Origin of the sequence: Desulfobacca acetoxidans DSM 11109 (assembly GCF_000195295.1) — a bacterium.
Lineage (GTDB): Bacteria > Desulfobacterota > Desulfobaccia > Desulfobaccales > Desulfobaccaceae > Desulfobacca > Desulfobacca acetoxidans.
In genome coordinates this window covers 288,358-403,700 of record NC_015388.1, presented here as the reverse complement: position 1 = coordinate 403,700, position 115,343 = coordinate 288,358, and the positions used below count along the sequence as shown (strand labels likewise).

Sequence of the window (115,343 nt, the reverse complement as noted above, 5' to 3'; positions counted from 1 at the left end):
TCTCCGGCTGAAGGAATTCCAGTCCACGTTCGAGTATCCTTTCAATATCGGTTGGCTGCAGGTTCGGCTCCCGCGGTCTGGCAAAATCGAGAAATTCGGTTACCGTTTGATTTAAGCGGTTGACCTCCTCTTCGATGATCTGAGCCAACCGCCCGTCACTGGGGTTGGCCTCCAGCCTTTTCCGCAGCAGTTCCGCCGTAGAGCTGATTATCCCCAAGGGATTACGGATTTCATGCGCTACCCCGGCGACCATCTCCCCTAAGGCGGCCAATCGTTCTGCCAGTTCCAACTGTGCCTGAAGCTCTTTTCGCTCCTCCTGCCGCCGTTCTAAAATGGACTCGGCTTTTTTCACAATCTGGCGGAGCACCATGAAGAGCAGACCCATAAGCACGATCAGGGTGGCGATCAGCATTAATTGAAATTTGCCGATTTCCGCCATATCCAGAGAAATATCCTGGGTGATTTCAAACACCCCGATTACCGGCCCCAATTCTCGGGTCAGCTTGATCTCCACGCTTTCCAGGCGCAGGGGGTTGAACGTCTTGAGATATTTATCCTGCTTGGAGCCGAGAAGCATGCTGACGAGAATATTTTTGGGAACAACTAGACGGATATTGCTATCACCATGATCGAGCGACTGTTTTACCTCCGGTACCGTCAGATAATTTTTGCCCAACTCGATGGAATCGGTGCTATAAGCCAAATCCCCCCTCTGGTCATAGATGTTTACCTGCTGGACATGAAAACCATGGATAGTATTGCGCACTACGGTATCCAGCAATTCGTATTGCTCCGGATCGCTGATTTGGATGCGACCCTGAAAACGGATTGCTGCCGGCAAAACGAATTGCTGGAAAACCTGATGATTAAGATTGGCAGCCAATAGTGAGGCATAATCCTCGCTCTTCTTCAGGGCCATCTGCTGCAAACGATCGGCCACCAGCAGGGTGAGCAGCACGGTGAAGACCACGATGACTACAAAGCCGGTCAGGGTAAAAAATTTTACCAACCGGAAGGTTTCCAGGTCTTTCTGGGCCGGCCGCCAGGCGATCTTAAGGCGTCGGAACATTGTTTCCCGCCCTGAAATGAAGGTATGCACTTTTAGAGAACATACTTATCTAAAACCGGAGGGGCGTTTTCCACTTCCTGGCGTTGAGATTCAAAGCCCTGCCGCCCCATAAGACCGTAGGTTGTCTGTTTGCCACCCTCAACCCCGGGCTGGTCGAAGGGATTGATATTCAAAAGTCTTCCCAGAACGACTACGGTCACCTCAAAGAGGTAGATTAATTGTCCAAGAGTGAAAGGGTTGATCTCGGGAAGATGCAGCGTCAGATTAGGCCGGCCCGCCTTTATCAGATTAAAGGCCGTCGCCTTCTTTTCGGCCTGCAGCAGCTCGGCAAAAGAATGGCCTCCTAAGTAATGCATGCCTTCCATCTCGGGATACAAACGAGGGATTGCCAAAGTGTGTTGAAATTTGTCTACCTCTAAAAAAGTGATGATTTTATCTGGTGGTCCTTCCATATAAAGCTGTAGCTGGGAGTGCTGATCGGTAACACCCACGGCCCGCACCGGCGTTGGACCGACGTGGACAATGCTGCCGTCGAGAGCATATTTTTTCCCCAAGCTTTCTCCCCAGAGTTGGCAGAACCAATCTGCTATGCCGGTGAGACCGGCGGCATACGGCATAATCACCTGGATCGGCCGAGCCTTTTGGCTTAGGAAGAGATAGTAGCAGGCTGCCAAACGATAAGCCAGATTCTGAGATATGGAGGCCGACCGCAGGCGTTGATCCATGAACCTGGCTCCCTCTAATAATTCTTCGATATCGACGCCCACCATTGCCGCCGGGAAGAGACCGACGGCGGCAAGTACCGAAAACCTGCCGCCAACATTGGGCGGCACAGAGAGACTTGGGAAGCCTTCATTCTGAACCAAGTGGCGCAACATGCCTTTTTCCGGATCAGTAGTCAAGACGATCCGGTCCCGAACCTTGTCAGCCCCCAGGCGTCCTTTTAATAGGCTATAAACAAACAAGAATTGGGCTATCGTTTCGGCCGTGCTGCCAGATTTGGATATAACATTAACTACTGTCCGCCGCAACTCGACAGCATCTAATATGCCGTAGAGGTAGTCAGGATCAATGTTGTCGGCGACGAAAAGGCGGGAGTGGTAACTTCGGCGGGCAGGGGGAAATAAATTATGCGACGGATGGCACAGCGCCTGATGCAGGGCCTTGGCTCCGAGAGCAGATCCGCCTATGCCCAAAACCAACAGATCCCAGCACCATTCCTTTAATTTCTTGGCCAGCTTATTAATCTTTTTGGCCGTTTCTTCCTGGTAGGGCAGGTCGAAGAAACCTATAGTGCCCTCTTGCCGCCAGGTCTTGATCTGTTGATCGATCTCTTCCAACCGAGGCGTCAGGTTTTCCAAGTCTTTTTCCTGCAAGCCATTTTCAGGTCCGACAAATTCCGCCATAGAGAAATTATGGTCTAAGGTTATGGCCATCTTGGCGTAATCTATTTTCTCTTTATGGCTATGATCAGGCTTGTGCATGTGGTGTTGTCTCATGTGGTCTCCTTTTGAGCAGGCGCTGTGCCCTGGGTGCAATCGTTAGGACGGGCTACCGAAATACGGCCTTCAGTTAGTTGTCCAGAAAGCTGGTTGTTAAACGCCAACAATTTGTTGTCTCTGCAATCTTAAGGGCTTGCATCCCGTACATAATTAGATAATACTCACAATATGCTGTCGTGGTGGCGAAAAATTTGGTCCCGATGGCGAGCCCGTGAAAAGGCGATCGTTGCTCGCAGCCATCTCGGGGGCCGGGATATACCAAAGATATTGGGAATCTGCCAGGAGTGCGGGGCTGTCGTGGTGGAGGGGCTTCATCAGATCACCCCTCGGGGTTACCTCTGTCAGCGCTGCGCCAACAGCCGGCGTTCCAAAAACAATAAGTGACCGCAGTCCTCATTTTGGCGGCAATCCGGGGATAAATTCCTTGTATTCACCCAACCCCCGCTCTTTGGCCCGTTGCAGGACTGCTCTTCCTAAGGCCAGATCTTGAATGATCAGTCCGGTGGAGTCAAATACAGTAATCTCCTGAGAATTTTCCCGTCCCGGTTTCTTCCCGGCTACCACCTGCCCCAGCGCTGCAGCTATCTGCTCGGGGCGAATAAGTCCTTGCATCAGGGCGAGATTGATCTCTCCGGAGTGCTGCGCCTGAGTCAGGTCGTCGACAAAGATTTTGGCTTCTGTGAGGATCGCCGGATCGAGCTCTTGTTTGCCGGCTGCGTCGGCACCGATAGCGTTGATGTGGGTTCCAGGACTGATCCATTCCCGTCGAACCAGGGGGGTAGTGCTGGCAGTGGCGGTAACCACAATGTCCTTGTCCTGCACTGCTTCCTGAGGATTTTCAGCAACCATAACCTGGACATCAAATCGAGAGGCAAGGTCTTCCATCAGGACCTGGGCTCGGGCCGGGGTGCGATTGTAGATGGCAACCTGGCGGATGGGGCGCACTTTCATGACTGCGGCAATCTGCATCCGGGCCTGAACGCCGGCCCCGATCAAAGCCAGGGAAGAGGATTCCGGACGCGATAAATACTTGGCGGCCAATCCCCCAGCGGCGCCGGTCCGGTAATTGGTAATATAGGTCCCATCCATGTCGGCAAGCTCCAGGGCGCTCTCGGGATCATTGAGAACGATCTTGGCCATTACCGTGGGTAGGCCGCGTTGCGGATTGTCAGGATGGACATTGACCCATTTGAGGCCGCAAACTTCTTCATCATTTAGGGTGATGGCACCGTACATGGCTCGAAAGTCCCCTTTGCGAACCCGCAGGTAGACTTTGGGGGGCATATTGACCCGCCCCTCGCCATACGCCAGGAAGGCTTGCGCCGCGGTTTGCAGGGCTAAGTCAATATCCAAAACCTGTAAAATATCAGCTCCGGTTAGGATCAGGCTCATAGGGGCGACCTTATTGTGGTTAGAGGGACTTATCTCTCAGAACGCTCAGGTTCATAGCGATGTTCTATTGTATGCCGCATGTGACAATATTTCAATTATTTCTCGTTGTGGTCGGTCGTATTTGACCAGGCGGGATTAAAATAGCCGAACCGCAGGTGGGGAAAGTTGCGCTGCAAGCGCACCACCATCCTCCTGATGCCCAGAGGTTTCTGTTCAGCCTGAAAACCTATCCCTGTGAGATAATAATCCGGATCAATATTGAGGTTGCGTAGCTGGATGAGGTCTATCCGGGTCTGGGCAATGAGTTCCTCCAGGGCCGACACTTCGGCGGGATCATCGCTCACGCCTGGGAAGATGAGATAATTCAGGGAAACGCGGGCGCCGCCGGCTTTGGCGGCTTTCAAGGCGGCCACAACCTCAGTAAAGTGATAGTCCTGGGGTCGATAGTAAGCCGAGTAATACGTCGGCCTGGCGCTGTTGAGACTCACCCGCAGGCTATCCAGACCGGCGGCGACCAGGTGGGCGACGGTTTCGGAACGGCTGCCGTTGGTATTGAGGTTGAGAACGCCTCGGGCAACCTGTCGGCGGATCAACCGGATGGCCTCCTGCAACGTCGACCCTTGCAGGAGGGGTTCGCCCTCGCAGCCCTGACCGAAACTGGCCACGGCGTTTTCAGCCTGTTCGAGATGAGGAACGGCGACCTCGGCGATTTCTTCGGGACGCGGCATGAAGCGGATTCTTTTCATTGGGGCGGGGAAAGGACTGCGCTTCTGTTGTGACAGACAGCCCAAACAACGGGCATTGCAGCTAGGCGAGGTGGGCAGGGGGGCCTCCCAACGTTCCAGGAAGAGATTTTTGGCCGCCGGACAGCCATAGGTCAGGGCACAGTGGGAGAGATGGCGCAGCAACCGGTTGTCTGGTTGGCTGGCTAGCCTGCTCCGTACCCCCGCTTCAATCTGCTGGCAGTCGAAATTGACCAGATCCTGCCTGGGATCGGGGTCGCTGCGCCACCCGGCTACCCAAAACCCCCCTGCCTTCCAGCCCACCGCGGTGTAGGCAAATAACGGCAACACCGGGGCCCTCGGAACGGTTTGGTAAGCCGCCAAATAACTCATGGTATGCGCCGGGGCCATAAAGGCTGCGACTGCCAGGCCCGGACCCGGTTGTCCCTTGATTTCGGAGAGCGTCTGAAACCGGCGGCGCCGCGGGTCATAACCGACCGCAAGGCGTCCGGGCAAAACAAAAAGATCGCTGCCAGGCGGCAGAGGCATCAGCTCGGATTCGGGAATCCGGTAAAAACCCGAGCCGCAGCGCCCGGCTAGTTGCAACTCGGGGTGATCATAGATCTGTCCCCGAGAATCGGCATAAACGAGCTTAGCTGCCATGAGCTGTAAGTTGCCAATAGTAACCAGAAAAGCAGAGTGGTCAATCCGGGCCAAAAAGCGGCACGAATTGAAACCGGTTCACGTCCACCAACCCCCGGTCGGTCAACTTCAAAGCCGGGATGACCGGCAGAGCCAGGAACGATAAGGCCATAAAGGGGTCTGGCAGTGCAACTCCCAGGCTGTGGCAAACTTCGATCAGGGCGGCGTGCTCTGCGGCAACCTGGGGCAGTGGCGCCGGACTCATGAGGCCGGCGATGGGAAGTGAGAGGGCTGCGGAGACCTTCCCGTCGACCGCCACTACCAACCCTCCACCGCAAGAGATGAGATGCTGAACCGCGACGAACATGTCCTGGTCATTGGCACCCACAACGATGATATTGTGAGAATCGTGAGCCACCGAAGAGGCCAGGGCACCTCGCTGCAATCCGAAGCCCCGGACCAGACCCAGGCCGACATTGCCGGTACCCCGGTGGCGCTCGACTACAGCCAATTTTAAGAGATCCTGCTCTGGATCGGACTGCACCAGGCCGTGGGCCCCGGGGGTCGGAAGCACCAGTTTTTCTGTGAGCAACTGGCCTGGCAGGAGCTGAATGACCTTGACAACCTCGCCAGTCACCGGCAGGGCAAGGGCCTGCGGCGAGAAATTCGCCACATGCATCGCTGAATGAGGAAATTCGGCGGGGACCAGGACTGAACTATCGGTAAGGGTACCCCCTTCTGCCACTAACTGGCCATTTTTAAAGACCTTATCGACCCGAAAGTCTACCAAATCATTTAACACCACCAAATCAGCACGGTAACCGGGGGCCACGGCACCCCGGTCCAACAGACGGAAATATTCCGCCGGATTCAAGGTGACCATGGTGATGGCGTTTATGGGTGAACAGCCAAAAGTGACGGCCTTCTTGATAAGATAATCGATATAACCGCGCTGCAGCAGATCATTGGGATGACAATCATCAGTAACCAACATAGTCCGGCGCAGGGAGGCAGGAGTCATTGCCGGCAGCAGGTCGGCCAGGTTTTTGGCCTGGCTGCCTTCCCGCAGCATCAGATAAAAGCCCCGCGCCAGTTTTTCTTCAGCCTCTGATAGCTCGGTGCATTCATGATCCGAGCCGATGCCAGCCACTTTATAGGCGTTCAAAGCCAGACCGGATAGCAGCGGGGCGTGGCCATCGATGACGCCGCCGGTAAACAGAGTGATCTTCTCCAAAACTTCAGGGGCGCCGGCCAGCGTGCCGGGGTAGTTCATCACCTCAGCCAGACCCAGAACGCCTGGATGAGACCGGTAGCGGCGTATCTCAGCCGGGCCAAAATCAGCGCCGTTGGTCTCCAGCGGCGAGGCCGGAACGCAGGAGGGCAACATGATAAACAGATCAAGGGGCAACCGGTCATGAAAACTCAACATGTAGTCGAGACCAGGAGCACCCAGGACATTGACAATTTCGTGCGGGTCGATAATGACGGCAGTGGTTCCTCGAGGCACGACACTCTTGGCATACTCCGGAGGTGAGAGCATAGTGCTTTCGATATGTTGGTGGCCGTCAATAAATCCCGGACAGATGATCTGACCAGCGACCTCAAGCGTCGGTCCCTGGTAGTCTCCTATTCCGACAATAATGCCATCATACAGGGCGACATCGGCTTGGATCAGACTGCCGCGAAAGACATCCACTACCCGGCCCCCCCGAAGCACCAGATCGGCGGGAAGCTTCCCCTGGGCAGCCATTATCCTTTTTTGCAGCCGGGTGCTCTTTGTAATCGATTCAAGCTGGGGTTTGGACATCATGTTTTTTCCTTTGCCTCTTATCTTTCTCTGAAAATCCCAGCCAAGTCAAGAAAGATCGGACAAATAAGGCAGAGGCGAATTTCCCGGAGGAAAGGGTAAAAATTATCTTTCTTTCATAAAGCCCATCTTTCGGCCGTTAATAAGGTTTCATCCTGATCAGGCCGATCTAAATCAGAAATCGGGGTTGGCAATAACTGAGCTTGGCAGGTTTGTGAGGCGTATAAGATTTAAGGTTTCTGCTGATAAGTACGCTCTCTTATAATTTATCTCTTATTGGTATTACAACCTTAATCTCCCTTGACCTTTGAGGGCAGGGGGCAGGGTCAATGCTGTTGGGTTAAGATTGTCTATCTGAACGGAGCATATGGGGGTAAGTCAGGCAAATCAAAGGAATCCGCAATCTGGCTGGCCCTAGGCGGCTCGGTATGTCCGTTTAGAGTCGGTGGTCTAAGTTCGGCTGGCATAAAAAAGATAAAAACGGATACCGACGTTCGGAAGCTTGATTTTCTCGGGGTTTTGAAACCGTCAATCTAGCCCGGGATTACCGGGATGTCAATCGGTATCGGCCTTCTTGTCGGAGCAAAAATCCTTCCTTAACCAATTGCTGGATAATTCTTAAGCTCCTCCTCTGATCGGCCTGAAGCTGCGCCAGGAGAGCGGATTCAGTTAATTCTGGCCTGGCTAAAAATATCTGTAGAATTTGGCTGCGTATTTCCCGATCGGAGCCGCGAAACGGCGACTGCCGGGCGTAATGGGCGCTGCGACGGTTGGGATTAGGAACGGTCTTTTTCAGCATGGCTCCGTAATCCATCAGGGCGTAATACCAGTGGCGGACCCGCTGGGAATCGAGGGTGAGAATGATGAGAGGAAGCAGCATCTTATCAGGAGTCTTGTCCTCGGCCGGGTAGAAAAAATGCAAAAAGACTCGGCGGATATTAGTCTCCAGAAAAATTACCGGCTGTTCAAAAGCGAAAGCAAGCACTGCTCCCGCAGTAGCAGGTCCGATACCGGGTAAGGTTTGCAGGAGGTGGCGGTCTGCCGGCAACCGGCCGTCAAACTCCGCCACCACCTGCCGGGCTATCGCCTGCAGGGCCTTGGCCCGCCGGTTATATCCCAGTCCCTGCCAGACCTTCAAAATTTCCCGCAGTGAGGTCCGCGACAGGTCTTCAAAGTTGGGAAACCGGGCAAGAAAAAGCTCGTATTTGGTGAGCACCCGCTCCACCTGAGTCTGCTGCAACATGATTTCGGAGACGAGTATGTGATAGGGATCGCTTGTCCGGCGCCATGGCAGTACGCGGCCATGCTCCTGGTAATACTGGTATACGACCCCCTGAAAACCGGCGATAAGTTCATCGGTCAAACCGGTTTTTCGAAACCCGGAGGCGATGATGGTTGCAGTGTCCTCAAATGTGGCCATAGCAGGTCATAGAATGGGACCGGGCGGCGGCAAAGTAGCCCAGGTTCCTTAAGCCATCTGAAAGTTTTTAATAAACTGGCCTACTTGAGCCCCTAAATAGACGCACTTGATATTGCGCAGGCAATCTTCAGCGTCTTTTTTCTCCAGATGGGTGGTCATTTCGTGCCGGTCTTTCTTGAATTTGACGATATAGGCATCTTTGGCAACATCGAACTCCAGGCTGACAATAATCTTGTTTTCATCGAGTTCAGGATACATTTCCATTATTTTTTCTCTGACTGCGGCTGGTGTAAAGCCCATGGTTCATTCTCCTTTTCCCGGAAATTAATTTCTAAGTCCTTTAATTATTCTTCCCAATGGATGGCTTGGGCAGGACAGGAATCAATAGCCTCCTGAATCAGATCGACCGGACCGTCTTCGGGTTTTAGCACCTCTGACTTTTGTTTTGCTACATTGAGGGCAAAGACTTCAGGGCAGATATCAGCGCAGGTTCCGCAAAAAATACAGGCATCTTCATCAATGGCAACTCGGCGGGCCATGGGAACCTCTTACCTGGAAGGTTTTCAGGATAAGCGAGAGCACCTATGAGGATCGTGCTTCCCAGAGCGACTTAATTTATCAATAAGCACTTTTAACGGGCCGGTCAAGACCCGTTCGATTTGGGAGCATAAATCAGGAAATAGATCACTGGAATCAGGATCAGGGTAAAGAGGGTGGAGGCAAAGATGCCGAAGATGAAGGCCCAGGCCAGTCCGGAGAAGACCGGGTCAAGGGTGATGACCCAGGAGCCGAACATGGCGGCACCGGCGGTGAGCAGTATAGGCATGAGGCGAACAGCCCCTGATTCGACAACTGCCTCTTCCAAAGGCAATCCCTCTCTCAGGCGCAGGTGGATAAAGTCGATGAGGATGATGGAGTTACGCACCACTATTCCCGCCAGGGCGATCATGCCGATCATGCCGGTAGCGGTGAAGAAGATGGAGTTGGGATAACCGTGAATGGGCGCCGCTCCTAGCAGATTGAGCAGCAGGAAGCCGGGAACGATGCCGATCAGGGTCAGCGGGATGGCCACCATGATTACCAGAGGCATGCCGAAAGACTGGGTTTCATGCACCAACAGGATATAGATCATCACCAGGGCGCCCAGAAAGGCCAATCCCAGGTCACGGAAGACGTCTACGGTAATCTTCCATTCCCCCTCGCCGGACCAGACTACTCGGTAGCCTTCCGGAAATGGTTGTTTCTTAAGCTTGGCCTCCAGATCAAAGATGGCTTCTACCGGTGGCCGGCCGGCCATTTCGGCAGTGACGAAGACCACCCGTTCCAGGTTTTTGCGATAAATGGTCTTGTCTTCGAGGGTTTTTTCCAGGTGGCCCAATTCAGTGAGCGGTATTAAAGAACCATCTGCCCCTTTCAGCCGGATGAGGTGCAAGTCATCCGGATGGGCGCGCCCAGCACGGGGCAGTCGCACCGTGATCTCCAAGGGGGTTCGCTCTGATGCCTGGTGCGCTATGCCGGGGGTCTCACCGCCTATGAGGGTCCGGACAGTCTGGACAATATCCTGGGTGGAAACGCCGTGCAGGGCGGCCTTGAGTTTGTCGGCGACAAAGCGATATTTAATCTGATCGGCCTCTACCGTATCATCGACGTCCACCACCTTGTCGGTCTGCTCCATCAAAGTCCGGACCCGTTTGGCTGCTTGGATCTGAGAGGTATAACTTTCCCCCACCGGACCGTAGACTTCGGCGACCAGGGTGGAGAGCACCGGCGGACCTGGAGGAACCTCGACGATTTTTAGGTTGGCCCCCAGGCGGCGGCCGATGGCTTCGATCTCCGGGCGCAGCCGCAGGGCGATTTCGTGGCTCTGCCAATGGCGCTCCTCTTTGTCCAGCAGGTTGATGCGGATATCGGCCTGATAGGGATACTGCCGTAAGTAATAGTGGCGTACCATGCCGTTGAAATCGATGGGGGAGGTATGTCCGACGTACGACTCGAAATCTCGAATCTCATTGACTGAACTGAGAAATATCTCTATTTCCCTGACCACCCGATCGGTTTCTTCCAGCGAGGTCCCGGCTGGCATATCTACCACGAGCAACAGCTCATTTTTGTTGTCAAAGGGCAGCATCTTCATGGGAATCCATTGCAGCAACACGACTAATAGGCAGAGCAACAGGGCCAGGGCAAGGCCGCCCAAGAGCACAAAGGTTTTGTGGCGGCTTTCTAAGAAAGGCGTCAGAATCCGGCGATAGATTTTATAGATGCCGCTGTCCTGCAAAACAAAAGGTTCAGCCGGCGTCTCGGCCTCTCGTCGCAGCAGGTGATAGGCAGCCCACGGGGTGACGGTGAAGGCTACCACTAACGACATGATCATGGCCAGCGGAACGTTGTACGGCATGGGCCGCATATAAGGTCCCATCATCCCGGTGACAAAAAATAGGGGTAGAAACGACACAATGACCGTAAAGGTGGCCAGAATAGTAGGCGGTCTTACTTCATCCACTGCAGTCAGGGTGGCATCCAGAGGTGGTTCCCGCCTCAGCTTAAAGTGGCGGTGGATATTTTCTACATCCACAATGGGGTCGTCAACTAACAAACCCAAGGACAGAATCAGGGCAAAGAGGGTTACCCGGTTGATGGTGAAGCCCACCAGATAGTTGCCTAAAAGTGTCATGGCCAGAGTCATGGGCACCGCCAGGGCGACGATGAGGGCCTCCCGCCACCCCAAGGCCACGGTCAGCAGGGCAACGATACTGACGATGGCGATGACAAGGTGCTTCACCAGTTCATTGACTTTTTCATCGGCGGTCTTGCCGTAATCACGGGTGACCAATACCTTGATATTAGCCGGAATGACCGTCTTTTCGAGTTCAGCAATCTTTTGCTGGAGTCCTTCGGCTACCCAGACGGCGTTGGCCCCCTTGCGTTTGGCGATGCCGAGGGTCACCGCCTGGTAGGGGCGTCCGGCAACTGCCGTCGGATCATTTATCAGATGCGCGTCATGGGCGGCCATCGGACCAAAACCCAGTCGCGTATAAGTATTAACCTCTCCAGGGCCGTCGAGTACCTGGCTTACATCTCGCAGATAAACCGGACGGTCTTGCTGTCGGCCGACCTGGATCGCCCCCAGCTCCTCAGCATTGCGGAGGAACGGTCCGGCCTCCAGGAGCATCTCCCGGTTGGTGAGATTGAAGCTTCCTGCTGCCAGATTGACATTAGCCCCTTTCAGGGCATGCATGACCTCCAGGGTAGAGACTTGGCGAAAAGCCAGACGCACCGGATCGAGGAGCACCCGGAGTTCCCGTTTACGTCCGCCCACCACGTAGGAACGGCCGGTTTCGGGGATGCTCTGCAGCCGGTGCAGGATCTCATCGGCCACCCGCCGCAGCTCCATATCCGAAGCCTGATCACTGTAGAGGGTGAAAGTGACTAGCGGAACATCGTCGATCTCTACCGGCTTGATGATCCAATTCGTGACCCCGGACGGTGCCTGATCGATGTTAGACCAGACTTTATTATAGAGTTTAATGAGGCTGTTTTCCCTGTCCTGGCCGACATAGAACCTGACCGTCACTACCGCCCCCCCCGGTCGGGAGGCGGAGTAGATATATTCCACCCCGTCGATTTCCCACAATTTTTTTTCCAGATTGATGGTGACCAGATTTTCCACTTCTGCCGCGCTGGCTCCGGGAAACTGGATGAGAATGTCCGCCATCGGCACCACGATCTGGGGCTCCTCTTCGCGAGGAGTAGCATAGAGGGCGGCAAAGCCGGCCAGTAGGGAGATCAAGATGAAGATAAGGGGCAGCTTGGAGGTCAGAAAGGCCTTGACAATTCTGGCAGTGAAACTCATTGTGCGCGGGGCGGAGGTCATAGGTGTTTATGACTGCAGGGTCATCCCAATAAAATTATTACTTTTCGGGGAAGGATAACACAATTTGTTCCCCGGCTTGGAGGCCGGAAAGAATTTCCACTTCCGCCCCATAGCGTTTGCCGGTTTTTACCTGCCGCAGCCGCACCCCGTCCGTCTGAGCCACCTGTACCATTTCTAACTGGCCGATATCCCGTACTGCCGTTGTCGGGATGAGGAGGGCTTGGCGCTGCCGACCGTCGAAATAGAGTCGACCGAACATGCCTGGACGCAGATCGGGCTGAACCGGCAGAGTTGCCTTAACAAGAAAAGTGCGGCTGGAACTGGCCGCCTGGGGAACAACTTCATCTATTGCAGTAGGAAGCTCCAGGTTCAGGCTGGGAATGGAGATCCTGGTTGAGGCGCCTGGTTGCAATACCTGGCTATACTGCTCGCCCACCTGGGCTTCCAAACGCATCTGCTGGGGATCATAGATGGTAAACAACGGCCTTCCGGGGGTGGCCAGATCACCCACGTCGACCATTTTTTCCGCCACCAGACCTGCGGCGGGCGAGACTACCGTGGCATAGCGAAAATTAGCCTGGGCTTCGTTTATCGCCTGTATGGCCTGCTGGACCTGGGCCCGGATAGTCTCAAAACGGGCTTTGACGGCGTCGAATTCCCGAACCGGGACGACCTTGCGTCCAACGAGGTTCTTGAACCGGTGGAAATCAGACTGCGCCTGACGGTATTGGGCCTGCATAGCGGATAGATGATCCCGGGCCTGGCCCAAACGGCTGCGCACTTCGGCATCATCAATGATAGCCAGCACCTGACCGGCGTTCACCCGGTCCCCGGAGGCGACCCGCACTTCGAGGATCCGCCCGAGGATTTGGCTGGACACCTGGGGCTGCTCTTTGGAGGCAACAATACCGGGAGCTTCCCGCCAATCCAGCACGGTTCGGAAAGCAACCGTATAGAGTTGACCTGTCATCTCCGCAACCGGAACTGACACGGTTCCCGGACCCACCCGGGAGCGGAACGTCCCTTGCATCCAGAGAAGCAACAGGACCAGACCCGCCAGGAAGATAATGGCTAACTGTAATTTCTTATTGATTTTTATCATATCTGGCAGACCCGGTAGACGTATCGCACCTGCCGGAACCCATACTTGTTCCTATAAGCCGCTCTACTTTCTTGGAGGAAGGGATCAGGTGAGGCGGCGAAACGGCAGCCGCCGTTTCCTGGTCAATCAGTCAGCAGATCCCGGATAGACTTTAGTTCCTCCTTAATATCTTGCATACATGCATAGAGGGCATCATTAGAGGGAAGCGGCATTGCTTTCGAGGTCTTGGCAACAGCGGCATTACCACTTTTGAGATGTTTCTGGCTCAGATGCTGCTTTACCCCCTGAAGAGTGTATCTTTCCTCTTCCAGAAGATGTTTGATTTCCAGGATCAGGTCAATATCCGCTTGGCGGTACAGGCGCTGTTTGGAGAGACGGCGGTTGGGCGTCAGAATCTGCAATTCTGACTCCCAGTACCGCAATATATGAGGATTGACACCGGTGAGTTGGCTCACCTCGCCGATGCGAAATAATTTTTTTGGCGCCGATGTCTTGAGGCATTGACAATCTCCAGCTTGCATGATCTTCAAGTCCGGAGTTTGGCGCCAAATTTCTCCTGCAGCCCTTGGATGACGGCCTCGTGCCAGGGGTCGACCACCTCATCAGTAAGGGTGCGCTCCGGGTCCCGGTAATGAAGGTGGAAGGCCAGGCTGCGCTCGCCCGGAGGAACCGGTGGGCCGGCATAAACATCAAAGAGCTGGGCTTCAACCAACCAAGGATGTCCCAAGGCATAAATGGCTTCGGTAACCTGATCGGACGGCCAAGAAGCCGCCAGAGTCACCGCCAGGTCCCGATAAACCGCCGGATAGCGCGGCAGCGGCGTGAAGTGAGCACATTCCTTGGCCGCGGCAGTCACAAGGACAAAATCTAGTTGAAATACATACGCCCGCGGTTTCAAATCAAACTGTTCGGCAATGTCTGGATGAATCTCTCCAAACCAGCCCAAGACAGTCTCCCCGGATTGTATTAAGGCGCCGGGACACAGGAAGGAAACTGATGCCGGTTTGAAATTGACCGGGTTAACCAACAGTCCGGCTAATAAATTTTCCACGACGCCTTTTACGTCATAGTAATCGAGCGCGGTCTCCGCCAGGTTCCAGGCCGGGGTGGTGCGGGCTCCGGTCAGCAGGCCGGCCAGCATCAAAGGTTCATCCGGCAGCTTTCCGCCGGAGCATGGCCAGAAAGTCTTGCCGATCTCGAAGATCTTAACATCTTTAATGAAATGGGCAGCGTTAAGCCGCATGTTCTGCAGCAGACCAGGGATCAGCGACCGGCGCATGACCGCCTGTTCTTCACTGATGGGATTGGCCACTTTCACAAAGGACCGATCAGGATCCTCGCCTTCTAGAAGGGTTGTAAGACGATCCGGCTGAAAGGCGTAATTAATGACCTCGAAAAACCCCATCCCTAAAAGCAATTCCCTGGCCTTTTCCCGCAGGCGGGCTTCTTTGGGGGGGCGTGCGGCTGACATAGCCAACCGGGGGAGCGTCACCGGAATCTTGTCATAGCCGTGCAACCGCGCCACCTCTTCGATGAGGTCGACCTCACGGGTCAGGTCACCGCGATACGATGGCACCTGCACGGTTAATGCATCCGCATCCTCCGTAATCGGCGGCATCTGCAACCGGCGCAGAATATCGCTGACCAGCGGTTTGTCCAGCGGCGTTCCTAAAACCGCGCTGGTGCGCCCGAGGCGGAGCCGCAAGCGGGGTCGAGAGATAGGTCGGGGACAGACATCGATAAGTCCATGTAAAATTCTGCCGCCCCCAAACTCTGCCATTAATTGAGCCGCTCGGTCCAGCGCCGGCAGGAGGGTCTCCGGATCTATGCCTCGTTCAAAACGATAGGAGGATTCGCTGGACAATCCCAATCTTTTAGAGGCCCGACGGATGGATGGAGGGTTGAAGTAGGCACTCTCAATCAATACCCGGCGGGTATCACCGGTCACTTCCGAAGCCTGGCCGCCCATAACCCCGGCGATAGCCACAGGTACCGCCGCATCGCAGATTAGGAGAGTTTCCCAAGCCAGAGGTCGGTCCTGCCCGTCCAGGGTGGTGAATCTGGTTTCTTCGGTTCGAGGTCGGCGAACAATAATGCGACCTCCCTGCAAACAGTCGAAATCGAAGGCATGCAGCGGCTGCCCGTATTCCAGCAAGACATAGTTGGTGACATCTACCAGATTATTAATGGCCCGGAAGCCGCTGACCTGTAGCCGCCGACGCAGCCAGAAAGGCGAGGGCCGGACTTGTAGATCAACCACCATACGGGCGGTGTAGCGGGGACAGTTCTCCGGATCCTCAATATCCACTGCAGCCCAACGCTGGATGGATTCGGTGTCGGGTTGTAATTCCACGGACGGCAGACGCAATGGAACATCCAGTAACGCCGATACCTCGCGGGCCAGCCCCAGGACGCTCAAACAGTCCGGACGGTTGGGGGTGATAGCTACTTCCAATACCATATCTCTGAGGCTCAGGGCCTCGACCAGATCAGAACCAACGGTAAGGTCAGAGGGCAGTTCCATCAGTCCGGAGTGGTCATCTGAAAGGCCTAACTCATCTTCTGCCAAAAGCATGCCCTCAGAAAGAATACCCCGCAATTTGACGGCCTTTAAAGGCTTCCCATCAGCCAATACGGCTCCTACCGGAGCAAAGGGATATAACCCCCCGGCTTGGACATTGGGAGCGCCGCAAACTACCCGATAACGCCGCCGGCCATCAAAAACATCGGCCAGTTTAAGACGGTCGGCCTGCGGATGCGCCGCCACCTGCTCGACCCGGCCGACCATCACGCCAACAAAACGCACGTCTGGAATTTCCACCGCCTCGACCTCCAGCCCCGCCAACGTCAATCGATCCGCCAGCTCTTCCGGGGGGACGGCCACCTCGACAAAATCTTTTAGCCAATTAATGCTCAGTCGCATAATGTCTTATGAATATTCCGTCAATGAAAAAATCGCGGCAATCGGGATCGCTGCCCGATTAATAGCTGCCATTCCTGGGTGCCAACCTGCTCATCAGCTTTTCAGGTTCTCGGCCTATGGTTGTTTTATTTTTATACCCCGAGTGACCAGAATTTCAAGCCACAAATGTGCGAAGAAGAGTCTTCCTTGCAGCACTTAAAGACGGCAGGCGCGGCCCGCCCAATGAGTAAATTGCCGATAAATTATCGATAATGGGATAGGGCGGCCCATGGCCGCCGCTGATGTTTAACATGGTCGATGAGAAAAAAATTTGTATGAAAGCAGTGGGCAGTGAGCAGATAAAGCATTATTGTGAGCTACTGCCGCGGTCCTGTTTTCATGCTTCGTTGTGTTCCTCAGAACATGATGACTTTTGATATGGAAAGAACGGGATAATGCCGATTAGACCTTTTTACTCCGCCGGAAGTCTCCCAGGCCTTTTTCTTTGGCCAACTGTCGACGTTGCTCGGAATAGTTGCGAGACACCAAGGGATATTTTTTAGCATCCAGGCCAAACCGCTCATAGTAGTCTGCCGGTGTCATCTGATGCGCCCGTCTCAGATGCGCCTTGAGGGTCTTGAACTTCTGACCACATTCTAAACAGACGATATAGTCATCCTGCAATGATTCTTCAACCGGAATAGCTGGTTTAAGACCTGTCATTCCTTTAGTTTCAGTAGGAGTTACTTCAGGGCTAGGGGCTGTAGCCGCTTCCCCGGCCAATTCTGCCAGAGTGTTATAAACTGACTTTATCTCGCTTATTAACTCTTGGGAAGATAACTCACTGATAGATGCATGCGAGGTAATAATTTGAGCCGTCATTTTCAGCAACTCAGTTGCCATGATCCCTTCTCCTTTTTGTAAGTTATATTTCTAATAATTATTAAGATTTTTTGAAATATTTACTACTCAACCCTTATAATCACTTAACTATATAATATTATCGCTTTATACCTAACTTATTAAACTATGTCAAGAAATCTTTCAGACTGTAAAATAATTTCTTAAAGAATATTATTCAAAACTTTTAGTGCCGAGCCGATAAATCAATGTCTTATGTGCTTCCCTCACCAGAGGTTTATTTGTATCCCTACATCAAAAGTAAACGTTTAGCTGTATTAGCCTCCTTGCAGTAAACCCCAACGCTGTTCATTCGGTTCGCATTATTTACCAGATAAATAGCATTTCAGTTAGATGAGTATGACCGAACCGGATAATCATAAACTAACCGAAAGTCCTGAGTCCTGGATTAAATAACCAATCCAACCGCCGAACTTTTTCACGTTGACGGTTTTAGCGGTTTTCTGTTAGATTGCCGGTATCAAGAGGCCGGATGTATCCGCCCGCCTTTCTTTGCTTGGCTCCGTAGGTGGGAGTGTGGCAAAGACGGCGGCACCTAACACATCAAGGAAAGGGGTGCTCAGGGTATGCAAAGGGGCAAGTGGCCGTTTATGTGCCTTGTTTGGTTGGTCTTTAGTCTAATATGTTGCGGTTGCAGCACCAGGACCGAGCCGGAAGTACGTCTCGGGATAAATGCTGAGCTGACTGGCAGCAAGCCGACGGTGGGTGATTCTTGCAAAAAGGCGGCCGAGTATTTGGCGGCCCAGATTAATCAGGGGGGCGGCCTCAAGGTAGGTAATAAAGCCCTTCCGGTACGATTATTTATCGAAGACAACGAAGACAAGGCGGAGTCCGCCGCCGCCGCGGCTCAGAAGTTGATCAATCAGAATAATGTCTTGGCCATCATCGGTCCCAACGCCTCCGGCAATGCCATCCCCGCCGCCCGCATCTGTGAGGACAACGGCGTCATCATGATCAGCCCCTGGTCTACCAATCCCAAGACTACCGAAGGCAAAAAGTTCATTTTTCGGGCGTGCTTCATTGATGATTTTCAAGGACAGGTAATGGCCAAGTTCGCCCGCCAAAAACTCCGGGTCGGCACCGCGGCGGTACTGTATGATGTGGCCAGCGAATATAACAAGGGTATTGCTGAATTTTTTAAGAAGTTTTTTGAGGCCGACGGCGGCAAGGTCGTTGCCTTCGCTTCCTACACTACGGGCGATAAAGATTTCTCTTCCCAGCTTACTACTATTAAGGCGACTAATCCTCAATTGTTGTTTCTGCCCAACTATTACAATGAGGTACCTCTCCAGGTGAAGCAGGCCCGCAACCAAGGACTAATTGGCGACATCATCGGCTCAGATTCCTGGGGCAGCCAGGAGTTGCTCAAACTTGGTGGTCAGGAGTTGGAAGGGGCATATTTCAGTACGCACTACGCACCTGACCTAGCCTCCCCCAGAGCGCAGAAATTCATCAGTGAATATGAGACATGCTACGGGAAAAAACCTGACGACGTTGCAGCGTTGACTTATGACGCCGGTCTGCTGCTTTGCCAGGCTATCATTCAAGCCGGTTCGCTTGATCGGGGCAAGGTGCGGGATGCCCTAGCACAGATTACGGAATACGAAGGCGTCACCGGCAGGATGACCTTTAGAGGCAGTGGCGATCCCATCAAGAGCGCCGTTATTCTGCAGATTCGTGACGGGCAATTCAAGTATTTTGCCACCGTGCAGCCATGATCTCCATCATACTCGAAAGATGGCAGACGCTTGTTGCATCGCGTTAGGTAATTAGGCAGGATGGCTCTAGCACTCCAATACCTCCTCAACGCCCTGCAATTGGGAAGCGTTTACGCCCTGATCGCCTTGGGCTACTCTATGGTATATGGTATCCTCACCATGATCAATTTCGCCCATGGTGATATCTTCATGGTGGGCGCCTATCTGGCCATGTGGGCCGCCTGTTTTCTATTGGGATTAAACCTGACGTTCCCGGCGATGTTTGTCTTTCTTGGTGCCCTCCTGTTCTCCATGACCTTGACGGCTGTTTTGGGAGTTGCCATCGAACGCCTGGCCTATCGTCCCTTGAGACAGGCCCCACGCGTTTCGGCAGTCATTACCGCCCTCGGTGTAGGGCTTTTCCTGGAAAACTTCACCTTGGCCACCATCGGTCCCGAACCTCGGCAGATTCCGGCCATTATTCCGGTGCAACAACTTTCCTGGGCCGGGATATCGTTTACCAATATCCAGATCTTGATCATCATCGTGGCTATCGGGCTCATGCTCCTGTTGGACTGGGTGGTCCGACACACTATGACCGGCATGGCCATGCGGGCCATTTCCTATGATTGCCAGGTTGCGCCCCTTATGGGAGTTCCGGTGAATCGGGTGATCTCCCTGACGTTTGCCATCGGTTCAGCTATCGCCGGAGCTGGGGGGCTGCTCTATGGTCTGGCATATCCCGTGCTTGATCCCTATATGGGGATTCGCATCGGTTGGTGGGCCTTCATTTCCGCCGTAGTCGGCGGCATCGGTAATATCCGGGGAGCCATGCTGGGGGGCTTTCTCTTGGGTGCGGTAGAAATATTCACTCCGGTGCTACTGGCTTCCTCCACCTACCGCGACTGCGTTGCTTTTTCAATGCTGCTAATTCTCCTGGTATTCAAGCCAACCGGCATCTTGGGGCGGCCGACATTTGAAAAGGTTTAATCGGCGTAATCACCTGCCCTGTCTGAGATAAAAAAATCCCCTCACTTCAGTTTACGACGCTCTTGAGGTGAGGGGAATTAATTAAGGGTATGTTTCCTCAGACCTGAAACTATTTAGGGCCGCGGCAACAGACCCGCCTTTTCGACAATCTCGGGAACCTTCTGCTCCCACTCGATAGCCATGATGTGGAAGCCTTTGACGCCTTTAACTTCTTTAAGGCGCTGAATGCTTTCGACGCAGATCTTGATGCCCTCTTCAGCCTGTTTTTCTTTGGGAACCCCGGCCATGCGCTTGACGACATCATCGGGCACATCCATGCCGGGAACCTTGTTCTTCATGTATTTGGCCATGCCGACCGATTTCATCGGGGTAATACCGGCCAGGATATAGACCTTCTCATCCAGACCCCGGTCACGGACGCCTTCCATCCACTTCTCGAATTTATCCAGATTAAAGATACATTGGGTCTGGATAAATTCGACGCCGGCCTTGACCTTTTTGGCAAGGCGGGCGACGCGCAGTTCGAAGGGGTCGGCGAAAGGGTTGGCCGCGGCGCCGATGAACATCTTGGGCGGACCGTCGATCTTCTCGCCGCCCTGAAACTTCCCTTCATCCCGCATGTTCTTGACCATGTTGATCAATTGAATCGAATCGATGTCATGGACACAGGCGGCCATGGGATGATCACCGAAGGACGTATGATCGCCAGAGAGGCAGAGCATGTTATCGATCCCGTGGGCGTAGGCGCCGAGGATATCGCTCTGCATTGCCAGACGGTTTCGATCCCGGGTGACCATCTGCAAAATGGGGTTGAGTCCGAGTTGCTTTAAGAGAATACAGGCGGAAAGGCTGGACATCCTAACCATGGCGGTCTGGTTGTCCGTGACGTTGACGGCGTCGACGTAGCCCTTGAGCAGATTAGCCTTTTCGCGCACTTTCTCCGGCAGGGCCCCACGAGGCGGCCCACACTCGGAAGTAACAGCCAGCTTTCCCGATGCCAAAATCTTTTCCAGTGTGCTATCCGTCTTCATGATGCCAAATCCTCTCTAAAAATCTTTCGAGGTCCTCCGCCGCCCCCGGAACGCCAGTCCTTGGCAGGTAAGTTCTCTTCATAGAGTTCAGTCTTGCCCAAAGCCTTCAGCCTATCCCAGATGAGCTGCCAGGCGCAGTCAACATCGGGATTAATTTCGCATTTGCCATTGGTTGAGCCGCCACAGGGACCATTGAGCAACTGCTTGGAACAGCGGCTGATAGGACAGATTCCCCCTGTGTATCCCAGGACACAGTCGCCGCATCCCTTACACCGTTCGGCCCACAGGCCGGGCGCCTCGGACGCGCCCATGAACTTGGTGTTCACTGCAGGGAAAACGGGCATATGGCTAAAACGCCGCGCCACCTCCTGCACACCGCAGCCGCAGGCCATGGAGAGCACGACGTCGACCTCTTCGATGAGCGGGGCTAGTTGCTCCACGTATTCGGGGTCGCACTGTCTCTCTAAAGTGATTTCTTTGATTTCAATGGGATGATTTTCCTTCTGGAAGTGCATCTTGAGGGCCGAGGCGAGAATTCCTACCTCCTTGCGGCCTCCAGCGGCGCACACCGTGACGCACTCATTGCATCCAGCCAGCAAAATGCGGCGAAACGGCTTGACGCATTCGATGAGTTCCGCCATCGGTTTTCGTTCAGCAGTAATCATGTTTGCTTACTCTCCTTTTCCTTCTGGGTCAGCCTGCAGCCAGGTGTTATGCCGCACGCGCCACTTTGGCGGGATTGGGTCCGAGTTTCCTGATCTTTTCAGTAAAATCAGTGGCAACCTGAGCAAAACGATCACCCATGCCCGCCGACATCTCGAACATTTCGACGCGCTCGCCGCCGATGCCGATATCATCCAAGATTTTTCTGACATGGGCTAGACGCCGCTTAGCCTTCACGTTGCCGTTCCTAAAATGGCAGTCTCCCTCTAAACAGCCGGCAATATACACCCCGTCGGCGCCTTTTTCGATGGCCTTCATCAGGTGAATGACATCGACCTTGCCGGAACAGGGAACTCGAATGATTTTGACGTTAGGCGGATACGAGATCCTCATACTACCCGCCATGTCCGCGGCGGTATAGGCGCAATAATGGCAACAAAAAGCAACAATTACAGGTTCAAAGTTCTCCATCAGCACATCCTTTCCAGAAGACCGTCCAATTTCGCCGCAATCTGGTCATCCTCAAATTGCATGAGCTGAATCGCTTTGGCCGGGCATTCCGCGGCACAAACACCACATCCGTGGCATTTGGCCGGATCGATCTCCGAATAGCCCTTATCATTGATAAACGGCACGTCGAAGGGGCAGGCCCGTACGCAGATGAGACAGGCGGCGCAAATCTCCCCGTCTACCTGAGCCACGGCGGCCGGCAGGTTGATCGTATCACCGGCCAGGAAGGTCATCGCCCGTCCTGCCGCAGCCTGAGCCTGAGCGATACTCTCACAGACAAGTTTAGGCGAATGAGCTGTTCCAGCCACAAAGAAGCCCGGATTTGGCAGATCAATCGGTCTTAGCTTGACATGCTCTTCGAGAAAATAGCCATCTGAAGTACCGGGAAGATTAAATATCCGGCCCAGACTAGTCGTGGTCTCCTTGTCAGCCATAAACCCGGTGCTCAACGCCAGACAATCGGCCTTCACCTGCACTTTTTGCCCCAGTATAGGGTCTGTAAAAACAACCGTGACCTGGTCGCCGTCAGGGGTCGCTACGGGTTTGTCTTCCAATTTATAGGTTGCGAAAAGAACGCCCTGTTCGCGCGCCTTCCGATAATAGTCCTCATGGAAACCATAGGTGCGCATATCGCGATAGAGAATCATAATCGGCAGTTCTGGGTTGAGTTCACGCAGCCTGAGGGCGTTCTTGACCGCCGCCTGGCAGCAGATGCGCGAGCAGTTCGGATTTTCCGGCACGCGAGAGCCGACGCACTGAATCATGACGACGTTGCGCCAACTTTTGGCCACTTCCGGGGTCTCCGCCAGGACGTCCTGCAGATCGAGTTGTGTCACGACGGCCTTGCTTTGACCTAACAGGTATTCCTTCGGCCGGTTTGGGATGGCGCCTGTAGCCAGGATGCCCACTCCGTGCTCGATCTCCTTATAGGCCTTTTCGGGTCCAACCTGAATCCCTGTCTTAAACATTCCAGCTACACCAGAATGATCCACCACCGTCGCCTGTTTAAGAACCTGGATGCCGCGGTGCTGTTCGGTTCTCTTGATGAGATCGCTCATAAAGGCCCGGACGTCGTCCCCTTCTATAGTTTTGCGAAGGGTTTTGGCTACGCCGCCGAGCTCCGCAGAGCGCTCTACCAGGTGAACCTTATAGCCCATGTCCGCCAGACTCAGCGCCGCTGTCATACCCGAGACGCCGCCGCCGACCACCAGGACGTCTTTGTTCATCGGCAGGGTGTATTCCTGCAAGGGGCGGGAAAAACGTACCGCTGAGACGCCCATTCGCATCAATTCGTGCGCTTTTTGGGTGGCGTCCTTGGGACGGTCGGCATGCACCCAAGTATCTTGATCCCTGAGGTTGACAATCTCCACAAGGTATTTGTTCAGACCCGCCTTGCGGATCGTGTCCTGAAAGATGGGTTCATGTGTTCTGGGCGAACAGGCGCCGACCACAACCCGGTTGAGGCCTTTATCTTTTATAACCTGCTGGATACGCTCCAGAGATTCCCGGCTGCAGCCTTGACCTATTACCTCGGAAACGACCACATCCGACAGCTTGGCAGCCTGTTGCACAATCTCATTGACATCAACCACGCTTCCGATATTGAAGCCGCAATCGCAGACAAAAACCCCGATCTTCAGGCTTTCCCCCGAAACGTCGCGCTCAGGAGGCAGCTCCGCCTGCCAGTCGGAAGTGGTACGAAGCGGCGTAAGATCCCCGGCCGCCTTGAGACTTGCGGCACTGGCTTCCACCAAGGTCCCCGGGATATCCTTGGGACTCTGAAAAATGCCGCAAACATAAATCCCCGGCCGGCTCGTGGCCACTGGATCAAACCCGCCGGTTTGGGCATAGCCGTATTCGTTCAGATCGATGCCAAGCTGCTGGCCCAGTTCCTTCACCTCCGGTGCAATCCGGAAACCGGTGGTAAGGACTACCAGGTCATAGTTTTCCACCACCAACTTGGAATCCGTATCGGAGAGATAGCGGATTTCAATCTCTCCGGTATACTGACATTCCTCCTCAACCGGCTGGAGGGAATGCGGGCGGCAACGTACCAGGCGGATGCCTAAATCATTTTTGGCCCTCTGCAGGTAGAGTTCGTAATCCTTGCCAAAGGTCCGCATATCCATATAAAAGATGGTTGTCTCGATGTCATTCTGGAAGCGCTCTTTGGTAACGATCGCCTCCTTCAAGGCATACATACAACAGGCGCTCGAACAATAAGGAACAGCGTTTTTCTGCATCCCGCGAGACCCGATACATTGGATCCAGGCAATTTTCTGGGGTTTCTTACCGTCCGAGGGGCGGAGCAATTCGCCTTTGGTCGGGCCGAAGGCGGACAGAATCCGCTCATATTCCAGGTTGGTGACAACGTTGGGATAGATTCCATAGCCATACCCGCCTAGATCGCTGGGAACATAGACCTCGGCGCCTAATGCCAGAATCACCGAACCAACTTCAATTTCCTGGGTTTTAGGGCCATCGTCCAGGATGATCGCTCCGGCTGGGCAGACCTTGACCAACTCATCTTTGTTCGTACACTTCTCCATATCAATGGAAAAGGCATCTGGTGTAGTCTTGGGATAGCGCATGCAGGTCGGAGCCCGATGGTCCAAACCAGGGGTAAATCGTACACACTCAGGAAATTTCCGGTAGCACTCACCGCAGGCCGTACACTTTTCAGTATCAATGTATCGGGGTGCTGTCGTGAGGGTGGCTTTGAAACGGCCTGCCTCCCCTTCCAGATTCGTCAACTGGGTCGCGGTCATAAGATCAATGTGTAGCTGGCGACCGCTTTCGGCGAGATGGGGAGACAGGGTGCAAAAATCGCAGTTGTTGGTGGGAAAGGTTCGGTCAAGTTGAATCGATATCCCGCCTATGGAGAAGGCCTTATCGATCAAAACGACCTCACGGTTGGCTTCCGCCAGATCCAGTGAGGCTTTGATGCCGCCTATACCTCCTCCGACCACTAGCACCTTGTTGCTCGTTCTTTTCTTTTCTTGCATCTGTACCCGATCTTACTTGTAAGGTTCTTGTCGTAAATCCGGATTGTTGAAGTGAAATCCGGTGTCAAAGGCTGGCGCAGTTCGATCATTGCCGAAAACCGGCGCCACCGTCCGGGCGCCAGGGCCTGGCGCCCCTAGGGGGAGTTCTTCCAATGTTGAGGCAGTTCTTTATCTTACCGTCTTTCCCCATCTGATGCCGGCTGCAAACCTTTCCCCGCCTTCAAAATAACCGGGGGATGTCTATTTCCGCTCCGGATTGGGGGCTTGCATTAAGTGTGGTCTCTCCCTTCGACTACACCGTCACCCATGACCGGTGGGTATTGGCTAGACGCTGAGGAGAATCCACACCTTGAGCCGGCGTTGGCTCAACCAGAACCGCACAACTACCTGACAATCTGCATGTATGAAGATGCATAGACCTCCTTTTTCTTTGTCCGCCTTCGCCTTGCCTGCCTGCCTGCCGGCCTGGCCGTGAGTCGACAACGGTAAAGATTAAGTATACGTCATTGATACATTCCTGGTTCTCTATTCAAAGTCTGAAAACAAGCGGTATCCGGTTGTTACTCCAGTGTCTCATTCAAAGGCCGTTCGATATCCGCCACGTTAAACCTTACCTTAACCTTGCTGTGCGTTCTCTCTCAATAGGCCAAGCGTCCATGAGTAACTGCGCAAAAATGATTAAAATTGTCTTTTACACTGTCAAGTGATAAAATGCTCAAGCTATTATGTATCATCTGTTCGAAAATACGCAAGAGATTTTTGACGTCAAAATCCTCCATTGAGATGGAAAGACGGTGAAAAGCCATCGGATTCCCTCTCTTTTTTATAAGTTGTCATGTTCTGATGATCACAACGAAATATAAAAACAGAACCGTGGCGGCTGCTCACAATAATTTTTTTCCTGCTCACTGCCCACTGCCCACTGTTTTTATAAAAGTAAAGGTAATTTGCCTTATGGGGAGCGGTCAACTTCCAACCAGATGGGGGTCAGTCAATTGGAGAGATGTTATATTTGCTTATTATCTATCTCTTGTGTCAAGATAGTATAGCTATTCAAAAGACGAAACTTCCGACTTTACCATATGAAACCCACGCCCTTGAAACTATTCCTCCTTTCCTTGGCGCTGATCCTCCTGGCCTGGATCTTGTCGGCGGGAACTTTGCTCAACCTTTATATTCAGCAGGTTTTGATGTATGTAGGAATCAATATTATTCTCACTCTCAGCCTCAACCTGGTGAATGGTTATATGGGAGAGTTTTCGGTAGGCCACGCCGGATTCATGGCCATCGGGGCTTATGTAGCCTCATTGCTGACGGTGGCGGTGTTTCCCACCGCCTGGGGGCCGCTCATCTTCCCGTTGGTCTTGGTCATCGGTGGCCTAGCCGCCGCTTTGGCGGGGCTGGTCATCGCCTTCCCTTCATTTCGTACCCGTGGGGATTATCTGGCCATCGTCACCCTGGCCTTTAATATGATAGTCAAGAGCGTCCTGGAGAATATCGACGCCGTCGGGGGACCCCGGGGCTATCTGGGTATGGCCCGGCTCACCGATCTAACCTGGGTGGTTTTTTGGGTATTGATTACTCTTTTGGTGCTGCGGAATTTTATTTATTCCAATTTCGGCCGAGGTGTGTTGGCCATCCGGGAGGATGAACTGGCCGCCAATCTGGTCGGCGTCAATACGCCGCGTCTGAAGATCTATGCCTTCTGTTTATCCGCCTTTTTCGCCGGGGTGGCCGGTGGGTTATATGCCCACCTGTTGCAGTTTATCAATCCCCGTAGTTTCTCTATTCTTAAATCTACTGATATGTTGGTCATGGTGTATTTAGGAGGTGTTGGTTCTCTAACCGGATCGGTGTTGGGTGCCGCTCTCTACACCCTACTCATGGAGGTGCTCCGGCCATTGGAATTATGGCGTTGGGTGTTGGGGCCGTTGTTGTTGGTGTTGCTCATGATTTTTCGGCCTACCGGGATCATGGGACTCAAGGAGTCAAAGTGGATCAGGCCGGCAGCAGAGCAGGGATGATTCGGGCCGGTTGCCGGACCGCCTTTAGGGATGGCAGCGAGTCAATCAATTTCTTACTCGGGTTAAAAAATCGGGTTGCCACGTGCCACTTTTAGAGATCACCGAACTCTCTCACCGATTCGGCGGCCTGCAGGCGGTAGCCGACTTTTCCCTTTATCTAGAAAATGGCGGTCTAATGGGACTCATCGGTCCCAACGGCGCCGGTAAAACCACCATCTTCAACCTTATTACCGGGGTCTACCCCCCCACAACGGGACGTATCTGCTTTGCCGGGCGGGAGATCACCGGTTGGCCCGGCTACCGCATCATGGCCGCGGGCATGGGGCGCACGTTTCAGAATATCCGTCTTTTTAAAGACTTGAGTGTCTTGGACAACGTCCGGCTGGGGGCCTCGGCCCAATATCCTTACTCTTTCCTCCAAACCATCGGCCGGACGCCAGCCTTCAACCGCCAGGAGCGTCAATTTATCGTTCAAGCCATGGAAATGCTGGAACGCTTTGGCCTAGCGCGCTATGCCCAGACCCCGGCTCGGCAACTGCCGTATGGCGAGCAGCGTCGGTTGGAAATGGCGCGGGCCCTGATCAGCCGGCCCAAACTGCTGCTGTTGGACGAACCGGCGGCAGGAATGAACCAGGCGGAGACCGTTGCCCTGATAGAACTGCTGCGGAAGCTGTGGCGCGAATTCGAGCTCACTATCCTGCTTATAGAACATCACATGGGCGTGGTCCTGAATCTGTGTCAGCAGGTACTCGTGTTGGATTTTGGCGACACGATCTTTGTCGGCCCCCCGCAAGAGGCCCAGACCCATCCCAAAGTTTTGGAAGCCTACCTGGGAAAGGAGAAATGAAGCGTGACCATGCTGCTGGAAATCGACGACCTCTGGGTGGCCTATGACCATATCCAGGCTGTACGAGGGGTTTCTTTTTCCATTGCTTCGGGAGAAATTGTCACCCTGATCGGGGCTAATGGTGCCGGTAAATCAACCATTTTGCGGGCCATCTCCGGTTTGCAGCCCATAACCAGCGGCGGCAGGTACTTTGCTGGCCAGGACCTAAGCAAGTGGTCGGCGCATCAGATTGCCCAGAACGGCATCGCCCATGTTCCCGAGGGCCGGGGCGTCTTCGGGAACCTGACGGTGCTCGAAAACCTGCGTCTGGCCGCCTACGGCCGCCGGGACAACCAGGTCGCCTCGGATCTGGACCGGGTCCTCACCCTTTTCCCTCGCCTGGCGGAGCGCCGCTGCCAATGGGGAGGCACCCTGTCAGGGGGCGAGCAGCAGATGCTTGCCGTCGGTCGCGCCCTGATGCGCCGCGGCCAGCTCCTGCTTCTGGATGAACCTTCCATGGGGCTGGCGCCTTTCCTGGTCAAAGAAATCTTCAAGATCATCAGCGAGATCAATCGCCAAGGGACTACCATACTTCTCGTAGAGCAAAACGCTTATATGTCCCTAAAAATTGCCCATCGCGGTTATGTGCTTGAAACCGGGGAGATCATTCTATCCGGCGACAGCCGTCAGCTCTTGGGCAATCCGCTGGTGCAAAAAGCCTACCTCGGGCATTGAAAAGCGACCGTTTGGCTTGCACCGGCACCGGCATCCGGCTGTATCGTTCAACCACCTTCCTTCCTCCCGCGGTTTCGGTAATAAATAATCCGCAGTCCCTCCAGGGTGAGATATTCATCCACCAGATCAATGCTCTGGGCTTCAGAGGCGATGAGACAGGCGAGACCGCCGGTAGCAATAACCTTTACCGGTTCCGCCAGCGCCTCTTTGATGCGGCGCACGATGCCGTCCACGAGACCGGCGTAACCGTAAATGATGCCGGCATTCATACTGCTGATAGTATCTTTGGCGATGACGTGCTTCGGTTTACTAAAGATTTCCACCCGGGGGAGTTTGGAAGCCCGCTGAAACAATGCCTCGCAGGAAATCATGACGCCCGGAGCAATAAGGCCGCCCAGATATTCGCCCAGGGTAGAGACGACGTCGAAAGTAGTGGCTGTACCGAAATCTACGACGATGGCCGCGGCTTTGACCTGTTCATAGGCGGCCACGGCGTTGACGATGCGGTCGGCCCCTACCTCCTTGGGATTATCATAATAAATGGGCATGCCGGTCTTGATGCCCGGTCCTACCATGAGGGGCTTGACCTGCAGGTAACGGCGGGAGAATTTCTCCAAGGTATTGATCATCGGGGGTACGACGCAGGAGATGGCCAGATCCATCCCCGGTTGCAGGGTCAGATTTTGGGACTGGAACAGATTGCGCAACAATACGCCGTATTCGTCCGCAGTGGTCTCTTTCTCAGTGCGGATGCGCCAGTCGCTGATGAGTTTATGATCGCGATAGACACCAATTACCGTATTGGTATTGCCGACGTCCATGACTATGAGCACCGTGTAAACCTCCCTCGGCAACGTTCTGGAATTGGAAAAAAGGGGCTCGGCCGACTGAACTCAATCCTCAATCCCTAAATGAGTTTCGATCAGATCGGCGATCTCCTGAGCAATGGCTTCCACTTCCTCAGGGTCTTCCCCCTCGCACATGACCCGCAGCTTCGCTTCGGTACCGGAGTAACGGATAAGCAGTCGCCCCCGATCGCCGAGTTTTTCTTCAGCGGCGCGAATACCCTGATATATAGGTGGGATTTGGCTCAGGTCTTTTTTCTCCCGCACCCTAACGTTGAGCAGGGCTTGGGGATAGACCTCCATAATCTTGGCCAGGTCGGCCAAGGATCTGCCCGTAGAATGCATAATGGCCAGCAGTTGGAGGGCGCTCAGGGTCCCGTCGCCGGTGGTGCTGTGGTCCCAAAAGATAATGTGTCCTGATTGTTCACCCCCCAAATTATAGCCGCCTTGGAGCATCCGTTCGATGACGTAACGGTCGCCTACCTGGGTTCGGATCAAACGGCAGCCCATCTTTTTGAGAGCAATCTCCAGCCCCATATTGCTCATCACCGTGGCCACCAGGGTTTTTTTGCGCAAGTCGCCTTTCTCATGCAGGTGATGACTGCAGATAGCCATAATATGGTCACCATCGACGATGTTGCCCTGATGGTCGACGCAGATCACCCGGTCGCCGTCGCCGTCCAGGGCGATGCCGATATCGGCATCGTGCCGCCGTACCAGAGATTGAATGGTCGCCGGATAGGTGGAGCCGCACTGTCGGTTGATGTTCTTGCCATTGGGCCTGACGCCGAAGGGAATGACCTCGGCACCCAGTTCCTGCAACACCGCCGGGGCAACTTTGTATGCGGCGCCGTGGGCGCAATCAAGGACGATCTTGAAACCTTTGAAGTCCAGATTTTTTGGCAGGGTGCTCTTTAAATACGAGTTATAGCGGCCGGAGGCATCATCTATCCGCAAGGCCTGGCCAACACCAGTGGCCGTGGGGCAGTGGCTGCCCAACTCCGGGTTGAGCATCAACTCCTCCATGCGAACCTCCATCTCATCCGGCAGCTTAAGACCCTCATGAGAGAAAAACTTGATGCCGTTGTCTTGATAAGGGTTATGGGAGGCAGAGATCACGACGCCGGCATCGGCCCGCATCGAACTGGTGATAAAAGCAATGCCCGGGGTTGGCATAGGTCCAACTAACATGACGTCCACCCCCATAGAGCAGATGCCAGCGGTTATGGCGTATTCCAGGATATAACCAGAGAGCCGCGTGTCTTTGCCCACCACGATGCGGTGCCGTCTCGCCCCGTTCTTTACTACATAGGCGATAACATTGCCAAGTTTGAGGGCTACGTCGGCAGTCATGGGGTATTCGTTGGCTACCCCACGAATGCCGTCGGTGCCGAATAATTTTCTCATGCAGTTTCCTCTTGTCTTAAAGATTATCCGCCGGCCGGTAATTGGCCTCAAGCATCTTTACCTCCCCAGAATTGAGGAGATATTTGGCCAAAACCAGGCGCACCTTACCATCTAAAACGAAGAGTCGAACAATATCACTTTGGTCAAAAAGTTGCCGGGCGATGGCATAAATATTCAGATCAGTCACGGTTTCGGCAAAATCCTCCGGAGCAGGTTGGAGTTCCCGCGCCTGGGCAATCGAAGGCGTAATCTTACCCAACAATTGGCCGACGCGCCCGTGCAACTGGCCCTCATGCGCGATGGCGGCATTGACGGCGCCGCAATGTTCATGTCCCAATACCATCAGCAGAGGAACCTCCAGATGTTCTACGGCGTATTCGATGCTGGCCAGGGAAACCGAATCCAGCACCTGGCCAGCGGTGCGGACCACGAAAATTTCTCCGAGATTCATGTCGAAAAGAAGCTCAGGCGAAACTCGGGAATCGGAACAACCCAATACTGCTGCCATGGGCTTCTGACCCTTGGTTAACTTTTCCCGCCGGATGCTAAATTCACGCGGCGCTCGCATATTCTGGCAAAAACGCTGATTACCGGCAATAAGATTCTCCAGGGCAACTTTGGCTCCTGCCGCTGCTTTAGACATGATTAACCCCCCTGAATTCATTTTATCTTAATAAGAGAGTATACTTTACCAAGATATTTTTGACCTGCAAATATATCACAAAAAATCCGATTTCCATCCCCATCCTGGAATATTGCGCCATGCCTTGCCTTTTGCGGTCGTATGGGTATACTTGGTATATAAATTGGCATGTTCTGGTGATCACAGCGAAATATGAAAACAGACCATGGCGGCTGCTCACCGCCCACCGCCCACGGCTCACTGTTTTTATAAAAGCCAAACTTGCGAAAACAGCGATTTTTATTGAAGACGCTGCGGTGAGGCTTTACAATAAAAGAAAAAAATTACTGAAATTTCTGTCTAAAGTTTATTTAAGGGCACATCATGGAACATGCACATTTAGGGTCACTGCTGGCACTTATCGGCATGATTCTCCTGCTGGTGGTCAATTTCAATCGGCGATCGGCCAGGCGGCGGCGGGTATGGACCGGCACTGATATAGCCGTACAAAAATATGGCTCTTTAGTGGCCTATGCCATACTGGCCCTGGGACTTCTCCTGTTATTGGGACGCCGAGCAACTTAGAAATGGCGTGAGATGACGCAAAAATAACAATTTATCCGACCGAAAAGGCATTTTATCGATAAAAGAAGATGCACCCGACCCTACAGATGATTTTTTATATGGGGGAGTAGCATTGATGACCATAAGGAATTGCAGTGGCTACAAAAGCAGGTGAGTGCAATGTAACCTAGGATGCCTGGCATGAGACGCTTTAGCTTTCTTTCCTCAAGATATGCCCTCATTGCGATGCTGATAGTTACCGTCTTTCTCTTGGGTGTCGGACTGTATCTGGGCTATATCTCCGCCGACCAGATGCGTCGTATCATCAAAGAGGATTTCAATCAACAGCAGTTGATTCTGGCCAGGCACACCGCCAGTCTGTTGGAACAGGACATCAACTTCCTGAAACGAGAACTCAGCACCCTAAATCTATCCCCCTCCATCCAGTATCTGGAGCACCTGACTTGGGCCAACCGTATGCGGGTAACTCTCTCCAGCGTTCGTGAGGAAGGAGTGATAGAGATTCGCCGGGTCAATAAAGACGGGACCCGGGCCTACTCGGTGGATGAACGAGGGGTGGAACATATCGTTACCGGGTCTTTTCAGGCCAAGCCATACCTGAAGTGGGCTCTCGCCCCTCAAAATAAGGGACATATCTTTGTAGCTCCGGTGCAGACACAACTGCCTAATTATGTTGGCCGCCTTATTATGATCATGGCCGTGCCCACGTATGAGGAATCCGTGGATGAAAGTCATCCGCATCCCTCTGGCGATCCTGCCGGGGTTCTGACTTTTTTCATTGATGCGCACTATCTGGCCAAAAAATTCACCAGGGATATTCAGAGCGGTAAAACTGGCTATGGCTGGATTATGGATAGTCAGGAGATTTTTTTATACCACCCCGAACGGGACTTTATCGGCAAGAATGCCTTTGAGGTGCGCAAAGCCCGGATGCCGGCTATTTCATTTGACGCCATCAATCAAATCCAACGCCAAAAAATGCTGGCCGGCCAGGAAGGGTGGGGGGAATATATCTCCGGCTGGCATAAAGGCCAGGCTGGCGGGGAAATTAAAAAACTCATCGCCTATGCCCCGGTTAAGTTAATTGGGCAGGACGTCATTACCCATCACCAAGACCCTTATTTCTGGTCCGTAGCCGTCGTTGCCGCTGCCGGAGAAGTGGAAGGCGCCATCCACTCGGTATATAAGCGGCAGTTTTTTCTCCAGATTATTATCGGTATTTTCGTCCTCTTCGGCGCCATGTTTATGATTAATTATCGCTTTGAACGCCAGTTCACGGGCTCCCTGCAAAAAGAAGTAGAAATCCAGAGGAAGGAACTGCAAAAGTCTGAAGCGCGCTATAAAGGCCTGGTGGAAAACGCTACAGACCTGATCTATACGGTCGATAATGAGGGCCGCATCCTTTCCATTAATCGCTTTGCCGCCAATTTTCTTTCTCACCGACAGTCGATCGGTACCCCGCCAACCCAGGAGGTTTCTGGAGACACATGTGTCCTTCCTGAAGATTTTATCGGTCGCACTTTCTATGAAGTAATGTCCGACAAATCCGCTGATTTTCATATGGAGTGGATACAGGAGATCCGGAATACGGGGAGGTCACGCAGCAAACGCCACCAGGTGAGCATCGGCGACCGGGAATTCTGGTTTTCCACCAGCATTGTTGGATTGAAAGATGAATTCGGCCAGGTCTACGCCTATGAGATCATTTCCCGGGATGTTACCGGTCGGAAAACTATGGAGGACCGTCTCATTAACATGGAAAAGCTTGCATCCATCGGCACCCTGGCTGCCGGAGTAGCCCATGAAATCAACAATCCGATCTCGGTTATCTTAGGGTTTAGTGAAATTCTGCTGGAACAGACGGAACAGATGCCGGATCTCCACGAAACCTTGAAAATAATTGAAGAAGAAGGTCTCAAATGTAAAAAAATTGTAGAGAATCTCATGACCTTTGCCCGGACCCCGGAGCGTATCGAGATTGTCACCGATATCAATAATACTTTAGACAAAATGATTCAGGTGGTGAAAAATACCCTACTTACCAAAAAGATCCGTCTCGAAACCAACTTTCAACCTGGGTTACCCCAGGTAAAGGGTGATCCGCAGGAACTGCAACAGGTGTTTATCAACCTGATCAACAACGCCGTAGCAGCCATGAAAGGCGGCGGCCTCCTCAAGGTCAAGACCGCTTTAACCCATGACCGTCAGAAGGTCATGATCGAATTCTCCGACACGGGCAGGGGGATTCCAAAGAAAGATCAGCCCAAGATCTTCGATCCCTTCTTCACCACCAAAAAAGTTGGTGAAGGCACCGGCCTGGGACTATCCATGTGTTATGGCATTATCACCAAATTTGGTGGCAACATTAGTTTTGTCAGCTATCCGGTGGAAGATTATCCTGGTAAACATGGGACCTCTTTTACGGTTCAACTGCCGCTGGCCTCCCCGAGCGAATTAGGCAGCCTCGAAGACCGGTCAGTCGTGTCGAATCCAGAAGCCCCTTAAGCTCGAAACCGGCTTCCGGCTATCAGCAGTTAACGAGTATCACTAACAAATACTCAATTATGATGTTCGCGCATCGATGAGGAGGAGGACATGCCTGAGAGAATTCTGGTCGTAGATGACGAACCCAATATGCTCCGGCTGCTCAAGGCCATCATTACGGGAAAAACCAGCTACGAAGTAGTGACCACCAATAATCCTCTGGAAGTGTCCAAACTTCTCCAGGAAGAGCTATTTGACCTGCTCATCACCGACCTCAAGATGCCCCTGTTGGATGGCATGGATCTTATCGATACGGTGAAAAAAATGGACCCGACATTGCCCATCATAATGATCACCGCCTACGGCACGATAGAAACAGCAGAGGAAGCCATCCAAAAGGGGGCTTATGACTATATTACCAAGCCATTCCGGCAGGAAGCCATTCTCATCACCTTGAAGCGCGCTCTGGAGTGGCGCAAGATGCAAAAAGAGCTCAAGGCCCTCAAGGGACATTCCTAGAACCCGACCAGCTTTATATGTTTAAATTTTTCCGCCGATTTCTGAAAGAAGCAGAAGACGATCAGGTCCACCTGCAAGAGAAATTCAATTATTTCCGCCGCTTGTTGGACAATAACAACCTGGCTCTGGCCACCATGGCGGATATGGAGGAAAAGCTTAGCGGCAACTACCTGTTTGACACCGGCTATCTGAAAACCCAGGTCGACCTCTTAGGAAATTATGTCAGAGAGATCATCAGCGCCCTCAATCAACTGACCCAGAACCGCTACCAGGAGTTAGTACTGGTGCATCAGAAGATTCAGGCGGTTATCAGCCAGGATCTCACTGCCGTTCCGAGTATCCCAGCCACTCCCTATATCCTGCCGATATCTGAGATCAACCATGAGATGGCTGCCAGCTGCGGCGGCAAGATGGCGAATTTAGGAGAAATCCGCAATCGCCTGCATCTTCCGGTTCCTTCAGGCTTTGCTATCACGGCGGCGGCTTATCAAAGGTTCCTGGAAGGCTCCAGCCTGTCCAAGGTGTTGCAGGAGAAATTATCGGATACCGATATAACCGACCTGGCGGGTCTCGAACGGGTTAGCCGGGAACTGCAGGAATCGGTGCTGCAGGCGGACGTCCCCGTCGACCTAGCCGCAACCATCCGAAAAGCGGTTCCTTCCTTGGGAAGTAGGTATATTTCGGTGCGCTCCAGTGCAGTAGGGGAAGATGAAGAGTTTTCTTTTGCCGGCCAGTTTGCCACCCTGCTCCACGTCGATCCGGCAGACTTGATCGATCACTACCGGGCCGTAGTGGCCAGCAAGTTTACCTCACGGGCTATCTTCTATTGGAAATATCAGAGATTCTCCCTCAATGAACTTCCCATGGCAGTGGGTTGCCTGGAGATGATCCCGGCGCAGGCCAGTGGTGTCATGTTCACCGTGGACCCCCAGGCGCCTTACGGTAATCGTATAATTATCTCAGCGGTCTGGGGCCTGGGAAAATTTGCAGTGGATGGGACGGTCTCGCCCGATATTTATGAGGTCGGACGGGAGAGCACACTGCCGGTGTGTCAGCGGCGCATTGCTACCAAGGGCAAGGCCCTGCGCTGTCAGGAGGGCCCAGGGGTAGAGGAGATCGTCCTGCCGCCGGATCAGGCCCAGGCGCCCTGTCTGAACGATCGGCAGATCAAAGAACTGGCGGCAATGGCTCTGCAGCTAGAAAAACATTTTGGGAGACCTCAGGACATTGAGTGGGCCACGGATCAGAATGGTTCCATAGTTATCCTCCAATCTCGACCGTTGCGGGTCATGGCGGCGGCATTTTCCGACAAGGCCGAGGAAAGAGAGGTCTCTACCTGGGAGCCCATCCCCCCGCTGTTGCGGTTCGGTATCCGCGCCGTAGGCGGCGTCGCCGCCGGTCCGGTTTATATTGTGCGGCGGGAAGAGGAAATTGCCGATATCCCTTCCGGTGTCGTGGTGGTGGCCCGCCAACCTTCCGCCCGCCTGGTTCTGGTCATGAACCGTATTGCCGCTATTATCACCGAGGTAGGTAGCCCCACAGACCATATGACTATCATAGCGCGGGAATTTCGAGTGCCCACCCTGGTGGAGGTGGGAGGAGCCCTGCGCACTTTGCAACAAGGTCAAATGGTGACTGTTGACGCCGACGCAGCGCGGGTCTACCCTGGTGTACTGCCGGAATTATTAACGCGAGAGCGCCGCAGCCGCAAGGAAGATATCCTGCGAGGCGACCCGATATTCCAGAAGCTTAGGCAGATTCTGAAAAAAACCACGCCGCTGAATCTGCTTGACCCGACCGGTGCGGATTTTAATCCTAACCACTGTCAGACCTTGCACGACATTACCCGCTTCTGCCATGAGAAGGCGATGGATGCCATGTTCGCCCTGGATGTGGAACAATCCGTTAAATCCAGTGGTGTCTGCCGACTCAAGAGCGATCTGCCCCTAAACCTGTTTATCCTGGACCTTGGAGGGGGGCTGGCGGTCAAAGGCAAGTCTGTGGTGGAGGAGAGCGACATCACTTCCCGGCCCTTCCTGGCAGTGTTACGGGGCTTTCACCATCCACAGATCAGGTGGGCCGGGCAGGTTTCCGTAGATTTTAAGGGCTTTATGTCGGTATTCGCCAATACCCTGTACGATATGAACAAGGCCGATACCGATTTGGGAGGCAAGAGCTTTGCCATTATCACTGACACGTACTTAAATTTTAACTCCAGATTGGGCTACCACTTCGGCATTCTGGACGCCTATGTCTCCTCCGAAACGAACGAAAATTATATCAGCTTCCAATTCAAAGGTGGCGCCGCCAACATCGAGCGCCGGGAGCGCCGGGCCCGACTGCTCAGCCTGATCCTCAGCGACCTGGGTTTCAAGTCTCAGGCGGTGGGAGATATGGTGCGGGCTCGATTGGTCAAGTATTCGCTCATGGAAACCGAAGAAATCCTCGAATCGGTCGGCAATCTGCTGGCCTTCTCCCGGCAACTGGACCTCGCCCTGTCCAGCGATGCGGTCATAGACCGGCTCTTCCAGGCCTTTAAGGAGAGGGATTTCAGCCTCAGCTTTATAAACGCCTGAATGGAAAATAGTCCTGATACTTTTTGCTACCCGCCGCTTTTGTCTTTCCCGATCTTGATCCGCAATAGATTGATATTCCCATGGATTAGCGGAGCAATGCTACTTTTCTGACTTTTTTTGCCCGCCGGGTTTACTGCCAGACACAATCCGCCGATGTCGCAGATTTCATCGGGTTTATTCAGGTACTCTGCGGCATAAGTCTCGGCTTCGAGCAGATAGGCCATGGCTTCCTTCAGTTTACCCTCCCGCTCCATCAGGACAGCAAGGTTATTAAGGGCATAAGGATTATAACGATCGATTTTGATGGCTTTTTCAAATTGCATCCGGGCCGCTTCATTATTGCCGGACCGTAGGGCCTCATACCCGAGAGAGAGCGGGGTAAAGACATCATCGGTGAAAAGCTGGGGTTGGGCAGCAGCCGGGGAAGAGAACAGCCAGGAGATTAATATCCAGACGATAAGGACGATGGGGGATAGCTGTAAGAGACGGCATTGCATGGTTATCCTCCTTGTGCCAAATTCGATTTGAAACGCAAATGACAATGTCTTTAACTAGCTGATTAAACAAGGCGAATTTAGTTCCTTGTTTGCCAGAAGTTAATACCCGCGGGTTAATTTGCAGGTCAACCGGGCCAGACCGTTTAGCCACACACCTCCAATAATCCGATAATCAATCACCCTGATTTTCAGGTTTTGGCGCGAATTCGGTCTGAGTCTCTGTGACCGGTGCCGATTTCGATTCCGAAGCTGCCCACGGCTGGGGCAGTCGGTATGAAGTAGCTCTGATCCGCTCCCGGATCTGCGCCTGGGCTTCCCGTCGGATCAGAATATTTGCCTGAAGTGTCTGGAGAGCGGCAATTTGGTCCTTTACCTCTTCCTGGAGCAGAGGGTTAACCTCCCCGGCCTCCAGTTGGAGAAAGACACTTTCTCCCAGACGACGGTATTGTTTGGCCAGCCGGCGTTTCTGGCACCAGAGCCCGCCGGATTTAACCATCAGCCACAGTCGGCGACTACAGTTGACGGGGAAATTCTTCCCATATAAAAAGATCAGCCGGACTAGTTTTCCGGCCAGTTCGCTATAGTTTGCCATAGTTAATTTCCTCTGGAATAAGAAGTTCTTGGTGCCAAAGGTTTATTGGCCTGGGCAGATAAAAGCTGACGGATCGCCAATCAACTTTTCACGGATTACGGGTGATTCAGGGTTCCCTGAGGAATCATTCTGCGAGGCAATTTCAGGGTTTAGCAAGTCTTTCTTTGAGTTCTTGGAGCCGCCGCCGAATACGGCGCTGGTGACTCCCCTCCCAAAAAACCCGGTGGCACCCCGGACACTCAAAAAATACCCGGTGCTCTCTCAGGACATAATCCGGAACCCGATCCCGGGCAGCTTCGACTGAAAGAGGCAACAGGAGCTGGTTGCAATGGCTACAGCGGGTAAGAGGCGTCCAATCGGTCAGCAATGCCGGCAAGCGGCGGCAGACTTCCTCTAATTGGTCCTCGGTTCGGTCAGATGCCACGATAATCAAGTCAGTTCGAGGCGTTTTGCTCTGGAAACCGGTCTGTCGACTCAATAGGTAAGTATCTTTAACTGACGTTGGCAAGGTATGCAGCTTCTGTGGCTGTAATCTGATCTGTTCCACGTCAAAGCCCATGATCCGCAACCATTTGGCCAGGCTTCCCAACGTCTGATCCACCAGAAGTTTCATTGTGGAAAGGGTAGTTCTTGGATATCTCCGGAGACTGGTAAAATCAGGGTTTCGTCTGAGAAAGGGACGTTATAAGTCAATTCCCGATAGCGCAGCCGCATCTGCCTCAGACCGTCGCCGGAGGCCAATTGAATCTGTTGGGGGCCGGATATCCCACCCCGGGTGATAAAATCACTAAATTGAGCCTGCATGAATTCCCGGCCCTGAAGATCAAGCCAGCGGGCGGAAGTAATATTGAGCTCTTGGGCTTCGATGGTTAACTGTAACCGCCCTCTCTCATCCCGGGAAGATAATTCCAAAAAGTATGCCTCCGACTGACCGATTATCGCAAGAGTCGGCTTATCGTAACGCTCAAAGGCGACGCGGCCGGTCAGGATAGCCATGAAGTCGTGGAGGGAGATGGGCAGCGGTATGAACCGGCTCAAATTAGCCGATGTGGCCGGGCCGCGATACAGCTTGCTTTCCGGATAAACCATGAACTTGATCTCTTGCTCGGTGCTAATAAAGGCCACTGCCGGTTGGCCCCAGAAATTTAAGACATCCACTCGCAGCAGGGATGGTTTAAATACCGCGAACAGAGCGTTGCCGTTGTAGTTTTTCTGCGGAGAGATTACCGAGACCCGGCCTTTGGCCTGGAGGCTTTGCACAGCGTTGGCTTTCGCTTCCAATTGATGCATGAGGTCCGAGGCCGAACTCACCACCGGGCGCTCTCCCGGGGGCGCTATCGGCAGGCGGGCACAGGCAGAGAGACAGATGAGAATCAGACCGAGGGCGAGGCCCGGATACAATCTCGTTTGGAAGTTCATAGAGACAAGCCGTGCAGCAATTCTTCGGTTGTTTTGATCTTTTTTTGCAGATCGGGAATGTTGGCGTTTTCCAGAGTAAGGGCCTTCTTATACAAACGCAGGGCATCCCGGAAACGAGATTTTTTCATATAGGCGTCGCCTAAATGTTCAGCTATAGTACCGTCCTGGGGCATCTGCTGATGGGCCTTCTCAAGGATGAGAACGGCTTGGTCATACAGACCTTTTTTATAGTAAACCCAGCCAAGACTGTCGATAATATAGCCGGCGTCAGGCTTGATAGCCAAAGCGGTTTGGATCAACCTTTCGGCTTCGTCCAGATTAGCGCCCTGGCAGGCATACATATAACCCAGGAAATTAAGGGCTTCGGCGTTATTGGGCTCTAGTTCCAGCACCTTCTTGATGAGGCGTTGGCTTTCGGCATTCTCTTTTTTCTTATCATAGACCACGGCTAGCCGAAAATAGACTTCTGAGGGATTGACCGTATTTTCCAGAGCCTGGTTCAGAGTCTCAATTGCCTTGACATATTCCTGTTCCTCCTCATAGAAAGCCGCCAGGGTGAGGTACAAGTCGCCATTTTTAGGGAATAGGACCAGGGAGTCTTTAATAATCTTGATGCCTTGAGAAATTTTTTTCTGGCGCCCGAGGATGTAGGCCATTCTGAGGCGGGCGGGGATATAACTTTCGGATTGGCGGCTGATCTGCTCATATTCCCGCATGGCCGCAACCAGATCGCCTTTTTCCTCTAAAGCGGCGGCCAAGAAAAAGCGGGCCTGATCCGGTCCTTTACGGCTGATCAAGACTTCTCGAAATTCCCTGATGGCGTCGTCAAAATATTTCTGTTCAAAAAAAAGCAGGCCGATTCTCAAAGCGGTTTCAGGTTCGTTTTTGCTGATCCGCTTTATTTCACCGAAGGCCTGCAACGCTTCGGTATACTGATCGTTGAGGAGGTAGAGTCGGCCCAGACTGGCCCAGGCCCGCTGATTGTCAGGATCATGCCGCAAGATCCGACGATACATCGTCTTGGCCTGGGAGTAGCGTTTTTCCAACTCATAGACAAACCCCAATTCCAACATGGCGGGGAGGAATTCGGGTTGTTTATGGAGAGCCTGCTGGAATTCTTTTTTGGCTGCGGTTAACTGCCCCAATTCAATGTAGCATTTTCCTAAATAAAAGAGAGCGATGAATTGATCGGGATTTTTCTTGATCAGATTTTTCAGCAGGTTGACCGCCTTGGCGCAATTCCCCTGTTGGGCGTGCAGCGTGGCCAGGAAAATAACGGCTTCCTCATTGGCCGGATCCAGAGTGATAATCTTCTCATATTCCGTTGTGGCTTCTCTAAGCTGATTCATGCCGGTATGCAGCCCGGCCAGCAGTTGGTGGGCTTCGAGATGGTTAGGATCGAGGCTGATGGCTTTTTCCAGGTGCGCCAGGGCCTCTTTGATATCTCCCTTTCGGATCAGCAAGGCGGCCATTTCGATTTCCAATTGGGCGCTCTTGGGATCGCATTGAATGGCCGCTTCATAAGACCGCAGGGCATCTTCCAAGTTGCCGGTAAATAGATAGTACTGGGCATTGAGATAGTGTTTATAAGCCTCTTTGGGAGACTGGATTGTCGGGGGAAGACGGTCAATCTTGCCAGGAATCCGGGCTGAATCTGCAGGGGGAAGCGATTGGCAGCCGGACATCACGAGCGCCGTAGCAAGTATGAGAAGGAGACACTTGAAAGACTGTATAGTGGGACTGTAGTGGTGGTCACACATCGTCGGCACTGTTGGTTGGTTAACTTGGAGAGGCATGGGGAAATAGATAACTAATATGGTTCGTTTACTAGAGTTTGATAGCTTTGAAAATCTGGGATTTCATTATGCATGAATTGTCGCAGTTTTTTGAGCAACCGCTCTTCTATCTGTCGCACCCGTTCCCGGGAAATATTATGTCTGGCGCCAATTTCCTGCAGAGTGAGAGGATGCTCGGCCAGAAGTCGCAGGTCCAGAATATCTCGTTCGTTATCCTTGAGCGTGTTGCGGAATTCGGCCAGGCGCATCAGGAAAATGTCCTTCATCTCCTCGCGGGCCAGGTGCTCATCCGCCGCAGTCTCCCCGGAAGTTAAAAAGTTGATGTGCAATTCTTCCGAATCGCTTTTCAGAGGTGCGTCCAGGGAAAACTCCCAGCTTCCCAATCTCTGATCCATTTCAATGACTTCAGCTTCTTTGACATTTAACCGGGTAGAGATCAATTTGGGATCGGCCTCGTAGCCTTGGGCCCGCAATCGTTCCTTTTCTTTTTTGAGACTAAAGAAAAGTTTGCGTTGCGCCTGGGTAGTGCCGATCTTGACCAGTTTCCAGTTATCCATAATAAATTTTAGAATATAGGCCTTGATCCAAAAGGAAGCATAATAAGAGAGTTTGATGCCTCGGTAGGGATCGAATTTTTTTATGGCCTGCATGAGACCGATATTGCCCTCCTGGATGAGATCAAGAAGATTGCGCATCCAGAACTTCTGGAAATCAAGAGCGATTTTCACTACCAGGCGCAGATTGGAGGTGATCAGGGTATAGGCGGCATCCTGGTCGGCGGTTTCATGATAGAGAGTGGCGAGTCGCTTTTCTTCTTCTGGCTGGAGCAGAGGATATCGGTTGATTTCACCCATGTAGCGCTGAAGGGCGTCAACTTCCACCAACCCTGGCTCTGGCAGTTCAGACTTACCCTCATCTTCGAACAACAACGGTTCGGGTTCGGTATATTCCTCTATGACCTCACTTTCGTCAAGGTCTATGATGTTCTTGGAATCTTTCATAAGTAGTTATTATTGAAGAAATTATCCAGTGCAGTGTCAATCAGGGCTGACCAAAAGCATCAGGATGAAAGCACCTCACCAGAGCAACCGCATTTTTATCCCTCGTTGTTGTAAATAGTCTTTGATATCGCCGATGGAGTAGTCGCCGTAATGCACTATAGAAGCGATCAAGGCCGCATCCGCCTGGCCGATAGTCAGAACGTCGTACAGATGTTCAGGCATTCCGGCGCCGCCTGAGGCGATAACCGGAACGGACACGGCCGTCGAGATAAGCCTGGTAAGATTCAATTCATACCCTGTCTGAGTGCCGTCGGCGTCGATTGAATTAAGGCAGATTTCTCCGGCGCCCAAACGTACCGCCTCTTGCGCCCACCACAGAGCGTCTAGGCTCATACGGGTCCGGCCACCGTTAATGACTATCTCGTAACCGGAGGGTATATCTGCCGAAGGCAGCACCTGCTTGACATCCATGCCCAAGACGATGCACTGACTGCCAAAAGCCCTGGCACCTTCGGCAATAATCCGCGGATTCTGCACTGCAGCCGAGTTGACGCTCACTTTTTCAGCGCCGGCCAGCAGCGCCTCCCGCATGTCCTCCAAGGTTCGAATACCGCCGCCCACCGAGAATGGGATAAAAATCTCCCTGGCCACCCGGCGGACTACGTCAATCATGATATTACGGCGGTCACTGGAGGCGGTGATATCATAAAAGACAATCTCATCGGCGCCCTGTTCATAGTAAAACCGTGCCATCTGCACCGGATCGCCGATATCGACATTGTCTTTAAACTTGATCCCCTTGGTGGTCCTTCCGCCCCGAACATCTAAACAGGGGATAATACGTTTACTCAGCATCGCGCCCATCCCAGGCCAGGAAATTTTTAAGAAGCAGCAACCCGAAGCGCCCGCTTTTTTCGGGGTGGAACTGGGTGGCGACTAAATTTTTATACCCGATGACGCTAGGAAATTCCTGACCGTAATCGGTAATCCCCAACACCTGGCTGGCATCGGCTGGCGAGGGATAATAACTATGGACAAAATAAAATTCCGCCCCTTCCGGCAGTCCGACAAAAAGAGGATGACGCCTGAGAAAACGCACCTGATTCCATCCCATATGAGGGATTTTGAGGCGTCTCCCCATGGGATCAAGAGCGGGCGGGATCAACCGACGGACCTCTCCCGGCAGTAGACCCAAACATGGGGTGTCGTTTTCGGCGCTGTGATGCAAAATTATCTGAGCGCCCAGGCAAATACCCAGAATCGGTTTCCCCGTCTCATAGGCATGACGCAAGGCCTGATCCAGGCCGAAACGTCGGATATTGGCCATGGCCTGGCCCGCAGCACCAACGCCGGGAAAGATGACCCTATCGGCCTGTTCTACTCCTGCCGGATTCCGGATAACGGTTGCCTGGGCTTCTAAGGCAATAAGAGAACGAATGACACTAGCCAGATTGCCAGCTTCATAGTCTAGTACAGCGATCAATCCTGATATCACTTCTTGGGGGAAAATTTTTTCTTTTTGAGAATTTATCAATAAGCCAGCCAAGAGTCAATTGAATTCATCGGATACGTCAGGATAACTGGTTTTTGAAGGGCGTAGGACCACAGTATCTTTTGAGAAACCTGACTTCTCCGTAAAGACCAACCCCTGACTTGAATAAGCCAGGGGCGTCGGAGAAACCGGACATTTACCAGAAAATAAGTTTCAAGTTGAACGGATTGGAGCCATAAAATCGACGTTAGCTTATTTCCATAGTTGGTGGACGCTTTTTAAGTATGGCAATTATTTTGCGAAAACCAATGGCCGATCCGAGACCGCTTTAACCGAAGCCGGTTCCTATTGTTTAAGTTCCTCGATCTGACCGCTAAATTTAGCCTGCTTGAATTTTTTGGACATTTTTTCCGCTTCGGTCTTAGAGGTCAGACGGTTGGATCTAATGATATATGCTGTGCCGTTTTTATCTTTGCCCTGCTGGAGGCTGACTGCAAAACCCTTCTTCTTCAGATCGGCTAATGCTTTCTGGGCATCCTGGGCGTTGTGGAAATAGGCTACTTTGACCTGGTAGGCGGCGGCTTTCTTCTTAGCCGCCTCAATATTTGCCTTTGCTTCGGTTTTAAGTGTCGGGGTCATCGAGGCCGTTGTCACCCCCGACTCTTTTTTCTTTGCCGTTTTGGCCGGTTTATGGGAGGTGGAATCTAGTCGGTTCTGAAAACTAAGCTTAGATGCGATAGAGGAGCCGGTCACCGGCTTTTCCGGGTTTGAGCCTTTACGTCCTTTGGCCTCAGTTTTATTGCCGTTCTCCGGCTTTTTATCGACCTCTACACGTGATCTGGCCGGAAGATCCTGGGGCTTATTCACGACCTCGGACGAGGCCTGAGGAGGGGGGAGCGCCGTTTTGATTTCGGTAGAAGGTTTGGAATCCGCCAACTCTCCTGCCTTCTGGCCTGACTCTGATACTAGTCCTGAGGGCGGAACTAGAGCAGCGGGTGTTGGATCAACGGTAGGTGCTCCTAATCGAGCCGCCAGATCGGTCTTGGTCAGACCCCAACGCTGGAACAGCCGGTTGACATCTCCCCTGCCAACCATAACCCCCAAAGCGAAGACCCAGAGCAGCATGAACGTGAAGCCCAGACCATACCCTAACAGTTTGGCACCGCTTATGGTAAAGGTCACCTGTTTCTTCTCCTTGGCTTTTTTTTCTTGCTGTGCCACGTCCTTCCCTCCTTGTAAGGTTATTGAACCAGGTTTTGAACGACAGTCCGAGTCAATCTTTTCGCTCCAGAACGTCTTCCCCGCCCCCCATAGCCGGGCTGACAGGTCTACATGTTTTCCGGCGCTTCCACCCCCAGGAGTCCTAACCCATGCGCCAGGATGGTTTTGATGCCCCGAACCAGCCGCAGGCGAGCTCTGCTGAGGTCAGCATCATCGGAAATGAAACGATGTCTGTAATAATAACCATGCAGCTGTCCTGCAAGTTCAGTGAGGAAATACGTAATTCGGTGCGGCTCGAGGTGGAAGGCGGCGGCTTCCACCACCTCCGGGTACGTGGCTAACAATTTCAGCAGGGTTATCTCCTCCGGCAGGGTCAAACGGGTCAGATTAGCCGACTGATCAGCTTCCCCGGCAAGGCCTTTTTCCTGGGCCAGGCGAAAGACTGAGGCCAGACGGGCATGGGCGTATTGAACGTAATAAACCGGATTTTCATTGCTCTGCTGTTTGGCCAGTTCCAGATCGAACTCGAGGTGGGCATCGGCCCGGCGACTGAGAAAGATGAAGCGGGCCGCATCCTTGCCGACTTCATCCATGACCTCCCGCAGGGTGACAAAAGTCCCACCGCGGGTAGTCATGGCTACCGGTTCGCCCTCCCGCAGCAAACTTACCAATTGTACTAGCAGGATCGTTAAACGCTCCGCCGGGATTCCCAACGCCTGGACAACTGCTTTCAGTCTGGGAACATAGCCGTGATGATCGGCCCCCCAGATATCGATGACCTGGTGGAAACCCCGCTGAAACTTTTGCCAATGGTAGCCTATGTCAGAGGCAAAATAGGTTGTGGCGCCATTCTGCCGACGCACCACACGGTCCTTCTCGTCACCGAAGGCGGTGGCTTTAAACCATAAGGCCCCATCAGCTTCGTAGAGATAGCCGCGCTCTTGCAAGGCAGCAAAGGCATGGTCCAGATCGTGGTCCTGGAAAAGGCGCGTTTCAGAAAACCAGTGATCAAAATGAACCCCGAAATCGGCCAGATCCTGCCGAATGCCCGCCAGGATGGCCTCTCCGGCATAGCGACCGCCAGCTTCCAAAGCGGCAGCATCAGGTTCTTCTAGAGATATCGGACCATGCTGCTCCAGATACTGCCGAGCCAGAACTTTAATATAATCACCCTGATAGCAGTTTTCCGGGAAGGAAACCGGTTCTCCTTGCAGCTCCTTGACCCGCAGTAACAGGGAAAGCCCCAGGGTTTGCATCTGCAAACCGATATCGTTGATGTAATATTCTCGCTCTACCCGGTGTCCTGTAGCGCTAAGAATGTTGGCCAGGGCATCTCCCAGGGCCGCTCCCCGACCATGCCCGACGTGCAACGGGCCGGTAGGATTAGCGCTGACAAACTCCACCTGAACGCTCTTACCGGCGCCCATGGTGCTCTGGCCGTAAGTGCCACCCGCAGACGCAATATCATCCAAAACCTGCAGCCAATAGGTTCCTTCCAGAAAAAAATTGATAAAACCCGGTCCGGCGATCTCGACCCGGGCCAACATGCCTGGCGGCGGATTAAGATTATCCCGAATCAGTTCAGCTACCCGGCGCGGCGCCCGCCGAACTGACTTGGCCAACAACAGGGCGGCATTGGTGGCAAAATCCCCGTGCTCGGCTAGCTTGGGAACGTCCACCTGAAAGGAAGGCGTCTCCAAAATATCCAATAGGGCTTGTGATTTTAATGTTTCTAGGGCCTGCATGATCAATGCGGCCACACGTTTTTTCATGCTCATAAGTTCAGCAAATACCTTCCGATTTCATGAACCTCTTGTGAAATGAACAAGGGGGAGGATAAAAGAAAATTTCGCCAAGATCGGTATTTCTCTCAGGATAGCGAAGTGTTACTTACCAACACAATCAACCTGCAGTGGTTTTTGAAATGAAAATAACAAATTGTCGTTTAACAATAGATTTATTGACACGAGAGGTACTAAAAATTTTTTCATCGGATACGGTTTCAAAAGGCATTTTAAGTATATATAACTCTTAATTATAAAGCAACTGATCAGAAAACGATACATTTTTTTATTTATTGGAATGTCATAAATCTTATCTAAGTTAAATCCGTAGAATTGAGCAAATGATATGAGGTATGACGGATTTATTGGTGTAATGTGTAAATGCTCGCCATATTCCGGCATTTTTATTAAGTGAGGGAAGCCATAAAACGTTCCATAGTAATAGTACCTCTTTCTACTTTTAATATTTAGTATATTTGGCATTGATATAAATAATTTTCCTCCTCCACGTAATATACGATAAAATTCTCTTAAGGCATGGTGGTAATTTTCCAGATGTTCTAATCCCTCGAAACAAACCACATAATCAAAGAAACCATCTTCATATGGGATATTCTGATCTAAATTTACCCTTTGAAAATTAGGCGTTGCAGGATGGGAGAAAAGGTCGGCGCCATAATATTCCCAGGCGTCATTATTCAAGGCGCAGCCAAGCCATGCCGAACCACAGGGAATATCTAACAATCTGCCCGGTGCAAGTTTTTTGAAGGCATTCAGTATCGTATTTTTTAATTCTGGCCGCATAAGGTAAATCGCCTACCAACAATCCGTCCGGTATAATCCTTAGATGAAAACAGTGGGCGGTGAGCAGTGAGCAAAAAAAGCATTATTAAGAGCAGCCGCCAAGGTTCTGTTTTCATATTTCGTTGTGTTCCTCAGAACATGCCGATTTGTATGAAAAGAGTGCTCTTAAAGACGGCGGGCGCGGCCCGCCCTATGAGTAAATTGCCAATAAATTATCGATAATGGGATAGGGCGGCCCATGGCCGCCGCTGATGTTTAACTGCCATAGTTCTGGGTTCATATTTCATTGTGATTTTTAAACATGATGACTTTTAAGATTCAATGGGCCACTCGGGATGGCAGAGGGGATAAAAGCCGATTTTCTCAGGTTCCTGCGGGGGCCTTACGCAGTTTTCTGCTCCGGTTTTTCCGATTCTCCCGGCAACTTTACGGTAACATCCCGAGAAAAGTCCAAACACTGTCCGCCGGTGAAAGAATACTTTTTTAAGCAGTCCTTACGCCAGGCGCAGATCAGACAGATTAACGGTTCCTGCTTTAAGTCTTTTTCTCCTGTCATCTCTTCATCCTGTTATAATAATAAATTCCAGTTATTAGTTCCGAGCCGGCCTAGCAGGATACTATCGTGCAAACCGAGCTGATAGGCATATCGGCCGGAATACTTATCAATACCCCAATTCCGCAGCTCAAACCTCTAGTTGCCGATATATCTGCGATAATTGCTGTTTCCCATCATGCAATAAATCTCATAGCTGATGGTTTCGGCCCAAGCTGCCAGATCGTCGCCGGTGAGCCGGTCAGAGCCATCCTCACCCAGCAAAGTGGCCATATCGCCCTTTTTGACCCCTGGAATTTCGGTGACATCGACCATGGTCAGGTTCATACAGACCCTGCCGCGTATGGGGGCGCGTTGGCCATGCAGCAGCACGCAACCTCGGTTTGACATCAGACGACTGTAGCCATTACAGTAACCCACCGGCAGAGCCGCAATTAGACTAGGTTTATCAGTGAAATAGGTACGGCCATAGCTGATGCTGCAACCGGGCGGCAATTCCTGGAGTTGCAGGACGCGGGTGCGCAGACTCATTACCGGTTTGAGCGGTATCGGCGAAGGAGTTTCCAGGGAAGGCGGCGAGCCATACAGCGTGATGCCGGCCCGCACCATATTCAAGTGGGCCTGGTGGACATGCAGGACCGCAGCGCTGTTGGCGATATGACTGGCCGGCACAGCCCATCCGCGTCCTCGCACCCCCTTCAATAGCCTCTCAAAATCAGCTAGCTGCTGGTGCGTATAGGAGCGGTCGCAGCAGTCAGAGGCAGCAAAATGCGAAATCAGGCCCGCCAGCTCCAATTCGGGGAACTCGCCCAACGATTCTAAAAAGGGCATCAATTCCGTCGGCAGGAGTCCCAAACGGCCCATGCCGGTGTCGATTTTGACGTGTACCTTAACTTTTTTACTCTGCTGCCGAGCCTGGGCCGCCAGGGCCGCAGCCATTTCCCGGCAAAAGAGGGTTACCTCCAGATCATGCGCCACGGCCTCGGCCGCTTCTTCCGGCAGCACCCCCATGAGCAGCAGAATCGGCAGGGTTATCCCGGCCTGCCGCAAACTGACGCCCTCAGAACAGTAAGCCACGCCGAAATAATCCGCCCCCGCCGGCGCCAAGACCTGGGCCACAGGCAACAGTCCGTGGCCGTAGGCGTCGGCTTTGATAACGGCCAGGATTTTCACCTTTTGGCCGCAATACTGTCGCAATTGACGAAAATTGTATTGCAGCGCCGCCAGGTCCACCGTCAATTCCACCATCCGGTTGGGCAACCTGAACCGGTTGGAGGGCATCCCTAAACTGCTGTTGGCCGCTTTCGGGCCATTAAACGGTCTTCTTAAGGTGGGCAATTTTATCCTGTAAGTGCAAGGAGGATTCCTCCACCTTGCCAGCTAGTTCCTGCTTATAATGTGTGAGCCGCGCTTGCAGCGCGGGGTCCTGACGGGCTAGAATCTGCACTGCGAAGATGGCCGCATTTTGAGCGCCGGCTGCCCCCAGGGCCATCGTAGCCACCGGTGTTCCCGCCGGCATCTGCACCGTGGCCAATAGGCTATCCATCCCGTGCAATGCCGAAGAAGCAATCGGCACCCCGATCACCGGCAGGATGGTTTCTGAGGCCAATACCCCTGCCAGGTGCGCCGCAGCTCCGGCTACGGCAATAATCACCTGCAACCCCCGCCCGGCTGCCTGGCTGGCATAGGTCTGCACCCGAACCGGGGAGCGATGTGCCGAAGCCACGATCACCTCATAAGTAATTCCCCAGTTGTGGAGCAACTGCACCGCCGGTTCAACCTCCGGCCAGTCTGAAGCGCTCCCTAAGACAATCCCTACCTGAACGTTATGCTGATCCAATTTCCTTCCCCGTCGATCGACGCCCCCAAGCCGTCCCTAAAAATCCTCTTCGCTCTTTCCGGTTTTTTAATACCATTGAGCCAGTGTCAGGACCGTGTCGACATAGGCGTCCGAATGATTGTAGGCGTGGATGGCTCTGCTCCAGGTAGAACGCTGATCCAGCCGAAAACCAGACTTCTTAAGATAATTGGCGATGCTAAAGATGGCATCTTCATAGCAGAAGAGATTGATACAGCCGTCTTGGTTGCCATCCCGACCACAGCGCAGCAGGCTGGAAGGCAGGAATTGAGAAAACCCAAAGGCCCCGGCCCACGAACCTTTTACGGTCAAGGGATCGATGCGGTTCTGCCGACAATAGGTGAGAAAGGCACACAATTCTGATCTGCCCCAGGCCGCTTTTTTCTGCAGGCGGCCGGTCAGCCTACGGTTCAACGACAGGTCGTTGATGACTTCGGGTGTATCCATTACCGCCAGGGAGGCAAAGACATTAAAAACCGGATACTTACCGGTGATCTGTCCCAGATCGCTTTCCACCGTCAAGATGGCGACGATGACTTCCTTAGCAACACCGAAGTCGCTTACGGCGCGGGTTAAGGTAGTATTTTCCGCCGCCAGGAAGCGGCGTCCCTTTTCTACTACCGCCGGGCGCAGAAAATGCGCATAATCCGCCTTCTTCTCCTTTTTTAGATAGGCGATCTTGGTAACTACTGCAGGCAAAAATTCTGTCCGCTCATCTTTAAAAACCTTCTTGATATAGTCCGTATCAAAACCATTGCGGATGAGATCATACTGTAAACTGACGAAGGCCACCGGTGTTTCGGCAGCTTGCCCGGCAACCGCTAACAGACAGATCAAGGTCAGACTCAGTACCAATCCCAGGGTCAAAAAACCTTGCCTCATACTCAACTCCTCAAAATTTCTCTCTTTGGTCAACCGCCTAAAATTTCTTAGCCAAGCCGGGCTGCCCTTGTCGGTTCTGCATCAGTTGCTAGGCCATCGGTATCTGATGTAAGTTTGTGATGAGCAGGGTCCACGCCGCTAATTTTATGCGTAAATATTTCCCTTTAAATCGCCGTCACTTCTTCTTTCAGAGGCAGCAGGATAGAGAAGGTGGTACCCTTATTCGGTTCCGTCTCCACCGAAATCTGACCGCCGTGTTGTTTGATAATCTTGTGTACCATAGCCAGGCCCAATCCGGGACCGGAGCTTTTGGTAGTGAAGAAAGGATCGAAAATATGGGGCAGGATTTTGGAAGGAATGCCGACCCCGGTATCTGATACCTGTATCTGCCCGTAGTGATTGCGTCGCGCCGAAATTATTGTCAGGGTCCCGCCAGAAGGCATAGCATTAACCGCATTGGAGATCAAGTGGGCAATCACCCGCCTCATATTCCCGGCGTCCATGATGAGAGGAGGCAGATCCTCTGCCAGTTCAAGTTTGGCGGTTACCTGGCTTTCATTCAGCTTTTCCTGACAGGCGGCCAGGGCTTCGACAATAACTTCATTGATGTCACGTTTACGCAGACTGGGAATAGAGATCACCGTAGCTTCGACGATCTGCCGCACCATCTGCTCCAAGCGCTTGGATTCGTTGACAATAACCTCGGCATACTGTTTCTCCTGGGTCCCGTTCGGAAGTCGTTCATAGAGACGGCGGGCAAATCCCCCGATGGCGGTCACCGGATTGCGAATCTCGTGGGCTACACCCTCCACCATCTGATCGAGGGCGGACAAGCGCTCATCCTGCGCCCTACGCTCCTGCTCTTCTCGCAGGGCCATCAGAGACCGTACCCGCGCCAGGAGTTCTTGGGGATTAAAGGGCTTGGTAATGTAGTCGTCGGCACCAATGTCCAGCCCTTTTAGCTTGTCAGGAATCTCTTTTTTGGCAGTCAGCAGGATTACTGGCAGATTCCGGTATTCATCCTGTTTTTTGAGACGCCGCAGAACCTCGTAGCCGTCCAGTTTTGGCATCATAATATCGAGGATGAGCAGATCGGGATTTTCTTTTAACACTGCTTGCAGGGCTTCTTCGCCATCAAAGGCCGCGGCAATCTGATACCCCTGGGCACTTAAGCGTTTCCGCAATAATTCCACATTATCAGGGTTATCATCCGCAATCAGAATTTTTTTCTTCATCAATCTGTTTTTTCTTTCCGGCTTCCAGTCGTTTGTAATTGTCATGCTTTCAAAATTACCCACAAACCATGAAATCATCTGCCGGTAGGACAGGCTTTCTAGACCGTGTAAAAGTTATTTTCCAGGGGAATTGGCTGCCGGTGATTTGCCGACTCCGATGAGTTCAATTCGGAACTCAAAACTTATTTTTAAACTGCGATACGAGATTTTGGGAAAGCTTTCAATAAGACGTCTTTTCCCTCTCAACATACCAAAATTTTTCTGCGCTGTGCAAGCGCTGACTGCATTGCGTTGAATAAACCGAAATTCTCTTTTTCAGCCTGTCTCGGTGGCTATGTGGGAGAAATAACGCTTCAGTTGTCTGATAAAATTTGCCAACGGAAATTTGTTGGTATTTAGGGTCTGTCGAAACTGTTCCTGTAGAATCAGCTCGCTGGTCGGACCCAAATCAATCGGGAGTAAAAAAAACAACGGTACAGTCAGCATCTCTCCTTGAGAACGGACAAAAGCTGTTACCCGCACCGAATCACTGGGTGGAAGATTAAGACTCAATACGATTAATCCGGGCAGAAGATTCTCTAAATGGCGGATGCCTTCTTCTCCGCCGGTAGCGGTAGTGGTTTCAAATCCCTCTTCTGCCAGAAACGTAGACCACCTGGCGCCAGCCTCCGGGTCGGCATCGATGACTAAGGCCTCCTTATACGTAATCCAGGAATCCAGACCCTTCAAAGATTGACTGAACTCTTCGGCAGTAAAAGGCTGTTTAAGAAATTCTACCGGTCCCAGAACCAGCCCCGACCTGCCATCATCCGAGAAGGCAACCGGCAGGATTGGTACAGTCCTCGTATCTTTATAGGTCCTTAGCTGACGCAGGGTCTCTCCTAGCAGCATTCCTTTTCCCAGCATATCAAGCACGATAGCTGCGGGGCGGTTTCTACCGGCCTCCTGCAGGACGGTATCCACCATCGGTTCGGTTTGGAAGACAAATCCGAGGGAGGAGAGGGTGTCCCGTAATACATGGATCAGCCCACCCCTCCGGGTAAGTCCCAGGACTTGACGCCCTCCCAAAACCTCTTCAGAAGGTATTGCCGCTTCGGATTTCGGCGTCGGGAGAGGAAGAATGAAGGTAAATGTCGAGCCCTTACCGTATTCGCTCTCTACCCAGATACGCCCGCCGTGCATTTCCACCAGATGACGGCTGATGGGCAGCCCCAAACCGGTGCCGCCGTGCCGCCGGGTGGCGGAGCTGTCTATCTGGACAAATTCTTGAAAGATATTCTGCAGGTCATCTTCTTTAATGCCAATACCGGTGTCGCTAATGCGGACGGCAGCATAATCTTTTATCAGCCCGTGGCTCTCAGGCAAAGAAACGGTGTTCAGGTTAATAGTAATGAGGCCATGCGAATCGGTGAATTTAACCGCATTACTCAACAGATTTAAAAGTACTTGAATAATCTTGTCCCGGTCTACGATTACCGGTGGCACTTCTGATTCTTCCACCTTGAGGCTGATCTCTTTAGCACGTGCCAGGGGTTCTACAACCTGGAGGGCCTCACTCAGGATTTCATGCAGATCTTCCTTTTGGGCGTTGAGTTCCAGGCGGCCAGCCCTGAGTTTAGATAAGTCAAGGACATCGTTAATCAATTGCAGCAACCGGTTGCTGGCCTTTTCCACCCGCAGCAGGCTCTTCTGTTGATCTTCATTAATGGCCCCGTCCACTCCATCCAACAGTAGCTGGGTATATCCAAGGATAGAGTTGAGTGGGGTGCGCAGCTCATGGGAGACATTGGCCAGAAATTCGGTTTTAAGCCGATCTAGCTCCTTCAACGCCCGGTTGGCTTCGCCCAGTTCCAGAGATTTATTTTTCAGCTCCAGGGTACGCTCTGCTACTTTGGTTTCCAATTCTTTGCTGAAACGGATCAGCTTCTCGTACAGGCGGGCATTGTGGATAGCCAGACTGACCTGGTTGGCCAGAGATCTGAAGAAATCCAACTGCTCCGGCGGAAAAAACCGCTTGTGGCTAGAGGCGGCAGACAATACCCCGAGTACCTGAGACTCCGTGGCCAGCGGCACCAGGATAAAGCTCGCCTGCATCTCCGCAAAGTGGAGACCTGAAGCCGAATCTTTGGGCATCTGAGTAGCATCAGGTATGGAAATGAGATTGCGGGTAAGCAAACACTGGCCCACTAAAGTGGACATGTCCGGCGCCATGTCTAATTCATGTGTTGGCAGGACGGGGGGACCCAAGTGGCTTTCCAACCGGAGCACTCCATCTTCGTCCAACAAACGGATGGAGCTCTGCTCCACTCCGATTTTATCGTGCAAAAGCCGGAGAATGCTTTCCAAAATCTGGGGCAGGCTGAGAGAGGAGGTAGAGTGTTGGGCTGCTTCATTAATTATTGAAAGCTCGTTTACCCGTTGTTTTAAAGCCTCCCGGCTTTCCTCGAGAGAGTGCGAGACCTCGCCTACTAAATCGAAGACCCCGTCCAATCGGGAGCCCCGAGACGCCAGGTAGCCGTCAACTACCACCCGAGCAGCGGCTGGTCCTACTGAGCCGCCGATAAGACGCTCAGTGAAATCCCTCAACTTCAGTTTTTCCGCATCGCTCCACGGGACGCCCAACTCCAGATTGTTTTCTTGCAGGTACTGCTGTAAAGCCTCCTGCGCTTTTCCCTCTCCCACGAATTTCGCCGCCAAAGACACAAATTGCGGGGCTTCTGGCAGGTTGGCGGCTCGCGGTTCCAAACCTAGCTCCGGTGTGAGACCGAAGACATCCACATACCGCTTCGCCTGTTCCTCTTCATCGGCGGTGGGGGTCGTCAGAAGTGAAACCCCAACAAAAAAACCGAGGTTAAACAGCATCGACCAGAAAAAGGCATGAGACAGGGGATGAAAATCAGTGAGGGCCAACAGCGCTGTTGGACGCAGGAGGCCGATTCCCCACGGTCCATCCGTTAAAATCTTCTCGGGAAACCAACCGGCATGGATGAGATAGGGAAAGAGCAGCGTGTAGGCCCATAAGGCAAACCCGGCAGTCAGGCCGACATTGGCCCCCCATCGTGTAGCCCGCCGCCAATACATCGCCCCAAAAATAGCCGGCGCCAATTGCGCCACTCCGGCAAAGGCAATCAAGCCCATCTCCACCAGCATAGTTACGGGTCCGATTGTCCGATAGCTGATGTAGCCGAGGAGGATGACCAGGAAGATTCCCAGACGCTTGATAGGCAGCAGCCACCCGGACCAATCCCGGCCGCGCCAGAAGGTTGCCAACAGCGGCATGATGAGGCTGTTAAGCAGCATGGTGCTCAATGTTATTGAGACTACCATCACCATGGCAGTCGCTGCCGACAGGCCGCCGATAAAGGCCGCCAGGGCCAGCCAATGATGGCCGCCGGACAGAGGCAACCGCAGGACAAAGGTATCTCCCTGCTCCGGCGGGAAGCCTAACAAGAGTCCGCCGCAGGCCAACGGCAAGACAAACACATTGATGAGCAGGAGATACAACGGCAGTAGCCAGGCCGCGGTCAAGAGATGTTTTTCGTTAGTGTTTTCCACCACTGCCATGTGAAACTGCCGGGGGAGGAAGATGATGGCGCCCATGGCCAACACCGTCTCCACCAGGATCAGTCCATAGGAGTTCTGAGGGATGCTGTTTAATAAGAATAATGCCTTCAAATCCGGACGGTTCTGGGTTTGCCGAAAGATCTCGCCCAAGCCGGGAAATAATACAAAACTTACGAGCACACCCACGGCAATGAGGGCCAACAATTTCACCAGGGATTCGAAGGCCACCGCCGCCACCAAACCTTCGTGGCGTTCTCCCGGGTCCAGATGCCTGGCGCCAAACATGGAGCCGAAGGCCGCCAGGATTAGGGCGACATAGAAGGCATTGTCGACATAAAAGGGCAGGTTGGCCATCTGCGGGTGGTGGGCGTTTACTAAAATGTCAAATGTGGTGGAGATTGCTTTCAATTGCAGGCCGATATACGGCATGTCGGCCAGGATGAGCCACACCGTCACCACTGCCCCCATCATAATGCCACGCCCATAGCGCAGGGTGAGAAAATCGGCCATGGTGGTTATGCGATTGGCCTTACAGATGCGGATCAGCTTGCGGACAATGAACCACCAGAGGAAAGCAAACAGGGTAGGACCGATATAGATGGGAAGGAAGGTCAATCCTTCGTTGGCAGCCTTACCTACAGAACCGTAAAAGGTCCAGGAGGTGCAATACACCGCCAGGGATAGGGTGTAGATATAGGGATTGGCGATGAGACTACGGCCCTGAGTCCGGCGTCGGTCGCCATAATAGGCGATGGCGAACAAGAGCAGAAGATACCCGAACGCCAAAAAGGCTACCAGAAGCTCACTCATTAGACCGGCAACCTTAGGTTCAATCGAGAGACTTGGACAGAATTCGCATGAGCAGGTATAAAACCACCACTCCCAGGAGCCAGATGCTCAGGAGATATACCACCAGCAATGGTATCCCGCCCACGAACTGAGGTTGATTGAAAATCTGTAACAGGGGATAGTTGGTCAGCAATAAACCCACGCCAAAGCAGATGATACACCAGGCTTTGGCGCGCGCCGCAGTCCGGGTTTTAAGCTCATCTTCCGGTAGCAACATATCCTTACTCCATTAAAGTTCTTTAAAAGGTTAACTTTTTCCCTTCTGGTGTTCATTACCTATCGGCCAGCCACAAACCATAAAAATGGTTTATCGGTAGCACAGGCTTCCTAACCTGGGCAGAACTTATTCTTTTTCTAACAACCGGAAACCGGAAACCTGAAAGAAGTTGCAAGCAGAACCGTACTAGACTGTTTTCAGGATGTCTTTGACCATATAGATGACTCGAAATTTCTGGCGCAGTGTCTTTTCAAGGTTTTCTAAATCCTCCTGCGGCAGGTTCCTGATGCGGATGTAAACGTTGCGGGTTCCCTCGACCGCCATATCCGTAGAACTGAGGATGCTGACGATGCGGCCGCCATGCTCCCGCACTGTATCGGCTACTTCTTTGATGGAGCCGGGGCGGTCATCCAGAGAGAAGGCGAACTGCACCCCACCTCTATAGATGCCGGTGATATTGACGAAGGCCCGAAAGATATCAGACTGGGTAACGATCCCAACCAACTCAGATTTCCCGTTGACCACCGGTAGTCCTGAGACTTTGTTCTCCAGCATCACCACTGCAGCCCGTTCAATAGTTTCGTCCGGTTGTATGGTAATGGGATTTTTAGTCATGATCTCTTTAATTTTGATCTCTGCCAAAAGGTAATAGAGCTCGTGGACATCCAAGGTCGTGGCTTTAGAAGGCGAGGCTTCCTTCAGGTCACGGTCGGAGATGATGCCGACTAACTTGCCATGCGACATTACCGGCAGTCGGCGGATTTTATTCTCTTTCATCAGGTGCAACGCCTTCATCATGGAGGTGTTTTCATCCACCGTCAACACATCGGTCGCCATCCATTCCCGGATTAACATAGTATCCTCCTCACCGCAACCTGGCTGAGCGAATTTAAGGTTTGAAGTTAAAAGTTAACGGTTTTATCCTCTATTCCCAACTTACCGGTGTCATCCTCGTTTCCATGATACATTTGGGAACATGAATTATTCAGCCATCCTGTTCAGATGTCCCAGGGGGGGGTGAACGCAACTCTCCGGCCGCTAATTCCGGTTCCTCCCCCCGGCATAACCGGATAATATTTTCCTGATGCCGCCACAGGATCAATCCTGAGAGAATACCGCTTAAGAGGAGATAGACCTTAGGATTGCCAAGCAGCCCCACTGCCAGAGGCGCCATCCAGGCTGCGATCAGGGATGCTACTGACGAGGTTCGCCACCTTTTGAAGGCCAACCCGTACAGACCCGCGAGCGTCGCCGCCGCCAAGGGACTGATCACCAGCAGTACTCCGAAACTTGTGGCCACGGCCTTGCCCCCGCTGAACCGCAGATACAAGGGCCAGATGTGGCCGCAAACCGCCGCCAATCCCACTGCCGCCACCGCCGCCTCATGCCAGCCGTCCAGACCGGGTAGGCCGCAGCGGGCTAAAAAGACGGGCACTGTTCCCTTCATAATGTCGCCAAAGAGGGTAAAGGCCCCGGCATTGCGGCCTAGTAGCCGGTAAACATTGGCAGCCCCGATATTGCGGCTTCCGGACTCCCTCGGATCAGGCCCCCCCATCAGCCTGGCCACCACCAGACCGAAAGGAATTGACCCTATGAGATAGGCGGCCGCCAACAGGATCAAGAAATAATACATCTCTTTTATGCCAACGATGGGTTCGGGTTTTGAGTTTCGAGTTTCAAGTTAATAAGAAAAAGACTGCTGCACAGGCTGGGAGCCTGGGCCATCGCCAGATAATTTTCATGGTTTGCCGGTGCTTAATAAATCATAACAGCTACCATCAGAGGGATGATATCCAAAATTATTCAATAGATAGGTATATCAAGACCTCTTTTCCAAAGCTGGTTCACCATGCTCCAAGCTTTCGTTATCCCACCTTAATAGTTACATTTTTAGCACATGTCCGAGGAAATAACAATGATTGATTAGCCCTTTGCCTCCGCTGTCCCGACATATTATTTTTTCCCCTATTTCATCCAAGACATAGCGGCTCCAGTAGCTTATGGATATTAGGAGACCCTGCCGTTCATTATGCCGTCCACCCAAAGCCTGTCTGCCGGAATAATTCTGCTCTAAAAGCTTTGGCCCTAATCGGCTCCTAAAGGGAATTTTACTCCTTCCATTATACAACTTCCGCCTGTTCTTAGTCCAATGAGGATTAAAATAAGTTGACAATGTCTCATAGGAACCCTTAAATAAAGGCTGTTTCGAATTTCGTATACCTGCGGGCTCTTAGAAGCTTTAGGATTCGCGCTCAGTCTCCCGTCAGGACCCTGTTCGCCAGACTATGTATCAATCTTGCCAAAGCACCCACAAATCATGGAAATAAGCTGTCAGCCAAGCAGAAGCCGGAAACCGATTTTTTGGGTCGTCTTCGTACTCACCACCCTGAACTTATTGGACTATTTTGACCGTTATATTGTAGCCGCGGTTAATACCCTGCTCAAACATGACTTCGGTTTATCTGATAAAGCCTACGGCTTTTTGGGTAGCGCCTTTTTTTTGGTTTATTTGATTTCCGCCCCGGTTTTCGGCTATCTGGGAGACCGTTGGGGTCGGCGCAAATTCATGGCCTTGGGCGCTGCGGTCTGGAGCCTGGCCACGAGCCTGCCCTTCTGGATCACCACCTATCCCGGTCTAATAGCAGCCCGGGGTCTGGTGGGGTTGGGAGAGGCCTCCTTCGGCACCCTGGCTCCCGCCTACCTGGCCGATATATTACCGTTAGCCAAACGAGGCCGAGTGTTAGGCATATTCTACGCCACGATTCCGGTAGGGGCGGCACTAGCCTACTTTTTTGGCGGTCTGGTGGGAAGTGCCTGGGGCTGGCGCTGGAGCTTTCTGCTGGCCGGTCTGCCAGGATTGCTGATGGCGAGCCTGGTCTACACCCTGCCGCGTCATCAGCTTCCGGCAGCAGCCGCAGCTCAACATGAGAAACAGATCTTGAATTGGCGGGCCGTCGTGGGCTTGTGGCGCATCCCTACCTTTGTCCGGGTGACTACCGGCTATGGCTTTCTTACCTTCGCCTTGGGGGGACTGGCTTTCTGGATGCCCCGGTTCCTGGAGGTAACCAAGGGTTTGACCCTGAAGGAGGCCAACCTGCTGATGGCTCTGGCCACCACCGTGGCCGGGGGGCTGGGAACGTTGGCGGGCGGTTGGGGAGGAGACTGGCTCTTTCGATACAGCCGGAGGGCACATCTGTGGGTATCAGGGTTGGGAGTGGCCCTGGCCCTGCCGTTCGGGGTTTTGGCTATCTTTGCCACTAATTCAACAGCCTATCAGATCGGCCTGTTTGCGGCCATCTTCCTTTTATTCCTGAACCCGGCGCTACTGACCACGCTCATTGTCAGCGTCGCCGGTCCGACTCGCCGAGCCATCGCCGTTGCCTGCAATATCATCGTCATTCACCTGATCGGAGATGTCCCGTCACCCTTTCTGATCGGCTGGCTGGCGGATTTGGCCGGATTGCAATGGGGGGTAGCGCTAGCTCTGGTGGCCCTGAGCCTAAGCGCTGTTTTTTTATTGTCAGGCCTGCCCCAGGTTGAAAAAGACCTTTCGGCAGAGGTTACTTAGGGGGGCTGTAACTCTGATTATTGCAATGCCGCAGCTATCTCCGCCACTACCATCCGGGCCGCAGCTACCGAGTCGGCAGCCAGGCGAATGGGCCGTCCTACGACGATATAATCGGCGCCGGCCTTGATAGCCTCAGACGGCGTCATGATTCTTTTCTGATCATCTTCCGGGGCAACAGACCACTCCGGCCGGATGCCCGGACAGACGACGATAAAATCGGAGCCGAATCTCTCCTTTACTACTTGCGCCTCCTGGCCCGAACAGACCACTCCACTGCATCCGGCAGCCTTGGCCAGACCCGCCCGCAACAAGACAAGCTCCCGAGGGGGATTGGCATACCTCGGATCAATACCGGCGGCCAGCAGGTCCTTGCCATCGATACTGGTTAAGACAGTGACGCCTAATACGTTGATTCCGCGATCCTGCGTCTCTTGCACCGCTCGCAGCAACCGGGCCCCCTGATCACAATGGATTGTGGTCAAGGCTACCCCCGAAAACAGGTTTTTAAGGGCACGGCTCATGGTCTCGGGGATATCGTGAAATTTCAGGTCCAGGAAAAAATCGGTTCCAGCCTCCGCCGCCATAGTCCGAAAAAACTGCGGCCCTTCCGCAACAAACAGCTCCAGTCCGACCTTGAACAATCCAACTTCATTCTGCAACAGCCGGATCAACTGCCGGGCCTGCTTGCCGTCGGGCGCATCTAAAGGGAATATCAATCGTTTTTTAGCTTCCATTTCCGCTCTTCTGCTTAACAATCTGCATCCAGTCTACCATGACCAGGCCGATGCTTCAAGGATTTTGCTGTCTTGTGGCGGCATCGGACCTTGGTAAGAATTTTATAATTACCCTAGAGTCAAAAGCAAAAATTCCCGCGTTAAGCTTTTTCCGCATTTTGGCCGATCCCCTCAGCGGTAAAAACCGGAGTGAGGATTTTGCGCCAGGGTTACGCCAAGTTAACAATCAGAAATACCTCCACCATTACGAGCCCGAAGAGATTCTCGGCTACATCTATGCCGTGTTGCACAGACCGGCGTATCGTCGAAGGTATGCCCTGTTCCTGAAAATCTACTTTTTGTACCTGTCCCTCGTAAGTTAAATGTGTCCGGCGACATTTTTGATCGGTTTCCGTTTCATCACCGTCGCTTGCTGAGTTGGCGATAGTCCAACACTAAGCGCAAAAGGCCGCCAATCACCACTCCCATCCCCAATAACCCCACCATGGTGTAGAGAGGACTGCTAAAGTAATAGCCTGCGCCCAAACCGATAAGCATGATAAAGAGAAAAAACCAGATCAGCCGATTCTGCAGCGACCGTAAAGGCATCTTTGGTCCAGACATTGAGATTCTCCTGATGGGAGATTGGCAGAACTCCTGCTTCGCCGACAAGGCTGGCATTGCCCAACCAGCCATGCCTGGTTAATCAACCTGCCCACCACGGAGCCGGGTGATAGGACTTCTGCCAAGGCTCGGTTCCAATAGTTTAAATTTCTTTTTTTACCGACTAGAATTTTGTATCAAAATAATCTTAAGATTATCAAAATGATATAGTTAAATGAACAATAACTGCATAAAAATGGTAAAAATTTTTGAACTGCGCTTCAAGAGAGTTCACTCCGGTTATTTAGCATTTATCAATTAATTCATATACATATAATATTATTAAGCCTATTTATGATAATGGCATATAAAGTGCATTATATAGTGAAAAAGGTTCCCCCTTAAAAAAATATATATATACACCGTTTTCTCCTTTCTCCCCAAGGCCGGGTTACCCCCTCCCGGCCTTAAAATTTTTCTCCGTAAATCTCATTTCCAATGTCATTACTGCCTTTGAGGTACAATCAGGTGGCCCCGTCCGGTCCCGCTGTGGCGCTAGTGCCCGGACGCAAAGCGAGCCTGGATGGCCTCAAGATTAAGCCGTAGCTGGGGCAGAGTCTTCTTATACTGCTGTATTCGCTGCCAAGCAGACCGTAAACGAGACTCCAGTTCTGGCGATTGAGAGAGAGCGGCTAGGGTTTTTTTGACGTTTTCGATCTGTTCGCAGATTAGGATAATATCAATGCCAGCGGCTACGGCTCGCCGCGCCGCCTCGGGCACCGGCCATTTTCTCGTGATAGCCCCCATTTCCAGATCATCGGAAAAAATCAGGCCGAAGAACTTTAGATGCTGCCGCAGGATGCGTGTGACTGCTACCGGCGATAGAGAAGTCGGTAGATTGCTGTCCCAGGAGGGGACGAGCAAATGGGCACACATCACCGCCGGAATGCCAGCGGTGATCGCCTCCCGAAACGGGAAGAGATCTTCATTTCCGGCATCGGTTCCGCCTTCGACCGTGGGCAGATCAAGATGCGAGTCAAGTCTGGTAGCGCCCAGTCCAGGGAAGTGTTTGACTACCGGCAAAACCCCTCCAGCCAGGTATCCTCTGACTGCAGCCAGACCGCAACGCACCACTGCCTCGGGATCAGCACTATAAGAACGTTCCCACAAGGGGCAATCCGGATTCCGGGCGACGTCTAATACCGGTGCCAGGTTGACGTTGACACCCATCAACTGCAGCTCTTGAGCAACACGTTGAGCGCTATGTTCTATCGCGGCCAGATCTCCGGCGGCGCCCATTTGACGAGCTGAAGGAGTCTCCAGCCAGGGGTGCCGAAACCGCTGTACCGGCCCTCCTTCCTGGTCTACCGCCACCAGGAGGGGATACCCGCTGGCGGCCAGCGCCGTCTGCTGGCAGGCGTCGATGAGCTCGGCTACCTGCTGAGGATGGGAGATGTTGCGTTTAAAAAGGATAATTCCCCCTACCTGCAGATCACGGATGAGAGTTCGGGCAACTTCATCCAGGTGGAGGCCCGGAATGCCAACCATGAGCATTTGTCCCCAAGGCTTTGTCATATCTGAAAATCCTCTTGAGAGAAGGCGGCCTTCGCTTCAATCCGGCAGTTTAGCTACAATCCCTTTGAGCAGGGCGGACAAGCGAGGTTCGGCCCGCTGTACCATGTTGATCACCTCTTCGATTGCAATAACCGCCATAGCGTCAGGCCGGTTGACATTACTGATAACGGAAACCCCTAACAGGCGCAGACCGGCATGCGCAGCGGTGATGGCCTCGGCTACGGTAGACATGCCCACCGCGTCGGCGCCAATGAAGCGCAGGAAACGCGTTTCTGCCGGGGTTTCTAAACTAGGGCCCTTAACCGCCACATACACTCCCTGTCGTAGACGGATGCCAAGTTCGAGGGCCGTCTGCTCGGCCAATTCGCCCAATTGCGGGTCATAGACCTGGCTCATATCCGGAAAACGGGGACCCCACTCATCCACGTTTTCGCCTGTCAGAGGATTGTTTCCCAAAAGGTTTATGTGGTCACGAATAAGCATCAAATCACCCGCCTGAAACAATGGGTTCAAGCCCCCGGCGGCATTTGTCAGAATAAGATGGGAGGCCTTTAGGGCCGCCAATACGCGCACCGGGAAAGACACCTGACGCAGGGTATATCCCTCATAGGCATGAAATCGCCCTTGAAACATTAGCACAGTTTTCCCTTCCAGGACACCACAGATCAGCTTTCCGGCATGACTGGGCGCCGAAGATCGAGGGAAATGTGGAATCGCTTCGTAGGGGATGGATTTACTGCGTTTTAGATCAGCTCCTAATCCCCCGGCGCCAGTTCCCAAAATAATGCCGATAGCAGGCTCCTGGGCTAATTCTTGCCGCAGGAACGCCGCCGCTTCCTCCACCTGGCGGGGAAAATTGTCAGAAACCATAGCAAAGCCCCTTCATAAATCAAGAGAATAAAAATTAATAGTGCGTATTTATCAAAAAATCTGATAAAATTGTATTTCAAATAAAATACTGGAAGCTATCTCAAGAGCCATATCTTACAAAGGTGCCATTCCGAGCCCAGCGAAGAATTGTGTATTGATAAGATTTTTAGACCCGTCGCGACGCTCAGGCAACAGTAGGAACCGGTTTGGCAATACCTTTTAACCTCAATGGGCTTGCCGCGTTTAGTGTGCGACCTGCAATACGTAAAACCATTATACAAGGTGAACCCAGGAAAATGAACTTTTCATTTTTGTGGCAAGCCTGGTTTTTTCCGACAACGTGTCATTCTTTCTCAATCACTCATAACCTATAAAAGATTCTGATTACCGGCTATTTGTTAACGAACTTGTGATCCTCAAAATAAACGGCAACGAGAATAGAAGGTTGAAATAATCAGATGGCGCGTCCACGCAAATGCCGTTGGGTTGGATTTGAACCAGGGGTAACGTTTTTCAAACCGCAAGGCGTCCCCATGCGCAGTTTGGAGCAGGTTGTTATTAGCGTCGATGAATTGGAGGCGCTTCGGCTGTCAGATTTTCTGGGCCTTAGTCAGGAAGAAGTCGCCCAAGAAATGAATGTTTCGCGACCGACCGTTACCCGTATGCTCGCCAAAGCCCATGGGGCCGTTGCCGATGCCTTGGTTCATGGCAAAGCCATTAAAATTGCTGGCGGGGACTACCGGGTAGCCGAACGTCGCTTCGTCTGTCAAGATTGCGACCATACCTGGAGTAATAACAACGATTCCACCACCTCCCAGAACTGCCCCCGGTGTCAGGGTTCTTCCATTCAGCGATTATTTACCTAGTTATCCATTTTTGTCTTAGGTGTTGATCCCACTGAAAGGTTGACTCTAGCGGTCTGGCAATGTTATTTTTTGAAATACTGTTCGTCTTCAGGGGAGAGAAGCATGGCGGCGACCTATCGCGATGCAGGAGTAGATATCGCCGGAGCAGATACATTTTTGCAAAAAATCCGGGCAATGGTAAAGACAACCTATCGAAGCGGCGTGCTGGGGGATATCGGTGGTTTCGGCGGCTTCTTTCACCTAAATCTCCATAAATACCAGGACCCGGTGCTGGTTTCCTCTACCGATGGTGTTGGCACCAAACTGAAGATCGCCATCGCCATGAATAAACATGACACTATCGGGATAGATCTGGTGGCCATGTGCGCTAATGACATTATTGTACATGGTGCCACCCCTCTATTTTTCTTGGATTATCTGGCCATGGGACGATTGCGGCAAGACATCGCTACCGAGATCGTCGCCGGCCTCACCCAAGGCTGCCTGCAGGCCCGCTGCTCGCTTATTGGGGGAGAAACCGCCGAAATGCCGGGAGTCTACCAGCTCCAGGATTATGATCTGGCCGGATTTATCGTGGGCGTTGTGGAACGCAACCATATTATTGACGGTTCGGAAATCGCCGTGGGCGACCGGATTATCGGTATTGCGGCCAGCGGTCTCCATGCGAACGGCTTCTCGCTGGTTCGCCATATCCTTTTCGAACAGCAGCACTATGATCTTGCAGATCATATTCCTGCCTTGGGCCGTCCGCTGGGCGAAGAACTACTGGAGCCCACCAAAATTTACGTGGACACTGTCCTCAATCTCCTCAGAGATTTTCCCCTTTCCGGTCTGGCTCACATCACCGGCGGCGGTTTGACCGACAACATCCCCCGTATTCTGCCGCAAACCTGTCAGGCTATCATCCATCGGCAACAGTGGAGTCGACCGGCTATCTTCGACTTTCTGCAACAACAGGGCGACATCCCAGTCGAAGAGATGTGGCGGGTATTCAATAATGGCATCGGGATGGTGATAATTGTCAGGGAGGAATACGTTACCGATATCTTACAACGTCTGCATGCTCTGAAGGAAACCGCTTACGTCATCGGAGAAGTCGCCGCCCGGAAATCAGCAGCGCCGCCTTTGCTCTATCGGTGAATATCTTAGGTATATCAGCAGATTAAGTTGTACTCAGGCCGGTCTTGGGCAAGGGGATAACTCTACGTTTTCTCCCGGCTCGGCCAGCCGGGTATTATCACTTTCTGTTTCATGGTTTGACAGACAGGGGAGGGGGTAAAACAATACTGTCATCCCATCAAAAAATGGATTCAATTACCGGTTTAACCGGCATCGTTCTCTGGGACACCGCTAATACCAAATTGTTGTGCAGCAATCGTTAACGTCCAGGCCCATAGGAATCAGAAACTCTTCATCCTGTCCGCTTCTTTTCTGAAATAGGCGCCGCTTCACATTCCTTCTCAAAGTAGGGCCAGAAAATGTCTTCATTGAGCCGCAGCATCAGATTACCACACTCGATGCACAGCGCCGTATCGTCATCCAAACCGCCGATCCGGACCTCTTCCTTGCCACAGTGGATGCATTTGTATTCGTAAGCGGGCATTAAACTACCTCCTTATCAATTAATGAAATTATATGCAATAACCTTGCCATATAAATGAATTTGGTCAGAGTATTATCGCTTATTTATTTATTATCCTTAAATCATTACCCAATGGTTAGAATTTAAAGTATTTTTGTCGAATAATTTAAATATGCTAATTTACCTGTCGATATCTGTCTCGCTGGCGGGGTAATCAGCAGTTTTAGCAACCCCTAAAACGGCACCATGAAAAATTTATTCAAATGAACTTTTCAATATAATAATTATTTGAATAAAAAGCAATAGTACAAAAGGTTTTTTATCAATTGCCCCCAAGATTATTAGGATATGCCGTCAGGCCGATACCTCAGCGGGGTATTTTCCCCCCGTCGCGGTGCGTTTGGGACCAATTCAGAAGTATGCCGCAACCGGAAGAGTTATACTGCCGTAGGTTAAATCCTTCTCAATACGAGAAGAGAACTTGCTATTTTTGTAGAAAATTCTTATGGTGAAAATATGCCCGACTCCTTCCAACTAGTTTCCCCCTTCCAGCCGCAGGGGGACCAGCCCCAGGCTATCCGGCAATTGGCGGCCGGGATCAAGACCGGAACTGCTCATCAGGTGCTTTTGGGCGTTACCGGTTCAGGCAAAACCTTTACCGTAGCCAATGTCATTGCCCAAGTAAATCTCCCAACACTGGTGTTGGCCCCGAACAAAACCCTGGCGGCACAGCTTTACGGCGAATTCAGGGAGTTTTTTCCCCATAACGCCGTAGAGTATTTCGTCAGTTACTATGACTATTATCAACCCGAGGCCTATATCCCTCAGGCCGATCTCTACATTGAAAAAGATTCTTCCATCAACGAAGCCATTGACCGCATGCGGCATTCCGCCACCCGTTCGCTGTTGGATCGCCAGGATGTGATTATTGTCGCCAGCGTTTCCTGTATCTACGGTCTGGGGGCACCCGAAGCCTATCAGGGAATGCTGCTCTATCTCGAAGCCGGCATGATCAAAAGCCGTGAGGAAGTACAAGCCAAGCTGGTGGAGATCTTGTATGAACGCAACGATATCGATTTCCACCGGGGCGTCTTTCGGGCGCGGGGCGACCGTTTGGAGATTTTTCCCGCCTATGAGGAGGATCGGGCCATCCGTATCGATTTCTGGGGAGATGTAGTTGAATCCATCCAGGAAATTGATCCGCTACGGCGCCAAAGCCAGAAAAAATTGGAAAAAATTGCTATTTATCCGGCAAGTCACTACGTTACTCCGGATTCCCGCCGCCAGGAGGCCCTGGTGGCTATCGAGGCGGAATTACACGAGCGTCTGGCCTGGTTTAAAAACCAGGGTAAGTTATTGGAGGCGCAGCGCCTCTGGGAGAGGACCCGCTTCGATCTGGAGATGCTTCGGGAGATGGGCTTCTGTCATGGCATTGAAAACTATTCGCGTCATCTTACCGGTCGCCAACCAGGAGAGGCGCCGCCGACCTTGCTGGACTATCTTCCCCGGAAATCACTGGTGGTGATCGATGAAAGCCATATCTCCGTGCCTCAGTTGCGGGGGATGTACAACGGCGATCGCTCCCGCAAAGAAACCCTGGTGGAATATGGTTTTCGCCTCCCCTCAGCATTGGATAACCGACCGCTGAATTTTTCAGAATTTGAGGGCCGGGTGCAGCAGGTGATTTATGTTTCCGCTACTCCCGGACCATACGAACTGGAAAAGGCCCAAGGCCGGGTAGTCGAGCAGATCGTCCGGCCCACCGGTCTGATAGACCCCAAAATCACGGTAAAACCCGCGACCAATCAGGTGGATGATCTCCTCGGAGAAATCCGAATCCGCCTGGGTCGGCAGGAACGCGTCCTGGTGACTACCCTGACCAAGCGGCTGGCTGAAGATTTAACGGAATACTACCAGAATCTCGGCCTTAAGGTCCGCTATCTGCATTCCGACATCACCACTCTCGAACGCATGGAGATTATTCGGGATCTGCGCCTGGGAGTCTTTGAAGTTCTCATCGGCATCAACCTCCTCAGGGAGGGGCTGGACCTGCCGGAGGTCTCCCTAGTGGCAATTTTAGACGCCGATAAAGAGGGATTCCTGCGTTCGGAGCGGTCGCTAATCCAAACCTGCGGCCGGGCGGCGCGCCATGTCAACGGGGAAGTCTTCCTCTACGCCGACCGCGTCACCCCATCAATGCAGGCCGCCCTAAAGGAAACCCAACGCCGCCGCCAGCGCCAGCGGGCCTATAATCGCCAGCATGGCATTACCCCCACTACCATCCAAAAAGGTATTCAGGATATCCTGGCTTCGGTCTACGAAAAGGATTACGTCACTGTAGCAGCGGCGCAAGAGGAACCGGCCCCCTATCTCCTGCCCCAGGATATTCCCCGCCATTTGGCGCGGTTGAAAAAAGAAATGCAGGCAGCAGCAAAAAAACTGGAATTTGAACGGGCGGCAGAACTCCGGGACCGGATTAAAAGCCTGGAGAGTGTTGAACGACGTTAAGGACTTTGAAAATCAGGGTTGGAGGCGCGGCAAGATTACAGGCAAAGATGTGCCCCTACAAATGATAATTTTATAGTTTATGGGTGATTTACCAATAAAGATTAAAGATTTCACTTTCTCCCGTCCAGAAACCGGAAACCCTCCTAACACCCGGAACTTGCGGCTCTAGAGTGATTTGCTGGCCGCCGCTTCTTCCCGACGGGAGCTTTTCTTAAGGAGTTTTTTCCCCTGCCGTGCCGTCAAAAATTTTCTTAATAATTCTTCCTGCTTGGGGGTTAGGTCGGTAGGGGTCTGAAGCTCCAGTTCGACAATGAGGTTGCCGCGCCCGTTGCCGCGCAGTATTGGCACACCCTCACCGTAGATGATAAAGCGAGTGCCCGTCTGGGTTCCGGCAGGAACGGTTATTCGGCTAGAGCCGGTCAAGGTCGGGACATCGATTTCGGTTCCAAGGGCTGCTTCTATAAAAGAGAGCTTGGCCCGGTGGGTGATATCGTGGCCATGGCGCTCAAATAGCGGATGGGGAGTTATTTTTAAATCAAGGTAGAGATCACCGGAAGGTCCCCCCCGCCTGCCAGCTTCACCCTCACCCCGCAGGCGTAGTCTGGTCCCCTCATCCACTCCGGGGGGAATCTTCAGGTGTACTTTCCTCTTCTGTTTCTGCAGGCCCTGCCCCTGGCAGTCTGGGCAGGGATCACCTTCTATAACACCGGAACCGGAACAATGGGGGCAGGTGGTATTGATGCGCAACCATCCCTCCACCCGGCTGACGGCCCCGTATCCCTGACAAACCGGGCAGGTCCATTGTCTGCTCCCGGGCTTTATTCCAAGACCTTGGCACTGCGAACAGGCCGATAATCTATCGACCTCGATACTCGTCTCCAAGCCGAAGACGGCGTCTTTAAAATCGATCTCTAGCTGATAGAGCAAATCTTTTCCAGGTTGACTCTGGGGCTGCGGTCGGGGACGCCGGTGAAAACCGAAAAATTCATCGAAGATATCGCCGAAGTTGGCGAATATGCTGTCAATATTGTCAAACCCGCCGAACTGCATTCCATTCAGCCCAGCGCGGCCGAATTGATTATACAGACCTCGCTTCTGCGGGTCCCGGAGGACTTCGTAAGCCTCGGCCGCCACCTTAAATCGCTCTTCCGCTCTTTTGTCGCCGGGATTACGGTCTGGATGATATTGCAAGGCCAAGCGGCGGTAGGCCCGTTTAATCTCTTCCTGATCGGCCTCCCGATCAATGCCCAATACTTGATAATAATCTTCTATTTCCCCCATGCCAGTTTCAACCCCTGTTTCTTCCCCGCATAGTATCGATGATCATGGAAGTGAAATGACACTCCCGGTTGAAACACAGGTATCAGAGAATTCCAGGTAACTTTGCTCAACCGACCTCTACGGTCCCGAGATAGAGCGTAATTTACCCAAGCTGCTGAATTCTTTTAGAGTGATTCCCTGTCTGTTGAAGATTATGGCAAAATCTATGAAATTGCCATCAATTATATGAAAACAGTGCTCTTAAAGACGGCGGGCGCGGCCTGCCCTAGGAGTAAGTTGCCGTTAAATTATCGATAATGGAATAGGGCAACCCATGGCCACCGCTTAGGTTTAACACGGTCGATAAGAAAAAATTTATACGACAGACTTTATATTCTGCGCCGGAGTTCTTATCCTCATTAACTCGAAACTCGAAACTTATTTTCTGACTAACACTTCCCATGCTATGAATATTTATCCCCTGCAGGCGATTGTCAAGGCTCTGTGGCCTAAAAGTCGAGTCAGACCTTCAGATTAAGTTCAACCAAGTGATGCGCGCTTAAGAGGATGCTTCAGGAGGAAACCGACGGCCATAAGGCCTGAAGTCGCTCCTGCACCTCTGGCGCTAGACCGACAACCTCGACGACCTTGACCCGGTCCTGGGCACCGCTTTTCAGATGAAGCCGGTTTTTGGGTAAACCCAGGCACTTGGCCAGATAATTGAGCAGTTCCTTGTTTGCCGCCCCCTTTTCCGGAGCTGCGGCGATGCGAATCTTGAGCCGGTCGCCGTGCGGTCCCATAATCTGGTTGCTGGCCGCGCCCGGGACTACGTGAATTCTAAGGAAATACCCCGTGCGGGTAGGAAGCAGCCACTCCAAGATCGCCTTACCAGGCTGAGAACAAGGTTCGGCAGGTTGCTCAGGTTGATTGACCATCCTCCTCTACGCTTTAGACCTCGACGGTCTGGCCTCCTGTGGCCTCGTGTTCTTCCAGCAGACGCTGATGGCTTGCCAATATCCCCCGGAGCTGGGTACTAAAAGTGACTTTCAGGCGTTTTAGGTCCTCCAGCTCATTTTTTAGCTTGGCCTGCCGGGAAAATGCCTCATGCAGTATCTTCTCCGCCTTCAGTTCGGCTTCGTGAATAATCATCTCGCCTTCCTTTTGGGCGTTCCCCTTCATGGCCTCAATAACCTGTTGGGCGTTGATCAGGGTATCTTTGAGGAGCTGTTCTCTCCTTTTAAACTCTCCCAACTCTCCCTGCTGGCGGTCCAGATTCCGGCGCAAGGATTCGTTTTCCTGGAGAAGCACCGCCATGGCATCGGCAGTTTTATCGAGAAAGGCCTTCACCTCCAGAGGTGCCAGACCCCGCCACTTCTTGGAGAACTGCTGTTGGCGAATCTCCGCCGGGTTCATGCTCTCTATCTGACTCATATACCCTCTCAACCATCCATACTGATTCTCATGGCCCACTCATACAGTGTAGTAACCAGGAATCTTTGTAGAAAAACGATGACGATTAAGACCAGCAACGGCGCCAGGTCCAGGCCCCCATATACCAGAGGCAGGCGACGCCGGAAAAAGCCGAGCACCGGTTCGGTGACGTTGTACAGGAATCGGACAATCGGGTTAAAAGGATCAGGGGTGACCCAGGAGATAATGGCCCGACCGATGATCAGCCACATGTATATGCTTAAAACAATATCAAAAATAGATGCTAACGCCTTGATGAAATTAGAAAAGACAAACATCTCAACCTCTCTTGCATTCTGGTGCTCGAACCGGCTTGGCACCTGTAACCATCAAGACCAGAAAAAGGCCATAAGGCCCTGCTCTCTCAATCGACACTTTGCGCCTCGCCCTTGAACCCATGTTTTTTCAATAGCTCCCTGGCTTGGCGCTGGTCTGCCATCAACCCGTATGGCCCATCAGCGTTTTGATTAACTGTCAGTACCCGGTTCAACTCTTGTCCTGCCTCTTCTTTCTGTCCCAGCTTTATCATGGTTTCTGCCAGATACAGGTGGTTGGTGGAATTGGCCGGGGCTATCTGCGCCGCCCGGGATAAGTACTCAAATGACTTTTTGATATTCCCGACCGAGATCGGGGGTCTTGGGGCTTCATAATAAATCCGCCCGAGGACGCGATAAGCTCCGGCTTGATCGTAGGTCTGATCCATAGCTAGGGCGCGTTCGAGGGCCGTTATGATCTGGGGGAGCAGCCGAACACCCCGCAGCCGGTTTACATCTGCCAGACCGGCCAGGTGCATTCCCAGCCAGTAAGGCCCGGCAACACTATCCGGATATTCCTGCATGATCGCTTCGGCGTATTCGCGCCCTTGTTCGTAATAAAGGCGGCGCTGTCCCTTTTCGCCAAACTCTCCGATGAGGAATGCGGTCCGGGCCAGCCTTATCAATATGGGTAATCGCTCGGCCCCCCCTACTGGCAGCAGACTTTCGTAAGTGGAGAACGCCTGCAGGACCTTCTGTTTGTTTAAATCCGGGGCCATCAGGAGACGATCCGCAGTCTCCAGGGTGCCGGCAGCCGCAAGGCCACCTGATGGTGATGCAAGGACCAACCAGCCGACCAGGGCCATTGCCATCGCCGCCCGGATTGCCGGCCAAACCGGAAGCCTTAATCTAGGAGCCGGCAAGATTCATCTCCTCAAAGCGCACCCCCACCGGACCCCAATAGGCCTCCCGTTGCTCAGTTTCCCGCGAAAGGGTGACATAGCGGAAGGCCTCGTCCAGGAGCCCGCTGACAGAACCGCCTTTGATAGGCAGGGCCTCACCGCGGTGCCGGAGGTAGCCGGTGCGAATTTCTCCGGAGAGGGCTCCGGTCACCGGATTGGGCTCGAGAGTGGAAAATCGCAGTAGATGCAGCACCTTCCCCCGTTCGAGCATCTCCGCCAGGGTGGCGCGCCCCGGAGCAACCCGCAGGTTGGTAAGTGAACCCGTAGGGGAAACTTGTAGATATGTTGCATAGCGTTGGTCCGCCAGAGGCTGTTGGAAGATATTGTCCGCAATAAAGGTCACCGGGCTTAGAGCCAGTCCCTGGTCATCAAAAGGACGGGATTTCATGCCGCCGGGCAGCCACGGATCACTTGTCAGGGTCAGCAGGTCGCCTCGGGGATTGGAGATCACCGGCTTACCGGTTTGGAAGCGCGACCAGCCCTGAAAAACCGCTTGAGCACTGGCGTGGGCGCTTAGATGGTTGAACAGGGCGTCCAGGGCCTCTTCCCCAAAGACCACCGGGTAGGCACCGCTGGGCGGGGGCTCGGCCACGGCATTTTCCAGGGCATAGCGGGCGTAATGCCGCACCATGTCGCTGATCTGCAAATCCTGATAGTTTCGCACCTGACGCAATCCCAGGCTTTCCGCCTCCTGGCCCTCCGCCGCCGCCAGCAGGGCAAATTGGGTCTTCAATTCAGTGGCCTTATAAGATCCCTCGAGACCGGTGTGGTTCCGGAAGTCCAGCTCCCGCTGATTGGCATAAATTTCCGACGAGGCCAGGCAAACATCGGATATTCCCTTCACTGCCTGATTTAAATCGTCCCGCACGCGCCAAAGGACCTCCTGCGGCTGCTCCCAAAGGTAATCGTCGGTCAGGTTGAGCCTCTGATACGGTTGACCGGGACCGGGCAGATGAAAAAGCGGGTTTAACGCCAGCGGCGCCCGTTCCAAGGTCTGGGCCAGACCTGCGGCCGGATCGTCTCCAGGATTGACCGTCCACCCTGATTCACCCAGCAAATCTTTCCCATCCTGCTCTATTTTTAAGTAAATCTGAACGTAAATCTTCTCCGCTTCTACCCGGCGCTGTGACTGTGCCTGGTCAAAAATCAGGTAAAGCTGGTTGCTTGTTTCCCTGACCCGACACACTTCCCAGCCGAAAAGATCGACGGCCTTTAACTCCTGAACGACTGCGTCTAAATAATCCGTTGTAGTTTTGGCGCTATTCATTCCGTTACTATCTGTTTGGATTGATGATCCGTAGCCATAATAGGACTCACAACTGTCGCTGCACTTTGAGTAAGTTAATTAACCCCTTGGCGTTAAATAAGCCTCTATCTGATCGGTGATGTCGAATCCTCCCGGTACGAGACGATCTCCGGTTTTTACCCCCATGGGCGTGAGTACCAGGCGGCCCGTCGCCAGGTTCTGCAAGGTCAAAAAAATCAGGGGGAACTCGCGGCGCAGCTCTTCGGCCCGCAGGCGGGCAAAGAGCGGCTCCTGCACGCCTTCGCGGCTGCGAATGTCGCTAAACGAAGCCCGGCGCCGCTTATTGCGGTAAGATTCCCATAGCGGATCAAAATGAGGACCTCTCAATGAGAAGTGGAAGTATGTTACCGGCGGTCCTTTGTCCAACTCCGGGGAGACCAGATGCATCATGGCCCCGGCCTCCGATGCCTCTGTTTCGATAAGCCGCCACATCACCTGCCGCCAAGTACCGGTCGGACCTCCCGGCACAGCCGGATGGAGGTTGAGGCAAAGCAACCGCTGGCAGAGAAATGGGCTTAAAACCAACATATAGCCGGCCAGGACCACCACCCGGACTTCGTATCCGCTCAGCAGCTCGATAATCCGATGGTCAAAGGCTAAACGGGCCTCCTCCACCTCGGGATCATGGAGGCGTATTTTCTCCCGTAATTCCCGAGAAGAATGAATCACCAGAGGAAGGTTTAAAGATTCCACTACCTCGGCAAAGCGGGTCGCAGCCGGGGTTTCATTCGGGGCTCGGTCGCAAAAGACATAGGCTATACGGCCGGGAATAAAACCTGAGAGCATCTTTTGATGCGCCGTCTTAAGCAGATCAATGGAACCCTGTCCTCGGCCACTGGAAAACCAGCCGCATAAAAACATATCAATCACCCGGTGGTATTCGAAAAATCTCTGGCGCGCCGTCTGCCCGCCATTCTTCCCCAAGCCGCCATGTACGAAATTTAACAAGAATAACCGCCAGGGTCAACGGCTTTTTAGGCCTGAAGAGAAGCACAATCGGGATACCATTAGATTAACCGACCCGAAGACTATTTCTAGCAGCCCCGGTTTTCTAAACTATGTCGGAAAAAAAAGGGTTAACATCATTGATTCGACCAGAGATCCGTACCTGACAGTAAAAAAAAGGCCGCCCGAAGGCGGCCCGGCTGGAGGTGTAGTGGAGTCCTATCTTGTTAGCCAATGGCGGTTACGCACAGTCAGGAAGGCGTAAGGATAAATCCATTGGAGGAAGAAAAATGCATAGTAACTGTAAATTACGCCGTAAATAAAGTCTAAGTCCTTCTCCAGGACCAGATAATAGATCATGTAGATAGCGGAGATTACCCCTAAGGCCGCTAAAAACTTGATAAAGACCAGGGGATAGACCACGATGGAGCCGAGCAGCAGTCCCAGGAAAAGGTAGGTCAGAGGAAACTCGATCTGGGTCATAAAAAAATCCACGATGGGCAGCAGCCGGTCCTTTTTCCGGTAGTTGGTAAACAGATAACCCAACTGCACGAAGGATTCCCTTACATTGCCCCGCTCCCAACGCAGATACATTTTGCACAGACCCGTATAGGTTTCCGGGACCAAGGTATGGACAATGGCGGTGCGCTGATAGACGCTGTAGTAACCTGCCCGCAGCACAAAGTTGGTTAAGGCCCGGTCTTCAGAATGTTGGCAGGGTGCCCCCAGGAAGGTTTGGTTTAACCAGGCATCGACGTGGGGAAGCACCGCTGCCCGCCGATAGGCGGACAGGGCGCCGGGGGTGCAGGTCACTCCACCATAACGGGACTGGGAGGCCCGCAGAAAGTCGAACGATAAGACAAACCTGACAGCCAGCATCTTGCCTAAAAGGCTCTGATGGCGATTATAGACCTTGACATTGCCGGCCACGGCGCCGACCTTGGCATCCTGCATCATCGGCGCCACCACCTGGCGCAAGGTATCATGAGAAATGACGCTGTCGGAATCAATGGTTACGAAGATTTCACCCTGGCCCTGGGTGAAGCCGGCGTAAAGTCCGGCTTTTTTGCCCCGGTTGTGCGGGAACTGGACGGCCTTGATCAGGTGGGGAAACCGCCCGGCGGCCCGTTGGATATAGTGCCAGGTGTCATCCTTGGAACCGTCATCAATACATATGACCTCAAGTTTGTCGTGCGGATAGTCCGAGGCAACCACGGCGGAGATGGCCTTCTCTACCATCTCCCCTTCATTATAGGCCGGGATAATGACCGTTACCTTCGGCAGTTCGCCTGCCGGCAGGGCGTATGGTCTATATAACCCCCATAACACGGTACGGACAATCTGAAAAAGGAGCAACGCCAAGGTATAGGCAGCCCCCAAAGCTGGAATAAAGGCCGCATAGCTCCGGCGGCTCAAAAGCTGCAAATAGCCGTCCAGAGATCCGTAGTGGAGCGAGATCATAAAAAATACCAGCAACATGGCCGGCACTAAAATTTTCAGGGTTAAATCCACCACCTGCATTTTTTTCAGATTGAATCCTCGCCGTTCGGCCCGGTGGCGGCCGGTAGGATGCAGAGGCAAGGTTGAAGCTGCAGTTCGCATGGCAGGTATACTACCTCCCGGTTAAACAGTTTTAGTTTTTTCCACATGCATCACCGCGATTCACGGCGGCAATAACCGACACTACAGACTGCAAAAGGCCTGCCAATTTTTCTCGGACCTCCCGATGATAATCATATTGAAATTGCTGAATTTATTTTTATCGAAGTTTTTTCCGGCATCCTTTTTTGAAATTCTTTTCTCATTATGAAAAACCGAGAAAAATGTAGACTCGGGTAATTTCAAAATGAGAAATTGAAGCATGTAAACCAGTCTATGATCCCGCGCTGAAATTATTCCTCAAAAAGACTTGAAAAATAAGTATTTCTTTGTTATAGATTCAGATTTAATTAGTCTAGGTAAAAGGAGAGTTCACATGGGGTTGGTAGTGGTCTGTCCGCAATGTCAGGCGAGAGTGGAGATGCAATCCCAGAGTTGTCCATATTGCTATGCTGATCTGAGTAAATTGCCTGAAAGCAAACGGGTCTACGTATTGGAGCGGCCAGGTCCACCTCCGCCTCCGCCCGAAGTTGCCGCTGCTGAACCGGAACCTGAGGTTATCGACGTCGAACCGGCGCCGGCGGTTATCACCGCTGAACCCTTGGCCTCAGAGGAAACTTTTAGAGAACCGGAAGTTGTCGCTGAGACCTTGGTTATAGAAGAGCCCATCGTTGCCGCGATTGAACCGGAGCCGGAGTCGGCGGCAGAAGTTATCGTGGTGGAAGAAACCGTAGAGTTGCCGGAGGTTAGTGCCGCCCCCGCGGTTCAGGAAGAACCTGTTGCTGCCGAAGTTGCAGTGGAAGAAAGCGGGGCCAAAAAGGCCAAAAAACCCAGGACCCGAAAGAAGAAGAAATAAATCGGGACTGCACCATATTTGCATTGGAACTGTTGTTGGATGTTCAGGTATCGCCGCTGAGCAGACGAGGGGGGTGAAGATTCCGCCCCCTTTGCCGTTTCAAGGCAAGGTTTTCTAACGATTGTCATCCTTTAAAAAGCACCCGAACCCATGAAAATCGTCTGCCGGTGGCACAGGCCTACAGGCTGTGGAGATTTTTTTATTAGCTTGAAACTTATAACTTGAAACTCGAAACTTCTTTTTCTTGGTAATGATGTTTTATCGTAAGCTTAAAGTTAGTTTGACTGTAGGAGGACGTTCCCCCCGTGCAGGTCTATAATACCCTGAGCAGACGCAAAGAAGCCTTTATACCTTTGAAACCTGGCATAGTCCAGATTTACGCCTGTGGGGTCACCGTCTATGATGACTGTCACATCGGTCATGCCCGCTCCGCCGTCGTCTTCGACGTCATTGTCCGCTATCTGCGTTTCTTGGGCAACAAAGTATCCTGGGTGCGAAATTTCACTGATATCGATGACAAGATTATTCAACGGGCCGAGCGGGAACATACTTCCTGGAAAACGGTGGCTGAAACCTACATCGCCTCTTTTCAGCGGGATATGGCCGCCCTGGGGGTGGCGCCAGCCGACATTGAACCGAAGGCGACAGACCACATCGACGAGATCATCGGATTTATTCAAGTCCTGGAGGATCAGGGCCTTGCCTATCAACGGAACGGCGATGTCTATTTCCCGGTAGCCAAATTCCCCGGCTACGGTAAGCTTTCCGGTCGCAGTCTGGATGATATGCTGGCCGGAGCCAGGGTGGACGTCAATATTCAGAAAGACAACCCCTTTGATTTTGCGCTTTGGAAGGCCAGCAAACCGGGCGAACCGGCCTGGGACAGTCCCTGGGGACCCGGCCGTCCTGGCTGGCACATCGAATGTTCCGCCATGAGCCGGCACTATTTAGGTGAAACTTTCGATATCCACGGCGGCGGCGCCGATCTCATCTTCCCCCACCATGAGAATGAAATCGCCCAATCGGAGGCGGCCCATGGCAAACCGTTGGCCCGCTATTGGCTCCACAACGGCATGGTCACCGTCAACCAGGAAAAGATGTCTAAATCCTTGGGCAATTTTTTTACTATTCGGGAGGTCTTGGCCAAGTTCCACCCTGAAGTTGTCCGCTTCTTCCTCATTCAAAACCACTATCGCAGTCCCCTGGACTTCTCGGACCAGGCCTTGGCCGAAGCCGAAAATGCCTTGGAGCGCCTCTACAGCACCCTGGCCCGGTTGGACCAGACGACCGGTCCGATCGCTGCGCCTGAGGCTATTTCCGGCGCTTTCTCCCTTTCAGGCCTTGACTCCGAGGAGCAGTCACGCCTCTTAACCATTCGCTCCCGCTTTCTGGAGGCTATGGACGATGATTTTAATACCGCCCAGGCCTTGGGGGTTCTTTTTGATGCGGTTCGCCTGCTCAACCGGATCGTAGAACATAACCCCTCCGGCAATGCCGATATGAGCGCGTTGGCCTGGACACGCCGGGAGCTGACCGTATTGGGCGGCATCCTTAACCTGCTCCAGCAGGACCCCCAGACGATGCTGCAGAACCTACGCCAAAAAACCGATGCCCTGACCATACCTCCCTCAGAAATCGAACGGTTGATCGCCGCCAGAGCCGAGGCCCGCAAACAGAGAGACTTCACCAAAGCCGACGCCATCCGACAGCAGTTAGCTGAAGCAGGCGTCCTCCTGGAAGACACCCCCCAGGGTGCCGTCTGGCGGGTGAAAATCTGAAATACTGAGACCTGGGGAAAATATATCGACTATTTCGCGGACCGTTTGGTAACATATAAATTGTCATGTTCTGGTGATCACAGCGAAATATGAAGACAGAACCGTGGCTGCTGCTCACAATAGTGTTTTTTCTGCTTACCGCCCACTGCCCACTGTTTTTATAAAAGTCTTCAGCTTTTCGGGATGATTGTCAATTTTGGGAAAACAACACGTAAAGGTATGCTTTGGCATTCCAATATACGGTCACAAATCTTCCCGCTAGGGACAGACCAGTGTGCCTGCCTGGGACAGAGACTCGTTTTTTTATCCCCGGCATTGGGCTAACAGGTGTGGGAAAGAGCTTAGAACTATGTCAAAACGCTCGATTGACCGTGAACCGGCGCTTATTAAAGACGTCTTGAAAAAGATACTCAAGCCTAAAGATCTCCCCATGCTCGCCCTGCAGGTTCGTTTGCGCCAGGTCTGGGAGGAGACGGTGGGAGAAAACCTCCGCCAGCACGCCAGGTTAGTCGATTTCAGGAATAAAACCCTTTGGATCGAAGTGACCTCCAATCCCTTGATGCAGGAATTGCATTTTTTAAAATCCAGGGTATTGACCACAATGCAGCAGCAATTAGGTGAGACCGTTATAAAAGATATCAGATTCCGGCTTTCGTAGCGGATGCAATATCTTGCTGGCGTGGCTCCAGAGATTGATCGCTCCAACAAAACTCCTAGTTAGTCTCCATCCGGAACGTCCTTGATTTTTTGGGGTAATCCCTTGTAGCGGGGTAACACCGCAACAAACAAGATTTCCGTATTTCCGTTTGCGCTGCAAAGGGCACCGCCGCAGTTTCCGGATGGGCACTAGTTAGTTGACAGCATCAACCTGTTAAGACAAAATATTCAAATAATCAAAATAAATTAGCAATATTATTCCTACTGGTAGCAGATTACCTCTATTCCTGTAACCGATGGCTACAGCTTTGTTTTTGACCGCTTTCGATAAGCCATAACAAAAGTGGATAATTAGGTTTTAACAAGGTAACCCTGGAGGTTCAGTGAAGTTGCCATACCGATTCAACATGAGAAATATATTCCCCCGTCCTCGGTTAAAGACCCCTTTGACGTCAGCCAGCCTTCTGGTTATCGGTCTTATCCTGCTGCATCCCGCAGTTCTCTGGGCAAGCGAAAGCCAGACCGACTATGGTCTTTTATCAAACATTGGGGTCAGTATTTTAGCCGCCACGGTCATGGCTTATCTCTTTACGGTACTCAAGCAACCATTGATTCTGGCATATATTGCTGCCGGCGTGATCATCGGGCCGCGAATCGGGTTCGCCCTGGTGCAGGATAAAGATGATATCGCCACCATCGCCGAAATCGGCCTGATTCTGTTGCTGTTTATGATCGGCCTGGAGCTGAACCTGAAAAAGATCAGGGAATCCGGTAAGTCACTCATTCTTACAGGTTGCTCTCAGTTCATTATCTGCGTTGCGATGGGGTTGGGGTTTCTCTTCCTCTTGGGTTTTACTTTTCAGGTTGCCACCCCTCAGGAATATGAAATCCTTGGAGTCAAAATAGTGGGCGGCCGCTATGACCTTCTCTACCTGGCCGCCTGTTTGGCTATCAGCAGCACTACCATTGTGGTTAAACTGCTCTACGAAAAATTCGAACTCGATACCTTGGCTGGCCGGCTAACTATCGGAGTGTTAATCTTTCAGGATCTATGGGCCATTGTGATTCTCGGGCTACAGCCAAATTTGGCGGATCCGCAAATCTTGGTAGTCCTCTGGTCCTTTGCCAAAGGCGCTTTCCTGGTGGGTATTACCTTTTTGGCCAGTAAATATGTCCTCCGGCTCATCTTCCGGAAAATCGCCAAACTGCCGGAACTGGTGCTGGTAGCCTCACTTGGGTGGTGTTTTTTTATTGTCGGCTTGGCCAGCGATTTAGGTATGTCCATGGAAATGGGGGCTCTCATCGCCGGGGTGGCCATTTCGACCTTTCCTTATAACCTGGATATCATCGGTAAGATCATTAATATCCGGGATTTTTTTATTACCCTCTTTTTTGTCGGTTTGGGAATGGTAATCCCCAATCCCTTGGACAAATTGGGATTAGTGGGCATCGCCCTGCTGTTATCCGGGTTCTTGGTGGTCACCCGCTTTCTTTCTATTTTTCCCGTTCTTTACGGGCTGAAAAACGGCAATCGGATAAGCCTGCTCACTTCCATCAATCTTTCCCAACTCAGCGAATTCGCCCTGGTGATCGTAGTTATCGGCAAGAAGCCGGAGTACCACCACATCGGTCAAGACATCGTGACCCTGATTATTTTTGTCTTCGTCATCACCTCCATTGCCTCTACGTACATGATCAAATACAGCAACAACCTGCAGAATGCGTTAGGTAAGGTGGCGGTAGCTCTGGGATTCAAGGCCATGCGCGGCCAGATGGAAGAATCAACCCTGGAGGAGCCGAAAGAAATCGCCCTGCTCGGCTTTTTTCGGGTAGCCAGTGCTTTCCTAGCCGAAATAGAAGAAATCAAGCCGGAATTAAAGAATAAACTGGTGGTAGTGGACTTTAATCCTAGAGTATACCGCAGGTTAGCAGCCCGCCAGGTTAAAGTGTTTTATGGCGACATCAGCAATCTGCAGACCTTGCACCACGCTGGCTTGGAACATGCCAAAATTGCCATTTCCACCATTACCGATGACATCCTCGTGGGAACCAGCAACCTGAAACTCATTAGTGAAATACGCACGGTTGCTCCCAATGCCAGAATTATCGTCACCGGCACAAGCAATTCCCAGGCTCTGGAGTTATATGCTGCGGGGGCGGACTTTGTCCTACGTCCCAATGTCGCCACCGCCCTCCAACTGCTGCCTGTTGTAGAGCGCCTGCTTCAAGGCGAAGAAGCTGTGATCAAAGAGGTAGCAGTGGCCAAACTTGCTGAAAGAGATGAAATTCTCAATTAGCAACGGTGAGCGGGTATTGATCGGCCAGTATTCCCCTTATGCTGTATCTCTCAACCTCTTCCGTCAATATCTTGACGCCTTAATCAGTTCCTGATCCCTGCCCTTTATCCTGCTGATTAGCCCGCTTGGCGGCCTCTTGCCCAAAATAACTTTTAATTTTATGGAGATGGCCAATGCTAAGCATGGCTCTTGTCTGTTCATAGAGTCATGGCTTTCTCCATAGTCATATTTTTGACGTTTATTTGATAATATTGACGTTTCAAATATTCTTATCAGGCTTATTTCTTACCTTATTGCACATCTTTTTAAACAATATCAAAGTAATAAGTAATTTATTAATCTTGGCATGCAGATTGCTTTCACATTGTATCAAGCAGTAATTCTCAGATGCTTATAAACGAGGTGGAGAGATGAATCGCGAGGCGGCGCTGCTGATGGAGCATGAGGTAAGATGGCCGAAGGGAAATACTCGGCTCAAACCTAGGCCTGTCTGTCGGGTTATCGCCGTTACGAGCGGTAAGGGAGGGGTGGGAAAATCCAGTATAGTCGTCAACCTGGGGCTTGCTTTAACCCGTCTTGGCCAACGGGTGCTGCTCTTGGATGCTGATCTGGGTCTGGCCAACCTTGATATCCTTCTGGGACTAACTCCCCTTTACACCATTGCCGATGTTTTTTCCGGGCATAAGACCCTCGCTGAAGTTATCATGGCGGGCCCGGAGGGCATGCAGATTCTTCCTGCCGCCTCTGGAGTGATGGAATCTGCCGAATTAAATCAGGCCCAGAAATTATTTCTTTTGGGCGAGTTGGACAATCTCTCCGAAAACTTCGACTATCTCCTCGTTGACACCGGCGCTGGCATCTCCGCAAATGTCTTGTACTTCAATCTCGGCGCCCAGGAGCGCATCGTGGTTGCCGACCATGAACCCACTTCTGTGGTTGATGCCTACGCCCTCATCAAAGTCCTGGCAACTAAGTACTCAGAAAAACGTTTTAAACTGCTGTTTAATAAAATCACCCATCCTGGAGAAGCCCAACGTACGTACGATCAACTCAGCAAGGTAGTCGATCGCTTCCTAAGCGGTTCCGTTATTATCGATTATCTCGGCTTCATTCCGCGTGACGAAGCCATGCCTCGGTCTATCAGTCTTCAAAAGGCGGCAGTGGATATTTTTTCTACCTCTCCTGCCAGCCTTGCCTTCAGCAACCTAGCTCGCACCCTGGTGCTGCAGGAACCCGACACTGCCACGGATGGCAATATCAAGTTCTGCTGGCAAAGGTTAACCCACAGCCCGCACCAGTAAACTCAGTCAAGGAGTCCGGTATGAGGGCCAACAACGCTGAACTGAATGACAACTCTCCTGTAGTCATTGACTGGCCAGAGAAGATTGATCCTGAAACGCATGAACGTCTGGTTCTGCAGTATGCTCCCATGATAAAATATATCGCCGCCCGCCTCGCCCTGCGGTTGCCGTCTCACATCTCCCTCGATGACCTGATCAGTTCCGGCATGATCGGTCTCCTGGATGCCATTAAAAAATTTGATCCCCAAAAAAATATCAGCTTCAAAACGTATGCTGAATTTCGCATCAAGGGCGCTATCCTGGATGAACTGCGTGCCCTGGATTGGATCCCGCGGTCAATCCGCAAGAAGACCAGTCAATTGGAAAAAGCCTATACCAAATTGGAAAAAGAATTGGGGCGGCCAGCCGAAGCGGAAGAGGTTGCCCACAGTATGGGTCTCTCTATGGAAGAATTCTACCACCTGATAGATGAAACCAAGGGGGTCTCTTTACTGGATATTGATGCCGTGCGCCGGAACCTGAATGAATTTTCGGAGGCTGAACTCTATGAAATTCTCCAGGACGAATCCTCCCGGAGCCCTTTTATCTCGGTCCATTTTGCCGAGCTGCGGGATCTGTTGATGAGAGCCCTGGAAGACCTGCCTGATAAAGAAAAGCTATTGATCTCACTGTATTATTACGAAGAATTGACCATGAAGGAGATCGGTGAGATCATGGGTTATACCGAATCCCGCATCTCCCAGATACACACCCAGGCCATCTTTCATCTGTGGTCCAAACTCAGCCATTCATTGTAGAAACCCCGGTCCCCGAAAACGGCGAGATTGCCGGTTGAAATATTGCCTTAAAATTTTAAAGGCTTAAATCTTTTAATTATATAATGGCTGTAGAAGATGAGTTATACATAAGTTGCCTTTCCATTCAAACTGCAAATTAAAAAACTTAACTCTATAGTATTCTTTCCTAATATTATAATGTATATAATAACCAAAGTTCTGCCTCCCGTTGAGGACAGGACTGTATTGAGAAGTGGGTTCAGCCAACTTGAGCGTACTTTGTTTCGGTTTTGGTGATTATCCATATACTTTTTGGTCTATCCGCAGCGATTATTTTTCTTCAATATCAATCGGTCTGAGGCTTCTGCTGAGGAACTCGATGGACTGAGGAGAATCAGGCATGCAGGTTTCTCATTTATTGGAATTTTTCGGTACTGAATGCGTCCATTGTAAAACGCTAGAGCCGCTCATCGAACGTCTGGAGGAGGAATTGGGCGTTTCCGTAACCCGATTGGAAGTCTGGCACAATCAAGCCAATGCAACGCTTTTGAAGTCATATGATCAGGGGTTTTGCGGTGGGGTGCCGTTTTTCTACAACACCCGCACGAGGCAATGGCTGTGCGGGACGGTTTCTTATGAGGCGCTGCGACAGTGGGCCACAGGCGGGAAGGCATCATGAATCTGGAAGATTTTAACCCACTTTCCGGCAAACGGGTAGAGATCTTAGATGAAGAAGGTAACCTCATCGGGGAAGAACTGCGTCCGGCGGTACTTACGGATGAGATGGTGCTCGAGTTGTATGATAAGATGGTGATGTTGCGAGCAGCCGATCAGCAGGCGTTGACGCTGCAGCGAGCTGGCCGCATGGGCACCTATCCGCCGACCTTGGGACAAGAGGCGGCAAACATCGGCAGCGCGGCGGCCCTGGAGACAGGAGACTGGCTGACCCCGTCATTTCGAGAAACGGGGGCTATGATCTTAAGAGGCGTTCCCCTAAAGTTAATCTATCTGTATTGGATGGGAAGCGAGTGGGGCAGCCATTTCCCGGAAGGAGTCAATGTGCTGCCCATCTGTGCGCCGGTGAGCACGCAGACGCTGCACGGAGTAGGTCTGGCATGGGCGGCCAAGTTGAAAGGGGAGCGCGCCGTCAACCTGATTTATTTCGGTGACGGCGCTACTTCCAAAGGCGACTTCCATGAAGCGATGAATTTTGCCGGTGTTTTTTTCACCCCCAATGTATTTTTCTGCCAAAATAACCAATATTCGATCTCGGTGCCGCGCTCGCAACAGACGGCAACCCCGACCCTGGCACAAAAGGCCATCGGCTACGGTTTCCCAGGCCTAATGGTTGATGGCAATGACCTGTTGGCGGTATATGCCGCAACTCAGGCGGCGGTGTCGAGGGCTAGGGAAGGTGGCGGACCGATCCTGATCGAGGCTCAGACGTATAGGTTGGGTCCACATACCACGGCCGATGATCCGAACCGATACCGGACACCGGATGAGGTGAAAGAACGTGAGCCGTTTGACCCATTACGGCGGGTGAGGATATATCTCGAAAGAAAAGGCCTTATCACTGACGACATTGAGAGAGAACGTCGGGAGGGTTACGAACAGATGGCAAGAGGGGAAGCTCGGGAAGCAGAGGCAATGATCTCGCTCAATCCCGATGACCTGTTTGATTTCCATTATTCCCAGATGCCACCCTATTTGACCTGGCAAAAAGAATACTACCATCGCATTCTGGCCGCGCAAAGGGAGTTCGATCGTGGCTAAGCTCAATCTGGTGGAAGCGATCAACCTCGCCTTAGCCGAAGAAATGGGTCGGGATGAGCGCATTATTGTGTTGGGTGAGGATGTGGGCCGGTTGGGCGGGGTCTTTCGGGTTACCGACGGTTTACAGTCTCAATTCGGGGTGAATAGAGTGATTGATACCCCGCTAGCGGAAGCGGGAATCGTCGGTACGGCTCTCGGTCTGGCCCTGGGAGGCCTCAAACCGGTAGTGGAAATTCAATTTATGGGTTTTCTGCCTCCCGCCCTAGATCAGATAATCTGCCATATCAGCCGATACCGAAACCGTACGCGGGGGCGGCATACAGTACCGCTGGTGGTGCGTATGCCGTATGGGGCAGGCATTCATGCACCAGAACATCATTCCGAGAGTATCGAATCAATCTTGGCCCATATTCCCGGTATCAAAGTGGTCATACCATCCAATCCTTATGATGCCAAAGGGCTGCTGATTTCGGCATTGCGCGACCCTGACCCGGTAATGTTTCTCGAGCCGAAGCGGATTTATCGGGCTATACGGCAAGAAGTGCCCGAGGGAGAATATACCGTGCCTTTGGGAACAGCAAACATCATCCGCTCAGGTAAAAGCGTGACGGCAGTGGCCTGGGGGGCAATGGTTCGGGAGGTAATGCGGGCGGCGGAACTGGTGGAGCCGGAAGGGATCGCTGTGGAGGTTATCGACCTCAGAAGCATTTCACCTCTGGATGACGATACCATCGTGCAATCAATCAAAAAAACCGGGTGTGGAGTAATAGTTCATGAAGCCTGCCGCACCTGTGGCATGGCGGCGGAGATTATTGCCCGAATCAATGAAAAGGCATTCCTGTCCCTGGCCGCGCCCCTGGAGAGGGTAACGGGTTTTGATACGATTCCGCCGTTGCTGAAATTAGAAGAGCATTTCCTGCCGGATGTCTTCCGCATCAGCCGAGCTATTCGAAAAATCGCACAGTTCTAATGAATATCCTGTAAATTGAAAATTATATTAGAAAGGCTTTGGAAGGGAAGGATTTCTCTTCTCTCTCAGAACTAAGACCATGATGCCGCGTCAAGGGGTTGAAAAAATTTCCGGTCAATTGTTTAAGTTATTGATAAAGGGAGGCAAGCTATGCGGCTGCAAGGAAAGAAAGTGGCAATGCTAGCTGAGAATTTATATCAGGAGCTGGAAATCTGGTATCCTTTGCTGAGATTGCAGGAGGAAGGCGCCACCGTGGTAGTGGTCGGCTCCGGGAGTGCCGGAGAACACACCAGCAAATTAGGTTATCCGGTGAAGGTGGACCTGTTTGCCGATCAGGTTAAGGCCGACGATTTTGATGGTGTAATCATTCCGGGGGGATATGCGCCGGATATCATGCGACGCTATCCGTCCATGGTAAAACTGGTCAGAGACATGGGGGAACAGGGGAAACTAGTGGCTGCCATCTGCCATGGCGGCTGGATGTTGGCCAGTGCCAATATCGTGGCAGGAAAAAAACTGACCGCCTTTTTTGCCATTAAAGACGATCTGGTCCATGCCGGGGCGCATTTTTACGATGCGGCAGTAGTGGTGGATGGTAACCTGATCACCTCACGGAAGCCGGAGGACCTGCCAGCCTTTTGTCGCGAGATCATTGCGGCCTTAAGCAGATGACCGCATCGGACGAGGCAGAGACATCGACAGCCGTAATACTTCGGCTATCGGAGAGAATAAATCGAGGAATGGCGGGTAGTGCCCACCCTACAGCCCTTCAGTACTGACAGGTCCATCCGTAAGGGGGAATCTGGTATTTGCCCCAAACAACCGGAGTGTTATCGATAAGCTATGTTTGCGATACTAAACATAGGTTATAATCAGAGACATTATGATCATCTGAAAAGACAATTTTATGGAACATTTATAGTCCAATATTGGGGATATAGGCTTAATAATCTTTTTTAGTTCAATTTATTGAATCAAATGTCAATTATTATGAACATTGAACTGCGCACAAACCGAAAGAAGATTCTGCAGGAGGGCGACCTTGATCGGTGGCGGAATTATTCCGAACTAGAAAAATCTCGGAATAATCTGGCCATTCTGGTCCGGTAAAGGTCGGATGAGGTCCAGAGGTCGGGGAAAGCGCATCTTGGCTTATATTTTGCATCAAATAAGAGGAAATCAATCAAAATCAGGCCATGGATTTTCATCTTGACTTTAATTATTTTTCAAGGTTAGTTTTGCTAAAGGGGATAAGTTATGAAAAAATGTCGCAAAGAGTTTATTTTGGGTATTATGCTCATAACGTTTTGCTTTTTTGGTTGTACTCCCCGGACGAGTCCGATTGTCGAAGCTGAAGCGGCGGCGGCGGAGGTAGCTGCCCCGGATCAGGAGAAGTATCAGTTAGGGCCGGAAGATATTGTAGAAATTTCCGTTTGGAAGGAGCCTGATCTGACCAAACAGTTGATAGTGCGGCCAGACGGTAAGATGTCTTATCCCTTGATTGGTGAAATCCCCGCAGCCGGGAAGACGGTTAAGGAATTACAGGATGATATCTCGAAGCGGTTGGAGAAATTTGTCACAGACGCTTCTGTAACAGTAATTTTACTCAAAACGCAACATTACAAATTTTATGTGACCGGAAAGGTAAATAAGCCGGGGGAATTTTTAGTCGGCAGGCCAACCACGGTCTTGCAGGCGATTGCTATGGCGGGGGGATTGACGCCATTTGCTTCGCCCAGCTCGATTGTGGTTCTCCGCAAAGAAGGTGGTCAAGATCAGGTTTACCCTTTTAATTATAAAGAAGTGTCAAGGGGACAGCTTTTAGGTCAAAACATTACTTTACTACCGGGGGATGTGGTAGTGGTGCCATAAAAGGGGAGAATCCATGGCCAAGGGGAGAACGGGTTTCTTTTGTTTGTGCGCACTTTTCTTGGTGTTAGGGGAGATAACATCAGGAACCGCGGCCGATTGGGCAGTGTTGGCTGATATTGAAACCAAGGGAGAGTATAACAGCAATCTTAATGCTTCTCCCCGATCCAGGTTGAAAGATTATATCTTGTCGGCCACGCCAAATGTCAGTTTTAGCTATAATACTGAATTGACCCAACTAAAAGGAATGGTGGGAATAACCGGAATGCATTATATAACTTATTCCCATTTAGATAAGATTAATCAGAGATACCTGATTGACGCCAGACACCAGGCGTGGGAACGTATCCGCCTGAACCTGGGGGCTTCCTTTATCAGTGATTCGACGCTTACGGAAGAACTTATCGCCTCCGGCACGATGCTTAATCGCAGTCTGAGGAATTCCTATTCATTTAATCCGGGGTTTACTTATTCTATTACGGAAAGGCTCTCTTCCTCGCTGGGGTATAATTTTAATATGGTAGAATACGAGGATCCGCAGTATCGCGACTTCCGGCGTCATGGGGTATTCTTGAATTTTGACTATTTATGGGATGAAAAAACTACGCTTAAAGAAGTGCTTATAGGAAACTTTACCGAATATGACACGAATGATACAATCAGCAGTTTGGGAGTGCAGGTGGGTTTTAATCGAAAATTTTCTGAAAACTGGGATGCTACGTTATTAGGGGGTGCTAATTACACTAAGATGAAAAGCAGCACTGGGGTGTTGAGTTTTGACGATGAATCCGGGTTCATTACTTTCAAGCAAGCAACTCGCAGGAGTTCGAGTTTCTCCCCTTTTTTTACTCTCTCTACTACTGGCCGTTGGCAGACCGGCGATCTGACACTGAGCTATAGTCGGAGCGAATCGGCTTCAGCTTACGGCAACTTATCGCAATACAATAATTTTGATGTATTCATTAATCAGAGATTCACTGAGAAACTAACCGGTACTCTCAGACCCTACTTTCATACCTCAACCCTCGATGACCCTGGAAGTAATTACAATTCTCAGTATATTGGCATAAGACCGGGATTAAAATATAACATAACCGAAAGACTAATTCTTAACACTTCGTACGGTTTTGCTTATAGAAGCGTTAGCGGCAATTCAGATTATAACCTTCCAGTGCATAGTATTTGGCTATCTCTCAATTATACGTATCCGATTCATGCTCAATATTAAATTACCCAAAACAAGTTTCCGGTTGTTAGTCAGAAAAAAAATTCCGAGTTTTGAGTTAATAAGAAAATGATTTCTGCACAGGCTGGAAGCCGGTGGCACCGGCAGATGATTTTCATGCTTTGCGGGTGACCTACAGGTAATGGCAATTATCGAGAAATCGAAGTTTTTAAATGTAGGGAAAGCACCGCCCACCATTCCTTGATCTAATCTCAGATAGCTGAAGTATTACTATAGGTCTAAAGGTCGTTTAATATGAATAAACCGAAAAATTTCCATTATTATATTTATTTATTTAAGAGAAAAATATTATACTTATTTTTATCAGTAATTTTAATATTTTTTATTAGTTTCTTGATAGCGTATTTATTGCCTACAATCTATGAATCAAGCTCAACCATCTTAATCGAAGAGCAACAGATTCCGCCAGATTTGGTTCGGACAACTGTAACAGGTTTTGCTGACGAGCGTATTCAAAGCATTACTCAACAGATTTTGTCTCGGACTAAACTTTGGGAGATCATCAAACAGATGAATCTCTATCAAAATCTTCGGGAAAAATTTACTCAAGAAGAAATAATCGATAAGATGCGCAATGATATTGCTATAGATACCATAAGCGCAGATTTGGGGCAGAAAGGCAAACGTTCCGGCAAAGATAGTATGACGATTGCCTTTACCATCGCTTATCGGGGACAGAATCCTGCTGTCGTACAGAAGGTTGCGGGAAACTTGGCCTCTCTTTATCTGGAGCAGAACCTCAAGGATCGGCAGGAAAAAGCTGAAACCACGACAAAATTTCTTGAAGCTGAGCTAAGACAACTTGAAGAGCAATTATCTAGCATCGGAAATAAAGTTTCAGATTTTAAAGGAAAACATGAACATACCCTTCCAGAATTAAAAGCGCATAACCTCTCTCAGGCCGAACGGCTGGAAAATGAGATCAAACAGATCGACAATCAACTCCGGGCAATCGTGGATCGTAAAACGTATTTGGAAGGGCAATTAGCCACCATCAATCCTGACCTGCCGATTGTAGGGCAAGAGTCAGTTATGGATCCGAAGGCCCGGCTCTATATGTTAAGGGTGATGCTGCAGTCAGCCCTGGCCAATCATGCTGAAGATCATCCTGATGTCAGAAAAATCAGACGTGAGATTGTCGAATTGGAGAAATTGGTAGGCGCCCAGGGAGGCGGTGCTTCGGTGAAAAGGCAAAAACTGGCGGCTTTGCAGTTGGAGTTAGCTGAAAAACAAGGTAAATTAACTGCTGAACATCCTGAAATCAAGAAACTTCAGAAAACTATCGCTCAATTAGAGCAAGAAAAAGATGTGGCTGAAGTACCTGCCAGACCTATCTTGAATCCCAATAATCCCTCCTATATCGGTATCAACGCCAATATCCAGGCGGCGGATAATGAAATTGCCATGCTAAAAAAGCAACAGGCTGATCTACGCGAAAAAGTTAAAATCTATCGGGAACGATTGGAGGCGACCCCTAAAATCGAGCAGGAATATATAGCCCTGATGCGGGACTATCAAAACTCCCATAATAAATACCAGGAGGTCATGAATAAACTTTTAACCGCCCGCATCGCCGAAGGCATGGAAGAACACCAGAAAGCCGAAAAGTTCACTCTTATTGATCCCGCCAGTTTCCCGGAAAAACCGGTTTCGCCCAATCGCATCCTTATCATGGCGGTTGGATTATTATTGGGTCTCGCTGCTGGCGTCGGCTTAGTAATAGCGACCGATCAGCTCGATCAATCGGTGAAGGACGCTGATGAGTTGGCTTGGCTGACCGAATTACCGATATTAGGCACCATAAGCAGCATGCAACACACCGAGGAAGTTAACTTAATAAAAAAGCGCCGTTGGATTATTCTGGCGGCCAGTGGTTTATCCTTACTACTTGTTATTGTTTTTTTACATTTCTTTTATATGGACCTCTGGGTAGTAACAGCTCGCCTGCTGAGACTGGCAAACAAATCTATCTAGTAGGAAAATAAGTTTTGAGTTCCGGGTTAAACGGATTGGAGCCGGCAAATTGCCGCCAGCCTATCCGCAGGGTTCGCGGGTGACGGACAGGTAATGAGCATTATAATGGAAGATCCGGTAAGTCAGACCTCTTGGTCTGACCGATATTTTTCTCGCCAGACTCGGAGATCTGGATTTACCGGCAAATTAATCGGATTAGGATATATAGGCATTTCCATTTTGCAGGGGGGTAAACCTTGAGTTTTATCGATAAAGCTTTGGAACGGGCTCAGGCGGCGCGCCAGAAGGATAAACCTAAGGTGGAAGAGGATATAAAAGCTCCTTGGGCTGAAAATTCCCGGAAGCCTCTGCCGGTAGCAGGGTCTGTGGGTTATGCCGGACCGGTTAAAGATATTTGCTATACGACAACCAAAACATATCCGGTTGATATGAAATTATTAGCTAAAAATTATATAATAGTAGGAGATGAATTTCCTGATATTACCGAGGAATATAAGTTATTGCGGACACATATTATCCATAAAACAAAAAAGAATAATTATAATACAATTATGTTTACCAGTCCGCAATTAAATGAAGGGAAAACGTTAACTACTCTCAATATAGCTATCAGTATCGCCCAAGAAATCGATAAGACAGTATTACTTGTTGATACTGATCTTAGAAATCCTACCATACATAGATACCTGGGACTCTCACCTCGAAGAGGACTGGTAGATTATCTTAAAGACGGAATTCCTATTCCTGAATTATTGATTCACCCTGAAGGTATTGATAAAATGGTAGTCTTACCGGCGGGCAGGGCTACAGGTGACGCTGCCGAACTTATTAAATCGCCGCAGATGGTGGATCTGGTGCAAGAATTGAAGCACTGTTATGAAGATCGTTATGTACTGTTTGATCTACCACCCTTATTGTCGTATGCTGACGCCTTGGCTTTTGCGCCGCTGATGGACTGCATAGTTATGGTAGTGGAAGCGGGGCGCACCAGATGCGACCAGATAGAACAAGGAATTGAGATGCTAAAAGACTTTAACCTGTTAGGCCTAGTTTTGAATAAAGTTAAGAAAAAAGATCAGGGAAGTTACTACGACTATTATCAATCAAGAGAGCCCAAGAAATCCAAATTTAGAATTTTCGGATAGTGTTATTATGTATGAAGCTTTTTATGGATTAAGCGAACGCCCGTTCAATCTGATTCCCGACCCTGACTACCTTTATCTCAGCCCCCAGCATAAGCTGGCCAAGGCTTACTTGGAATACGGGATTAGCCAAAAGGTAGGATTTGTCGTGCTTACCGGAGAGATCGGCGCAGGCAAAACAACCCTGATCAAGTCTTTGCTCAAAAATTATAGCGGTAACCATAGACTGGGGGTTCTTTATCAGACTTCGGTGGGAGCTGAGGATCTCCTGGAATTGTTATTGCAGGAATTTGAAGTGCGCGGCAGGTTTAGCAGTCGAGCCGCCCGGTTGGCCGCTTTTAATCAATTTCTGGTTTCAGCCTATGCCCGGCGCGAGCATGTGGTACTGTTGGTAGATGAGGCCCAGAATCTGGGACCCGAAGCCTTGGAGGAATTGCGTCTCTTGTCAAATCTGCAGACCGGTAAGGACCCTCTCCTGCAGGTTATTTTAGTTGGCCAACCCGGATTGCGGGACAAGCTCAAGCACCCCAGCCTCCGCCAACTGGCTCAGCGGATTGCTGTTCACTATCACCTGCGGCCCCTCGAACGGCTTGAGACTCGGGAATATATTAAATTTCGCATCCATCGGGCGGGCGGCAGCAGCATATTTACCGAGGCGGCGCTTGATCGGATTTACGAATACACCCGAGGGGTGCCGAGACGCATCAATGCTTGGTGCGATCTGGCTTTAGTAGCCGGATTTGCCGAGAGCCGGCAGGAACTTGATGCCGAATTCATCGATACTGTGGTGGCTTCACAGGGAGGAACCCTCGAAGGAGAGGATGAAGAAGGGTGTAGAAGGGCGACGGACGATGGGAGTTCCCCCCCAACTCAGGGAGGGGAGTTGACCGGGGGAAACAGTCAGCGTTTGTCATCTGAGCTCACTGATTTAGCCGGTCGGCTGACCCGATTGGAAGGACTGGTATTGGAGATCAATAATCATTTGATTCCGCTTATAACTCAATTCTTCGCCAGAACGGAGCCAGGGGCGCCAGAACTGCCATCCTCCGAGCCAATTGCAGCGCCGCCAAACACATTAGAAGTAGCGGAGTGCGAACCGGTTCAGGAAAAACCCACACCCTGGTGGGGGCGATGGTGGAAGAAACCTTAAGCACGTCATCGCGAGATCGTCGAAATTGCCCATTTTTATCTTTAATTATCATCAATTCTCGCCCGAGTTAAAGATATTGTGAGAATCAAAAATTTCATCGACTTCTGCCTGTCTTGGGGTGCTCTCATTCTCTTAAGTCCAATTTTTTGGATCATTGCCGGAATTATAAAAATTGACAGTGCCGGTCCCGCTTTTTTCCGCCAGGAGCGGATCGGGAAAAACGGTAAACCTTTTACTTCCTATAAATTCCGCACTATGGTTGATAATGCCGCCAGTAAAGGCCTGGGTTTGAATATAGCGGTAGATGACGACCGTATTACTGCGGTAGGTAAAATTTTGCGTAACACCAGCCTGGATGAGCTTCCCCAACTTTTCAATGTTGTAAGGGGTGAAATGAGCATTATCGGTCCGCGTCCCACTTTACGTTATCAGGTTGTAGCCTACGATGCATTCCAGCGGAGGCGTTTGGCAATGAAGCCAGGGATTACCGGTTGGGCGCAAATTAACGGGCGCAACGCCATTCCTTGGGAGGAGCGGATTAAGTTGGATATCTGGTATGTAGACAACTGGTCTCTGAAATTAGATGTCCAGATTTTGGGCCGTACTATTGGAACCGTTATTCGCCGCGAAGGTCTTTATGGACCAGACGGCATTAACTATGACTTTCGACCTTCAAGAGTGCCAGCGACCTGAACGAGGCCATATTTTCCGTGCAGCATTTTTCTTCCCTGCCAGGTTTGCCGACTTTAATAATCATTGGTTTTAAGAACGAGCTTTGCCGAAAAGAAGAATATGATGATTCCTATTGTTAAACCGACTCTTATGAACTGGGACGCCGTCATCAGAGATTTTCGCCAGGCTTGGGAGAGCGGACAGGTAACTACCGGTCAGTTTACCCGGCGTTTGGAGGCGGAGGTTGAGCGACAACTGGAAATTCCCCACGTTATTATGATGCAATCGTGCACCGCAGGCTTAATGTTGGTGCTGCGAGCTTTGGAAGTAGAGGGAGAAGCTATTATGCCGGCCTTCACATGGACAGCGACGGCTCATGCGGCGGTCTGGAATAATCTGATCCCAGTCTTTGCCGATATAAGCCCGGGTGCCTACACCTTGGACCCGGAAAAGGCGGTGCAGGCTATCACTCCCCGGACGTCGGTGCTTATGCCGGTGAATGTCTTTGGCTGCCCCCCTGATTATGAAGCCTTTGCAGAGATTGCTAGGGAGCATGGCGTACACCTGGTCTATGACTCTGCTCAGGGTTTGGGGTCCAGATATCTTGACCGCAACGGCGTCTGGCGATATGCCGGCAGTTTTGGCGAAGCGGAGATTTTTTCTATGAGTCCTACTAAGGTAATCAGCGCCATGGAGGGAGGACTGGTTACTACATCTAATGCCGAATTAGCCCAAACTCTCCGGCAGATGCGGGATTATGGGAAGACTCCGGATGCCGAAGATATCGCTTGGCTGGGACTTTCTGCCCGTGTCCCGGAAGTCGATGCTATTGTCGCCTATTATAACTTTGCCCACCGAGAGCATCTGATATCACGTCGCCAAGAATTAATGCAGATCTACCGGGAAGGTCTCAAGGGGCTGAAAGGAGTAAGGTTTCAAGAAACCCCGGAAGGGTATCAATCCTCCGGTAACTACTTTACCATCTTTATAGACGGTCAGGAGGCCAAACACAGTCGGGATGAAGTCTATCAATATCTCAAAGAGCATCAGATTCAGGCCAAAAAATATTTCTTTCCCGCCCTGCATCTGCAGAAGGTCTATCAGACGATGGGGCAATTCTACCGGGGGAAGTTGCCGGTGACTGAGGCGGCGGCGGCTTCAGGTTTGGCTTTGCCTTTGTTTTCGCATATGACCCAAGCGATGGTTTTTGAAGTAATCAAAATAAGCCGAGCAATCCTCGAATGAACCAAATGCCGTACTGGGAAATATTAGCGTACGACAATCCTCTGGAAAGACAAAAATGGCAGACAATATGCGATTCCTTTGAGGATATAGATATCTTTTTCTTCCCTGAATACGCCCACCTCTTTGAATTGCACGGTGATGGCAAGCCGTATTTATTTGTTTACCATCAATCAGAGTCGGACCTGGCGATCTACCCATTTTTGAAGCGGCCTATTGGAGAACTCGACAATTTTCACACCACAATCGCCGATTACTTTGACATAGCTTCGCCGTATGGCTACGGAGGGTATCTGCGCAATAGTAGTAATGTAAATATGGAAATATTTGCTAATTATTTTAACAATTACTGCCAGAGTCAACATATCGTTTCAGAATTTATCAGATTTCATCCAATCATAAACAATGCATTATATGCGCCTCAAGACATTAAAATAACCCAATCACGGGAAACGGTTACCATTGACTTAACTAACGACAGCAATACAATATGGAAAGATTTTGAACCAACTTGTAGAAATAAAATTAGAAAGGCAATAAATAATAATATCAAAATTGTAAAAGATGATAATTATGACAATTTAAAAAATTTTTATGAATTATATATTAAGACCATGTATCGATTAAAAGCTCACAAATATTATAAATTTTCTGAGAATTGGTTTAATTCTTTAAGAAGATTATTGAACAATAACAATGCATTATTTCATGCATATTATAAAAATAACATTATTAATTCAGCTATTTTTATATTTTGTCGAAGCTATATTCACTATTTTTTATCAGGTTCATTGTTTGAGATGAGGCAGTTGGCTGGCAATAATCTACTGCTCTATGAAGTTGCTCTCTGGGCCAAGCAGCAGGGGTTTAAATATCTTCATTTGGGGGGGGGATATCAACCCAATGATAGCCTGTCCTGCTTCAAGTCATCTTTTTCTTCAAAAAAAACAAAATATTGTATATCTGGTGTCATTCACCGTTCTGATGATTATAACTATCTATGCAAGCTTCGCTTTCCGTCCGGAGAATTTCAGGGCCATGATGTCTTTTTCCCCTTATATCGCTTTCCTCAATAATTCAGGGTTCACCAGGAATTATGAGTAAAGTACTTATCATCGGGGCTTCGGGACATGCCCGGGTCTGCCTGGAAATATTGGAGGCCGCCGGCAGGGATGTTTTAGGTTTTTTTGATGATGATCCGAATTTACAGGGCGTTTTCCTGCACGGTTACCCGATTTTCGGGCGGATTTCCGATTCTGCGCCCATTTTAGCAGATAAGTCCTTGGAATATTTTGTGGCTATCGGCAATAATCACGATCGGAAAAAGATTGCCAGTATGGTGCAGCAACATTGCAATCACGGTCCTATCAATGCTATCCACCCTTTAACCGTCATCTCCCCCCGGATCCAGATGGGGATGGGAAATTTCATTGCCCCTGGGGTTATCATTAATACCGGAACCCTTTTGGGAGATTATGTTATTCTTAATACCGGCGCCACCATAGATCACGATAATATCATTCACAGTTATGCCCAAATATCCCCCGGCTGCAACCTAGCGGGCCATGTCACTATTGAGGAAGGCGCATTTATCGGGACCGGGGCGATCATCATTCCTGGCAAAACAATTGGTGCCTACGCTACCATCGGCGCCGGCGCCGTAGTTATAGATGATATCCCGGCGCATTGCACCGCGGTGGGCGTGCCAGCGCGCATTATCAGACAAAACCACTCTTCTCATTTTAAGGTAGCCATGTATGCAGAATAATAAAAGCTCTGCGGTATACCCTCTCTCCTCATTGGCAATCCTTGGTGCGATTACCATTTGGTTTTACTGGCCAATTCTGTCCCGAATGTTTTTATATTTATTTCACAATGATGATTATTCCTACGGACTCCTGCTTCCCTTGGTGAGCGCTTATCTGGTATATCAGAAATGGCCGCGTATCCGGGGAACCTCCTGGAGACCATCCTGGTGGGGTCTGGCAATTATTGTGGCCGGGATAGGCCTGAGCATCATCGGGGAACTGGCGGCAGACCTTTATGTCCCGCGGGTCTCGTTCGTGGTGTGCCTCGGCGGGATTTTACTGCTGGTGGGGGGCTGGAGATTACTGCGTCTGCTCATATTTCCGCTTTTGTTGTTGTTATTGATGATTCCGCTGCCCGAGCTGATAACGAATAAACTTACCCTACCTCTGCAGTTGATTTCTTCACAATTAGCGGCATTTTTTCTCCATCTGATCGGCATCCCCGTTTTGCGGCAGGGAAATATTATTGATCTTGGGTTACGCCAGATGCAGATTGTCGATGCTTGCAGCGGTCTGCGCTATATCCTGGCCTTGCTGGCCCTAGGAGTTATCTATTGCTATTTTTACCAGAGAAAGCCTTGGAAGGTTCTGGTCTTGCTGATTGTCTTGATCCCGGCTACTATTTTTGCCAATGGTCTCCGGGTTGCTGGAATGGGAATCTTTCCCGCTCTGGTAGAAGGTTTCTGGCATGCCTTTTCCGGCTGGCTCATTTTTCTTTTTTGCTTCGTGATGCTTGCTGTCGTAAATTATCTGCTAAATCGGCTGAGTCCTCCCTCGGTTAAACAGGCTCCCGAGGAGGATAAGATTCAGCCTCCGCCAAAAAAATCTTTGCCGCTGTGGTCTTATACGGCTGCTGCAGTGGGGGTAATTCTCCTCTGTACTCCGGTAGCCCAACGCGCCTCGCATGCTCCCAATTATCCGTTGAAAAAGGGGTTTGAAAATTTTCCCATGAACATCGATACCTGGCAGGGTCACCACGCCTATATCGATCCTGCTATGGTAGCGCTAACCAAATCGCATGCTCACCTCTATGCAGAATTTTCCGACCCGGAGGGTGACCTCATTACGCTTTGGATTGCCTACTATGAAACCCAAAAAAAAGCCGGTGGTTTCGTTCATTCTCCCAAAGGATGCTTCACGGCCAGCGGATGGCGGATAGCACAGGCTAAGGTCATTGAAATCGCACCCGGAAAACCGGTCAACTGGATGGTAACTGACCGCTTAGGCACCAAGTTGTTGGTCTACTACTGGTTTATGCAACGAGGACGGTGGTTGGTAGACGAAACCCTGAATAAATTTTTCATGGCTTACGATGGCCTGCTCCGCCGGCGCACCGATGGCTCTCTGATTCGGTTAACAATACCCATCCATGGTAATACTGATCAAGCTCAGCAGAGACTAACGGCATTTGCCAATAGTTTAATACCAATTCTAAATCAATATATCCCTGATTAAATTGGAGATATTATTTAACTCGCAGAAAACTGCTTTTGCTTGTGATCAATATTAAGGTAATTTGCGCGACAATATTAGATTGATTAATATTCGGTCTCTGATGGAACTATTAAAGCCTGCTAATTGAATGCTTGAGAATAATGTTACCACATTTTAATGTAAAAGTATGTAATGAAATGAAATTAATAGTTCGAAATAGAATAACAGATAAATTGTTAGCAATAATATTACCATACAAATATGCAGCAGTAATATTATTCAATCTTGCCATATTTTGTCTGGCCTACTGGGCATCCTATTACTTACGTTTTGAAGGTCTGATACCGGAAGCCTATATGGCAATCATGATACGGACCATGCCGGTGGTGCTCGTTGTCCAGGTGGGTTTTTTTCTTTATCATGACCTTTTCCGTGGTCTCTGGCGATATGTGAGTTTTGCCGACCTGCAGAATATCTTACGTGCCTCCCTGATGAGTATGCTCACTCTGGTGGTTTTGGATTTTTTTCTTAGTCCCTACTTAGGGTACACGCCGCGCTCGATATTTGCCTTAAACTGTATGCTGCTTGTCTTTCTCAGCGGTGGGGCCCGCTTTGCGGCACGGCATTTTCGGGAGCGATATCGACTCTCGGACGGAAGTTCCAATACCAAGCGGGTGATGTTGGTAGGTCCGGTAATGGAGACAGAACCCATCATTCGGGAGATGCTGGCCCATGGTGGTGAGTATCTGCCAGTGGCGGTGATCGATCCGAACATCAAGATGAGGGGCTATCGGGTTTACGACGTACCCATTGTAGGAGGAATCCCGCAGATTGCGCGCGCCGTGGAAAAGAGTATGGTGCAGGAAATTATCTTTGCCTGGCCGGATGCTCCTGAGGATCAGCTTAGTGATATTATCGAAGAATGCAAACGGTCGCAGGTGCGGTTCAAAAAAATTCCTTCTTTAAGCGAAGTTATCGGCGGACGTTTCCGGATGGCGGACGTCCGTGATATAGAGTTGGAGGATCTTCTGCCCCGTCCGCCCATCTACATTGAACGAGATCAGGTGCGGGACTTCATTCATCAAAGAAGTGTCCTGATCACCGGTGCCGGAGGTTCTATCGGATCAGAGTTATGCCGTCAACTGGCACAATTCCAGCCCAAGCTACTACTCATGGTGGAACGCAACGAAAATAGCCTGTATGAAACCGAACTGGCCTTAAAACGGCGTTATCCTGATACCGCCATCGAAGCCCTGATTGCCAGCATTAACGATGCACCGGGATTGAATCTGTTATTGCAGAAGTACCAGCCGGAGATAATCTTTCATGCCGCCGCATATAAGCACGTGCCCTTAATGGAGCGCTGTCCGATAGAAGCAGCCTATAATAATATTTTAGGCACCCGCAATCTAGTGAATGCTGCCCTGAAAACCGGGACAGAATATTTTGTCATGATCTCCACTGATAAAGCCGTCAATCCTACCAGTGCTATGGGAGCCAGTAAACATTTAGCCGAACAGTATGTCCGGGCCTGCAATGGGAATAGTGACACCACGAAGTTTATCATTACCAGGTTTGGTAACGTCCTCGGGAGTGCTGGCAGCGTTATTCCGATCTTTAAAACCCAGTTGGCCCAGGGTGGTCCTTTGTATGTCACCCATCCGGAGATTGAAAGATTTTTCATGACCATTCCGGAAGCGGTGCAACTTGTCCTGCAGGCTGCCTATATGGGCAAGGGCGGAGATATCTTTGTCCTCAAAATGGGCCGCCCGGTGAAAATCCGGGAGCTGGCGGAAAAACTTATCTTATTGGCTGGCAAAACCCCCGGAAAAGATATTGCCATAAAATATACCGGTCTGCGGGAGGGAGAAAAAATGTATGAGGAGCTCTTTAACGAGGGAGAGCTTTCTCAACCCTCGCATCACCCACTCATCGATTATGCCATCGGATCGGTAGAGTCAAAAGATGTGTGGGAGAGGCATTTAGATGATATTCAATGCATTGTCCGTCGAGGGGATGCAGAGAACCTGATAGATAAATTTAAAATTCTTATTAAAAACTATTCACCTCCTCAACATTAACATACCCTCGAATTACGTCTGAGTGGGAACCGCGGTCAAGGAAATATGAGAAAAATATTGATAACCGGCGCGGCTGGCTTCATCGGAGCACATCTGGCGCAAAGACTTGTGCAACAGGGTGATCAAATCATTGGTATCGATAATCTGAATGATTACTATGATCCGCAATTAAAAATCGACCGATTAAAGATGATTGAGAGAGGCAATTTTGAATTTATCAAATTAGACCTGGCTGATAAACGAGGAATGGCCGACCTCTTTGCCCGACACCGATTTGATATGGTGGTTAATCTGGCGGCGCAGGCTGGTGTAAGATATTCCCTGGCCAATCCTTATGCCTACGTCGAAAGCAATGTCTTTGGGTTTTTAAATATCCTGGAAGGGTGTCGTCACCAACAGGTGAAGCATCTCGTCTTTGCCTCCTCCAGCTCCGTTTATGGGGCCAATACCAATATGCCTTTTTCAGTGCATCAGAATGTCGATCACCCCATGTCTCTCTACGCTGCTACGAAAAAAGCGAATGAATTGATGGCGCATACCTATGCCAGTCTGTATGGCCTGCCAACTACCGGCCTCAGATTCTTTACGGTTTACGGTCCGTGGGGACGACCGGATATGGCCCTCTTTCTTTTTACCCGGGCAATCTTATCAGGGACGCCCCTCGATGTCTTTAATTACGGCAAAATGCAGCGAGATTTCACCTATATAGACGATATTGGGGAGGGGGTCAGGAGGGTCTTGGACCACCTGCCGGAGCCGAATCCGCGGTGGCGGGGTGATAACCCTGATCCTGCCAGCAGTTACGCCCCATACAAATTATATAATATCGGCAATAACAATCCGGTGGAACTCATGTATTTTATCAATGTCATTGAGGACGCCCTGGGTAAAAAAGCAGTAAAAAATATGTTGCCTATGCAACCGGGGGATGTACCGGCAACGTATGCTGATATCGATGACCTGATGCAGGCCGTGGGTTTTAAACCTCAAACCCCTATCGAGGTTGGCATCAGGAAATTTATCGATTGGTATAAGAAATATTATTTATCCTAAGGATATCCTCACGGATATCATCCGGTTGTCGGTTTAAGCCTATTGGACAGCGAACGTAAGGATTGCTGACTCGCTATAAACCTTAGGAGCCTAAAGAATGGAATTGCTCAAAAAGATTTCTCAGAAACAAGCTTTTGTCGGGGTTATCGGTCTGGGTTACGTGGGACTGCCTTTAGTTTTGCGCTTCGGTGAAGTGGGATTCAGGATACTTGGCTTTGATCTGGACCCGCGTAAAGTGGAAATGCTCAATCAGGGAGAATCCTATATCAAACATATTCCCGGTACGGGGATTGCGAAATTACGTCAAAGCCGCAGTGGACAGACGCAGTTTGAAGCAACGGCTGACATGCGGCGTTTAGGTGAACCTGATATTTTACTGATCTGTGTCCCTACCCCGCTGGACGCCAATCGGGAACCTGATTTAACCTATGTGGTAAATACAACGAAACTTATCGCTGCAGCCATGCGTCCTGGTCAACTTATTTCATTGGAATCTACCACCTATCCCGGCACCACGGATGAAGTCATGTTGCCCATGTTGCCCGATAAATACCGAGTAGGCGAGGATTATTATCTGGTTTATTCCCCGGAACGGGAAGATCCGGGTAATACCCAATTTGAAGTTCGAACTATCCCAAAAGTGGTGGGGGGCATCACTCATGACTGTCTAAAACACGGGGTGGCTCTGTATAATCAGATAATTGACCGAGTGGTGCCAGTTTCTTCTACAAGAGCGGCGGAACTGAGCAAGATTTTAGAGAATACCTATCGGGCGGTTAATATCGCCTTGGTAAATGAATTAAAAATGCTCTGCCTGCGCATGGGGATAGATATCTTCGAGGTCATCGAGGCTTCCAAAACCAAGCCGTTCGGTTTTCAGGCCTTTTATCCCGGACCGGGATTGGGCGGGCACTGTATTCCCATCGATCCCTTTTACCTGACCTGGAAAGCCAGACAGTATGATTTTAGCACCAGGTTCATCGAATTAGCCGGCGATATTAATATCAATATGCCATATTTTGTCGTTGAACGGGTCATGGTAGCCCTCAACGATTGTGGCAAGCCAATGAAAGGAGCCAAAATTTTGGTCCTCGGCATAGCTTATAAAAAGGACGTTGATGACGCTCGGGAAACTCCTGCTTTCAAAATCATCGAACTTTTAGGAGCCCGTGGAGCGAGAGTGGATTATAATGATCCCTACATTCCCGTGGTCCCGGTAACTCGAAGGTATAAATTTAATACCCGTTCCATCGAACTCACTCCCGACAACCTCCAGGCATATGACTGTGTCGTAATTACTACTGATCATTCTGTCTATGACCCTGGTTTTTTGGTAGCGCACTCTCAATTGATTGTGGATACCAGAAATCTTATAAAGATACCTTCGGACAAGGTAATCAAGGCTTAAGAGAAAGGAAGGAATTATCCGTTTCAAAGGAATCCGCTATGACAACTCAAGAAAAATGCATCGGTTTAATAGGACTTGGATATTGGGGGAAAAATATTCTCCGCAATCTTTATGACCTGGGTGCCCTTCATACCGCTTGTGATTCCGATCCGGAAACTATAGCCCAAAGAAGAAAGCAGTTCTCTCAGGTCGAGTATACCCAGTCATTTGGCGATTTGCTGCAGAACCCAGAGATACGGGCGATTGCTATAGCGGCGCCGGCGGCAAAGCATTTCGAGCTTACCAAACTAGCTCTCAATGCCGGTAAAGATGTTTTTGTAGAAAAACCCCTGGCCCTCACCGTTAAGGAGGGAGAGGAACTCGTCCACCTGGCCCAGAAAAACCAGCGGATTCTCATGGTTGGGCATATCCTGCAATATCATCCGGCTGTATCTAGGCTTAAAGAACTCATCGCCGCCGGTGAACTTGGCAAACTCCAATATATCTACTCCAACCGGCTCAGCATCGGCAAACTAAGAACTGAGGAAAATATCTTATGGAGTTTCGCCCCCCACGATATCTCGGTTATTCTCATGCTGCTGGAAGAGGAGCCGGTTAGGGTATCAGCTTTTGGCGGGGCCTATGTGAGCCAGGGAATCTATGACACCACGCTGACAACTATGGATTTTAATAACGGTGTCAAAGGACATATTTTTGTCAATTGGCTCCATCCCTTCAAGGAACAAAAACTCGTGGTGGTCGGTTCCAAAGCTATGGCGGTGTTTGATGATGTAAGTGAGGAAAAACTGAAATTATATCACCACAAGATCCAGTGGAAAGAAGGCAAAATCCCGGTGGCGGAAAAGGCGGAGCACGAACCCGTCTCTCTGGAGAAGGCCGAACCACTCAAAGCCGAAATGCAACATTTTATCGAATGTGTCTTAACGAGAAAGAAACCAAAGACGGACGGGGCAGAGGGACTCAGAGTACTAAAGATACTCGAGATTGCAGAGAAAGATTTAACCCTCATCAAACCTGCCGCCGTGGAACCTGCCCGATCCTACTTTGTGCATGAAAGTTCTTTTATCGACGACGGCGTACAGATCGGCAAGGGTACTAAAATATGGCACTTTTCCCATGTGCTGAAGGATTCCCGAATTGGTGAAAACTGCACTATTGGTCAGAATGTAGTCATCGGTCCACAGGTAAGTCTGGGGGCTAGATGCAAAATCCAAAACAATGTCTCTCTTTATAAAGGCGTACACTTGGAGGAGGAGGTTTTTTGCGGGCCATCCTGCGTCTTTACGAATGTCTATAATCCGAGAGCTTTTATTGAGAGGAAAAGTGAATTCCTGGACACCCTGGTAAAAAAGGGAGCCACTATCGGCGCCAATGCCACCGTGGTTTGTGGCACTACCCTCGGCAAATATTGTCTAGTGGGCGCCGGAGCGGTGGTAAAGACGGATGTCCCAGACTATGCCATCGTGGTGGGGGTGCCAGCCAGGCAGATCGGTTGGGCCTGCAAGTGCGGGAAAACCCTGAAGTTTGAGGGAGACACGGCGAAATGCCCTGAATGCGCCAATGCATACCGGCGTTCAGGCGAGGGCTTAACGGCTTTAAAGGAAAACTGACCTTCATTCTTTCACATCAGATTTTCACCAATAAGACGAAGTTCTGGCAAAATGGCTTTTTTGTCATCCCTTCAGACCTCCAGGATTGAACAATATTTTTCTCGCCAGACCTGGAGGTCTGGGCGTTGCCAGCAAATCATTCGGGTAAAACGCATACCTGATAATCTTAACTATTACAGAACTCGAGTATGAAAGACAATGTCCTATCCAGAATACTATTATGTTGCCGTCGCTATAAATCGGGGGTTGCAAGCAATACGAATAAGAGCCATTTTCTATCCGAACTACCTTTACGAATAAACTTCTTATATATTTTATTCGGTAATATAGTTTATGCCGGCTGCCAATGGGTTATGTTGGTAGTGATAGCGAAAATGAAGTCCCCGGACGTTGTAGGACAATTCGCATTAGGATTAGCTATTTCTACACCAGTAGTCATGTTTACAAATTTACAACTTCGGGTTGTCCTTGGAACAGATACAACTAATGAATATAGTTTTGGTAATTATTTATGTTTGCGGCTTATAAGTGGTTTCATTGCACTTATTGTTATTGTCGCTATAAGTATATATGCTAATTATAAAATTGAAACACAGCTAATAATTATTACAATAGGTATAGCTAAGATAATAGAATCAATTAGTGATGTATACTTTGGATTACTCCAAAAGCACGAACGGATGGATCGGCTTTCAATTTCGATGATGATTAAGGGTCCATTGTCTGTTATTGCCCTTTTTTTAGGTATTTTAATAACGGGCCAGATGTTATTTGGGGTGATAGGATTAGTAGTAATATGGGCTTTGATTCTGGTGACTTATGATATTCCCAGTGGCAGATTATTTTTAGAGAATTCTATCACATATAGTGAAACAAGAAATAATGAACAATTTAATTGGCCAAGGATGATAAAAACAGGTTTTGATGCCAACGTATTGGGACGTTTAATTTGGCTATCCCTGCCCCTGGGATTCGTTATGATGTTAATCTCATTGAAAACAAATATTCCTCGTTTTTTCATTGAAAATCATTTGGGTGAAAGAGCTCTAGGTATCTATGCAGCAATCAGTTCGATCATGGCCATGGGCACCATGGTAGTAACAGCCCTGGGAAGTGCCGCATACCCCCGGATGGCAAAATATTATGGATCAGAACTGTACGGGGAATTCATAAAATTCTTACTTAAGCTCGTGCTCATCGGCCTCCTACTGGGCGTTGGCGGAATTCTGGTTGCTGCATTGTTCGGTTGGGAGATTCTAAAGCTTTTTTTCGGTCAAGAGTATGCCTCCTATCAGGGTGTTTTGGTCTGGGTGATGTTAGCTGGCGGAATCTATTACGTCTCATCTTTTCTCGGATACGCCATGTCGGCGGTAAGATATTTTCGCATACAGGTTCCCCTTACTCTAATATCAGTATTTACGATTTGTATTGCCTCATTCGTATTAATTAAAAAATTCGGTTTATTAGGAGCTGCTTGGGCCGCCTGTCTGGGGTTTGCAGTTGAAATACCCTTAAAAAGTTTAATTATGTATCATGCATTAAAAAAATAATTTATGCCACGATGGTAACAAAAGAAAGATTTCCTATCAAAATTCTCCACGTAGTTGATTCGATGAATAGAGGCGGCGTTGAAACGTGGTTAATGCAAGTATTTAGAAGGATTGATTTAAACATATTTAGAATTGATTTACTTGTGCACACGATTGCCGCCTGCGAATATAATAACGAATTACAATCTCTGGGAATTCGAATCATTCCTTGTTTAAGGCCAGATAGACCATGGCAATATGCCCTCAACTTCAAGAATATTATCAAGAAATATGGTCCTTACGACATCATTCATTCCCATGTGAATCGATTTAGCGGCTTTGTAATGTTTTTGGCATACCTTGCAAAAATTCCAATGAGAATTGTTCGGAGCAGCAGCACTTCTGACGGCAGATCTGCTAATTATCAGAGGCGGTTATATAATAAGTTAATGTTATATCTGACGAAGAGATATGCCACCCATCTTCAGGCAACCACTCAAGCCGCAGCTCTGGGGCTGTTTGAAAGTAGATTGTCTAACACAAATTATAGCAGGATCTTGAACACAGGCATTGATTTTCAAGTATTCAAAAATCTGCAGGATAAGCAAATAATTAGAAATGCTCTAAAGATTCCAGTCAATGTTCCGGTAATTGGTCATGTCGGCCGTTTTGTCGAGGCCAAGAACCATGACTTTATTATTAATTTGGCTGATAGGATATTACAGGAAAGACCGGAAATGCATTTTTTGTGCATTGGAGATGGACCGTTGCGACCCCAAATAGAAAAAAAGGTTTCCGTTTTAAAGATTAAAGGTAATTTCACCTTTACCGGAGTCCGACCTGATATTCCCGATCTTCTATTTGCAATGGATGTGTTCTTATTCCCATCTAAATGGGAAGGCTTCGGTAGAGTTATTTTAGAAGCTCATGCTGCGGGAGTACCATGTATCATCTCAGATGTTATCCCACCAGATATAGACGTGGTAGCACCCCTGATAAAACGCTTGTCATTATCCAAACCAATTTCCCAATGGTGCAGGGAAATATTGAATTTCATTGAAACCCCGGCAATGATAACGAGAGAAGAATCTTTGAATATTCTTGAAAATAGCAGATTTGATATTAACTACAGTGTTCGTGAGCTGGTATCTATATACATAAACAGATAAAGTTATATTTTTATTGGTATAATACATCTGAAATACATTGATATTTATATTTCTAAGAGGATAATGATGGAACCATTAGTGTCAATAATATTACCAGCTTACAATGCAGAAAATACTATCAGTACGATCATCAGATCAACTATAAATCAGACGTACAAAAATTATGAAATTATTATTGTCGATGACGGCTCTCAAGACCAAACGGCTCAAATCATAGAGTCTTTTGGTGATTCTCGGATTATTTTGATTAAAAACAAGATAAATATGAAATTGGCAAGATCATTAAATGTTGCCATTGAGGCCGCCAGAGGTGATTATATTGCTCGATGCGATGCCGACGACATTAATATGCCGGATAGATTGGAATTATTAATTAATTTTTTAGAGTCCAATCCTGATGTCGACGTAGTAGGTTCAGATTTATATATAATTGATAAGAATGGAACTATATTAGGGAAATATATAATACCTGATTGTGATAATAATATTCTGATGAATCGTCTTAATCCCGAATCTCCGGTTTTTCATCCAACTATCATGGCACGGGCCGCATGGATGAAAAAGTTTAAATATCGTGAAGAATATTCACGCGCCCAAGACCGGGAATTATTTTTTAGAGCCTATCACCAGACCAAATTTGCAAATGTCCATTTACCGCTCTATGCTTATTATGATCCTGAAGTGATAAATATCAGAAAGTTAGCGTTGTCTCTTTGGTTTAACTTTAAAATGCGTTGGGATAATCGGAAAGAATGTACCATGCCGATCAATTGGCTGTTATCTTTTCCACTACTGGCCGGGGGGAGATTTATCTATTATCTGATAACTGCTTTATTAGGACATAATCTTTTTTGGAAACATATGACGCCGGTGAACACATCTGATAGTAGGGTCATGAAAGATCAACAATGGATATATTATTGTCGTAATTATTAATGTTTATGATTATTACTTGGTGAATGAAATAGGTAACACTTCAGTTGTTTGGGGCTAATACAAGTGGGGTGAATACAAGATTCACCCATACGAAAGAGCCTACCGGTGGTGCATTGTTGTAGGACGGGAGAGCGGAGCGCATCCCGCCTTCTGGAATGGTCCGACACCCCACCCCTTTATCCCCCCGTAAACGAGAGAAAAGTTTCCTCCCCGTTTACGGGAAGGGTTAGGGTGGGGTTGTTTTTCATCTTTTTCTCAACACGCTGAGTTGTTACGGTTTTAAAAATGGCAGTGAAACACAGACATAATATCTTGTCAAAATATTACTCCTCTATATCGATTAATGAAGAGTATTATAATAAATTCGTGTTCAATATCATGGTATTACTAACCATGGCATTGCTTCCGGTTTATGCCTTTTCATCTGGCGGATTCCAGCTAGTTGATATACCAATATTTATTAACGCCTGTCTATTGGTATTCTATATAAAAGGATCAAATACAAAATTATTGATAGCAATATATTTTTATATTCCATTTGTTATATGGTCCATATTAGTGAATTTAGGTTATTCATTAATAAGTCCTGATAGATATTATTTTTTTATAATTGCACAATTTTTACAAGGCATTGTTATATTTTACATTTATACTATATTATTTGATAATTTAATATATAATAATAATCTCAAATATATCTATATTGGCATATTATTATCAATTATTATGTGCTTTTTAATCAAAGGTAATTATGAAGAGGGTGTTCGCAACTCATTATCTTTTAATAATCCTAACCAACTTGGATATTACGCCCTTATTGTAATGTCTTTTACTATTTTGCTTTACGAATACTGCAATAGGAAAAAAAATTTTAATTTATTATATATTATTTTAAATGTATTATTTATACTGAGTGCACATATATTAATTATACTATCACTATCACGATCTGCAATATTTGGAATATTTATTTTAGATATCTGGTTAATTAAAAATATTAAAAGGAGAGAGATATTTTATAGTATTATTATTATCTCAATCTTATCAACTGCTTTGCTATTAATAAAACCAGACTTAATTGATAATCAATTAAAAGGTAGAGAGACACGTAAGTATCAAGACGGAGCAGTGACCTATGCCTTGCAGGAAAGATTCTCGGGACAATTTAAAGGGATGACAACTCCCCAATTTATATTTGGCACAGGAGGTCTGGGAGGATATGAAACAGGTGGAAAACAATTTGTCATAAAATCAAAAAACAGCATAGCTACCGGTGAATTCCATAATACCTTTGGAGCAATATTAAAATACTATGGAATTATTGGAATATCACTGTTTCTTTTATGGATTATTAAGATGTTAATGTATTCTATAACATTTAAAGACAGTCTATTTATTTATATTGCTCTATCATTTTATAATATGACACACTACGGCATACGTTTTAGGCCATTTTGGGTATTATTATCTTTAATTTTAGCAGTCACCTGTAATATATCGAAATTAGAATCTCAAAATAAATCATAAGTAATTGAGATAAAAATGGATATTAAGTTAAAAAAAAGTTGTTTTATTATATCATTAGATTTCGAATTATATTGGGGGGTACAACATCGACTATCCCTGGAAGAAAGTAAAAATATTCTCTTGAATACCCGCTCCGCCATCCCCAAAATCTTAAATATTTTTATCGAAAATGATATTCATGCTACCTGGGCAACTGTAGGGTTTTTATTTTTTGAAACAAAAGATGAACTTCTTAATAGCCTTCCTAATAGAATACCCCAATACAAAAATTATCGTTTATCTTCATATCGCAATATCACTAATATTGGTTGTAACGAAAAAGAAGACCCTTTTCATTTTGCCCCATCTTTGATTAAACAAATTGCCTCAACTAATCACCAGGAGATTGGGACCCATACCTTGTCCCATTACTATTGTCTGGAAGAAAGCCAGGATAGTGATATGTTTCGGGACGATCTGGCAGTGGCCATGAATATCGCCAGAAAATATGACATACAGATCAAAAGCATTATATTTCCTAAAAACCAGATAAATACCAATTATCTTCCTATATGTGCCGAATTCGGCATAATGTCATATAGACAGAACCAAGATAATTGGATTTACCTGGAAAGGGATACGAACAGTGATTCATTGCTTATTAGGGGAATAAGGTTGTTAGATAATTATATTAATATCACAGGGTATAATTCAAACTTTATGACTTATGAACCCAATAAATACCCTATTGCTATACCAGCCAGCAGATTACTTAAGCCTTATGCCAAAGAACCGAGCTGGCTCTTGGCAATGAAAATACATCGTATACTATCAGACATGACATATGCGGCTAAAAATAGCTTAATTTACCATTTATGGTGGCACCCTCACAATTTTGGCCAACATACTGAACAGAATCTCATCATATTAGATAATATCTTACAACATTATAATATATTAAAATCTGAATACGGCATGGAAAGTCTCAATATGAACGAAATAAGTCAACGCGTCATTAACGGCGAGGCCTAAGAGTTGATGCCTACCTGGATAATCAAAGCATTTCTGCAAAAAGTTATTTCTTACCTACCCTACAGCGAATCGATTAACTATTATTGTCAAAGATATGTTACCAAAGGACTTAATTTACAGGAAGCGTATTTTGCTCGCAAATTGACCGAATGCCAGCACTTTTATCATGATTATGGGAAATACGGCAAACAGCCGCGAAAATCTTTTAATGTGCTTGAACTTGGTACCGGTTGGCATCCGATCATTCCCATAGGTTTGTATCTCTGTGGAGCTGAGGAAATCTTCACTATCGATATCGTCAATCACCTGCGTCCTGAATCTCTAAAAGAAGTATTGGTTTTCTTTTCTGACTGGGCTGAACGAGGGCAGTTAAGTAAACTTCTACCCATAAAAGATGAGACCCGAATTGCGAGACTGCAGAGCTTAGCGATGCAAAAAAATGTTACCGATCCAAGGCAGTTGCTGCAACGATTGAATATTAAGGTTGTCATTGCCGATGTCTGCCGGTGGGCGGGATCACTCGGCAGAGTTGATTTAATCGTGAGCAACGACGTTTTACAACATATTCCGCTCCAGGTTATATCTGATATCTTTAATACATTGAGAAATATGGCAAGTGACACGAGCATTATGATTCATAATATTAATATGATAGATCATTATTCGCTGACTGATAAAAATATTGCGCCGTTCAACTTTCTGCAATACTCTGACAACTATTGGAAAATATATAACAATTCACTTCATTATCAGAATCGGTTGAGAATGTCTGATTACTCAAATATACATAATAAAACCGGGTGGAATATTCTCAGCACCGAAATTATGAAAGGGAATATTGCTGATATTGATAAAATCAAATTGAATAATAAATTTACTGCTTACCCCAAAGAAGATCTGTTAATCATTAGGGGTTGGATCGTTTCAAAAATAAAGTGAGGCTGTTATTAGCCATGTGGTAATACTTCAGCTATCTGAGATAATAGATCAGGAACATGGTTGGCGGTGCCCACCCTACAGCACCACAGCATCGACAGACCCGTCTGTAGGGGCGAATCTTGTATTCGACCCAAGCAACTGAAGTGTTACGCCATGTGATCATGCCATTTGTACTCATCTTCTGATTCTTTTTCTTTCCTTATCTCCCTTCCTTATCTTTAACCCAAACAGCACGAATTTGCCTGTTTAATTGATTAGAATAAAAACCTGTACCAGTGCAGAGATATTGACAATTACCCGTTTTAAAAATATCACCGATAATACCTGGCGTATTCGGTCCCAAGATACTACCTTGAATTATCCTTGAGCCGGAAAAATTAACCGCAGCAAAATCATTTCCGGCGGATATATAATTGTTATTACACTTCATAATCATATTCTTGTTACAAAGTTTGTCATGCCTGTTTGGGTAATTCCACGCAAGATAGCGACAATTAAATGTAACATTATCTAAACCGATATCATTGGCTTCATCAGTCTGATTAGTATTTGAATTTAAACCCAACAGATAACCCTTGGAATTTATTTCGGCCTCAAAATCGATTAATCGAACATGACTGATGGCAGGATGATAGATATCCCCCCCATAGATTGCATAATCTAGATATTTTGAAGATACTTTACAATTATTTAAAAAATTTAAGCTGTTTGAGGCTGAAACTTTTGTCCCTCCTATGATAATACCTTTTTTCGGTCCTGAAAAACCGGCTAAGGTAGCATCCCCCCTAAAAATACAATTGTCAAAAGTGAACACTCCGTTTACTCCCGGCCAAGGCAATATTTTAAATATGCACAACTCTTTCTGAGACAATGAAGTAGCCTGTCCGAGAAAATTACACCTACTAAATTTGAAAATCCCGGTATTGTTAATGTATGATTCATAAAATCTTCGGTTAAGATTATGTATGTTCGAATTTTTCAATTCAAGCTCGCAGGCCGGACCTTGGGCATGAAAAGAGCCGTTTATCGTTAGACTGTCGCCGTAAAATTTTATACGAGAACCGTAGGAGGCGGTGATCCAGAATCCTCCGGCGCTCAAGTTCACCTTCAAGGCCTTAACCCTTTGCAGGTTGCCTTCTCCACTCCCGTCATAACCTAAGGCCTTTCTACTCATTTCCATATGAAAGGCTGATATAGCCGGAACATACCACCCTAAGGGATTATTTCTATCCCTGAAATCAGCCTGCACCCCATAACAATCAACATTCTTGATATAGGTGTCAGTATAACCGCCATTCCAGGTAATCGATCCTCGAAAACAGTTACGGAAAATACAATTATATATAGTAGCTTTTACATTCCTATCAATTGTAATTCCATCTGTTACTGTATCAATAATATCGCAATCTTCTATA

Annotated in this window: 99 protein-coding genes (2 of these 99 only partly in view); 45 read left to right on the top strand and 54 right to left on the bottom strand. The window is 50.1% G+C overall.

The window, feature by feature from the left end; genetic code table 11:
* Both DESAC_RS01610 and DESAC_RS01605 read right to left on the bottom strand, forming a co-directional pair.
* On the bottom strand, positions 1–1,069 hold the 5' portion of the coding sequence (locus tag DESAC_RS01610; RefSeq protein ID WP_013705333.1) for an ATP-binding protein. Its footprint begins 392 nt before the window's first position; only the first 1,069 of its 1,461 coding nucleotides appear in the window; the start codon lies at positions 1,067–1,069; the stop codon falls past the left edge of the window.
* A gap of 32 nt (positions 1,070–1,101) precedes the next feature.
* Entirely contained in the window at positions 1,102–2,568 is a 1,467-nt protein-coding gene (locus tag DESAC_RS01605; protein ID WP_013705332.1) for a glucose-6-phosphate isomerase, read from the bottom strand.
* 171 nt (positions 2,569–2,739) lie between these two features.
* On the opposite strand from DESAC_RS01605, the gene DESAC_RS15970 reads away from it, so the two are divergent.
* Positions 2,740–2,955, top strand: coding sequence for a hypothetical protein (locus DESAC_RS15970; RefSeq protein WP_148231161.1), 216 nt, complete (start codon positions 2,740–2,742; stop codon positions 2,953–2,955).
* Positions 2,956–2,964: 9 nt separating this feature from the next.
* Here the strand turns inward: DESAC_RS15970 and DESAC_RS01600 are convergent, their stop codons facing one another.
* The 11 genes from DESAC_RS01600 to DESAC_RS01550 all read right to left on the bottom strand — a co-directional run bounded on the left by DESAC_RS01600 (position 2,965) and on the right by DESAC_RS01550 (position 17,335).
* The gene (locus DESAC_RS01600; protein ID WP_013705331.1) at positions 2,965–3,963 is read right to left on the bottom strand and encodes an ornithine cyclodeaminase family protein; all 999 of its coding nucleotides are present in this window, start codon (positions 3,961–3,963) and stop codon (positions 2,965–2,967) included.
* A 95-nt stretch (positions 3,964–4,058) separates the two neighbouring features.
* Entirely contained in the window at positions 4,059–5,348 is a 1,290-nt protein-coding gene (locus tag DESAC_RS01595; protein ID WP_013705330.1) for a radical SAM family protein, read from the bottom strand.
* 40 nt (positions 5,349–5,388) lie between these two features.
* The gene (ade, locus tag DESAC_RS01590; RefSeq protein ID WP_013705329.1) at positions 5,389–7,137 is read right to left on the bottom strand and encodes an adenine deaminase; all 1,749 of its coding nucleotides are present in this window, start codon (positions 7,135–7,137) and stop codon (positions 5,389–5,391) included.
* A 541-nt stretch (positions 7,138–7,678) separates the two neighbouring features.
* On the bottom strand, positions 7,679–8,554 hold the full coding sequence (locus DESAC_RS01585; RefSeq protein ID WP_013705328.1) for an HhH-GPD family protein: 876 nt from the start codon (positions 8,552–8,554) through the stop codon (positions 7,679–7,681).
* 48 nt (positions 8,555–8,602) lie between these two features.
* Complete coding sequence (locus DESAC_RS01580) at positions 8,603–8,854, bottom strand: hypothetical protein (protein ID WP_013705327.1); 252 nt, start codon at positions 8,852–8,854, stop codon at positions 8,603–8,605.
* 44 nt (positions 8,855–8,898) lie between these two features.
* Entirely contained in the window at positions 8,899–9,093 is a 195-nt protein-coding gene (locus tag DESAC_RS01575) for a ferredoxin (protein ID WP_013705326.1), read from the bottom strand.
* A gap of 104 nt (positions 9,094–9,197) precedes the next feature.
* A complete protein-coding gene (locus DESAC_RS01570; protein ID WP_013705325.1) occupies positions 9,198–12,428 on the bottom strand; it encodes an efflux RND transporter permease subunit in 3,231 nt (1,076 codons plus the stop codon).
* A 37-nt stretch (positions 12,429–12,465) separates the two neighbouring features.
* Complete coding sequence (locus DESAC_RS01565) at positions 12,466–13,530, bottom strand: efflux RND transporter periplasmic adaptor subunit (protein ID WP_013705324.1); 1,065 nt, start codon at positions 13,528–13,530, stop codon at positions 12,466–12,468.
* 122 nt (positions 13,531–13,652) lie between these two features.
* The gene (locus tag DESAC_RS01560) at positions 13,653–14,051 is read right to left on the bottom strand and encodes a MerR family transcriptional regulator (RefSeq protein ID WP_013705323.1); all 399 of its coding nucleotides are present in this window, start codon (positions 14,049–14,051) and stop codon (positions 13,653–13,655) included.
* 5 nt (positions 14,052–14,056) lie between these two features.
* A complete protein-coding gene (pheT, locus tag DESAC_RS01555) occupies positions 14,057–16,453 on the bottom strand; it encodes a phenylalanine--tRNA ligase subunit beta (RefSeq protein WP_013705322.1) in 2,397 nt (798 codons plus the stop codon).
* Positions 16,454–16,894: 441 nt separating this feature from the next.
* The gene (locus tag DESAC_RS01550; protein WP_013705321.1) at positions 16,895–17,335 is read right to left on the bottom strand and encodes a Ros/MucR family transcriptional regulator; all 441 of its coding nucleotides are present in this window, start codon (positions 17,333–17,335) and stop codon (positions 16,895–16,897) included.
* 608 nt (positions 17,336–17,943) lie between these two features.
* Between DESAC_RS01550 and DESAC_RS01545 the strand changes: the two genes are divergently transcribed.
* Both DESAC_RS01545 and DESAC_RS01540 read left to right on the top strand, forming a co-directional pair.
* Positions 17,944–19,071 (top strand): ABC transporter substrate-binding protein, encoded by a 1,128-nt coding sequence (locus DESAC_RS01545; RefSeq protein ID WP_041284085.1) that lies wholly within the window; start codon positions 17,944–17,946, stop codon positions 19,069–19,071.
* A gap of 60 nt (positions 19,072–19,131) precedes the next feature.
* Entirely contained in the window at positions 19,132–20,040 is a 909-nt protein-coding gene (locus tag DESAC_RS01540; RefSeq protein WP_013705319.1) for a branched-chain amino acid ABC transporter permease, read from the top strand.
* A gap of 113 nt (positions 20,041–20,153) precedes the next feature.
* On the opposite strand, the gene DESAC_RS01535 is transcribed toward DESAC_RS01540, so the two are convergent.
* Genes DESAC_RS01535 through DESAC_RS01520 form a run of 4 tightly spaced genes read right to left on the bottom strand, consistent with a single transcriptional unit; the run spans position 20,154 to position 25,249 of the window.
* The gene (locus DESAC_RS01535; RefSeq protein WP_013705318.1) at positions 20,154–21,071 is read right to left on the bottom strand and encodes a methylenetetrahydrofolate reductase; all 918 of its coding nucleotides are present in this window, start codon (positions 21,069–21,071) and stop codon (positions 20,154–20,156) included.
* On the bottom strand, positions 21,068–21,736 hold the full coding sequence (locus DESAC_RS01530) for a methylenetetrahydrofolate reductase C-terminal domain-containing protein (RefSeq protein ID WP_013705317.1): 669 nt from the start codon (positions 21,734–21,736) through the stop codon (positions 21,068–21,070). Before DESAC_RS01530 ends, DESAC_RS01535 begins: the two co-directional genes overlap by 4 nt.
* 46 nt (positions 21,737–21,782) lie before the next feature.
* A complete protein-coding gene (locus DESAC_RS01525; RefSeq protein ID WP_013705316.1) occupies positions 21,783–22,205 on the bottom strand; it encodes a hydrogenase iron-sulfur subunit in 423 nt (140 codons plus the stop codon).
* Positions 22,205–25,249 (bottom strand): FAD-dependent oxidoreductase, encoded by a 3,045-nt coding sequence (locus DESAC_RS01520; RefSeq protein WP_013705315.1) that lies wholly within the window; start codon positions 25,247–25,249, stop codon positions 22,205–22,207. The genes DESAC_RS01525 and DESAC_RS01520 overlap by 1 nt, the downstream gene beginning before the upstream one ends.
* Positions 25,250–26,346: 1,097 nt before the next feature.
* Between DESAC_RS01520 and DESAC_RS01515 the strand changes: the two genes are divergently transcribed.
* The 3 genes from DESAC_RS01515 to DESAC_RS01505 all read left to right on the top strand — a co-directional run bounded on the left by DESAC_RS01515 (position 26,347) and on the right by DESAC_RS01505 (position 28,834).
* Positions 26,347–27,273, top strand: coding sequence for a branched-chain amino acid ABC transporter permease (locus DESAC_RS01515; RefSeq protein WP_258164924.1), 927 nt, complete (start codon positions 26,347–26,349; stop codon positions 27,271–27,273).
* An 82-nt stretch (positions 27,274–27,355) separates the two neighbouring features.
* Positions 27,356–28,120 (top strand): ABC transporter ATP-binding protein, encoded by a 765-nt coding sequence (locus DESAC_RS01510; RefSeq protein WP_013705312.1) that lies wholly within the window; start codon positions 27,356–27,358, stop codon positions 28,118–28,120.
* Between the two features lie 9 nt (positions 28,121–28,129).
* Entirely contained in the window at positions 28,130–28,834 is a 705-nt protein-coding gene (locus DESAC_RS01505; protein WP_041283731.1) for an ABC transporter ATP-binding protein, read from the top strand.
* 47 nt (positions 28,835–28,881) lie between these two features.
* On the opposite strand, the gene DESAC_RS01500 is transcribed toward DESAC_RS01505, so the two are convergent.
* From DESAC_RS01500 to DESAC_RS01490, 3 genes are read right to left on the bottom strand one after another with little or no spacing between them, the layout of a single operon-like run.
* Complete coding sequence (locus tag DESAC_RS01500; RefSeq protein WP_013705310.1) at positions 28,882–29,667, bottom strand: type III pantothenate kinase; 786 nt, start codon at positions 29,665–29,667, stop codon at positions 28,882–28,884.
* A 60-nt stretch (positions 29,668–29,727) separates the two neighbouring features.
* Positions 29,728–31,086 (bottom strand): phosphoglucosamine mutase, encoded by a 1,359-nt coding sequence (glmM, locus tag DESAC_RS01495; protein ID WP_013705309.1) that lies wholly within the window; start codon positions 31,084–31,086, stop codon positions 29,728–29,730.
* 16 nt (positions 31,087–31,102) lie between these two features.
* Positions 31,103–31,729, bottom strand: coding sequence for a carbonic anhydrase (locus tag DESAC_RS01490; protein ID WP_013705308.1), 627 nt, complete (start codon positions 31,727–31,729; stop codon positions 31,103–31,105).
* A 363-nt stretch (positions 31,730–32,092) separates the two neighbouring features.
* Between DESAC_RS01490 and DESAC_RS01485 the strand changes: the two genes are divergently transcribed.
* The 4 genes from DESAC_RS01485 (at position 32,093) to DESAC_RS01470 (ending at position 37,872) form a co-directional block, all read left to right on the top strand.
* Complete coding sequence (locus tag DESAC_RS01485) at positions 32,093–32,293, top strand: hypothetical protein (RefSeq protein WP_013705306.1); 201 nt, start codon at positions 32,093–32,095, stop codon at positions 32,291–32,293.
* A 180-nt stretch (positions 32,294–32,473) separates the two neighbouring features.
* Entirely contained in the window at positions 32,474–34,798 is a 2,325-nt protein-coding gene (locus DESAC_RS14910) for a sensor histidine kinase (protein ID WP_013705305.1), read from the top strand.
* Positions 34,799–34,888: 90 nt separating this feature from the next.
* Positions 34,889–35,296, top strand: a complete 408-nt coding sequence (locus tag DESAC_RS01475; RefSeq protein ID WP_013705304.1) for a sigma-54-dependent transcriptional regulator — start codon at positions 34,889–34,891, stop codon at positions 35,294–35,296.
* A 17-nt stretch (positions 35,297–35,313) separates the two neighbouring features.
* The gene (locus DESAC_RS01470; protein ID WP_013705303.1) at positions 35,314–37,872 is read left to right on the top strand and encodes a PEP/pyruvate-binding domain-containing protein; all 2,559 of its coding nucleotides are present in this window, start codon (positions 35,314–35,316) and stop codon (positions 37,870–37,872) included.
* A gap of 26 nt (positions 37,873–37,898) precedes the next feature.
* On the opposite strand, the gene DESAC_RS01465 is transcribed toward DESAC_RS01470, so the two are convergent.
* From DESAC_RS01465 to plsY, 20 genes are all read right to left on the bottom strand, one after another.
* Positions 37,899–38,369 carry a tetratricopeptide repeat protein gene (locus DESAC_RS01465; protein WP_013705302.1) on the bottom strand — a complete coding sequence of 157 codons (471 nt, stop codon included), beginning with the start codon at positions 38,367–38,369 and terminating at the stop codon, positions 37,899–37,901.
* A 172-nt stretch (positions 38,370–38,541) separates the two neighbouring features.
* Complete coding sequence (locus DESAC_RS01460; RefSeq protein ID WP_013705301.1) at positions 38,542–38,961, bottom strand: hypothetical protein; 420 nt, start codon at positions 38,959–38,961, stop codon at positions 38,542–38,544.
* 142 nt (positions 38,962–39,103) lie between these two features.
* Positions 39,104–39,574, bottom strand: a complete 471-nt coding sequence (locus DESAC_RS14905; RefSeq protein WP_013705300.1) for a Mut7-C RNAse domain-containing protein — start codon at positions 39,572–39,574, stop codon at positions 39,104–39,106.
* Positions 39,571–40,380: a DUF4292 domain-containing protein gene (locus DESAC_RS01450; protein WP_013705299.1), complete on the bottom strand. Its 810-nt coding sequence runs from the start codon at positions 40,378–40,380 to the stop codon at positions 39,571–39,573. Before DESAC_RS01450 ends, DESAC_RS14905 begins: the two co-directional genes overlap by 4 nt.
* On the bottom strand, positions 40,377–42,065 hold the full coding sequence (locus DESAC_RS01445; RefSeq protein ID WP_041283728.1) for a tetratricopeptide repeat protein: 1,689 nt from the start codon (positions 42,063–42,065) through the stop codon (positions 40,377–40,379). Before DESAC_RS01445 ends, DESAC_RS01450 begins: the two co-directional genes overlap by 4 nt.
* A gap of 125 nt (positions 42,066–42,190) precedes the next feature.
* On the bottom strand, positions 42,191–43,177 hold the full coding sequence (locus DESAC_RS01440; RefSeq protein ID WP_013705297.1) for a sigma-70 family RNA polymerase sigma factor: 987 nt from the start codon (positions 43,175–43,177) through the stop codon (positions 42,191–42,193).
* Between the two features lie 75 nt (positions 43,178–43,252).
* Positions 43,253–44,032, bottom strand: a complete 780-nt coding sequence (gene hisF / locus DESAC_RS01435; protein ID WP_013705296.1) for an imidazole glycerol phosphate synthase subunit HisF — start codon at positions 44,030–44,032, stop codon at positions 43,253–43,255.
* Complete coding sequence (hisH, locus tag DESAC_RS01430) at positions 44,022–44,660, bottom strand: imidazole glycerol phosphate synthase subunit HisH (protein WP_041283727.1); 639 nt, start codon at positions 44,658–44,660, stop codon at positions 44,022–44,024. Before hisH ends, hisF begins: the two co-directional genes overlap by 11 nt.
* A 354-nt stretch (positions 44,661–45,014) precedes the next feature.
* A complete protein-coding gene (locus tag DESAC_RS01425; RefSeq protein ID WP_013705294.1) occupies positions 45,015–45,890 on the bottom strand; it encodes an SPOR domain-containing protein in 876 nt (291 codons plus the stop codon).
* Positions 45,891–45,997: 107 nt separating this feature from the next.
* Complete coding sequence (gene argS / locus DESAC_RS01420) at positions 45,998–47,662, bottom strand: arginine--tRNA ligase (protein ID WP_041284080.1); 1,665 nt, start codon at positions 47,660–47,662, stop codon at positions 45,998–46,000.
* A gap of 114 nt (positions 47,663–47,776) precedes the next feature.
* Positions 47,777–48,478, bottom strand: coding sequence for a class I SAM-dependent methyltransferase (locus DESAC_RS14900; RefSeq protein ID WP_013705292.1), 702 nt, complete (start codon positions 48,476–48,478; stop codon positions 47,777–47,779).
* A gap of 382 nt (positions 48,479–48,860) precedes the next feature.
* Positions 48,861–49,034, bottom strand: a complete 174-nt coding sequence (locus DESAC_RS16175) for a hypothetical protein (RefSeq protein ID WP_013705291.1) — start codon at positions 49,032–49,034, stop codon at positions 48,861–48,863.
* A 135-nt stretch (positions 49,035–49,169) separates the two neighbouring features.
* Complete coding sequence (gene alr, locus DESAC_RS01410) at positions 49,170–50,312, bottom strand: alanine racemase (RefSeq protein ID WP_052301868.1); 1,143 nt, start codon at positions 50,310–50,312, stop codon at positions 49,170–49,172.
* A gap of 31 nt (positions 50,313–50,343) precedes the next feature.
* On the bottom strand, positions 50,344–50,871 hold the full coding sequence (gene purE, locus DESAC_RS01405; protein ID WP_013705289.1) for a 5-(carboxyamino)imidazole ribonucleotide mutase: 528 nt from the start codon (positions 50,869–50,871) through the stop codon (positions 50,344–50,346).
* A 66-nt stretch (positions 50,872–50,937) separates the two neighbouring features.
* Positions 50,938–51,771 (bottom strand): lytic murein transglycosylase, encoded by an 834-nt coding sequence (locus tag DESAC_RS01400; protein WP_013705288.1) that lies wholly within the window; start codon positions 51,769–51,771, stop codon positions 50,938–50,940.
* A gap of 164 nt (positions 51,772–51,935) precedes the next feature.
* The gene (locus DESAC_RS16855) at positions 51,936–53,006 is read right to left on the bottom strand and encodes an ATP-binding response regulator (protein WP_041283726.1); all 1,071 of its coding nucleotides are present in this window, start codon (positions 53,004–53,006) and stop codon (positions 51,936–51,938) included.
* Between the two features lie 315 nt (positions 53,007–53,321).
* The gene (locus DESAC_RS14895) at positions 53,322–57,380 is read right to left on the bottom strand and encodes an ATP-binding protein (protein ID WP_013705286.1); all 4,059 of its coding nucleotides are present in this window, start codon (positions 57,378–57,380) and stop codon (positions 53,322–53,324) included.
* 19 nt (positions 57,381–57,399) lie between these two features.
* Complete coding sequence (locus DESAC_RS01385; RefSeq protein WP_013705285.1) at positions 57,400–57,636, bottom strand: hypothetical protein; 237 nt, start codon at positions 57,634–57,636, stop codon at positions 57,400–57,402.
* A 186-nt stretch (positions 57,637–57,822) separates the two neighbouring features.
* Complete coding sequence (locus DESAC_RS01380) at positions 57,823–58,491, bottom strand: CBS and ACT domain-containing protein (protein WP_013705284.1); 669 nt, start codon at positions 58,489–58,491, stop codon at positions 57,823–57,825.
* Between the two features lie 130 nt (positions 58,492–58,621).
* Positions 58,622–59,269, bottom strand: coding sequence for a glycerol-3-phosphate 1-O-acyltransferase PlsY (gene plsY / locus DESAC_RS01375; RefSeq protein WP_013705283.1), 648 nt, complete (start codon positions 59,267–59,269; stop codon positions 58,622–58,624).
* A 684-nt stretch (positions 59,270–59,953) separates the two neighbouring features.
* Here plsY and DESAC_RS01370 point away from each other — a divergent pair.
* Positions 59,954–61,204 (top strand): spinster family MFS transporter, encoded by a 1,251-nt coding sequence (locus tag DESAC_RS01370; protein WP_013705282.1) that lies wholly within the window; start codon positions 59,954–59,956, stop codon positions 61,202–61,204.
* Positions 61,205–61,221: 17 nt separating this feature from the next.
* Here DESAC_RS01370 and pyrF read toward each other — a convergent pair whose 3' ends face one another.
* A complete protein-coding gene (pyrF, locus tag DESAC_RS01365) occupies positions 61,222–61,938 on the bottom strand; it encodes an orotidine-5'-phosphate decarboxylase (RefSeq protein ID WP_013705281.1) in 717 nt (238 codons plus the stop codon).
* A 38-nt stretch (positions 61,939–61,976) separates the two neighbouring features.
* Between pyrF and DESAC_RS16900 the strand changes: the two genes are divergently transcribed.
* Positions 61,977–62,300: a type ISP restriction/modification enzyme gene (locus DESAC_RS16900; protein WP_373419364.1), complete on the top strand. Its 324-nt coding sequence runs from the start codon at positions 61,977–61,979 to the stop codon at positions 62,298–62,300.
* 37 nt (positions 62,301–62,337) lie between these two features.
* On the opposite strand, the gene DESAC_RS01355 is transcribed toward DESAC_RS16900, so the two are convergent.
* The 3 genes from DESAC_RS01355 to DESAC_RS01345 form a co-directional block, all read right to left on the bottom strand.
* On the bottom strand, positions 62,338–62,541 hold the full coding sequence (locus DESAC_RS01355; RefSeq protein WP_013705280.1) for a hypothetical protein: 204 nt from the start codon (positions 62,539–62,541) through the stop codon (positions 62,338–62,340).
* A gap of 534 nt (positions 62,542–63,075) precedes the next feature.
* Positions 63,076–64,095, bottom strand: a complete 1,020-nt coding sequence (gene nagZ / locus DESAC_RS01350; protein ID WP_013705279.1) for a beta-N-acetylhexosaminidase — start codon at positions 64,093–64,095, stop codon at positions 63,076–63,078.
* A 36-nt stretch (positions 64,096–64,131) separates the two neighbouring features.
* Positions 64,132–64,965, bottom strand: a complete 834-nt coding sequence (locus DESAC_RS01345; protein WP_013705278.1) for a purine-nucleoside phosphorylase — start codon at positions 64,963–64,965, stop codon at positions 64,132–64,134.
* Between the two features lie 458 nt (positions 64,966–65,423).
* Here DESAC_RS01345 and DESAC_RS01340 point away from each other — a divergent pair, with 458 nt between their 5' ends.
* Together DESAC_RS01340 and purM are read left to right on the top strand one after the other, a co-directional pair.
* On the top strand, positions 65,424–65,831 hold the full coding sequence (locus tag DESAC_RS01340) for a DUF134 domain-containing protein (protein ID WP_013705277.1): 408 nt from the start codon (positions 65,424–65,426) through the stop codon (positions 65,829–65,831).
* 102 nt (positions 65,832–65,933) lie between these two features.
* Positions 65,934–66,971, top strand: a complete 1,038-nt coding sequence (purM, locus tag DESAC_RS01335) for a phosphoribosylformylglycinamidine cyclo-ligase (protein ID WP_013705276.1) — start codon at positions 65,934–65,936, stop codon at positions 66,969–66,971.
* Between the two features lie 271 nt (positions 66,972–67,242).
* On the opposite strand, the gene DESAC_RS01330 is transcribed toward purM, so the two are convergent.
* The gene (locus DESAC_RS01330) at positions 67,243–67,434 is read right to left on the bottom strand and encodes an FmdB family zinc ribbon protein (protein ID WP_013705275.1); all 192 of its coding nucleotides are present in this window, start codon (positions 67,432–67,434) and stop codon (positions 67,243–67,245) included.
* 495 nt (positions 67,435–67,929) lie between these two features.
* Between DESAC_RS01330 and uvrB the strand changes: the two genes are divergently transcribed.
* A complete protein-coding gene (uvrB, locus tag DESAC_RS01325) occupies positions 67,930–69,921 on the top strand; it encodes an excinuclease ABC subunit UvrB (RefSeq protein ID WP_013705274.1) in 1,992 nt (663 codons plus the stop codon).
* Positions 69,922–70,086: 165 nt separating this feature from the next.
* Here the strand turns inward: uvrB and dnaJ are convergent, their stop codons facing one another.
* The 8 genes from dnaJ to DESAC_RS01285 all read right to left on the bottom strand — a co-directional run bounded on the left by dnaJ (position 70,087) and on the right by DESAC_RS01285 (position 77,720).
* Positions 70,087–71,202, bottom strand: coding sequence for a molecular chaperone DnaJ (dnaJ, locus tag DESAC_RS01320; RefSeq protein WP_013705273.1), 1,116 nt, complete (start codon positions 71,200–71,202; stop codon positions 70,087–70,089).
* A 551-nt stretch (positions 71,203–71,753) separates the two neighbouring features.
* The gene (locus DESAC_RS01315) at positions 71,754–72,116 is read right to left on the bottom strand and encodes a DUF167 domain-containing protein (RefSeq protein ID WP_083800163.1); all 363 of its coding nucleotides are present in this window, start codon (positions 72,114–72,116) and stop codon (positions 71,754–71,756) included.
* A 13-nt stretch (positions 72,117–72,129) separates the two neighbouring features.
* Positions 72,130–72,612, bottom strand: coding sequence for a DivIVA domain-containing protein (locus DESAC_RS01310; RefSeq protein WP_013705271.1), 483 nt, complete (start codon positions 72,610–72,612; stop codon positions 72,130–72,132).
* A gap of 8 nt (positions 72,613–72,620) precedes the next feature.
* A complete protein-coding gene (locus tag DESAC_RS01305; RefSeq protein ID WP_013705270.1) occupies positions 72,621–72,929 on the bottom strand; it encodes a YggT family protein in 309 nt (102 codons plus the stop codon).
* Positions 72,930–73,015: 86 nt separating this feature from the next.
* Entirely contained in the window at positions 73,016–73,828 is an 813-nt protein-coding gene (locus DESAC_RS01300; protein ID WP_041283724.1) for a TRAP transporter TatT component family protein, read from the bottom strand.
* Positions 73,815–75,134: a metallopeptidase TldD-related protein gene (locus DESAC_RS01295; RefSeq protein ID WP_013705268.1), complete on the bottom strand. Its 1,320-nt coding sequence runs from the start codon at positions 75,132–75,134 to the stop codon at positions 73,815–73,817. The genes DESAC_RS01300 and DESAC_RS01295 overlap by 14 nt, the downstream gene beginning before the upstream one ends.
* 78 nt (positions 75,135–75,212) lie before the next feature.
* Positions 75,213–76,121: a formyltransferase family protein gene (locus DESAC_RS01290; RefSeq protein WP_013705267.1), complete on the bottom strand. Its 909-nt coding sequence runs from the start codon at positions 76,119–76,121 to the stop codon at positions 75,213–75,215.
* A gap of 216 nt (positions 76,122–76,337) precedes the next feature.
* The gene (locus tag DESAC_RS01285) at positions 76,338–77,720 is read right to left on the bottom strand and encodes a glycosyltransferase family 2 protein (protein ID WP_013705266.1); all 1,383 of its coding nucleotides are present in this window, start codon (positions 77,718–77,720) and stop codon (positions 76,338–76,340) included.
* Positions 77,721–78,093: 373 nt separating this feature from the next.
* Between DESAC_RS01285 and DESAC_RS01275 the strand changes: the two genes are divergently transcribed.
* The 30 genes from DESAC_RS01275 to DESAC_RS01130 all read left to right on the top strand — a co-directional run bounded on the left by DESAC_RS01275 (position 78,094) and on the right by DESAC_RS01130 (position 113,928).
* The gene (locus DESAC_RS01275) at positions 78,094–78,573 is read left to right on the top strand and encodes a hypothetical protein (RefSeq protein ID WP_013705265.1); all 480 of its coding nucleotides are present in this window, start codon (positions 78,094–78,096) and stop codon (positions 78,571–78,573) included.
* A gap of 305 nt (positions 78,574–78,878) precedes the next feature.
* On the top strand, positions 78,879–80,351 hold the full coding sequence (gene cysS, locus DESAC_RS01270) for a cysteine--tRNA ligase (RefSeq protein WP_013705264.1): 1,473 nt from the start codon (positions 78,879–78,881) through the stop codon (positions 80,349–80,351).
* 349 nt (positions 80,352–80,700) lie between these two features.
* A complete protein-coding gene (locus DESAC_RS01265) occupies positions 80,701–81,009 on the top strand; it encodes a DciA family protein (RefSeq protein ID WP_013705263.1) in 309 nt (102 codons plus the stop codon).
* A gap of 406 nt (positions 81,010–81,415) precedes the next feature.
* Positions 81,416–83,305 (top strand): cation:proton antiporter domain-containing protein, encoded by a 1,890-nt coding sequence (locus DESAC_RS01260; RefSeq protein ID WP_148231160.1) that lies wholly within the window; start codon positions 81,416–81,418, stop codon positions 83,303–83,305.
* 410 nt (positions 83,306–83,715) lie between these two features.
* Positions 83,716–84,606 (top strand): MinD/ParA family protein, encoded by an 891-nt coding sequence (locus DESAC_RS01255; RefSeq protein ID WP_013705261.1) that lies wholly within the window; start codon positions 83,716–83,718, stop codon positions 84,604–84,606.
* A 20-nt stretch (positions 84,607–84,626) separates the two neighbouring features.
* Positions 84,627–85,403 carry a FliA/WhiG family RNA polymerase sigma factor gene (locus DESAC_RS01250; RefSeq protein ID WP_013705260.1) on the top strand — a complete coding sequence of 259 codons (777 nt, stop codon included), beginning with the start codon at positions 84,627–84,629 and terminating at the stop codon, positions 85,401–85,403.
* A 379-nt stretch (positions 85,404–85,782) separates the two neighbouring features.
* Positions 85,783–86,061 carry a thioredoxin domain-containing protein gene (locus tag DESAC_RS01245; protein ID WP_013705259.1) on the top strand — a complete coding sequence of 93 codons (279 nt, stop codon included), beginning with the start codon at positions 85,783–85,785 and terminating at the stop codon, positions 86,059–86,061.
* The gene (gene pdhA, locus DESAC_RS01240; RefSeq protein ID WP_041283722.1) at positions 86,058–87,158 is read left to right on the top strand and encodes a pyruvate dehydrogenase (acetyl-transferring) E1 component subunit alpha; all 1,101 of its coding nucleotides are present in this window, start codon (positions 86,058–86,060) and stop codon (positions 87,156–87,158) included. The genes DESAC_RS01245 and pdhA overlap by 4 nt, the downstream gene beginning before the upstream one ends.
* Complete coding sequence (locus tag DESAC_RS01235; RefSeq protein WP_013705257.1) at positions 87,151–88,128, top strand: alpha-ketoacid dehydrogenase subunit beta; 978 nt, start codon at positions 87,151–87,153, stop codon at positions 88,126–88,128. The genes pdhA and DESAC_RS01235 overlap by 8 nt, the downstream gene beginning before the upstream one ends.
* Positions 88,129–88,278: 150 nt before the next feature.
* Positions 88,279–88,800: a type 1 glutamine amidotransferase domain-containing protein gene (locus DESAC_RS01230; protein ID WP_013705256.1), complete on the top strand. Its 522-nt coding sequence runs from the start codon at positions 88,279–88,281 to the stop codon at positions 88,798–88,800.
* 585 nt (positions 88,801–89,385) lie between these two features.
* On the top strand, positions 89,386–90,000 hold the full coding sequence (locus tag DESAC_RS01225; RefSeq protein WP_013705255.1) for a polysaccharide biosynthesis/export family protein: 615 nt from the start codon (positions 89,386–89,388) through the stop codon (positions 89,998–90,000).
* A 13-nt stretch (positions 90,001–90,013) separates the two neighbouring features.
* Positions 90,014–91,225, top strand: a complete 1,212-nt coding sequence (locus DESAC_RS01220) for a porin family protein (protein WP_013705254.1) — start codon at positions 90,014–90,016, stop codon at positions 91,223–91,225.
* Between the two features lie 252 nt (positions 91,226–91,477).
* Complete coding sequence (locus tag DESAC_RS14890) at positions 91,478–93,217, top strand: GumC family protein (protein WP_013705253.1); 1,740 nt, start codon at positions 91,478–91,480, stop codon at positions 93,215–93,217.
* A 236-nt stretch (positions 93,218–93,453) separates the two neighbouring features.
* Positions 93,454–94,362, top strand: coding sequence for a nucleotide-binding protein (locus tag DESAC_RS01210; protein WP_013705252.1), 909 nt, complete (start codon positions 93,454–93,456; stop codon positions 94,360–94,362).
* A 7-nt stretch (positions 94,363–94,369) separates the two neighbouring features.
* Positions 94,370–95,509 (top strand): ExeA family protein, encoded by a 1,140-nt coding sequence (locus DESAC_RS01205; RefSeq protein WP_013705251.1) that lies wholly within the window; start codon positions 94,370–94,372, stop codon positions 95,507–95,509.
* A gap of 78 nt (positions 95,510–95,587) precedes the next feature.
* Positions 95,588–96,202, top strand: a complete 615-nt coding sequence (locus DESAC_RS01200) for a sugar transferase (RefSeq protein WP_013705250.1) — start codon at positions 95,588–95,590, stop codon at positions 96,200–96,202.
* 99 nt (positions 96,203–96,301) lie between these two features.
* Positions 96,302–97,426: a DegT/DnrJ/EryC1/StrS family aminotransferase gene (locus DESAC_RS01195; protein ID WP_013705249.1), complete on the top strand. Its 1,125-nt coding sequence runs from the start codon at positions 96,302–96,304 to the stop codon at positions 97,424–97,426.
* Positions 97,423–98,499: a peptidoglycan bridge formation glycyltransferase FemA/FemB family protein gene (locus DESAC_RS14885; RefSeq protein WP_013705248.1), complete on the top strand. Its 1,077-nt coding sequence runs from the start codon at positions 97,423–97,425 to the stop codon at positions 98,497–98,499. The genes DESAC_RS01195 and DESAC_RS14885 overlap by 4 nt, the downstream gene beginning before the upstream one ends.
* Positions 98,500–98,519: 20 nt before the next feature.
* Positions 98,520–99,191, top strand: a complete 672-nt coding sequence (locus DESAC_RS01185) for an acetyltransferase (protein ID WP_013705247.1) — start codon at positions 98,520–98,522, stop codon at positions 99,189–99,191.
* Positions 99,192–99,276: 85 nt separating this feature from the next.
* A complete protein-coding gene (gene xrtD / locus DESAC_RS01180; protein WP_169311484.1) occupies positions 99,277–100,686 on the top strand; it encodes a VPLPA-CTERM-specific exosortase XrtD in 1,410 nt (469 codons plus the stop codon).
* A gap of 335 nt (positions 100,687–101,021) precedes the next feature.
* Positions 101,022–102,746, top strand: coding sequence for a polysaccharide biosynthesis protein (locus DESAC_RS01175; RefSeq protein ID WP_169311483.1), 1,725 nt, complete (start codon positions 101,022–101,024; stop codon positions 102,744–102,746).
* Between the two features lie 45 nt (positions 102,747–102,791).
* On the top strand, positions 102,792–103,799 hold the full coding sequence (locus tag DESAC_RS01170) for an NAD-dependent epimerase (protein ID WP_013705244.1): 1,008 nt from the start codon (positions 102,792–102,794) through the stop codon (positions 103,797–103,799).
* A gap of 97 nt (positions 103,800–103,896) precedes the next feature.
* Complete coding sequence (locus DESAC_RS01165; protein ID WP_013705243.1) at positions 103,897–105,207, top strand: nucleotide sugar dehydrogenase; 1,311 nt, start codon at positions 103,897–103,899, stop codon at positions 105,205–105,207.
* 38 nt (positions 105,208–105,245) lie between these two features.
* On the top strand, positions 105,246–106,817 hold the full coding sequence (locus DESAC_RS01160) for a Gfo/Idh/MocA family oxidoreductase (RefSeq protein ID WP_013705242.1): 1,572 nt from the start codon (positions 105,246–105,248) through the stop codon (positions 106,815–106,817).
* A gap of 188 nt (positions 106,818–107,005) precedes the next feature.
* Entirely contained in the window at positions 107,006–108,367 is a 1,362-nt protein-coding gene (locus DESAC_RS01155) for a lipopolysaccharide biosynthesis protein (RefSeq protein WP_013705241.1), read from the top strand.
* Between the two features lie 11 nt (positions 108,368–108,378).
* On the top strand, positions 108,379–109,515 hold the full coding sequence (locus DESAC_RS01150) for a glycosyltransferase (protein WP_013705240.1): 1,137 nt from the start codon (positions 108,379–108,381) through the stop codon (positions 109,513–109,515).
* A 66-nt stretch (positions 109,516–109,581) separates the two neighbouring features.
* The gene (locus tag DESAC_RS14880) at positions 109,582–110,451 is read left to right on the top strand and encodes a glycosyltransferase family 2 protein (protein WP_013705239.1); all 870 of its coding nucleotides are present in this window, start codon (positions 109,582–109,584) and stop codon (positions 110,449–110,451) included.
* Positions 110,452–110,844: 393 nt separating this feature from the next.
* The gene (locus DESAC_RS01140) at positions 110,845–111,978 is read left to right on the top strand and encodes a hypothetical protein (RefSeq protein WP_148231158.1); all 1,134 of its coding nucleotides are present in this window, start codon (positions 110,845–110,847) and stop codon (positions 111,976–111,978) included.
* 15 nt (positions 111,979–111,993) lie between these two features.
* The gene (locus DESAC_RS01135; protein WP_013705237.1) at positions 111,994–112,989 is read left to right on the top strand and encodes a polysaccharide deacetylase family protein; all 996 of its coding nucleotides are present in this window, start codon (positions 111,994–111,996) and stop codon (positions 112,987–112,989) included.
* Positions 112,990–112,995: 6 nt separating this feature from the next.
* Positions 112,996–113,928 carry a class I SAM-dependent methyltransferase gene (locus DESAC_RS01130; protein ID WP_013705236.1) on the top strand — a complete coding sequence of 311 codons (933 nt, stop codon included), beginning with the start codon at positions 112,996–112,998 and terminating at the stop codon, positions 113,926–113,928.
* A 199-nt stretch (positions 113,929–114,127) separates the two neighbouring features.
* Here DESAC_RS01130 and DESAC_RS01125 read toward each other — a convergent pair whose 3' ends face one another.
* On the bottom strand, positions 114,128–115,343 hold the 3' portion of the coding sequence (locus DESAC_RS01125) for a Calx-beta domain-containing protein (RefSeq protein ID WP_013705235.1). It continues 1,001 nt past the right edge of the window; only the last 1,216 of its 2,217 coding nucleotides appear in the window; its start codon lies off the right edge, out of view; it ends in the stop codon at positions 114,128–114,130.

What these genes read in the sequence shown, in the direction of transcription:
- DESAC_RS01400 (WP_013705288.1), bottom strand. Translation starts at nt 51,771, where the DNA reads ATGAGGCAAGGTTTTTTGACCCTGGGATTGGTACTGAGTCTGACCTTG.
- purM (WP_013705276.1), top strand. Translation starts at nt 65,934, where the DNA reads ATGGCGGCGACCTATCGCGATGCAGGAGTAGATATCGCCGGAGCAGAT.
- DESAC_RS01585 (WP_013705328.1), bottom strand. Translation starts at nt 8,554, where the DNA reads ATGGCCACATTTGAGGACACTGCAACCATCATCGCCTCCGGGTTTCGA.
- DESAC_RS01175 (WP_169311483.1), top strand. Translation starts at nt 101,022, where the DNA reads ATGGCAATCATGATACGGACCATGCCGGTGGTGCTCGTTGTCCAGGTG.
- DESAC_RS01205 (WP_013705251.1), top strand. Translation starts at nt 94,370, where the DNA reads ATGTATGAAGCTTTTTATGGATTAAGCGAACGCCCGTTCAATCTGATT.
- DESAC_RS01540 (WP_013705319.1), top strand. Translation starts at nt 19,132, where the DNA reads ATGGCTCTAGCACTCCAATACCTCCTCAACGCCCTGCAATTGGGAAGC.
- DESAC_RS01275 (WP_013705265.1), top strand. Translation starts at nt 78,094, where the DNA reads ATGGGGTTGGTAGTGGTCTGTCCGCAATGTCAGGCGAGAGTGGAGATG.
- DESAC_RS01340 (WP_013705277.1), top strand. Translation starts at nt 65,424, where the DNA reads ATGGCGCGTCCACGCAAATGCCGTTGGGTTGGATTTGAACCAGGGGTA.
- DESAC_RS01465 (WP_013705302.1), bottom strand. Translation starts at nt 38,369, where the DNA reads ATGCAATGCCGTCTCTTACAGCTATCCCCCATCGTCCTTATCGTCTGG.
- uvrB (WP_013705274.1), top strand. Translation starts at nt 67,930, where the DNA reads ATGCCCGACTCCTTCCAACTAGTTTCCCCCTTCCAGCCGCAGGGGGAC.
- DESAC_RS16900 (WP_373419364.1), top strand. Translation starts at nt 61,977, where the DNA reads ATGACCAGGCCGATGCTTCAAGGATTTTGCTGTCTTGTGGCGGCATCG.
- DESAC_RS14900 (WP_013705292.1), bottom strand. Translation starts at nt 48,478, where the DNA reads ATGCGGCCAGAATTAAAAAATACGATACTGAATGCCTTCAAAAAACTT.
- pdhA (WP_041283722.1), top strand. Translation starts at nt 86,058, where the DNA reads ATGAATCTGGAAGATTTTAACCCACTTTCCGGCAAACGGGTAGAGATC.
- DESAC_RS01150 (WP_013705240.1), top strand. Translation starts at nt 108,379, where the DNA reads ATGGTAACAAAAGAAAGATTTCCTATCAAAATTCTCCACGTAGTTGAT.
- DESAC_RS01265 (WP_013705263.1), top strand. Translation starts at nt 80,701, where the DNA reads ATGTCAAAACGCTCGATTGACCGTGAACCGGCGCTTATTAAAGACGTC.
- DESAC_RS01220 (WP_013705254.1), top strand. Translation starts at nt 90,014, where the DNA reads ATGGCCAAGGGGAGAACGGGTTTCTTTTGTTTGTGCGCACTTTTCTTG.
- DESAC_RS01450 (WP_013705299.1), bottom strand. Translation starts at nt 40,380, where the DNA reads ATGAACTTCCAAACGAGATTGTATCCGGGCCTCGCCCTCGGTCTGATT.
- DESAC_RS01490 (WP_013705308.1), bottom strand. Translation starts at nt 31,729, where the DNA reads ATGTCTAAAGCAGCGGCAGGAGCCAAAGTTGCCCTGGAGAATCTTATT.
- DESAC_RS01250 (WP_013705260.1), top strand. Translation starts at nt 84,627, where the DNA reads ATGAGGGCCAACAACGCTGAACTGAATGACAACTCTCCTGTAGTCATT.
- DESAC_RS01305 (WP_013705270.1), bottom strand. Translation starts at nt 72,929, where the DNA reads ATGTTTGTCTTTTCTAATTTCATCAAGGCGTTAGCATCTATTTTTGAT.
- DESAC_RS01550 (WP_013705321.1), bottom strand. Translation starts at nt 17,335, where the DNA reads ATGGCAACTGAGTTGCTGAAAATGACGGCTCAAATTATTACCTCGCAT.
- DESAC_RS01580 (WP_013705327.1), bottom strand. Translation starts at nt 8,854, where the DNA reads ATGGGCTTTACACCAGCCGCAGTCAGAGAAAAAATAATGGAAATGTAT.
- DESAC_RS01385 (WP_013705285.1), bottom strand. Translation starts at nt 57,636, where the DNA reads ATGTTGCTACCGGAAGATGAGCTTAAAACCCGGACTGCGGCGCGCGCC.
- DESAC_RS14880 (WP_013705239.1), top strand. Translation starts at nt 109,582, where the DNA reads ATGGAACCATTAGTGTCAATAATATTACCAGCTTACAATGCAGAAAAT.
- DESAC_RS01460 (WP_013705301.1), bottom strand. Translation starts at nt 38,961, where the DNA reads ATGGCAAACTATAGCGAACTGGCCGGAAAACTAGTCCGGCTGATCTTT.
- glmM (WP_013705309.1), bottom strand. Translation starts at nt 31,086, where the DNA reads ATGAGAAAATTATTCGGCACCGACGGCATTCGTGGGGTAGCCAACGAA.
- alr (WP_052301868.1), bottom strand. Translation starts at nt 50,312, where the DNA reads ATGCCCTCCAACCGGTTCAGGTTGCCCAACCGGATGGTGGAATTGACG.
- DESAC_RS01525 (WP_013705316.1), bottom strand. Translation starts at nt 22,205, where the DNA reads ATGGAGAACTTTGAACCTGTAATTGTTGCTTTTTGTTGCCATTATTGC.
- DESAC_RS01225 (WP_013705255.1), top strand. Translation starts at nt 89,386, where the DNA reads ATGAAAAAATGTCGCAAAGAGTTTATTTTGGGTATTATGCTCATAACG.
- hisF (WP_013705296.1), bottom strand. Translation starts at nt 44,032, where the DNA reads ATGCTGAGTAAACGTATTATCCCCTGTTTAGATGTTCGGGGCGGAAGG.
- DESAC_RS14885 (WP_013705248.1), top strand. Translation starts at nt 97,423, where the DNA reads ATGAACCAAATGCCGTACTGGGAAATATTAGCGTACGACAATCCTCTG.
- DESAC_RS14895 (WP_013705286.1), bottom strand. Translation starts at nt 57,380, where the DNA reads ATGAGTGAGCTTCTGGTAGCCTTTTTGGCGTTCGGGTATCTTCTGCTC.
- DESAC_RS01285 (WP_013705266.1), bottom strand. Translation starts at nt 77,720, where the DNA reads ATGCGAACTGCAGCTTCAACCTTGCCTCTGCATCCTACCGGCCGCCAC.
- DESAC_RS01230 (WP_013705256.1), top strand. Translation starts at nt 88,279, where the DNA reads ATGCGGCTGCAAGGAAAGAAAGTGGCAATGCTAGCTGAGAATTTATAT.
- pyrF (WP_013705281.1), bottom strand. Translation starts at nt 61,938, where the DNA reads ATGGAAGCTAAAAAACGATTGATATTCCCTTTAGATGCGCCCGACGGC.
- DESAC_RS01470 (WP_013705303.1), top strand. Translation starts at nt 35,314, where the DNA reads ATGTTTAAATTTTTCCGCCGATTTCTGAAAGAAGCAGAAGACGATCAG.
- DESAC_RS14910 (WP_013705305.1), top strand. Translation starts at nt 32,474, where the DNA reads ATGAGACGCTTTAGCTTTCTTTCCTCAAGATATGCCCTCATTGCGATG.
- DESAC_RS01260 (WP_148231160.1), top strand. Translation starts at nt 81,416, where the DNA reads ATGAGAAATATATTCCCCCGTCCTCGGTTAAAGACCCCTTTGACGTCA.
- DESAC_RS14905 (WP_013705300.1), bottom strand. Translation starts at nt 39,574, where the DNA reads ATGAAACTTCTGGTGGATCAGACGTTGGGAAGCCTGGCCAAATGGTTG.
- DESAC_RS01345 (WP_013705278.1), bottom strand. Translation starts at nt 64,965, where the DNA reads ATGGTTTCTGACAATTTTCCCCGCCAGGTGGAGGAAGCGGCGGCGTTC.
- DESAC_RS01505 (WP_041283731.1), top strand. Translation starts at nt 28,130, where the DNA reads ATGCTGCTGGAAATCGACGACCTCTGGGTGGCCTATGACCATATCCAG.
- ade (WP_013705329.1), bottom strand. Translation starts at nt 7,137, where the DNA reads ATGATGTCCAAACCCCAGCTTGAATCGATTACAAAGAGCACCCGGCTG.
- DESAC_RS01160 (WP_013705242.1), top strand. Translation starts at nt 105,246, where the DNA reads ATGACAACTCAAGAAAAATGCATCGGTTTAATAGGACTTGGATATTGG.
- argS (WP_041284080.1), bottom strand. Translation starts at nt 47,662, where the DNA reads ATGAAAAAACGTGTGGCCGCATTGATCATGCAGGCCCTAGAAACATTA.
- DESAC_RS01185 (WP_013705247.1), top strand. Translation starts at nt 98,520, where the DNA reads ATGAGTAAAGTACTTATCATCGGGGCTTCGGGACATGCCCGGGTCTGC.
- DESAC_RS01530 (WP_013705317.1), bottom strand. Translation starts at nt 21,736, where the DNA reads ATGATTACTGCTGAACGAAAACCGATGGCGGAACTCATCGAATGCGTC.
- DESAC_RS01605 (WP_013705332.1), bottom strand. Translation starts at nt 2,568, where the DNA reads ATGAGACAACACCACATGCACAAGCCTGATCATAGCCATAAAGAGAAA.
- DESAC_RS01355 (WP_013705280.1), bottom strand. Translation starts at nt 62,541, where the DNA reads ATGTCTGGACCAAAGATGCCTTTACGGTCGCTGCAGAATCGGCTGATC.
- DESAC_RS01245 (WP_013705259.1), top strand. Translation starts at nt 85,783, where the DNA reads ATGCAGGTTTCTCATTTATTGGAATTTTTCGGTACTGAATGCGTCCAT.
- DESAC_RS01535 (WP_013705318.1), bottom strand. Translation starts at nt 21,071, where the DNA reads ATGAAGACGGATAGCACACTGGAAAAGATTTTGGCATCGGGAAAGCTG.
- DESAC_RS01440 (WP_013705297.1), bottom strand. Translation starts at nt 43,177, where the DNA reads ATGAAAGATTCCAAGAACATCATAGACCTTGACGAAAGTGAGGTCATA.
- DESAC_RS15970 (WP_148231161.1), top strand. Translation starts at nt 2,740, where the DNA reads ATGCTGTCGTGGTGGCGAAAAATTTGGTCCCGATGGCGAGCCCGTGAA.
- DESAC_RS01370 (WP_013705282.1), top strand. Translation starts at nt 59,954, where the DNA reads ATGGAAATAAGCTGTCAGCCAAGCAGAAGCCGGAAACCGATTTTTTGG.
- DESAC_RS01380 (WP_013705284.1), bottom strand. Translation starts at nt 58,491, where the DNA reads ATGTTAATCCGGGAATGGATGGCGACCGATGTGTTGACGGTGGATGAA.
- DESAC_RS01155 (WP_013705241.1), top strand. Translation starts at nt 107,006, where the DNA reads ATGAAAGACAATGTCCTATCCAGAATACTATTATGTTGCCGTCGCTAT.
- DESAC_RS01445 (WP_041283728.1), bottom strand. Translation starts at nt 42,065, where the DNA reads ATGTCCGGCTGCCAATCGCTTCCCCCTGCAGATTCAGCCCGGATTCCT.
- DESAC_RS16855 (WP_041283726.1), bottom strand. Translation starts at nt 53,006, where the DNA reads ATGAAGAAAAAAATTCTGATTGCGGATGATAACCCTGATAATGTGGAA.
- DESAC_RS01330 (WP_013705275.1), bottom strand. Translation starts at nt 67,434, where the DNA reads ATGCCCGCTTACGAATACAAATGCATCCACTGTGGCAAGGAAGAGGTC.
- DESAC_RS01140 (WP_148231158.1), top strand. Translation starts at nt 110,845, where the DNA reads ATGGCATTGCTTCCGGTTTATGCCTTTTCATCTGGCGGATTCCAGCTA.
- DESAC_RS14890 (WP_013705253.1), top strand. Translation starts at nt 91,478, where the DNA reads ATGAATAAACCGAAAAATTTCCATTATTATATTTATTTATTTAAGAGA.
- DESAC_RS01570 (WP_013705325.1), bottom strand. Translation starts at nt 12,428, where the DNA reads ATGACCTCCGCCCCGCGCACAATGAGTTTCACTGCCAGAATTGTCAAG.
- DESAC_RS01565 (WP_013705324.1), bottom strand. Translation starts at nt 13,530, where the DNA reads ATGATAAAAATCAATAAGAAATTACAGTTAGCCATTATCTTCCTGGCG.
- DESAC_RS01595 (WP_013705330.1), bottom strand. Translation starts at nt 5,348, where the DNA reads ATGGCAGCTAAGCTCGTTTATGCCGATTCTCGGGGACAGATCTATGAT.
- nagZ (WP_013705279.1), bottom strand. Translation starts at nt 64,095, where the DNA reads ATGACAAAGCCTTGGGGACAAATGCTCATGGTTGGCATTCCGGGCCTC.
- DESAC_RS01315 (WP_083800163.1), bottom strand. Translation starts at nt 72,116, where the DNA reads ATGGTCAATCAACCTGAGCAACCTGCCGAACCTTGTTCTCAGCCTGGT.
- DESAC_RS16175 (WP_013705291.1), bottom strand. Translation starts at nt 49,034, where the DNA reads ATGACAGGAGAAAAAGACTTAAAGCAGGAACCGTTAATCTGTCTGATC.
- DESAC_RS01475 (WP_013705304.1), top strand. Translation starts at nt 34,889, where the DNA reads ATGCCTGAGAGAATTCTGGTCGTAGATGACGAACCCAATATGCTCCGG.
- dnaJ (WP_013705273.1), bottom strand. Translation starts at nt 71,202, where the DNA reads ATGGGGGAAATAGAAGATTATTATCAAGTATTGGGCATTGATCGGGAG.
- DESAC_RS01195 (WP_013705249.1), top strand. Translation starts at nt 96,302, where the DNA reads ATGATGATTCCTATTGTTAAACCGACTCTTATGAACTGGGACGCCGTC.
- DESAC_RS01520 (WP_013705315.1), bottom strand. Translation starts at nt 25,249, where the DNA reads ATGCAAGAAAAGAAAAGAACGAGCAACAAGGTGCTAGTGGTCGGAGGA.
- xrtD (WP_169311484.1), top strand. Translation starts at nt 99,277, where the DNA reads ATGTTTTTATATTTATTTCACAATGATGATTATTCCTACGGACTCCTG.
- DESAC_RS01310 (WP_013705271.1), bottom strand. Translation starts at nt 72,612, where the DNA reads ATGAGTCAGATAGAGAGCATGAACCCGGCGGAGATTCGCCAACAGCAG.
- DESAC_RS01165 (WP_013705243.1), top strand. Translation starts at nt 103,897, where the DNA reads ATGGAATTGCTCAAAAAGATTTCTCAGAAACAAGCTTTTGTCGGGGTT.
- plsY (WP_013705283.1), bottom strand. Translation starts at nt 59,269, where the DNA reads ATGTATTATTTCTTGATCCTGTTGGCGGCCGCCTATCTCATAGGGTCA.
- DESAC_RS01170 (WP_013705244.1), top strand. Translation starts at nt 102,792, where the DNA reads ATGAGAAAAATATTGATAACCGGCGCGGCTGGCTTCATCGGAGCACAT.
- DESAC_RS01255 (WP_013705261.1), top strand. Translation starts at nt 83,716, where the DNA reads ATGAATCGCGAGGCGGCGCTGCTGATGGAGCATGAGGTAAGATGGCCG.
- DESAC_RS01135 (WP_013705237.1), top strand. Translation starts at nt 111,994, where the DNA reads ATGGATATTAAGTTAAAAAAAAGTTGTTTTATTATATCATTAGATTTC.
- pheT (WP_013705322.1), bottom strand. Translation starts at nt 16,453, where the DNA reads ATGCGACTGAGCATTAATTGGCTAAAAGATTTTGTCGAGGTGGCCGTC.
- DESAC_RS01130 (WP_013705236.1), top strand. Translation starts at nt 112,996, where the DNA reads ATGCCTACCTGGATAATCAAAGCATTTCTGCAAAAAGTTATTTCTTAC.
- DESAC_RS01600 (WP_013705331.1), bottom strand. Translation starts at nt 3,963, where the DNA reads ATGAGCCTGATCCTAACCGGAGCTGATATTTTACAGGTTTTGGATATT.
- DESAC_RS01575 (WP_013705326.1), bottom strand. Translation starts at nt 9,093, where the DNA reads ATGGCCCGCCGAGTTGCCATTGATGAAGATGCCTGTATTTTTTGCGGA.
- DESAC_RS01560 (WP_013705323.1), bottom strand. Translation starts at nt 14,051, where the DNA reads ATGCAAGCTGGAGATTGTCAATGCCTCAAGACATCGGCGCCAAAAAAA.
- DESAC_RS01295 (WP_013705268.1), bottom strand. Translation starts at nt 75,134, where the DNA reads ATGAATAGCGCCAAAACTACAACGGATTATTTAGACGCAGTCGTTCAG.
- DESAC_RS01485 (WP_013705306.1), top strand. Translation starts at nt 32,093, where the DNA reads ATGGAACATGCACATTTAGGGTCACTGCTGGCACTTATCGGCATGATT.
- DESAC_RS01545 (WP_041284085.1), top strand. Translation starts at nt 17,944, where the DNA reads ATGTGCCTTGTTTGGTTGGTCTTTAGTCTAATATGTTGCGGTTGCAGC.